Annotated in this window: 105 protein-coding genes and 1 pseudogene (2 of these 106 only partly in view); 42 read left to right on the forward strand and 64 right to left on the reverse strand. The window is 64.4% G+C overall.

What is annotated here, in order from left to right; translation table 11 throughout:
* On the reverse strand, window positions 1–1117 hold the 5' portion of the coding sequence (locus NLN62_RS00495) for an acyl-CoA dehydrogenase family protein (RefSeq protein WP_254106983.1). It extends 158 nt beyond the left edge of the window; the window shows 1117 of its 1275 coding nt (coding positions 1–1117); its start codon is at window positions 1115–1117; its stop codon lies beyond the left edge, outside the window.
* Between the two features lie 214 nt (window positions 1118–1331).
* On the opposite strand from NLN62_RS00495, the gene NLN62_RS00500 reads away from it, so the two are divergent.
* Complete coding sequence (locus NLN62_RS00500; protein WP_027525861.1) at window positions 1332–2111, forward strand: enoyl-CoA hydratase-related protein; 780 nt, start codon at window positions 1332–1334, stop codon at window positions 2109–2111.
* Window positions 2112–2292: 181 nt separating this feature from the next.
* Here NLN62_RS00500 and NLN62_RS00505 read toward each other — a convergent pair whose 3' ends face one another.
* Genes NLN62_RS00505 through NLN62_RS00515 form a run of 3 tightly spaced genes read right to left on the reverse strand, consistent with a single transcriptional unit; the run spans window position 2293 to window position 4444 of the window.
* Entirely contained in the window at window positions 2293–2670 is a 378-nt protein-coding gene (locus NLN62_RS00505; protein ID WP_254106984.1) for a DUF6285 domain-containing protein, read from the reverse strand.
* A 2-nt stretch (window positions 2671–2672) separates the two neighbouring features.
* On the reverse strand, window positions 2673–3659 hold the full coding sequence (locus NLN62_RS00510; RefSeq protein WP_254106985.1) for a phosphotransferase family protein: 987 nt from the start codon (window positions 3657–3659) through the stop codon (window positions 2673–2675).
* Window positions 3656–4444 carry an enoyl-CoA hydratase/isomerase gene (locus NLN62_RS00515; protein ID WP_254106986.1) on the reverse strand — a complete coding sequence of 263 codons (789 nt, stop codon included), beginning with the start codon at window positions 4442–4444 and terminating at the stop codon, window positions 3656–3658. Before NLN62_RS00515 ends, NLN62_RS00510 begins: the two co-directional genes overlap by 4 nt.
* Window positions 4445–4611: 167 nt before the next feature.
* Between NLN62_RS00515 and NLN62_RS00520 the strand changes: the two genes are divergently transcribed.
* From NLN62_RS00520 to NLN62_RS00530, 3 genes are all read left to right on the forward strand, one after another.
* Window positions 4612–5391 carry an SDR family NAD(P)-dependent oxidoreductase gene (locus tag NLN62_RS00520; protein ID WP_254106987.1) on the forward strand — a complete coding sequence of 260 codons (780 nt, stop codon included), beginning with the start codon at window positions 4612–4614 and terminating at the stop codon, window positions 5389–5391.
* Window positions 5392–5418: 27 nt separating this feature from the next.
* Window positions 5419–5796, forward strand: coding sequence for a VOC family protein (locus NLN62_RS00525; protein ID WP_027525856.1), 378 nt, complete (start codon window positions 5419–5421; stop codon window positions 5794–5796).
* 375 nt (window positions 5797–6171) lie between these two features.
* On the forward strand, window positions 6172–7446 hold the full coding sequence (locus tag NLN62_RS00530; protein WP_254106988.1) for an acyl-CoA dehydrogenase family protein: 1275 nt from the start codon (window positions 6172–6174) through the stop codon (window positions 7444–7446).
* A gap of 119 nt (window positions 7447–7565) precedes the next feature.
* On the opposite strand, the gene yghU is transcribed toward NLN62_RS00530, so the two are convergent.
* Window positions 7566–8447, reverse strand: a complete 882-nt coding sequence (yghU, locus tag NLN62_RS00535) for a glutathione-dependent disulfide-bond oxidoreductase (protein WP_027525854.1) — start codon at window positions 8445–8447, stop codon at window positions 7566–7568.
* Between the two features lie 241 nt (window positions 8448–8688).
* On the opposite strand from yghU, the gene NLN62_RS00540 reads away from it, so the two are divergent.
* Both NLN62_RS00540 and NLN62_RS00545 read left to right on the forward strand, forming a co-directional pair.
* Window positions 8689–9822, forward strand: a complete 1134-nt coding sequence (locus NLN62_RS00540; protein WP_254106989.1) for a nitronate monooxygenase — start codon at window positions 8689–8691, stop codon at window positions 9820–9822.
* 120 nt (window positions 9823–9942) lie between these two features.
* Window positions 9943–11460, forward strand: coding sequence for an acetyl-CoA acetyltransferase (locus NLN62_RS00545; RefSeq protein ID WP_254106990.1), 1518 nt, complete (start codon window positions 9943–9945; stop codon window positions 11458–11460).
* A 147-nt stretch (window positions 11461–11607) separates the two neighbouring features.
* Here the strand turns inward: NLN62_RS00545 and NLN62_RS00550 are convergent, their stop codons facing one another.
* The 4 genes from NLN62_RS00550 to ltnD form a co-directional block, all read right to left on the reverse strand.
* The gene (locus NLN62_RS00550) at window positions 11608–13299 is read right to left on the reverse strand and encodes a methyl-accepting chemotaxis protein (RefSeq protein WP_254106991.1); all 1692 of its coding nucleotides are present in this window, start codon (window positions 13297–13299) and stop codon (window positions 11608–11610) included.
* A gap of 181 nt (window positions 13300–13480) precedes the next feature.
* Window positions 13481–14770, reverse strand: coding sequence for a 3-oxo-tetronate kinase (gene otnK / locus NLN62_RS00555; protein ID WP_254106992.1), 1290 nt, complete (start codon window positions 14768–14770; stop codon window positions 13481–13483).
* A complete protein-coding gene (gene otnI, locus NLN62_RS00560; protein WP_254106993.1) occupies window positions 14767–15549 on the reverse strand; it encodes a 2-oxo-tetronate isomerase in 783 nt (260 codons plus the stop codon). The genes otnK and otnI overlap by 4 nt, the downstream gene beginning before the upstream one ends.
* Window positions 15550–15559: 10 nt before the next feature.
* Window positions 15560–16474 carry an L-threonate dehydrogenase gene (ltnD, locus tag NLN62_RS00565; protein WP_254106994.1) on the reverse strand — a complete coding sequence of 305 codons (915 nt, stop codon included), beginning with the start codon at window positions 16472–16474 and terminating at the stop codon, window positions 15560–15562.
* 119 nt (window positions 16475–16593) lie between these two features.
* On the opposite strand from ltnD, the gene NLN62_RS00570 reads away from it, so the two are divergent.
* Both NLN62_RS00570 and NLN62_RS00575 read left to right on the forward strand, forming a co-directional pair.
* On the forward strand, window positions 16594–17259 hold the full coding sequence (locus NLN62_RS00570) for an aldolase (RefSeq protein ID WP_254106995.1): 666 nt from the start codon (window positions 16594–16596) through the stop codon (window positions 17257–17259).
* Window positions 17256–17459 (forward strand): hypothetical protein, encoded by a 204-nt coding sequence (locus tag NLN62_RS00575; RefSeq protein ID WP_254106996.1) that lies wholly within the window; start codon window positions 17256–17258, stop codon window positions 17457–17459. Before NLN62_RS00570 ends, NLN62_RS00575 begins: the two co-directional genes overlap by 4 nt.
* Window positions 17460–17723: 264 nt before the next feature.
* Here the strand turns inward: NLN62_RS00575 and NLN62_RS00580 are convergent, their stop codons facing one another.
* From NLN62_RS00580 to NLN62_RS00605, 6 genes are all read right to left on the reverse strand, one after another.
* A complete protein-coding gene (locus NLN62_RS00580) occupies window positions 17724–18428 on the reverse strand; it encodes an ABC transporter ATP-binding protein (protein WP_027525845.1) in 705 nt (234 codons plus the stop codon).
* The gene (locus tag NLN62_RS00585) at window positions 18412–19143 is read right to left on the reverse strand and encodes an ABC transporter ATP-binding protein (protein WP_254106997.1); all 732 of its coding nucleotides are present in this window, start codon (window positions 19141–19143) and stop codon (window positions 18412–18414) included. The genes NLN62_RS00580 and NLN62_RS00585 overlap by 17 nt, the downstream gene beginning before the upstream one ends.
* A complete protein-coding gene (locus tag NLN62_RS00590) occupies window positions 19140–20117 on the reverse strand; it encodes a branched-chain amino acid ABC transporter permease (RefSeq protein WP_254106998.1) in 978 nt (325 codons plus the stop codon). Before NLN62_RS00590 ends, NLN62_RS00585 begins: the two co-directional genes overlap by 4 nt.
* The gene (locus tag NLN62_RS00595) at window positions 20117–20995 is read right to left on the reverse strand and encodes a branched-chain amino acid ABC transporter permease (protein WP_256575869.1); all 879 of its coding nucleotides are present in this window, start codon (window positions 20993–20995) and stop codon (window positions 20117–20119) included. Before NLN62_RS00595 ends, NLN62_RS00590 begins: the two co-directional genes overlap by 1 nt.
* Before the next feature lie 34 nt (window positions 20996–21029).
* Window positions 21030–22280 (reverse strand): ABC transporter substrate-binding protein, encoded by a 1251-nt coding sequence (locus NLN62_RS00600; protein WP_254106999.1) that lies wholly within the window; start codon window positions 22278–22280, stop codon window positions 21030–21032.
* Window positions 22281–22364: 84 nt separating this feature from the next.
* Window positions 22365–23180: a putative hydro-lyase gene (locus tag NLN62_RS00605; RefSeq protein ID WP_254107000.1), complete on the reverse strand. Its 816-nt coding sequence runs from the start codon at window positions 23178–23180 to the stop codon at window positions 22365–22367.
* Between the two features lie 119 nt (window positions 23181–23299).
* On the opposite strand from NLN62_RS00605, the gene NLN62_RS00610 reads away from it, so the two are divergent.
* Together NLN62_RS00610 and NLN62_RS00615 are read left to right on the forward strand one after the other, a co-directional pair.
* Window positions 23300–24217 carry a LysR family transcriptional regulator gene (locus NLN62_RS00610; RefSeq protein ID WP_254107001.1) on the forward strand — a complete coding sequence of 306 codons (918 nt, stop codon included), beginning with the start codon at window positions 23300–23302 and terminating at the stop codon, window positions 24215–24217.
* 31 nt (window positions 24218–24248) lie between these two features.
* Entirely contained in the window at window positions 24249–25499 is a 1251-nt protein-coding gene (locus NLN62_RS00615; RefSeq protein ID WP_254107002.1) for a Zn-dependent hydrolase, read from the forward strand.
* Window positions 25500–25657: 158 nt separating this feature from the next.
* Here NLN62_RS00615 and NLN62_RS00620 read toward each other — a convergent pair whose 3' ends face one another.
* Window positions 25658–26299 (reverse strand): hypothetical protein, encoded by a 642-nt coding sequence (locus NLN62_RS00620; protein WP_254107003.1) that lies wholly within the window; start codon window positions 26297–26299, stop codon window positions 25658–25660.
* Between the two features lie 92 nt (window positions 26300–26391).
* A complete protein-coding gene (locus tag NLN62_RS00625; protein WP_254107004.1) occupies window positions 26392–27465 on the reverse strand; it encodes a tartrate dehydrogenase in 1074 nt (357 codons plus the stop codon).
* A gap of 191 nt (window positions 27466–27656) precedes the next feature.
* Here NLN62_RS00625 and NLN62_RS00630 point away from each other — a divergent pair, with 191 nt between their 5' ends.
* On the forward strand, window positions 27657–28433 hold the full coding sequence (locus tag NLN62_RS00630; protein WP_254107005.1) for an SDR family oxidoreductase: 777 nt from the start codon (window positions 27657–27659) through the stop codon (window positions 28431–28433).
* 124 nt (window positions 28434–28557) lie between these two features.
* Window positions 28558–29979, forward strand: coding sequence for an amidase (locus NLN62_RS00635; RefSeq protein WP_254107006.1), 1422 nt, complete (start codon window positions 28558–28560; stop codon window positions 29977–29979).
* Window positions 29980–30014: 35 nt separating this feature from the next.
* Here NLN62_RS00635 and NLN62_RS00640 read toward each other — a convergent pair whose 3' ends face one another.
* The 3 genes from NLN62_RS00640 to NLN62_RS00650 form a co-directional block, all read right to left on the reverse strand.
* Window positions 30015–31445 (reverse strand): fibronectin type III domain-containing protein, encoded by a 1431-nt coding sequence (locus tag NLN62_RS00640; protein ID WP_254107007.1) that lies wholly within the window; start codon window positions 31443–31445, stop codon window positions 30015–30017.
* A 98-nt stretch (window positions 31446–31543) separates the two neighbouring features.
* The gene (locus tag NLN62_RS00645) at window positions 31544–32644 is read right to left on the reverse strand and encodes an amino acid ABC transporter permease (RefSeq protein WP_254107008.1); all 1101 of its coding nucleotides are present in this window, start codon (window positions 32642–32644) and stop codon (window positions 31544–31546) included.
* 2 nt (window positions 32645–32646) lie between these two features.
* Window positions 32647–33834 carry an amino acid ABC transporter permease gene (locus NLN62_RS00650; RefSeq protein ID WP_254107009.1) on the reverse strand — a complete coding sequence of 396 codons (1188 nt, stop codon included), beginning with the start codon at window positions 33832–33834 and terminating at the stop codon, window positions 32647–32649.
* Between the two features lie 107 nt (window positions 33835–33941).
* Here NLN62_RS00650 and NLN62_RS00655 point away from each other — a divergent pair, with 107 nt between their 5' ends.
* From NLN62_RS00655 to NLN62_RS00670, 4 genes are all read left to right on the forward strand, one after another.
* Window positions 33942–34814, forward strand: a complete 873-nt coding sequence (locus NLN62_RS00655) for a MurR/RpiR family transcriptional regulator (RefSeq protein ID WP_027525831.1) — start codon at window positions 33942–33944, stop codon at window positions 34812–34814.
* 3 nt (window positions 34815–34817) lie between these two features.
* Window positions 34818–36167, forward strand: coding sequence for an aspartate aminotransferase family protein (locus tag NLN62_RS00660; RefSeq protein WP_254107010.1), 1350 nt, complete (start codon window positions 34818–34820; stop codon window positions 36165–36167).
* A 12-nt stretch (window positions 36168–36179) separates the two neighbouring features.
* Window positions 36180–37193 carry an amino acid ABC transporter substrate-binding protein gene (locus NLN62_RS00665; protein ID WP_254107011.1) on the forward strand — a complete coding sequence of 338 codons (1014 nt, stop codon included), beginning with the start codon at window positions 36180–36182 and terminating at the stop codon, window positions 37191–37193.
* 169 nt (window positions 37194–37362) lie between these two features.
* Window positions 37363–38001 (forward strand): aspartate/glutamate racemase family protein, encoded by a 639-nt coding sequence (locus NLN62_RS00670; protein ID WP_254107012.1) that lies wholly within the window; start codon window positions 37363–37365, stop codon window positions 37999–38001.
* On the opposite strand, the gene NLN62_RS00675 is transcribed toward NLN62_RS00670, so the two are convergent.
* On the reverse strand, window positions 37998–38639 hold the full coding sequence (locus NLN62_RS00675; protein ID WP_027525827.1) for a TetR/AcrR family transcriptional regulator: 642 nt from the start codon (window positions 38637–38639) through the stop codon (window positions 37998–38000). The genes NLN62_RS00670 and NLN62_RS00675 overlap by 4 nt on opposite strands.
* Before the next feature lie 160 nt (window positions 38640–38799).
* On the opposite strand from NLN62_RS00675, the gene NLN62_RS00680 reads away from it, so the two are divergent.
* From NLN62_RS00680 to NLN62_RS00700, 5 genes are read left to right on the forward strand one after another with little or no spacing between them, the layout of a single operon-like run.
* A complete protein-coding gene (locus tag NLN62_RS00680) occupies window positions 38800–39009 on the forward strand; it encodes a ferredoxin (protein ID WP_027525826.1) in 210 nt (69 codons plus the stop codon).
* 53 nt (window positions 39010–39062) lie between these two features.
* A complete protein-coding gene (locus tag NLN62_RS00685) occupies window positions 39063–40283 on the forward strand; it encodes a cytochrome P450 (RefSeq protein WP_254107013.1) in 1221 nt (406 codons plus the stop codon).
* Window positions 40284–40316: 33 nt separating this feature from the next.
* Complete coding sequence (locus tag NLN62_RS00690) at window positions 40317–41639, forward strand: MFS transporter (protein ID WP_027525824.1); 1323 nt, start codon at window positions 40317–40319, stop codon at window positions 41637–41639.
* Between the two features lie 48 nt (window positions 41640–41687).
* Window positions 41688–42353, forward strand: a complete 666-nt coding sequence (locus NLN62_RS00695) for a sulfite oxidase-like oxidoreductase (RefSeq protein ID WP_254107014.1) — start codon at window positions 41688–41690, stop codon at window positions 42351–42353.
* Window positions 42354–42406: 53 nt separating this feature from the next.
* On the forward strand, window positions 42407–43630 hold the full coding sequence (locus NLN62_RS00700) for a bifunctional alpha/beta hydrolase/OsmC family protein (protein ID WP_254107015.1): 1224 nt from the start codon (window positions 42407–42409) through the stop codon (window positions 43628–43630).
* A gap of 9 nt (window positions 43631–43639) precedes the next feature.
* Here the strand turns inward: NLN62_RS00700 and NLN62_RS00705 are convergent, their stop codons facing one another.
* Window positions 43640–45070: a PLP-dependent aminotransferase family protein gene (locus NLN62_RS00705; protein WP_254113309.1), complete on the reverse strand. Its 1431-nt coding sequence runs from the start codon at window positions 45068–45070 to the stop codon at window positions 43640–43642.
* Between the two features lie 100 nt (window positions 45071–45170).
* On the opposite strand from NLN62_RS00705, the gene NLN62_RS00710 reads away from it, so the two are divergent.
* On the forward strand, window positions 45171–46088 hold the full coding sequence (locus NLN62_RS00710) for a DMT family transporter (protein WP_254107016.1): 918 nt from the start codon (window positions 45171–45173) through the stop codon (window positions 46086–46088).
* Here the strand turns inward: NLN62_RS00710 and NLN62_RS00715 are convergent.
* From NLN62_RS00715 to NLN62_RS00790, 16 genes are all read right to left on the reverse strand, one after another.
* On the reverse strand, window positions 46067–47125 hold the full coding sequence (locus NLN62_RS00715) for a YeeE/YedE family protein (RefSeq protein WP_254107017.1): 1059 nt from the start codon (window positions 47123–47125) through the stop codon (window positions 46067–46069). The genes NLN62_RS00710 and NLN62_RS00715 overlap by 22 nt on opposite strands.
* Before the next feature lie 2 nt (window positions 47126–47127).
* Window positions 47128–48132, reverse strand: a complete 1005-nt coding sequence (locus NLN62_RS00720; RefSeq protein ID WP_254107018.1) for a zinc-binding alcohol dehydrogenase family protein — start codon at window positions 48130–48132, stop codon at window positions 47128–47130.
* 51 nt (window positions 48133–48183) lie between these two features.
* Entirely contained in the window at window positions 48184–49515 is a 1332-nt protein-coding gene (paaK, locus tag NLN62_RS00725; protein ID WP_254107019.1) for a phenylacetate--CoA ligase PaaK, read from the reverse strand.
* Between the two features lie 35 nt (window positions 49516–49550).
* Window positions 49551–50000, reverse strand: coding sequence for a hydroxyphenylacetyl-CoA thioesterase PaaI (gene paaI / locus NLN62_RS00730; RefSeq protein ID WP_027525816.1), 450 nt, complete (start codon window positions 49998–50000; stop codon window positions 49551–49553).
* A gap of 101 nt (window positions 50001–50101) precedes the next feature.
* Complete coding sequence (paaE, locus tag NLN62_RS00735) at window positions 50102–51184, reverse strand: 1,2-phenylacetyl-CoA epoxidase subunit PaaE (protein ID WP_254107020.1); 1083 nt, start codon at window positions 51182–51184, stop codon at window positions 50102–50104.
* Between the two features lie 2 nt (window positions 51185–51186).
* On the reverse strand, window positions 51187–51690 hold the full coding sequence (gene paaD, locus NLN62_RS00740; protein WP_027525814.1) for a 1,2-phenylacetyl-CoA epoxidase subunit PaaD: 504 nt from the start codon (window positions 51688–51690) through the stop codon (window positions 51187–51189).
* Window positions 51684–52460, reverse strand: a complete 777-nt coding sequence (gene paaC / locus NLN62_RS00745; RefSeq protein WP_254107021.1) for a 1,2-phenylacetyl-CoA epoxidase subunit PaaC — start codon at window positions 52458–52460, stop codon at window positions 51684–51686. Before paaC ends, paaD begins: the two co-directional genes overlap by 7 nt.
* A 165-nt stretch (window positions 52461–52625) precedes the next feature.
* A complete protein-coding gene (gene paaB, locus NLN62_RS00750; protein WP_008136594.1) occupies window positions 52626–52913 on the reverse strand; it encodes a 1,2-phenylacetyl-CoA epoxidase subunit PaaB in 288 nt (95 codons plus the stop codon).
* Between the two features lie 10 nt (window positions 52914–52923).
* The gene (gene paaA / locus NLN62_RS00755; protein WP_027525812.1) at window positions 52924–53916 is read right to left on the reverse strand and encodes a 1,2-phenylacetyl-CoA epoxidase subunit PaaA; all 993 of its coding nucleotides are present in this window, start codon (window positions 53914–53916) and stop codon (window positions 52924–52926) included.
* A gap of 204 nt (window positions 53917–54120) precedes the next feature.
* Window positions 54121–54987: a phenylacetic acid degradation operon negative regulatory protein PaaX gene (gene paaX / locus NLN62_RS00760; protein WP_027525811.1), complete on the reverse strand. Its 867-nt coding sequence runs from the start codon at window positions 54985–54987 to the stop codon at window positions 54121–54123.
* A 171-nt stretch (window positions 54988–55158) separates the two neighbouring features.
* Window positions 55159–55929 carry a triacylglycerol lipase gene (locus NLN62_RS00765; RefSeq protein WP_254107022.1) on the reverse strand — a complete coding sequence of 257 codons (771 nt, stop codon included), beginning with the start codon at window positions 55927–55929 and terminating at the stop codon, window positions 55159–55161.
* 186 nt (window positions 55930–56115) lie between these two features.
* Entirely contained in the window at window positions 56116–57402 is a 1287-nt protein-coding gene (locus NLN62_RS00770; RefSeq protein ID WP_254107023.1) for a DUF445 domain-containing protein, read from the reverse strand.
* A gap of 170 nt (window positions 57403–57572) precedes the next feature.
* On the reverse strand, window positions 57573–58028 hold the full coding sequence (locus tag NLN62_RS00775) for a phasin (protein ID WP_027525808.1): 456 nt from the start codon (window positions 58026–58028) through the stop codon (window positions 57573–57575).
* A 224-nt stretch (window positions 58029–58252) separates the two neighbouring features.
* On the reverse strand, window positions 58253–58846 hold the full coding sequence (locus NLN62_RS00780; RefSeq protein WP_254107024.1) for a GNAT family N-acetyltransferase: 594 nt from the start codon (window positions 58844–58846) through the stop codon (window positions 58253–58255).
* The gene (locus NLN62_RS00785; RefSeq protein ID WP_254107025.1) at window positions 58843–59925 is read right to left on the reverse strand and encodes an alpha/beta hydrolase; all 1083 of its coding nucleotides are present in this window, start codon (window positions 59923–59925) and stop codon (window positions 58843–58845) included. The genes NLN62_RS00780 and NLN62_RS00785 overlap by 4 nt, the downstream gene beginning before the upstream one ends.
* Window positions 59922–60302: a hypothetical protein gene (locus NLN62_RS00790; RefSeq protein WP_027525805.1), complete on the reverse strand. Its 381-nt coding sequence runs from the start codon at window positions 60300–60302 to the stop codon at window positions 59922–59924. Before NLN62_RS00790 ends, NLN62_RS00785 begins: the two co-directional genes overlap by 4 nt.
* 166 nt (window positions 60303–60468) lie before the next feature.
* On the opposite strand from NLN62_RS00790, the gene NLN62_RS00795 reads away from it, so the two are divergent.
* Window positions 60469–61389 carry an alpha/beta fold hydrolase gene (locus tag NLN62_RS00795; RefSeq protein ID WP_027525804.1) on the forward strand — a complete coding sequence of 307 codons (921 nt, stop codon included), beginning with the start codon at window positions 60469–60471 and terminating at the stop codon, window positions 61387–61389.
* Window positions 61390–61587: 198 nt separating this feature from the next.
* On the opposite strand, the gene NLN62_RS00800 is transcribed toward NLN62_RS00795, so the two are convergent.
* The 6 genes from NLN62_RS00800 to NLN62_RS00825 form a co-directional block, all read right to left on the reverse strand.
* On the reverse strand, window positions 61588–62262 hold the full coding sequence (locus NLN62_RS00800) for a spermidine synthase (RefSeq protein WP_254113310.1): 675 nt from the start codon (window positions 62260–62262) through the stop codon (window positions 61588–61590).
* Between the two features lie 129 nt (window positions 62263–62391).
* A complete protein-coding gene (locus NLN62_RS00805) occupies window positions 62392–65628 on the reverse strand; it encodes a bifunctional cytochrome P450/NADPH--P450 reductase (protein ID WP_254107026.1) in 3237 nt (1078 codons plus the stop codon).
* Between the two features lie 138 nt (window positions 65629–65766).
* A complete protein-coding gene (locus tag NLN62_RS00810; protein ID WP_254107027.1) occupies window positions 65767–66762 on the reverse strand; it encodes an alpha/beta fold hydrolase in 996 nt (331 codons plus the stop codon).
* Window positions 66763–66784: 22 nt separating this feature from the next.
* Window positions 66785–68335 (reverse strand): wax ester/triacylglycerol synthase family O-acyltransferase, encoded by a 1551-nt coding sequence (locus tag NLN62_RS00815; RefSeq protein WP_254107028.1) that lies wholly within the window; start codon window positions 68333–68335, stop codon window positions 66785–66787.
* A gap of 47 nt (window positions 68336–68382) precedes the next feature.
* On the reverse strand, window positions 68383–69183 hold the full coding sequence (locus NLN62_RS00820; protein WP_254107029.1) for a triacylglycerol lipase: 801 nt from the start codon (window positions 69181–69183) through the stop codon (window positions 68383–68385).
* Window positions 69183–69440, reverse strand: a complete 258-nt coding sequence (locus NLN62_RS00825; RefSeq protein ID WP_027525482.1) for a DUF6489 family protein — start codon at window positions 69438–69440, stop codon at window positions 69183–69185. The genes NLN62_RS00820 and NLN62_RS00825 overlap by 1 nt, the downstream gene beginning before the upstream one ends.
* Before the next feature lie 306 nt (window positions 69441–69746).
* Between NLN62_RS00825 and NLN62_RS00830 the strand changes: the two genes are divergently transcribed.
* From NLN62_RS00830 to NLN62_RS00885, 12 genes are all read left to right on the forward strand, one after another.
* A complete protein-coding gene (locus NLN62_RS00830; RefSeq protein WP_254107030.1) occupies window positions 69747–71348 on the forward strand; it encodes an ABC transporter substrate-binding protein in 1602 nt (533 codons plus the stop codon).
* 100 nt (window positions 71349–71448) lie between these two features.
* Window positions 71449–72429: an ABC transporter permease gene (locus tag NLN62_RS00835; RefSeq protein WP_254107031.1), complete on the forward strand. Its 981-nt coding sequence runs from the start codon at window positions 71449–71451 to the stop codon at window positions 72427–72429.
* 1 nt (window position 72430) lies between these two features.
* Window positions 72431–73402, forward strand: coding sequence for an ABC transporter permease (locus NLN62_RS00840; RefSeq protein WP_027525485.1), 972 nt, complete (start codon window positions 72431–72433; stop codon window positions 73400–73402).
* 13 nt (window positions 73403–73415) lie between these two features.
* Window positions 73416–74402, forward strand: a complete 987-nt coding sequence (locus NLN62_RS00845) for an ABC transporter ATP-binding protein (protein WP_254107032.1) — start codon at window positions 73416–73418, stop codon at window positions 74400–74402.
* Window positions 74399–75388, forward strand: a complete 990-nt coding sequence (locus tag NLN62_RS00850; protein ID WP_027525487.1) for an ABC transporter ATP-binding protein — start codon at window positions 74399–74401, stop codon at window positions 75386–75388. The genes NLN62_RS00845 and NLN62_RS00850 overlap by 4 nt, the downstream gene beginning before the upstream one ends.
* A gap of 88 nt (window positions 75389–75476) precedes the next feature.
* Window positions 75477–77282 (forward strand): gamma-glutamyltransferase family protein, encoded by a 1806-nt coding sequence (locus NLN62_RS00855; protein ID WP_027525488.1) that lies wholly within the window; start codon window positions 75477–75479, stop codon window positions 77280–77282.
* Window positions 77283–77300: 18 nt separating this feature from the next.
* A complete protein-coding gene (locus NLN62_RS00860; protein WP_254107033.1) occupies window positions 77301–78011 on the forward strand; it encodes a DUF1028 domain-containing protein in 711 nt (236 codons plus the stop codon).
* Window positions 78008–78997 (forward strand): ABC transporter ATP-binding protein, encoded by a 990-nt coding sequence (locus NLN62_RS00865; RefSeq protein ID WP_027525490.1) that lies wholly within the window; start codon window positions 78008–78010, stop codon window positions 78995–78997. The genes NLN62_RS00860 and NLN62_RS00865 overlap by 4 nt, the downstream gene beginning before the upstream one ends.
* The gene (locus NLN62_RS00870) at window positions 78997–80103 is read left to right on the forward strand and encodes an ABC transporter ATP-binding protein (protein ID WP_254113311.1); all 1107 of its coding nucleotides are present in this window, start codon (window positions 78997–78999) and stop codon (window positions 80101–80103) included. Before NLN62_RS00865 ends, NLN62_RS00870 begins: the two co-directional genes overlap by 1 nt.
* A gap of 23 nt (window positions 80104–80126) precedes the next feature.
* On the forward strand, window positions 80127–81635 hold the full coding sequence (locus tag NLN62_RS00875; protein WP_254107034.1) for an ABC transporter substrate-binding protein: 1509 nt from the start codon (window positions 80127–80129) through the stop codon (window positions 81633–81635).
* Between the two features lie 154 nt (window positions 81636–81789).
* Complete coding sequence (locus NLN62_RS00880) at window positions 81790–82731, forward strand: ABC transporter permease (protein WP_027525493.1); 942 nt, start codon at window positions 81790–81792, stop codon at window positions 82729–82731.
* Between the two features lie 3 nt (window positions 82732–82734).
* Entirely contained in the window at window positions 82735–83622 is an 888-nt protein-coding gene (locus NLN62_RS00885; RefSeq protein WP_254107035.1) for an ABC transporter permease, read from the forward strand.
* 175 nt (window positions 83623–83797) lie between these two features.
* Here the strand turns inward: NLN62_RS00885 and NLN62_RS00890 are convergent, their stop codons facing one another.
* The 9 genes from NLN62_RS00890 to NLN62_RS00930 all read right to left on the reverse strand — a co-directional run bounded on the left by NLN62_RS00890 (window position 83798) and on the right by NLN62_RS00930 (window position 95720).
* Window positions 83798–84541, reverse strand: coding sequence for a hypothetical protein (locus NLN62_RS00890; protein ID WP_254107036.1), 744 nt, complete (start codon window positions 84539–84541; stop codon window positions 83798–83800).
* 10 nt (window positions 84542–84551) lie between these two features.
* Complete coding sequence (locus NLN62_RS00895) at window positions 84552–85805, reverse strand: adenylate/guanylate cyclase domain-containing protein (RefSeq protein ID WP_254107037.1); 1254 nt, start codon at window positions 85803–85805, stop codon at window positions 84552–84554.
* The gene (locus NLN62_RS00900; protein ID WP_027525497.1) at window positions 85802–86191 is read right to left on the reverse strand and encodes a response regulator; all 390 of its coding nucleotides are present in this window, start codon (window positions 86189–86191) and stop codon (window positions 85802–85804) included. The genes NLN62_RS00895 and NLN62_RS00900 overlap by 4 nt, the downstream gene beginning before the upstream one ends.
* Window positions 86188–88770, reverse strand: a complete 2583-nt coding sequence (locus NLN62_RS00905) for an ATP-binding protein (protein WP_254107038.1) — start codon at window positions 88768–88770, stop codon at window positions 86188–86190. Before NLN62_RS00905 ends, NLN62_RS00900 begins: the two co-directional genes overlap by 4 nt.
* Before the next feature lie 54 nt (window positions 88771–88824).
* Window positions 88825–89805, reverse strand: coding sequence for an ABC transporter substrate-binding protein (locus tag NLN62_RS00910; RefSeq protein WP_254107039.1), 981 nt, complete (start codon window positions 89803–89805; stop codon window positions 88825–88827).
* Between the two features lie 111 nt (window positions 89806–89916).
* Window positions 89917–93012 carry a MexW/MexI family multidrug efflux RND transporter permease subunit gene (locus tag NLN62_RS00915; RefSeq protein ID WP_027525500.1) on the reverse strand — a complete coding sequence of 1032 codons (3096 nt, stop codon included), beginning with the start codon at window positions 93010–93012 and terminating at the stop codon, window positions 89917–89919.
* 71 nt (window positions 93013–93083) lie between these two features.
* Window positions 93084–94274, reverse strand: a complete 1191-nt coding sequence (locus NLN62_RS00920; RefSeq protein WP_027525501.1) for an efflux RND transporter periplasmic adaptor subunit — start codon at window positions 94272–94274, stop codon at window positions 93084–93086.
* A gap of 1 nt (window position 94275) precedes the next feature.
* A complete protein-coding gene (locus NLN62_RS00925; protein WP_027525502.1) occupies window positions 94276–94977 on the reverse strand; it encodes a TetR/AcrR family transcriptional regulator in 702 nt (233 codons plus the stop codon).
* A gap of 74 nt (window positions 94978–95051) precedes the next feature.
* Window positions 95052–95720, reverse strand: coding sequence for a GntR family transcriptional regulator (locus NLN62_RS00930; RefSeq protein WP_027525503.1), 669 nt, complete (start codon window positions 95718–95720; stop codon window positions 95052–95054).
* A 128-nt stretch (window positions 95721–95848) separates the two neighbouring features.
* Here NLN62_RS00930 and NLN62_RS00935 point away from each other — a divergent pair, with 128 nt between their 5' ends.
* Window positions 95849–96817 carry a DMT family transporter gene (locus NLN62_RS00935; protein ID WP_254107040.1) on the forward strand — a complete coding sequence of 323 codons (969 nt, stop codon included), beginning with the start codon at window positions 95849–95851 and terminating at the stop codon, window positions 96815–96817.
* 5 nt (window positions 96818–96822) lie between these two features.
* On the opposite strand, the gene NLN62_RS00940 is transcribed toward NLN62_RS00935, so the two are convergent.
* Window positions 96823–97413, reverse strand: coding sequence for a thiamine pyrophosphate-dependent enzyme (locus NLN62_RS00940; RefSeq protein ID WP_027525505.1), 591 nt, complete (start codon window positions 97411–97413; stop codon window positions 96823–96825).
* Window positions 97410–97949, reverse strand: coding sequence for a phosphonopyruvate decarboxylase (locus NLN62_RS00945; RefSeq protein WP_027525506.1), 540 nt, complete (start codon window positions 97947–97949; stop codon window positions 97410–97412). Before NLN62_RS00945 ends, NLN62_RS00940 begins: the two co-directional genes overlap by 4 nt.
* A 104-nt stretch (window positions 97950–98053) precedes the next feature.
* On the opposite strand from NLN62_RS00945, the gene NLN62_RS00950 reads away from it, so the two are divergent.
* From NLN62_RS00950 to NLN62_RS00965, 4 genes are all read left to right on the forward strand, one after another.
* A complete protein-coding gene (locus tag NLN62_RS00950; RefSeq protein ID WP_254107041.1) occupies window positions 98054–99286 on the forward strand; it encodes a cytochrome P450 in 1233 nt (410 codons plus the stop codon).
* A gap of 17 nt (window positions 99287–99303) precedes the next feature.
* Window positions 99304–99978, forward strand: a complete 675-nt coding sequence (locus NLN62_RS00955; protein WP_254107042.1) for a potassium channel family protein — start codon at window positions 99304–99306, stop codon at window positions 99976–99978.
* Between the two features lie 63 nt (window positions 99979–100041).
* A complete protein-coding gene (gene rocD, locus NLN62_RS00960) occupies window positions 100042–101259 on the forward strand; it encodes an ornithine--oxo-acid transaminase (protein ID WP_027525509.1) in 1218 nt (405 codons plus the stop codon).
* Window positions 101260–101831: 572 nt separating this feature from the next.
* Window positions 101832–103211 (forward strand): Spy/CpxP family protein refolding chaperone, encoded by a 1380-nt coding sequence (locus tag NLN62_RS00965; RefSeq protein WP_254107043.1) that lies wholly within the window; start codon window positions 101832–101834, stop codon window positions 103209–103211.
* 27 nt (window positions 103212–103238) lie between these two features.
* Here the strand turns inward: NLN62_RS00965 and NLN62_RS00970 are convergent, their stop codons facing one another.
* The 9 genes and pseudogenes from NLN62_RS00970 to NLN62_RS01010 form a co-directional block, all read right to left on the reverse strand.
* Complete coding sequence (locus tag NLN62_RS00970; protein WP_254107044.1) at window positions 103239–104102, reverse strand: sugar phosphate isomerase/epimerase; 864 nt, start codon at window positions 104100–104102, stop codon at window positions 103239–103241.
* Complete coding sequence (locus NLN62_RS00975; protein WP_254107045.1) at window positions 104102–105292, reverse strand: dihydrodipicolinate synthase family protein; 1191 nt, start codon at window positions 105290–105292, stop codon at window positions 104102–104104. Before NLN62_RS00975 ends, NLN62_RS00970 begins: the two co-directional genes overlap by 1 nt.
* 12 nt (window positions 105293–105304) lie before the next feature.
* Window positions 105305–106456: a Gfo/Idh/MocA family protein gene (locus NLN62_RS00980; protein WP_254107046.1), complete on the reverse strand. Its 1152-nt coding sequence runs from the start codon at window positions 106454–106456 to the stop codon at window positions 105305–105307.
* The gene (locus NLN62_RS00985; protein ID WP_027525514.1) at window positions 106453–107856 is read right to left on the reverse strand and encodes a hypothetical protein; all 1404 of its coding nucleotides are present in this window, start codon (window positions 107854–107856) and stop codon (window positions 106453–106455) included. Before NLN62_RS00985 ends, NLN62_RS00980 begins: the two co-directional genes overlap by 4 nt.
* Window positions 107857–107861: 5 nt before the next feature.
* A complete protein-coding gene (locus NLN62_RS00990) occupies window positions 107862–108710 on the reverse strand; it encodes an ABC transporter ATP-binding protein (protein WP_027525515.1) in 849 nt (282 codons plus the stop codon).
* Window positions 108710–109700: pseudogene (locus NLN62_RS00995) on the reverse strand (ABC transporter substrate-binding protein). The gene NLN62_RS00990 and the pseudogene NLN62_RS00995 overlap by 1 nt, the downstream one beginning before the upstream one ends.
* Window positions 109701–109755: 55 nt before the next feature.
* On the reverse strand, window positions 109756–110565 hold the full coding sequence (locus tag NLN62_RS01000) for an ABC transporter permease (protein ID WP_027525517.1): 810 nt from the start codon (window positions 110563–110565) through the stop codon (window positions 109756–109758).
* 441 nt (window positions 110566–111006) lie between these two features.
* Window positions 111007–111714, reverse strand: a complete 708-nt coding sequence (locus NLN62_RS01005; protein ID WP_198031844.1) for a TetR/AcrR family transcriptional regulator — start codon at window positions 111712–111714, stop codon at window positions 111007–111009.
* A 69-nt stretch (window positions 111715–111783) separates the two neighbouring features.
* Window positions 111784–112632, reverse strand: a complete 849-nt coding sequence (locus NLN62_RS01010) for a VOC family protein (protein WP_027525519.1) — start codon at window positions 112630–112632, stop codon at window positions 111784–111786.
* Between the two features lie 211 nt (window positions 112633–112843).
* Here NLN62_RS01010 and NLN62_RS01015 point away from each other — a divergent pair, with 211 nt between their 5' ends.
* Window positions 112844–113737 carry a sugar kinase gene (locus NLN62_RS01015; RefSeq protein WP_254107047.1) on the forward strand — a complete coding sequence of 298 codons (894 nt, stop codon included), beginning with the start codon at window positions 112844–112846 and terminating at the stop codon, window positions 113735–113737.
* 20 nt (window positions 113738–113757) lie between these two features.
* Window positions 113758–114257, forward strand: the 5' portion of a protein-coding gene (gene rbsK, locus NLN62_RS01020; protein ID WP_254107048.1) for a ribokinase. 415 nt of this gene lie beyond the right edge of the window; the window shows 500 of its 915 coding nt (coding positions 1–500); the start codon lies at window positions 113758–113760; its stop codon lies off the right edge, out of view.

Consider the following 114257-nt stretch of genomic DNA (forward strand, 5'->3'; position numbering starts at 1 on the left):
TGGCGCGGTCGGCGGCTTCGCAGCACAGGCGGTTTGCCCAGTAGTTGCACATCGAGACGCGGTCGGAGAGCGTGCGCTCGATCTGCTCCTCGGTGAGCTTGTCCATCTCCCAGGCGGTCTTGCGGATCAACAGGCGCAGCATCTCGGCTTGGGTGGCAAGCTCGACCAGCGGAAACTGGATCGCCTGGTTCTCGGCGAGCGCCTTGCCGAACGGCTTTCGCTCGCGCGCATATTTCACGCTCTCGTTGATGCAATAGACGGCGGCGCCAAGCGAGCTTGCCGCCTGCCGGATGCGGTTCTGGTGGACAAAACATTGCGCGAGCGAGAGTCCCCGGCCGACCTCGCCGAACAGCGCATCCTCAGGCACGAACACGTCGGTGAAGCTGACACGCGGATGGTCGGTCGGCATGTTGAAGGTCCACATGTATTCTTCGACCCTGACGCCATGGCTGTTCGCCGGCACCAAAAAGCAGGTGATGCCGCGCGCATCGCCATCATCGCCGCTCGTGCGCGCAAACAGCGCACAGTGGGTGGCGACATGCATGCCTGTCGTCCACATCTTCTCGCCGTTGATGATCCAGCCCTTGACGTTGTCGCGGGTTGCCGGCACGGCGCGCGTCTCCATGTGGGTCGCGTCGGAGCCATGATGCGGCTCGGTCAGGCCGAAGGTGATGCGATACTTCCCCCTGATCGATCCGTCGATCATCGCCTTCTGGTCGTCGCGACCGTAGCGGTCCAGCATGGTGACGACGGGGAAATTGCCGACGATGGAATGCTCGTTCTGAAGATCGTTGTGCAGGCCGAGACCCTTTGCGGCGAAATGCTCGCGGATCACGGCCATCCAGAGATTTGAGCCGTCCTTGCCGCCATATTGCCGCGCCACGGCAAAGCGCAGATGACCGGCGGCATCCGCGGCGTCCTTTGCCTTGCGCAGCAGCGCTTCCCATTCATGCCGCGGCAGGCCGCCATTCTCGAAATCGGTGCGCGCCCATTCGCGACGATGGTCGAAGAAGCGGATGTTGTCGTCAGCCTTCTCCAGCGGCTTGATCTCGCGTTCGATGAAACGGTCGAGCTCTTCGAGATAGGCGACGAGATCGGCAGGCAATGAGAAATCCACGGCAGTCTCTCCCGGATCAGTCTTGTTGTTTTTGCGTTAAGGCGCTACGCGCGTTGTTGCTTGCTGCAATTAAGGTGAGAAGAGCGTGGGCAAGTCAAGCAAGCCGAGAGGCGCGACTTACGCAACGCGCGCTTGCGCAATTGGATGGTGCTCACATTCGGACGCGCGTTAGTATGGGGATCAATTCCTTCCAACAGAAAATGCGGGAGCGACCATGGAGCTGAAATTTTCCAAAGTGGAACGCAAGGGTCCGATCACCATCGTCACGCTCTCGCGTCCCGAGGTCTACAACGCGCTGCACACCGACGCGCATTTCGAGCTCAACAAGGTGTTTGACGATTTCTCCGCCGATCCCGAACAGTGGATCGCGATCGTCACCGGCGCCGGCGACAAGGCGTTCTGCGCCGGCAACGACCTGAAATGGCAGGCAGCCGGAGGAAAACGCGGCTGGGACAAGGGCGGCTTTGCCGGGCTCACCTCGCGCTCCGACTGCGACAAGCCGATCATCGCCGCCGTCAACGGCGTCGCCATGGGCGGCGGCTTCGAGATCGCGCTCGCCTGCGACCTGATCATCGCCTCTGAAAACGCAACCTTCGCGCTGCCCGAGCCGCGGGTCGGCCTTGCCGCGCTCGCCGGCGGCCTGCATCGCCTGCCGCGCCAGATCGGATTGAAGCGAGCCATGGGCATGATCCTCACCGCGCGTCACGTCAGCGCCAAGGAAGGTCTCGAGCTCGGCTTCGTCAACGAGGTGGTTCCGCAGGGCGAGGCGCTCAACGCCGCGCTGCGCTGGGCGGAGATGATCACCAAGAACTCGCCAATGTCGATCCGCGCATCGAAGCAGACCATCCAGAAGGGACTCGGTGTCTCGCTTGAGCAGGCGATCGAGGAGCAGCGGGAGTACCCGGCCGTGAAAGCGATGGTCGCCTCGCAGGACTACATCGAGGGACCCAAGGCGTTTTCCGAGAAGCGGCCGCCGAAGTGGCTGGGGCGGTAGGGTCTCTCCCCCTTCGTCATTCCGGGACGCGCCGACAGGCGCGAGCCCCGGAATGACAGCGGAGAGAGTGGCGCGACTGTCCCAACGCCGTCAGCGAGCGCAGCGAAGCAATCCAGACTGTCACCGCGGAAAGATTCTGGATTGCTTCGCTGCGCTCGCAATGACGGAGAATGGGAACCACCTACCCACCCCTCGACAGCTCCCGCTTGTAAGACGCGTAGTTCGGCTGATCCACCGCGAGCTTGTCCATCGTGGTCTGCCAGAGATGCCCGGCGAGGCCCGGCGTTGCGAGATCCGCCTCGCCCTTCGCGATGCGCTCCGCGAGCGCGCGGTTGAGCTCGGTCACCGAGCCGTCCATACCAAGCAGCGCGCGCAGCCGCGCCACCTCCTTCGCATCACTTCCCTCCTCCAGCGCCAACTGCCGCGTCACAAGATCGAGGGCGTTGATGGCCACGCGCAGCTTGAACGCCTGGTGGCCAGTGATCAGGGGCGTGATGTCGCTGCGCAGGAAGTCGGCGACAGCCTTGGTCAGTTCGATGGGCGTGGGCTCGTCCTGCATGGTCAGCTCCCTCGCGGCGCCAGGAGGCGCAACAGGTCGATTTCGGTTTCGGAGGCGCGGCGGCCGATCATGGCGCGCTCCATCGAATGATCGGGGCCAGCGCGAAACCGCTTCATCATGGCGCCGCACATCAAACCCCAGCGCAGCGTGCCCATGACTTCCCAGAATTTCACGCGCGCCGCATCGACCTTGCGGCCAGCGGCCTCGTAGCCAGCGAACATTTCCTCGCGTGAGCCAAAGCCGCCGACGGGCTTGTCGATCTCGCCGAAACGCCAGGAGTTGACGCAGATCCAGCCGAGATCCTCCATCGGATCGCCGAGATGGGCGAGCTCCCAGTCCAGCACCGCGCGCACGCCATCCGCGCCGATGATGAGATTGCCGTTGCGGAAATCGCCGTGCACCAGCGTCACCTCGTCGGACGGACCGGGATCGTGGTCACGCAGCCAGCGCAGCGCCAGTTCGAACACGGGTTTCGGCCAGTTGAAGCTGCGATAGTCGCGCTCCAACTCGTCGAGTTCCTTCCTTGCGGTCATGCTGCGAAGCTCTGGCAGCTCGGCTTGCGGCAGCTTGTGCAGGCCGGCGAGGATGCCGCCGATCTGGCGCGCCATCAGCAGGCGCGCCGCGGCGAACTCATCGTCCCGCAAGATCTTGCGCGCAATCGTCTCGCCTTCGACCCGCTGCATGATGAACCCGGTGCCGAGATCGTCCTCCGCCGTCAAGACATGCAGCACGCGTGGCGACGGCACTCCCGCTTCGTATGCGAGCTGCATCAGCCTGGCCTCCGCAGCGAAGCCTGCCGCACGCGACGACGCCACGCGATAGTCCTTCGCCGCACGACGCAAGATCGCGCCGACGTTCCCATTGGGATGCAGAATGTCGAAGCGCCAGCTTTCCTGGTTGGCACCGCCGGACAGTTTTGCGGCGCCGGTGATGCCGGTTGCGCCCGGGCACCAGCGTGCGACGCTGCGCGAAAGCTCCGCCTCGATCATTTGCCTCTGAACTTGGCCGGCCGCTTCTCGAGGAAGGCGCCGACGCCTTCACGGAAGTCCTCGGTGTCGCCCGCGCGAAGCTGGCACTGGAATTCGAGATTGAGCTGCTCCTCGAAGGAGTTTTCCGGGCTGTCCCAATAGAGCTTGCGGATCAGCGACAGCGCGACCGTCGGCCCATTAGCAAGTTCATGCGCGAGCTTCATCGCCTCCTCCATCAGCGCGCCGTCGTCGTGGACGCGGTTGACGAGGCCCCATTCCAACGCCTTCTCCGCCGGCAGCCGCTCGCCCATCAGCGACAGCTCGATCGAGCGCGCCTTGCCGACGAGGCGCGGCAACAGCCAGGTCGAGCCGCAATCGGGCACGAGGCCAATGCGGCGGAAGGCCTGCAGGAAATAGGCCGAGCGCGCGCACAAGATCATGTCGCCGAGCAGCGCGAAGCTCATGCCGGCACCGGCAGCCGGCCCGTTGACCGCGGTGACGATCGGACAATGCAGATTGCGGATCCGCCGCAGGAACGGGTGAAAGCCGGTCTCGAGTGTCAGGCCGGCCTTGGTCTTCTTCGACTGGTTGTTGCGGCCCTGCAAATTGGCGCCTGTGCAGAACGCGCGCCCCGCTCCGGTCAGCACCACGCAGCGGATCTCGCCCTTCCGCTCCTCGATCTCGTCGAGCGCCTCCGCAAGCCCGCCCAGCATGTCCACCGAGACGGCGTTCATGACCTCCTGGTGATCGAGCTTGAGAATGGCGACCGGCCCGTCGAAATCGAGCGTGACGTGTTTGAACTGCATGGTTTCCTCGTCGTTGCGGCCGCGATGTTCCGCAGACCGGAATTGCCTTTCGTCGGAGCGCATATTTGATTTTTGCCGGCGGCTTGTCCATGGTGATCGGGACATAGCGGACAATCTTGTGCGCACAGGCTGATGCGCGTGATGCCAAAAACAGCGGGGAAACACCCATGACCATTTTCGATCTCACCGGCCGCGTCGCCGTGATCACCGGTGGCAATGGCGGTATCGGGCTCGGCATCGCACAGGCGCTCGCCGCGCAAGGCTGCAACGTCTCGATCTGGGGCCGCAATGCCGAGAAGAGCAAGGCCGCCGCCGCCAGCATGGCCGGCTCGCCCGGCAAGGTCGATGCCCGCGTCTGCGATGTCACCGATCCTGCGTCGGTGAATGCGGCGATGAAGGCGACGCTCGACACCTTCGGCCGGGTCGACGGCTGCTTCGCCAATGCCGGCATCGGCGGCGGCGGCCGGCGCTCCTTCGTCGAGCGCACTGAAGAGGAATGGCGCACGATGTTTTCGACCAATCTCGACGGCGTGTTCCACGCCTTCCAGGCAGCAGCCAGGCACATGACCGACCGTGCCAATGCCGGCGATCCCTTCGGCCGGCTGGTTGCTACCTCGAGCCTCGCCTCGATCTTCGGTACAGCGCGCAACGAACATTACGCCGCGACCAAGGCCGCCATCAACGCGCTGGTGCGTGCGCTCGGCGTCGAGCTGGCACGCCATGGCGTCACCGCCAATGCGATCCTGCCCGGCTGGATCAAGAGCGACATGACCGCCGGCATTATGGCCAACGAGAAATTCGTCGCCAACGTCATGCCGCGGATTCCGCAGCGGCGCTTCGGCGAGCCATCCGATTTCGGCGGCATCGCCGTGTACCTGATGAGCAAGGCGTCGTCCTATCACACCGCAGATACGTTCGTAATCGACGGCGGCTATACGGCGTTTTGAGCCACAATAACCGGGGGAGGAAGAACCATGTTCTCGCACGTGATGATCGGCACCAACGATCTGGACAAGGCCAAGGCGTTCTACGACAAGCTGCTGGCGACACTCGAGGTGCGGCCGGCGCGGGTCGATGGCCATCGCATCTTCTACATCACCAGGACCGGCATTTTCTCCGTCAGCGAGCCGATCAACGGCGAGCCGGCGACCGCCGCGAACGGGGGCACGATCGGTTTCGCCTGCAATTCGCCCGAGCAGGTCGACAAATGGCATGCAGCCGGCGTCGCGGCCGGCGGAATGCCGATCGAGGATCCGCCCGGCATTCGCGAGGGATCGGGAGCCAAGCTCTACCTCGCGTACCTGCGCGATCCCGACGGCAACAAGATCTGCGCGATGCACCGGGTGGTGTGAACTCGCCACACGTCACACTCTCATTCCCCGCGACCCGGCTACGCCAAGGCTTCGCCGGGGCATGAGGTCTTAGGCCCGCCGAAGCTTCAGTGTAGGCGGCAAGCGGGGAATCCAGTACGCCGCGGCCTCTCCGTATCCCATCGCTGCCTCTGGAATACCGGATCGCCCGCCCCAGTGCGCAATTGCGCACAAGGCGGGCGATGACAGCGAGAGTGTGGTCCACGCGCGCCTCAAGCGTTTTAAACATCGTTTGATCCACGCTGATAAATTCCGCGGCGTGGCAGAGCGCGTCTTTCAAAAAACCACGCTCGCGCTTTCGGCTTGCCGCGTCTATTGTCGCGGCAATCGCAGCTCACTCAATCGGGAGGAACAAGAATGAAACACGCCTATGTGCCCCGCACCACCAACTACACGCTCAATCCCGGCGACGAGCTCAATGATCTGCGCATGTCGGACCAGGTCCGGCCGCTCTATGACCATGTGAAGAAGTTCATCCGCGAGACCGTCGAGCCGATGACGGTGGAGTTCATCAAGCACGGCCAGAAGAAAGACGACCGCTGGAGCTTTACGCCAGGTCAGCTCGAGGTGCTGGAGAAGGCCAAGAACAAGGCGAAGGAGGAAGGCCTGTGGAACTTCTTTCTGCCCGACGACGACACCGGCCAGGGCCTGAAGAACCTCGACTACGCCTATATCGCCGTCGAACTCGGCAAGAGCCCGCTTGCCTCGGAAACCATGAACTGCTCGGCGCCCGACACCGGCAACATGGAGGTGCTGGAGCGCGCCGGCACCAAGGCGCAGAAGGAGAAGTGGCTGAAGCCGCTGTTGAATGGCGAGATCCGCTCGGCCTATGCGATGACAGAGCCGAATGTCGCTTCATCCGACGCCAAGAATATCTCGACGACGGCAAAGCTCGTCGGCGACGAATGGGTGATCAACGGCGAGAAGTATTACATCTCGGGTCTCGGCGATCCCCGCTGCAAGATCATGATCGTGATGGTCAAGACCAATCCGGATGCGCCGCCGAGCAAGCAGCAGTCGCAGATCCTGGTGCCGAAGGACACGCCCGGCGTCGAAATCCTGGGACCGATGCACGTGTTCGGACAGGACCATGCGCCGCGCGGACACATGCACATGCGCTTCAACAATGTGCGCGTGCCCAAAGACAACATCCTGCTCGGTGAAGGCCGCGGCTTCGAGATCTCGCAGCTCCGCCTCGGACCAGGGCGCATCCATCACTGCATGCGTACCATCGGCAAGGCCGAGAAGGCGCTCGACATGATGGTGCAGCGTGGCCTCACCCGCGAAGCCTTCGGCAAGAAAATCGCCCATCTCGGCGGCAACCTTCAGATCATCGCGCAGGCGCGCTGCGAGATCGAGGCGATGCGGCTGATGGTGCTGAAGGCCGCAAAGGCCATGGACGTGCTCGGCAACAAGGAGGCGCGCGTCTGGGTCTCCATGGTCAAGGCCATGGTGCCGGAGCGCGCCTGCACCATCATCGACCAGGCGATCCAGATGCACGGCGCCACCGGCATCTCGCAATGGACGCCGCTCGCCGAGATGTACCAGGACGTCCGCCACCTGCGCTTTGCGGATGGCCCCGACGAGGTGCACTGGATGGTGGTGGGACGGCATGAGCTGAGCATGCCGTAAAGGTACGGCCGTCGTAGGGTGGGCAAAGCGAAGCGTGCCCACCTCTTCCGTCGCAATCTTTGAAAGATAGTGGGCACGGCGCTGCGCGCCTTTGCCCACCCTACAGCTCGCGGATGGACTTACGACGCGGCCGCCGCCTGAAGCTTGTCCTGCGTCCTGGTCTCGAAATCCGATGCGTCGTGGCGCTCGTGCAGTTGGCTCGCGGGATCGCCGGAGACGCGGTTGACCATGCGGCCGCGCTTCACGGCCGGGCGCTTGGCGATCTGATCGGTCCAGCGCTGCACGTTCTTGTAGTCCTGCACGGACAGGAATTCGCCCGCGCCATAGACCAGCCCCTTGGCGAGCGCGCCGTACCAGGGCCACACCGCGATGTCGGCGATCGTGTACTCACCGCCGGCAAGGTACTCGCTCTCCGCAAGCCGCCGGTCGAGCACGTCGAGCTGGCGCTTGGTTTCCATCGCGAAGCGGTCGATGGCGTATTCGATCTTGGTCGGCGCATAGGCGTAGAAATGCCCGAAGCCGCCGCCGAGATAGGGCGCGCTGCCCATCTGCCAGAACAGCCAGGACATCGCCTCGGTGCGCGTCTTGATATCCTTGGGCAGGAAGGCGCCGAATTTCTCGGCGAGGTAGACGAGGATCGAGCCGGACTCGAAGACGCGGATCGGCTCGGGGCCGGAGCGGTCCAGCAGCGCGGGGATCTTCGAGTTCGGATTGATGGCGACGAAGCCGCTGCCGAACTGGTCGCCCTTGCCGATATTGATCAGCCAGGCGTCGTATTCCGCGCCCTTGTGGCCGAGCGCCAGGAGCTCCTCCAGCATCACGGTCACCTTGACGCCGTTCGGGGTCGCCAGCGAATAGAGCTGGAGCGGATGGCGGCCGACCGGCAGCTCCTTGTCGTGCGTCGGGCCTGCGATCGGCCGGTTGATGCTGGCAAACTGCCCGCCACTCGGCTTATTCCAGGTCCAGACTTTGGGCGGCTCGTAGGCGGGTGCGTCGGTCATGCAAAGGACTCCAGCGCGGAAGGCGCGTGGGGAGTTAGCTAGCGATAGCGGAGAGATTGGCAAGAGCGCCGGGTTGCATTGGCAGATGGGCGCCCTCCCCGTTTCGTCATGGCCGGGCATAGCCGCCCGTCTGGCGCCTGCGCGCAAGAAACCCAGGGCGAACCGGCTTTGCATGGCGGCAAGGCCGGGCTAGCGTTTCGCCAACGCAAGGGCAACACGGAGCCAGCGCCGGGAGGGACAGATGAAATCGCCGATCTGCGAGATGCTGGGAATCGAGTTCCCCCTGTTCGCCTTCAGCCATTGCCGCGACGTCGTGGCCGTCGTGAGCCGCGCCGGCGGTTTTGGCGTGCTGGGCGCCACCGTGCATACACCTGATACCCTCGAGCGTGAGCTGAAATGGATCGACGACCATGTCGACGGCAAGCCCTATGGCGTCGACGTGCTGATCCCCGAAAATATCTCGACGGCGGGCGAGAAGGACGTCACCTGGAAGAGCCTGGAAGCGCGCATTCCGCAGGCACATCGCGACTACACGCGCAACCTCCTGAAGAAGTACGACGTCGAGCTGACCAGCACCTCCGTCGCCGACAACCGGCCGCAGCCGTTCGACGCCAAGACGGCGCTGGAGCTCTTGGAGGTCTCCTTCCGTCATCCGATCCGGCTGATCGCCAATGCGCTGGGCGTGCCACCGAAATCGATGATCGAGATGGGCAAGGCGCACGGCGTGCCGGTGGCCGCACTTGTCGGCGCCAAGGAGCACGCGCTGCGCCATGTCGCGGCCGGTGTCGACATCCTGGTTGCACAGGGCACCGAGGCCGGAGGGCATTGCGGCGAGGTCTCGACCATGGTGCTGGTGCCGGAAGTGATCAAAGCTGTGAAGCCGATCCGCGACGTACCGGTGCTGGCGGCCGGCGGCATCATGACGGGACGGCAGATGGCCGCCTGCATGGCGATGGGCGCGGCCGGCGCGTGGACCGGCTCGGTGTGGCTTGCCACGACCGAGTCGGAGACCACGGAGATTTTTCGAGAGAAGATGATCGCGGCCTCGTCGCGCGACGCGGTGCGCTCGAAGGGCCGCACGGGAAAACCCGCGCGGCAACTCCGCTCAGTCTGGACCGATGCATGGGACCGCGCACCGGACAGCCCGGGCGCGCTGCCAATGCCGCTGCAAAGCATCGTCAGCCGCGACGCCTTCAACTCGATCGACCGCGCGGCCGCAGCCGGCAATGCGCGGGCGCGCGACCTCGTCAGCTACTTTGTCGGCCAGGGCGTCGGTCTCGTCGACAGCGTGAAGTCGGCAGGCGCGGTGGTGCAGGAGTTCAAGGAAGAGTTCGCCGAAGCCGTCGAGCACATGAATGCGCTGGTGGCGGAGTAGCATCCATCGTCATTGCGAGCGAAGCGAAGCAATCCAGGGGCTTTCCGCGGAGACACTCTGGATTGCTTCGTCGCTTCGCTCCTCGCAATGACGAAACAACTTACATCGTGAATTGAAGTTATGACAGACAAGACCAGCATCCCCCCAGACCGCATTCCCGTCATCGTCGGCGTCGGCGAGATCGTCGACCGGCCCAAGGAGATCGCCGAGGGCCTCGAGCCGCTCGATCTGCTGGAACAGGCGCTGCGGCGCGCCGAAGAAGATGCCGGCGCAAAGCTGCTCGGCGAGGTGCAATCGCTCGACGTCGTCAACTTCCTGAGCTGGCGCTATCGCGATCCCGAAACGCTGCTGGCGCAGCGGCTCGGCATCGCGCCTTCGCATTGCTATTACGGACCGGTCGGCGGCGAGAGCCCGATCCGGTATCTGCATCAAGCTGCTCAGCGCATCGCGCGCGGCGAATGCAGCTTCGCCGCCATCTGCGGCGCGGAAGCGCAGTCGACCGCGACCAAGGCGGAGCGCGCCGGCGCAAAATTGCCATGGACGCCGTTTGCGCATGACGTCGAGGAGCCGAAGCGCGGCGCGGCGTTCCAGAAGCCGCTCGCCGTGAAGCTCGGCGTGTTCCGCCCAGTCACCGTCTATCCCTTCTACGAGGCCGCATCCTCGGCCCATTGGGGCCAGACGCCGCGCGAGGCGATGGCGGAATCAGGCACGCTGTGGTCGCGCTATTCGGAGGCCACCGCGCAAAATCCCAACGCCTGGCTGAAGCGGCGCTTTGCGCCGGACGAGATCACGACACCGACCGCGGACAACCGCCCGATCGCCTGGCCCTACACGAAACTCATGGTCGCCAACCCCATGGTCAACATGGGCGGCGCGCTGCTGCTCACCAGTCTTGCCAAGGCGCGCGCGGCCGGCATTGCCGAGGACCGGCTGGTCTATCCGCTCGGCGGCGCCTCGGCCGAGGAGCCGCGGGACTATCTCCTGCGCGACCAGTTCTATGAGAGCCATCCGCAGAATGCGGTGCTGAAGGCGGTGATCGATCTCGCCGGCGGCGACGGCAAAGCGTTCGACGCAATCGAGCTCTACAGTTGCTTTCCTTGCGTGCCCAAGATGGCGCGGCGGACGCTGGGCCTCGGGCCCGACGTGCAGCCGACCGTGACCGGCGGCCTCACCTTCTTCGGCGCGCCGCTCAACACCTACATGACGCATGCGGCCTGCGCGATGGTGCGGACGTTGCGCAATGGCGCGAAACTCGGCCTGCTCTACGGTCAGGGCGGCTTCGTCACCAAGCACCACGCCCTCGTGCTCTCGAAAACACCGCCGCGCGCGGCGCTGGCGCAGGACACGAGCGTGCAGCTTGATGCCGACCGCAACAAGCGCGTGGTGCCAGAGTTCGTGACCGAGGCTTCAGGCCCGGGCAAGGTCGAGAGCTTTACGGTGATCTACGGCCGCAATGGCAACATCGAGCACGGCGTCGTCATGCTGCGCACGGAAGACGAGCGGCGCACGCTGGCGCGCATTCCGGCGAGCGACGGCGCGACGCTGGCATATCTGCTCAACATGGAGCGCACGCCGGTCGGCTCGCTCGGCCAGATCACGATGGCGGAGGACGGCGTGCCGGAGTGGCGGGTGGGTTAAGCTCTCGTGTCCCGGACGCGGTGCGGCGCGAAGTGCCGCTCCGCAGAGCCGGGACCCATTGCGTGAGCGCGGTGAACGGCTAGGCCCCGGCTCAGCAGCGCACCACTAACGTGCGGCGCTGCGTCCGGGGCACGAGAGGTAGGCAGATCACGCCGCGCGAACGTTGGTCAGGAATTTGCTGACCTCGGTCTTCAGCCGGTTCGAATCGTTGGACAGCATCTGCGCTGCCGACAGCACCTGCGAGGAGGCCGTGCCGGTCTCGGTCGCGCCGCGCTGCACGTCGGTGATGTTGGAGGAGACCTGCTGGGTGCCCTGCGCCGCCTGCTGCACGTTGCGGGCGATCTCCTGGGTCGCGGCGCCCTGCTCTTCCACCGCCGCTGCAATGGCCGAGGATATCTCGGAGAGGCGTTCGATGGTCGAGGAGATTTCCTTGATCGCACCGACGGATTCGTTGGTGGCGGCCTGGATGCCGGTGATCTGCTGGCCGATCTCGCCGGTCGCCTTCGCCGTCTGCTCGGCGAGCGCCTTCACTTCGGAAGCCACCACTGCGAAGCCGCGTCCGGCTTCGCCCGCGCGGGCCGCCTCGATGGTCGCGTTCAGCGCCAGAAGATTGGTCTGGCCGGCGATGGTGTTGATCAGCTCGACGACGTCGCCGATGCGGGAGGCGGCCTTGGAGAGCTCGCTGACGCGTTCGCTGGTGGTGCGGGCCTGGCCGACGGCGTCGCCCGCCATCCGCGCCGATTCCTGGACCTGACGGCTGATCTCGCCGACCGACGAGGCCATCTCCTCGGTGGCTGAGGCCACCGACTGCACGTTGGTGGAGGCTTCTTCCGAAGCGGCGGCGACCGTGGTCGCCATCTGCTGGGAGCGATCGGCGGTCGCCGTCAGCGTCGAGGCGGACGCTTCGAGCTGGGTCGAGGCCGACGAGACTGTCTGCACGATCTCGCCGATCATGGATTCGAATTCGCGGGTGATGTTGTCGACACGGCGGCCGCGCTCGATCTTGACCTCGGCATCGCGCGCGGCGGCTTCGTCAGCCGCCTTCTTGGCGACCAGCGCTTCCTTGAAGACCTGCAGCGCGTCGGCCATGGCGCCGATCTCGGTCTTCTCTCCCCGATGCGGCACTTCCGCGCTCAGGTCGCCCTTGCCCAGCGCCTGCATCGGCTCGACGATGGAATTGATGCCGCTGGAGACATCGCGGATCATGTAGAAGCTGAGGCCGATGCCGATGACGAGCGCGACGCCGAGAATGACGGATACCAGCATGAAGGCGAAGGAATAGCTGTCGGCGGCATCCTGAGCGGCCTGGTTGCCGCCTTTGGTGTTGAGCTCGATATCCTTTTTCAGCACCTCGTCCGATTGCAGGCCGAGCTTGCCAACGACCTTGGCGTTCAGCTCACGCGCATCGTGCGGGATCTTGCCGACATCCCTGCGCGACAGCACCATGACATCGTCCGTACCCTTCTTGTAGTCGTCCCAGAGCTTGGACCATTCGGTGTACAGTGCTCGCTCCTCCGGCGAGGTGATCATCGGCTCGTATTCCTTGCGGGACTTGGCCAGTGCCTCGATCACGTCCCCGACCGTCTTTTCTGCCGCAAGCTTTTCCTCGATCGTCTCGGCCAACAGATGACCGCGTACCATGGTGCGATAAGTGAGGACGTTGGCGCGGAGCTCGCCGAGCACCCGAACGCTTGGCATCCAGCTCGTGGCGATATCGACGGTGTTGGCGTTGATCGCCCGCATCTTCATGACGGCAAGCGCACCCATGCCGGTCATCGCGGCCAGAAGGAAGGCCACGACGCTGATGATCTTGGCACGAATGGAAATTTTCGCGAGCATTGCTGGGTCTCTTGTCTTGGATCGCGGCGTTCGAGCCACGACCACGCGTCAGGAAATAGCTGCAACCAAAAGGAGTGCGGCCGACATCCAACAACAAACGACCTGAGCAGATGTTAACTACGGACTCCGTACGAGTACGGAACCCGAAAGAAATAAACAGAGGACTAAGAGAGCCCTGCGCTCAGCGCATGAGCCCAAGCGCATCGGAGAAAAACTCCGGCCCGCCGAAATTGCCTGATTTAAGGGCAAGCAGCATGCCGCCTTCGTTTGCGCCCACAGCGCGCAACACCGGGACTCCGGCAGCAATCTCCGCGCCGACGAGGAAGCCCGGAATCTTCAGGCGGTCGACGACGGCGCCCGACGTCTCGCCGCCGGCAACGACCAGACGGCGAACGCCCGACTGCACCAATCCTTCGGCGATATCGGCCATGGCCTGCTCGATGGCGTGACCGGCAGCATCGCGGCCGTGACGCGCCTGCACTGCTGCGACCGCCTCCGGCGTGGCGCTCGAGGCGATCAGCACCGGACCATCAGCGAGCCGCGGCCGTGCCCAGGCCAGCGCGTGCTGCGCTTCGCCACCGCCTGCGACAATTTGCTCGGGTTCGAGATGCAACACCGGCATGACACGTTCGGCATTCGCGATCTGCTGAAGGGTCGCCTGCGAGCAGCTTCCGGCGAGACACGCCGCCGGTCCGCCGACCGGCGTACCCACTTCGGCGGCTGCGACATTCGGACTCACCCTTCCCGTCGAGACCAGCGCGCGCGCCAGCCCAAGGCCGATGCCGGAAGCTCCGACCGACAGCCGATGCCCCGCGGCGACGAGGCCGATGGTCTCGAGATCACGGTCGAACACGGCGTCGATGATCGCGGCGCCCAAGCCCTTGGCCGAGAGCTCAGTGAGCTGCGCACGCACGGCGTCCGCGCCGCGCGTCACGGCAGCGAGATTGACGAGACCAACCTTCGTCCTGCCCTGCCGCGCCAGCACCCGCACCAGGTTGGAATCGTGCATCGGGTTGAGTGGATGGTCTTTCAGCGGGCTCTCGTTGAGCGGCACACTGCCGACGAACAAATTGCCCTGGTAGACGGTGCGACCGGTTTCGGGGAAAGCCGGCGTCACCAGCACGATCGCCTCGCCGCAGTCGTCGCGCAGCGCGTCCATCACCGGGCCGATATTGCCGGCGTTGGTGGAATCGAAGGTCGAGCAGATCTTGAACAGCACATGGCTCGCGCCGCGGCCGCGCAGCCATTTGTCCGCCGCGCGCGAGCGCGTCACCGCAAGTCCCGCCTCGATCGAGCGGCTCTTCAAGGACACCACGACCGCGTCGACCTCGGGCAGTGCGAGGTCGTCCGCGGGAACGCCGATGGTCTGCACGGTGCGCAGGCCCGCGCGCGTCAGCGTGTTGGCGAGATCCGAGGCGCCGGTATAGTCGTCGGCGATGCAACCAAGAGTAATTTTCGCTGCCAGCGTCACGGCTTCACTCCAGCATAAGGCTTGAACCAGGCGAGACCATCGGTGGTCTTGCCACGCGGATTGTATTCGCAGCCGACGAAGCCGGCATAGCCGAGCCGGTCGAGCTCGGCGAACAGGAAGGGATAGTTCAGCTCTTCGCTATCGGGCTCGTTGCGCGAGGGGATAGAGGCGATCTGGATATGGCCGATGATCGGCATCATCTCGCGCAGGCGCATGGTGACGTCGCCATGGATGATCTGGCAGTGATAGATGTCGAACTGGAGCTTGAGGTTCGGGATCCTCAGCTCCTCGACCACATCGCGCGCGAAGCCGAAATCGTTGAGGAAATAGCCGGGGACATTGCGCGGGTTGATCGGCTCGATCACGATGTCGATGCCGTGCGGCGAAAAGAACTCCGCTGCCCACGCCACCGACTTGTAGAACGCCTCGATCGCGAGGCGATCGCCGCGGTTCGCCATGCCGGCCATCAGGTGCAGACGCTTGGCGCCGGTCGCCTTGGCGTAAGGCAGCGCCGTCTCCAGGCTCTGCTTGAGATCGCCGAAGCGCGAAGGCAGCGCCGCAAAGCCCTTCTCGCCGGCATCCCAGTTGCCGGGCGGCAGATTGAACAGCGCCTGCGTCAACCCGTTGCGCTTCAGCCGCTCGCCGACCGCTTCGGCCGGGTGCTCATAGGGAAACAGGAATTCGACGGCGGTGAAGCCTGCCTGTGCGGCGGCATCGAAGCGGTCGAGGAACGGCACCTCGGTGAACATCATCGAGAGGTTGGCGGCAAAACGGGGCATCGGAATCCTCTTATTTCTCGCCGGGCAGCTTCACGCCGGTGACCTGCGCATACATCCGGGCCACCGACGCATCGTCGTCGCGACCCATGCCAGCCGCGGCGGTCATGAGGAACATCTGGAGCGCCGCGGCGGAAACTGGCACCGGGAATTTTGCCGAGCGCGCCATGTCCTGGATGATGCCGAGGTCCTTCACGAAAATCTCGACCGCGCTGCGCGGGGTGTAGTCGCCGTCGAGTACGTGCGGCATGCGGTTCTCGAACATCCAGGAATTGCCGGCCGAGGCCGTGATCACCTCGTAGACCTTCCGGATGTCGAGACCCTGCTTGGCGGCAAAGGCGATCGCTTCCGAGGCGGCGGCGATGTGCACGCCGGCGAGGAGCTGGTTGATCATCTTGAAGGCCGCGCCCTGGCCCGCGGCATCGCCGAGCTCGTAGAGCTTTGCCGCCATGGCATCGAGCGCGGGGCGCGCCTTGGCGAACGCAGCAGGGCTGCCGGAGGCGAGGATGGTCAGCTCTCCCTGCGCGGCGCGCTGCGCGCCACCGGAGATCGGCGCATCCAGGTAGTGCCGGCCGGTCGCCTCGAGCTGCTTTGCGAGCCGCCGGGCGACGTCGGGGTCCATGGTGGCCGAGGAGATGAACACGCTATCCTTCGGCATGGTCTCGGCCGCGCCGTTTTGGCCGAACAGGATCGCCTCGGTCTGCGCCGCGTTGACGACGACGCTGACGACCACATCCGCCTCCCGAGCCGCCTCCGCTGGCGTCTTCGCGCCCGCGCCGCCGTCCTTGACGAAGCGCGCGACCGCGTCGGCCGAGACATCGCAACCGGTGACGGCAAATCCCGCCCGTTTCAGCGAAGTGGCCATGCCAAAGCCCATCGAGCCGAGCCCGATGACGGCGACACGCGATTTTTGCGAGGCTGACGACATGCGATTGGTCCCCTGGAACGTTCCTCAATGGCCGGTCTCGGCGGCCTGTTGAACCGCATATCACGGCTTGGCCGCGCTGCCAAAGCGTGAGACAACGAGGCCAACAGGGCGCCCCTTTCATGAGCAATGACAGCAAGCTTCGCGAGGATATCTGCCGCTTCGGCCGCTCGCTGTTCGAGCGCGGCCTGACGCCGGGCTCCTCCGGCAACATCAGCGTGAAGCTCGAGGATGGCGGCTGGCTGGTGACGCCGACCAACGCCTCGCTCGGATTCCTTGATCCCGCGCGGCTGTCGCGGCTCGATCCCTCCGGCCGGTTCGTCTCGGGCGATGCGCCGACCAAGGAGGTTCCCCTGCACACCGCGCTCTACGAGACGCGGGGCGCAGCGCGGGCCATCGTGCATCTGCATTCGACCCATTCGGTTGCGCTCTCGATGCTGCCCGAGATCGATCCGCGCGCCGCACTGCCGCCGATGACGGCCTATTACCTGATGAAATGCGGCGCCACCGCGCTCGTGCCCTATTACCGCCCCGGCGATCCCGCGGTGGCAGACGCAATCAAGGGGCTGGCGGGTAAATATTCATCCGTGCTGCTCGCCAATCACGGCCCGGTCGTCGCCGGCGACACGCTGGAAGCCGCCGTGTTCGCGACCGAGGAGCTCGAAGAGACGGCAAAGCTCTATCTGCTGCTGCGCGGGCTGAACCCGCGCTACCTGTCGCCCGAGCAGGTGACGGATCTGGTGAAGGTGTTCGGGCTGACGCTGCCGGAGCATGGGCACGGGGGATGAGCGACCCGGCACGACCTGCACCCGGTGAGATCGAGGCGGCAGCCCGTGTTCTCCATGAGGCGGGACTACGTCACGGTTGGTGGCGTCCCTATACGAAAACATACGACGAGCTTGCTGCAACCGATCCGATTGGAAAAAGCGAGTTCGACGGGATCGTCGAACGCATGTTGATTGCGGCGGCCGGAGCGAAACTGCGGTAACTGTCGCAGCTCGGTGAGCGGGATAGCGTCGCCTCGCCCACCGCTGTCATTCCCCGCGAATGCGGGGAATCCAGTACGCCGCGGCTTGTCCGTATCCAACTGCTGTCTCTGGAATACTGGATCGCCCGCTTTCGCGGGCGATGACGGCGAGAAGTTGGAAAGCCCCTGTCTCAATCCCGTCATCGCGAGCGCAGCAATCCAGAATCTCAACGCGGAAAGACACTGGATTGCTTCGTCGCTTTGCTCCTCGCAATGACGGGCAACCTACAGCCCCAGATACGCCTTGCGCACGTCCGGGTTGCCCTTGATCTCGGCGGACGGGCCCTGCATCAGCACGCGGCCGGTTTGCAGGATGTAGGCGCGGTCGGCGATCTCCAGGCACTCGGCCATGCGCTGCTCGACGATCAGCACGGTCATGCCGGCGTCGCGGATGCGTTTGACGGCCTGAAAGATCTCGTCGACGAGCTTTGGCATGATGCCTTGCGAGGGCTCGTCGAGCATCAGCAGCCGCGGACGCGTCATTAGGGCGCGGCCGATCGCGAGCATCTGCTGCTCGCCACCGGAGAGCGTCTCGGCGCGCTGTTCGAGACGTTCGGACAGACGCGGGAACAGGTTGAAGACGAGGTCGAGCGGCCCTTCGCGGTTCGCTTCGCCGCGGTAAAGATAGCTGCCGAGGCGAAGATTGTCGCGCACCGACAGACGCGGGAACAGGCGGCGGTTCTCCGGCACATAGGCGATGCCGGTGGCCGTGATGTGATGCTGCGCCATGCCGTCGAGCCGCTTGCCGTCGAAGGTGACGGTGCCGGAGCGCGGACGCTCGGCACCAGCGATGGATTTCAGCAGCGTCGACTTACCGGCGCCGTTGGCGCCGGCAACGCAGACGATCTCGCCCTTCTCGACATCGATCGACACGGAGGAGATCGCAACCAGCCCCTGATAGGCGGTCGTGACTTCATGCACTCTGAGCATGACGATCTCCCAGATATGCGCTGATCACCTTGGGATCGCGGACGACGTCAGCGGGCTTGCCCTCGACCAGCACCTTGCCGAGATCGAGCACGATGGCGCGGTCGACGAGCGGCATCACGATTTCCATGACGTGCTCGACCATCAGCACGGTGATGCCGGCATCCCGCACCTTGCGCACCAGCGCGACGCCGGTCTGCGCTTCCGTCGGCGTGAGGCCGGTGAGGACTTCGTCGAGCAGCAAGAGCTTTGGCTCGGTCGCAAGCGCGCGCGCCACTTCAAGGCGCCGCTTCTCGGCCGGCACGAGGTCGCTTGCAAGCACGCCGGCTCGCGCGGCAAGGCCGGTGAACTCCAATACCTCATGTGCCTTGCGACGCGCCTCGCGCATCACGGTGTTGCGCACCAGCGCGCCGACGATGACGTTGTCGATGACCGTCATGGTCTCAAAGCTCTTGACGACCTGGAAGGTGCGCCCGACGCCGCGCTGGCAGCGCTCGGCTGCCGGCATGCGCGTGACATCCTCGCCGTCGAACCAGATCGAGCCTTGTGTCGGCGGCAGAACGCCGGCGATGAGATTGAACAGCGTCGACTTGCCTGCGCCGTTGGGTCCGATCAGCCCGACGATCTCGCCGCGGCCGACCGAGATCGAGACGTCGGAGTTGGCGACGAGGCCGCCGAAGCGCTGCCAGACGCCGCGGGTTTCAAGGAGCGCGGTCATCGTGCGGCTCCCTTGCGCGAGGAGAATAGGCTCACCAGCCCTCGCGGCAGCGCCAGCGAGATCAGGATGATCAGTGAGCCATAGACGATGAGGTCGACGCCGCGGCCGGAGCCGCCGATATAGGAGCGCGTCAATTCCGTCAGCGGGATCAGGATGACCGCGCCGAGCGCGGGTCCCCAGAGAGTGCCGATCCCGCCCAGCACCGCCGGCAGCGCCATGAGCAGCGAGAACTGGAAGCCCATCACGCTTTCAGGATCGATATAGGAGACGAACTGCGCATAGAAGCTGCCGCCGACTGCGACAAGGAAGGCCGAGACGGCCGCGGCGCCCATCTTGGAATTGAACACGTCGACGCCCAGACTCTCGGCGGCCTGCGGATTGTCCTTCACCGCACGCCACCAAAAGCCCCATTTGGAATCTTCCAGCCACCAGGTGACGAACCACGCGACACAGGCGAGCACGAGGGCAAAATAGAAGTACGGCAGCTTGCTTCGCGTGAACTGGAACTTCAGCCAGCTGTCGCCGCGCACGGGAATGTCGATGCCGAGCGCTGCGCCCGCCCAGTCCCAGTTCTGGATCAACAGCAGCGCGATCTCGGCGATCACGATGGTGGCGATGGCGAAATAGTGGCCGCCGAGCCGGAAACAGGGATAGCCGAGCGCCATCGCGATCGCTGCGGAGATCAAACCGCCGGCGATCATCCCGAACCACGGCAGCACTCCGAACTTCATGAAGAGAAGCGCGGTGGTGTAGGCACCCAACCCGAAATAAAGGGCGTGGCCCAGCGAAATCTGTCCGCAATAGCCGGAGAGGATATTCCAGCTCTGCGATAACGCTGCGTACATCAGCGTCAGGATCATGATGTTCTGGACGTAGACGTCCTTCACGAACAGCGGCACCAGTGCCGCGATCGCCGCCAACACGGCGGCTATGATCAGGTCGCGGCGGCGCCGCGAGGAAAAATCCTTGTCCATCACATCGACCCGAACAGGCCGCGCGGCCGGATGAAGACCACGAGGAGATAGACGGCGTAGATGCCGACCGATTTCAGCGATGGCGGCAGCACCAGCGCGGTCGTTGCTTCGACCAAACCGACGACGATACCGCCGGCGAAGGCGCCGAACACGCTGCCGAAGCCGCCGAGGGCCACCGTGACATAGGCGATCAGCGCAAAGGACGCGCCGACGTCGGGATAAATATAGAAGAAGACCGCCATGATGGCGCCGGACAGACCGACCAGGGCCGCCCCGAGGCCCCAGCCGAGCGCGAACACGCGGTTCTTGTCGATCCCAACGAGCGCGACCGCGCCGGGGTCTTCACGAGTCGCCTCCAGCGCGCGGCCGAAATCGGTACGGTTGATGAAGAAATAGAGCCCGGCGAACGCCGCGATCGACACCAGGGCGCCAACGAGCTGCGGCTCCGGCAGGAAGATGCCGGCGATCGACACCGTCTTGCCGCCGAGCCAGGAGTGCGTAACGCTGCGATAGTCCGGCGTAAAGAAGAGCTGCGCCAATCCGCGCATCACGATCGCCAGGCCAAAGGTCGCGAAGATCTGCACCATGCCGGCATTGGCCTTGGCGCGCATCGCAAAGCGCACGATCAAGAGATAGATCAGGGCCCCGAACACGAACAAGGCCGCGGCGACCAGCGGCGCCGAGAGCAAGGGGTCGATCGCGAAGAACGCGAACAGGAAGAAGGTCGCGTACATCGCGATCATCAGGAACTCGCCATGGGCGAAGTTCACGACGTCCATCAGACCGAAGATCAGGGCGAGCCCGACCGCGATCAATCCATAGAGCAGCCCCATCAGGAGGCCGCTCGCAAGACTTTGGATAATGGTCTCGGTTGTCACAGTGCTTGGTCCCCCACCCTGCCCTGCGGCCTGTTTACTTCATCGGCCAGATCGGTTCGGCCACCGCGGCCTGCGCCGGCGAGATGGTGACGAACTTGCCGCCGACATACTGCAGAAGCACGGGGTCGGCATCGTTGTTCTGGCCCATCTCGTCGAACTTGACGCGCTTCCAGGGCATGATGGTCTGCTCGCCCGGCATCTCGGTTGCCGCCAGGGCGTCGCGGATCTTCTCGCCGTCGGTGGACTTGGCGCGGTTGATGGCGTCCGCCATGATGATCATGGTCATGAATTCCCGCGAGGTGTTGTCGTTGAGATCCTTGCCGGACTTCGCCTTGAACATGTCGTTGATCTTGCCGACCATCGGCCGCTTGGCGGCGAGATCGAGCGAGAAGCTGCCGCGGGTGATCACACCCTCGACCTTGTCGCCGACCGCGTCATAGAACGCCTTCTCGGAGAAGCCGGCGGCCTGCGCCACGATGGAGTTCGGCTTGTAGCCGAGCTCACCCATGGTCTTGATCAGAAGGATGCCGTCGGTGGTGTAGCTCGAGGGCATCAGCACGTCGGCGTTGGCAGCCTTCAGTTGCTGCACTTCGGCCGACAGCGACGGCGAATTGGCACGATACTTGATGTCGGCGGCGACCTTGTAGCCGCGCTCGGCGGCAAGCTTGAGTTGCGCATTCGCCGAGTCGGTGCCGAAGATCGTGTCCTCGTGGAACAGGGCCAGCGACTCGATCTTGGTGCCCTTCTTCTTCATCGCATCGAGGAAATCGAACATTGCCGCCGAGAACATCTCGTCGTGCGGCGAGGCACGGAAATAGTATTTCAGGCCGCGGCGATGCAGGCTGGGCGAGGAGTTGTCGGCCGACATGAACGGTATCTGGTAACGTTCGCAGATCTGGCTGACGGTGACCGCGACAGCGCTCTGATAGGTGCCGAGCACCGCACAGACCTTTTCCTGCGTGATCAGGCGTTCGGCCTCGGCGCGGCCCTTCTGCGGATCGCCCTGGTGATCGGCGAAGACCAGGCGGATCTTGGCGCCGCCGAGGCCCGGCAGTCCTTCACCCTTGGCTAGCGGCAGGTCAAGTTCGAAGTCCTTGTTGATGATGTCGACCGCAGTCTCGAATGCGCGCTGCGCATCGACGCCGATCTGGGCGTTGGCGCCCGACAAGGGATAGGTCAGGCCGATCACCACTTCCGAGGTCTGCGCGCGAGCTGCGAGCGGCATGAGTGCAGCAGTTGCGGTAGCAGTAGCTCCGAGCAGAACGTCGCGGCGCGTGATCGTCATTAGCAAATTCCCCTCTTATTTGCGGCTATCGATGGAGCGATTGGTGTGTACGGTAAAGCCCGAAGAAGCAGCATACGCTGCCCATTAAATCACGGCCATGTTCTTGTTCTTCAGGTCCGTCACCAGCATCAGCCCCGGCGAATGCGTGATCGCGAACGGCAGCTTCGCGGCATTGATGACGGACTGCGGCGTGACGCCGCATGCCCAGAACACCGGGATCTCGTCATCGGCGACCGGCACGGGATCGCCGTAGTCGGGCTTGGCGATGTCCTTGATGCCGATCAGGTGCGGATGGCCGAGATGCACGGGCGCGCCGTGCACGGCGGGGTAGCGCGAGGTGATCTGCACCGCGCGGATCACATCGGCCGGCTTGAATGGACGCATCGACACCACCATTGGGCCCGCGAACGGTCCCGAGGCGCCGCACGCGATGTTGGTGCGGTACATCGGCACGCGCACATTGTGCTCGATGTGGCGGATCGGCATGCCCTCGTCGAGCAGCGCCTCTTCAAAGGAGAACGAGCAGCCGAGCACGAAGGTCACGAGGTCGTCGCGCCAGTGTTTCGTGATGTCGGTCGGCTCTTCCACGACCTCACCGTCGCGCCACACGCGATAGCGCGGCACGTCGCTGCGGATGTCGAGATCGGCGCCAAGCGCGGGGATGTACGGACTGCCGACGTCGGACATGCCGATGATCGGGCACGGTTTTGGATTGAGCTGGCAGAAGCGGTGAAAGGCGCTGGCGTATTTCTCGGGCAGGATCGCCAGATTGCCCTGCACGAAGCCGGGGGCGACGCCGGCCGTCGAGCCGACCTGTCCGCTGCGATAAGCGAGCCGCGCCTGACGGCTCGGAAGGGCGTCGTTTGTTTCAGTTTGCTGCGCTGCCACCAAAACAGTCATTTGATCGACCTGCCTATAATCTCGACAAGGACAGCCAACACCAGCCGTGCTATAAAGTCTAATCTTCCTTTCTAATATAGATCGATAAATTCCATTTATCGATTGGAAAACTCCGTCCAATGCTGGACTTCAGGTCGATCGAAACCTTCCTCTGGGTTGTGAAGCTCGGCAGCTTCCGCGGGGCCGCGCAACGGCTCAACACCACCCAACCGGCGATCTCCCAGCGCATTGCCCAGCTCGAGCGCGAGATGGGCGTCAAGCTCCTCAACCGCGATCATCGGATCGCCTCGCCGACGCCGAGCGGCCGGCAGATGATGGTCTATGCGGAAAAGCTGATCGGCCTGCGCGCGGCGATGATGGCCGAGATCGGCAACGCGTCGGCGATGCGCGGCGTGATGCGGCTGGGTGTCGCCGAGACCATCGTGCACACCTGGCTGCCGCGGCTCGTCAAGAGCGTGAACGAGATCTACCCGAACCTGTCGCTCGAGATCGAGGTCGACATCACGCCGAACCTCACAGCGCGCCTCTTGGCACAGGAGATCGAGCTTGCCTTCGTGGTCGGACCGCTATCGGCTTCCGGCGTGCATAACCGCGTGCTGACGGAATATCCGATCGGCTTTCTCGCAAGCCCTTCGCTCGGGCTCGGCCACGGTCCGGTCACCAGGCAGGACCTTGCGCGCTTTCCGATCATCACCTTCCCGCGCAAGACCAGACCGTATGAGGCCGTGCGCGAGGTCTTCGACCGGCCCGAGCTGCCCCCGATCCGTCTGCATGCCTCCGCGTCGCTCGCGACCGTCATCCACATGGCGGTCGAGGGACTTGGCATCGCGGTGATCCCCGCCGCGATCGTCGAGAACGAGCTCGCCGACGGACGGTTGCAGCTGCTCGATACCGACCTCAACATCACGCCGCTGACCTTCACGGCAAGCTGGCTCGCCTCGCCCGACGTCATCGCCGTCGAGCGCGTCGCCGATCTCGCGCGGCAGATCGCGCAAAAGAGTCTCGTGGTTGACGCGGAGATGACGGCGCGTCATTGAAATTGGGCCTGACAGGAATGGAAATAGACGCATGAGCCGAGCCGCCACCAATCTGCAAATCGATTCCGCCCGCCTCTGGGGCTCCATCCACGAGACCGCGCAATTCGGCGCGACGAAGAAGGGCGGCGTGCGGCGGCTGACACTGAGCGCCGAGGACAAGCAGGTGCGCGACTGGTTCCGCAATGCGTGCGAGGATGCCGGCCTCGAGGTGCACATCGACGCGCTCGGCTCGATGTTCGGCTTGCGGAGGGGCCGTGACATGTCGAAGCTGCCTGTCGGCATCGGCTCGCATCTTGATACGCAGCCGACCGGCGGCAAGTATGACGGCATTCTGGGGACGCTCGGCGCGCTCGAGGTGATCCGCACGCTGAACGACGCCGGCATCGTGACCGAGGCGCCGATCTGCGTCGTGAACTGGACCAACGAGGAAGGCTCGCGCTTTGCGCCCGCGATGATGGCGTCCGCCGCCTATGTCGGCGATTTCACCACCGACGATATCCTGTCGCGCAAGGACGCCGAGGACGTCACGGTCGGCCAGGCGCTCGATACGATCGGCTATCGCGGCGACAAGCCTGTCGGCTTCCAGAAGCTCGGCTGCTTCGTCGAGCTGCATATCGAGCAGGGACCGATCCTGGAGGCCGAAGCCAAGACCATCGGCGTCGTCGACTCCGGCCAGGGCGTGCTGTGGTATGACGGCCATATCACCGGCTTCGAAAGCCATGCCGGCTCGACGCCGATGCCGCTGCGCCGCGACGCACTGGCGACCTTGTCCGAAATCGTGCTGGCGATGGAGGCCATCGCGAAGAAGCACGGGCCGAAAGCCGTCGGCACCATCGGCGAGGCCGTGATCGCAAATCCCTCGCGCAACGTGATCCCCGGCGAGATCGCCTTCACCATCGATTGCCGCAGCGCAGATGCCGCGATCATGGACGCGCTCGATCGCAACCTGCGCGCGGCCATCGCCGAGATCGCCGCGCGGCGCAAGGTCGAGGTGAAGCTTGATCTGGTCTGGCGCAAGGTGCCGACGCATTTTGATCCCAAGCTCATTGCGGCCGTCGAGAATGCCGCCAATACGCTCGGCTATTCCAGCCGCCGCATCACCTCCGGTGCCGGTCACGATGCCTGCAACCTCAACACCGTGATGCCGGCGGCGATGGTGTTCGTACCCTGCAAGGACGGCATCAGCCACAACGAGCTGGAAGACGCGACGCAGGCAGACTGCACCGCTGGCGCCAACGTATTGATGCACACCGTGCTGGCGATCGCCGGCGTTGCGTCTTGAGAGACGGGCGTTGTCGTCGCCGCGGACTAGAAACTCGTAGGGTGGGTTAGCCTTGCCACTGCGCGAAGCGCAGTTCGCTGGGCGTAACCCACCGCTTTTCTGGCCACATAGGTGGTGGGTACGCCTTCCGCCCCAGCTCGATGCAGCTGCCCTGATGGTCAGTTGCAGGTCGTGTTCATGTTGGTGCAGATCGCCGTGGTCCAGCCGATGCCCTTCTTGACCTGAACCTTGAGAAATTCGCCCCAGCAGCCCAACATGTCGACACGCTGATCCCCGGAGACGTGAGAATCGACCAGGTCAGTTCGGATATCGTGATTGCGATAGACTACGCCGCCGTTTTGCAGACCGCTGATGCCCACCACACTTTTGTGCAGATACCCCTTTCCCTGGAAAATGACCTTGCCGCCTGATGGCTGATCGGCGTCGATCAGATTGGCGCGGTCGATCTCGTACCAGTCACCGAACTGGCCGGTGACATGCACGCCGATCCAGCCGTCACTCGTGGTGTTCTTCAGCAACGCGATGGCATTTCCGCCCGGAGTTGCCCTTACATTGGTGCCCTTGGGGTCGGTATCGGTAACGTCGATGTTCACATTGCAGGCCTGCTTCTGCGCGGTCTGGGCCAGGCAGACTGTGGTCGGCGTCAGCGCCAGAAACAAGACAAAGACAGCAGGACTTTTCATCGGAGTTTCACGGTTGGGTTTCGGTAAGAGTTGCGCCGCGGCTTGGTCATCCGCTTCTCTGTCGAAGCCCGTTGATGTCGGGTTCGAGGCACGCCGAAAGAAATCGCGACGAAGCAATCGTAAGGTGGGTTAGCGAAGCGTAACCCACCGCTTTTGTGCCGCATAAGGGGTGGGTTAGTCTTCAGCTAACCCACCCTGCGCACCGAGGCCTAATCCACCATCTCCGCGACCGCCTTGCCGCAGGCGGTCGTGTCGGCGTTGCCGCCGAGGTCTTTCGTGCGCAACGTGCGTTCGGCGAGCGTGCGCTCGATGGCGTCGACGATCGACTTGCCGGCTTCCTTCTCGCCGAGATGCTCGAACATCATCGCGCCCGACCAGATCATGCCGATCGGGTTGGCAATGCCCTGCCCCGCGATATCGGGCGCCGAGCCGTGCACGGGCTCGAACACCGACGGGAAATTGCGTTCGGGGTTGATGTTGCCCGACGGCGCGATGCCGATGGTGCCGGTGCAGGCGGGGCCGAGATCGGAGAGGATGTCGCCGAACAGGTTGGAGCCGACCACGACGTCGAACCAGTCCGGATGCAGCACGAAGTTCGCCGTCAAGATGTCGATGTGGTACTTGTCCCACTTCACGCCCGGAAACTTCTTCGCCATCGCCTCCACGCGCTCGTCCCAATAGGGCATGGTGATCGAGATGCCGTTGGACTTGGTCGCCGAGGTCAGGTGCTTCTTCGGCCGCGACTGCGCGAGCTCGAAGGCGAATTTCAGGATACGGTCGACGCCGACGCGGGTCATCACGGTCTGCTGCGTGACGAATTCGCGGTCGGTATCCGGGAACATGCGGCCGCCGACGGACGAATATTCGCCTTCGGTGTTCTCACGCACCACCCAGAAATCGATATCGCCGGGCTTGCGGTTCGCAAGCGGCGACGGCACGCCGGGCATCAGCCGGACCGGGCGCAGGTTCACATACTGGTCGAACTCGCGGCGGAACTTGATCAGCGACCCCCACAGCGAGACGTGATCCGGAATTTTTGCCGGCCAGCCGACCGCGCCGAAGTAGATCGCGTCATGCTTGCCGATCTTCTCCTTCCAGTCGTCAGGCATCATCTGGCCGTGCTTCTCGTAATAGTCGTAGGACGAAAAGTCGAAATGATCGAACTGCACGGAGACGCCGTGTTTCTTCGCGGCCGCCTCCAGCACGCGCAGCCCCTCGGGCATCACTTCCTTGCCGATGCCGTCGCCGGGGATCACCGCGATCCGGTATTGTTTCTTGCTCATTCTGGTTGTCCTGGAAGCTTTCTTTGGAAATTGTCCTGGCTTGATCTGGCCGGGCCGACCATGGGCCCTGGTTGATAGGCCTGCAATGGACCAAACTCGCCAGCAGCGCAACGCTGCACTGCAATGTTGACCATGGCACGGGCGACCGCCTACTGATTTCATCCTGTTCCCCGACGTCAGCGAGAATCCACATGGACCTGCATCTGCGTGGCAAGCGCGTCCTGATCACCGGCGCGTCCAAAGGCATCGGCGCGGCCGCTGCCGAGGCGTTCGCCGAGGAAGGCTGCCACCTCCTGCTCGCCGCCCGCAGCGGCGACCACCTCAAGACGCTGGCTGACCGTTTGCGCTCGGCGCATCAGATCGATGCGGCGACGAGCGTCGTTGACTTGCGCAAAGCTGAAGACGTCGCGCGGCTCGCCAAGGAGGCCGCCGGGATCGACATCCTCGTCAACAATGCCGGCGACATTCCCGGCGGCTCCATCGACAAGATCGACGAAGCGACCTGGCGTCACGCCTGGGAATTGAAAGTATTCGGCTACATCAATCTCACGCGCATGATCTACGCCCAGTTGAAGACGCGCGGCGGCGGCGTGATCGTCAACGACATCGGCGCGGCCGGCGAGAAATTCGACGCCAACTACATCTGCGGCAGCGCCGGCAATGCGGCGCTGATGGCCTTCACACGTGCGCTCGGGGGCAAGAGCCTCGCCGACAACATCCGCGTGGTCGGCATCAATCCGGGCCCGGTCGGGACCGACCGCCACGTCATGCTGCTCAAGACCCGCGCAAAGCACCAGTTTGGCGACGAGAACCGTTACAAGGAATTCCAGAAAAGCCTGCCGCTCGGCCGGCCTGCGCATGCGCGCGAGATCGGCGATCTGATCGCGTTCCTGGCCTCGGACCGTTCCGGTTATACGTCGGGCGTCATTTATACGGTGGATGGCGGGATCAGCGCGGGTTGGGGTTGAGTTTTCCCGTCATTGCGAGCGAAGCGAAGCTATCCAGAAATGTCTCCACGGTGAAAGTCTGGATTGCTTCGTCGCTTCGCTCCTCGCAATGACGGCGCACTTGGTAACAACAGGAGAATCCTAATTGTCAGCCCAAGACCTGATCCGCGAAACTGCCTGCGCCGTGGTCGACAAACTGCGTTCGGGCGACGTCACGCCACTTGATCTTCTCGACGCGCTGGAGAAGCGCCTCGCGGAGGTCGACGGCAAGGTCAATGCGCTGCCGATTCTGTGCTTCGATCGCGCGCGGAAAAGCGCCACCGCACTGATGCAGAAGCCGATCGCCGAGCGCGGGCTGCTCGCCGGCCTGCCGGTGCCGATCAAGGATCTGACCGACGTTGCCGGCGTGCTGAACACGCAGGGCTCGCCGATCTTCAAGGACAACATCCCTGTGCGATCGGACCTTCTGGTCGAACATCTCGAAGGCAATGGCGCGGTCGTCTACGCAAAATCCAACACGCCGGAATTCGGCGCCGGCGCCAACACGTTCAACGAGGTGTTCGGCGCGACACTCAATCCCTGGGACACGTCGAAGTCGGCGGCCGGCTCATCCGGCGGCGCGGCGGTGGCACTTGCGACCGGCACGGCTTGGCTCGCGCACGGCTCCGATATGGGCGGCAGCCTGCGCAGCCCGGCGAGCTTTTGCGGCATCGTCGGCATGCGGCCAAGCATCGGCCGCGTCGCGCATACGCCCGCGGCCGGCGTCGACCGCAATCTCGGCCAGCAGGGGCCGATGGCGCGCAACGTCGAGGACCTTGCGCTGCTGCTCGACGCCATGAGCGGCGAATATGCGGCCGATCCGCTGTCGCTGCCGGCGCCGGCGACCTCGTTCCTCTCCGCGGCCCGCTCGGGCAAGAAGCCGAAGCGCATCGCCTATTCGCCCGACCTCGGCATCACGCCCGTCGACCCCGAGGTCAAGGCGATCACGCGGAAGGCGGCGGAGCGCTTTGCGGAGGCCGGCGTGATCGTGGAAGAGGCGCACCCGGACTGGCGCGAGGCGCTTGAATGCTTCCACGTGCTGCGCGCGCTCGACTTCGCCATGAGCAAGGCCAAGCTCCTGCGCGAAAAGCGCGATCTGTTGAAGCCCGAAGTGATCTGGAACATCGAGGAAGGGCTCAGACTCACGGTCGACCAGATCGCGCGCGCGGAGGCGCAACGCCTTGCGATGACGGCGCGTGCGGTCGAGTTCTTCAAAACCTACGACCTCCTGCTCACGCCCACGACGATCGTACCGCCGTTCCCGATCGAGAACCGCTATGTCGCCGAATGCGACGGCAAGCGGTTCGACAATTACATCGAGTGGCTCGGCATCGTCTCCGCCATCACGCTCGCCTGCTGCCCGTCCCTGTCGCTGCCCTGCGGCTTCACCGCATCCGGACTGCCGGTCGGCGTGCAGGTGGTTGCCACTCCCCGCGGCGATGCCGAGGTGATCGCGGGTGCAAAGGTGCTGGAGGATATTCTGGGCGTGCGTGGGACGACGCCGATCGATCCGAGGGTAAAGAAGTAAAGCCTCGCTTCGCGCGTCGACGCAGTGCTGCCTGGCTATTCGGCGATCGGGCAGGAGCCGGGATCGTTGCAGCGAGGAGGCGGCGACTGCGTTGTGCCGATCGCGTCCTCGGAGGCAGGCCCTTCCGTTCCGTTCCGAACGGCGGAGACGCGCCAGCGGTATGTCGTCTGCGGTGTAAGGCCGGAATCTGCAAAGCTCGCGCCCGTCACCTCGCCAATCCTCTGGAACGCACCATCGGTCCCCGCACGCCAAACCCGATAGGCAGTCACGCCGTCCACCGGCAACCAAGCGAGGTCGATGCCGGTGTCCGACGCATCGATCGCCGTGACCCACTGAGGTGCGGACAGGGATGACGCGGTCGCGTCGTCCGACGCCGGGCTGCCCGCCGTGAGTGCGTCCAGCATGGCTTTGATCGCCCTGATCTGCGATCCGGACTTCGTCACGTAGCTGTCTTCATGGTCGACATAGCTCCACCAATCCCAGCACGCCTGCGGATTGCCTGGCAGATATGGGCTGGCCTTCGTCTGCGGATAGAGGACGATCAGGTGATTGGTATCGGCCCACGCATTGTAGCCGGCCTCGTCGACGAACCGGCGGCCGATGTCGCCGACATCCTGCTTACATCCGTGGAGCGCGACGTGGACGCGACACGGGGCGCCCTGCTCGCAATCCTGAGGCACGAACACGTAACCGGTGTCGCCCATGCTCAGCGCGTCGGGCACATCCGGCCCGGTATAGACGGATTGATCAAAGCTCTTCACCGAGCCCGCAAGCTGCGCGGGATTGGGCCGATTCAAGCGGCCGTAGATGTGCTGCAGGATGATGCCGGCCTGATCGTAGCCGCATTGGTCGATATAGGGCTCGGCGTTGCCCTTGCAGTCGTTGAGACCAGGAGCGTCCTGTCTGGTCACGACGAACGAGTGGCCCGCGCCGAGCGCGGTCTGGTAGAACAGGTTGCCGCGATTGGCATCACCCATATAGTGCCGATAGAAATCGGCGGTCGCGTCGGTCGCCGCCTTGTCGACGACCGCGTCATTGTAGCCGTGAAAGAGATAGATCTTCTGCCTCTTCACATTGCTGAGCGGATCGATCTCGCCCGCCGCTGCCTTCGCATCGGCCTTTGCCGTGAAATCGCTCGTATGCAGATCCGTCGCGGGCCCTTTCATGCAGGCACCCGTGGCCCGCCAGATCGGCCCCCAGTACCCTGTGACGGCATCGAACGCGTCCGCCTTGGCGCACCAATAAGGGCCGCCCGCAACCACGCCGACGCCCTTGATGACCGACGACCAGGCCGTGCCGAACTGCACAGCCATGAATGCGCCTGACGAAATCCCTGAAATCGAACTCTCACCGATCGGGGCCTGATAGCTGCGCAACCCCGCGGGCTCGGCAGCAAGCGGCGACACGCCGATGACGGCGGCGACGATCAAAGTGACGATGTATTGTTGCGAAACGGCCACGCGCATGACGGCCTCGCCAAATCGACTGTAGCTCAATCTATGGTATTACAACTTTAGATCAGCAATCTACGCAAGCGCAAACTTTCGGCAGGTTGCGACCAACGTCATCGTCCCGTCGTCTGCGCCTCGAGGCTTCGGCTATAGCGCGACATCGCGAAGCAGAAGGCGAAATAGATCGCGGCGATGAAGATGTAGACCTCGACCGAAAACTGCTGCCAGGCGGGATCGATGATTGCGGTCTTGGCTGTCGTCAGCAGGTCGAAGATGCCGATGATCAGGACGAGGCTGGTGTCCTTGAAGAAGGCGATGAAGGTATTGACCAGCGGCGGGATGACGTGGCGGATGGCCTGCGGCAGGATGATCAGGTGCTGCTTGCGCCAGTAGGATAGCCCGAGCGCGTCGGCGGCCTCATATTGCCCGCGCGGCACGGCCTGGAGACCGCCGCGGATCACTTCGGCAAGATAGGCGCCGGCGAACAGGATGATTGCGATCTGCGCGCGGAGCAGCTTGTCGATGTTGAAGCCGCCGGGCATGAATAGCGGAAACATCACGCTTGCCATGAACAAGAGGCTCACCAGCGGTACGCCGCGGATCAGTTCGACATAGAGCACGCAGAGCGAGCGGATCGCCGGCAATTTGGAGCGTCGGCCGAGCGCCACCAGGATGCCGAGCGGGAAGCCGAACGCGAGGCCAAAGGTCGCCAGGATCAGCGTCACCGGCAATCCGCCCCAGCGGTCCCGCGAGACGAAGGACAGCCCGAAGACGCCGCCCCACATCAACACGCTGATCAGCGCGAGCGCAGCGATCCAGACATAGACGAGCTCGCGCCGCCACCACGCGCGGCGGGTCGAGACGTAGAACAGCGCGATGAAGAGCAGGACCGCGAGCGGCGGCCGCCACTGCTCGTCGAACGGATAGGTGCCGAACAGGATGAAGCGGTACTTTTCGGGGATGACGGCCCAGCAGGCGCCGACGCCGCGCGCCGCGCGGCAAGCACTGGAGTCATTCGGAGGCGTCAGCCAGACCGCGTTCGCAATGCCCCATTGCACGAAGCTGATCACGCCCTTGGCGAGCACTGCGAAGAGCACGAGCGTGATGATCACATTCGGGATTGAGGAGAACAGGTTGGCGCGCACCCAGCGCAGCACGCGGTTGCCGGATTGGGGCCGGCGGACAGTGCGCGGAACGTCAGTGATCGCCGTCATCGTCAGCGCTCCACCAGCGCGATGCGCGCGTTGTACCAGTTCATGAAGAAGCTGATCGACAGGCTGATGGTCAGGAACACCGCCATGATCAGCGCAATCGCCTCGATCGCCTGCCCGGTCTGGTTCAGCGTGGTGTTGGCGATCGAGACCACGTCCTGGTAGCCGATCGCAACCGCGAGCGAGGAGTTCTTGGTGAGGTTGAGATACTGGCTCGTCATCGGCGGCACGATGACGCGCAGCGCCTGCGGCAGGATGATCTGCCGCAGCATGAAGCTGCGGCGCAGGCCGAGCGCGTTGGCGGCGTCCCACTGTCCCCGCGGCACCGACTGAATGCCGCTGCGCACGATCTCGGCGATGAAGGCCGAAGTGTAGGTCACGAGCGCGATCAGCAGCGCAAAATATTCCGGCGCGAGCGTCAACCCGCCGACGAAGTTGAAGCCGCGCAGCTCGGGCCAGGCGATGGTCCAGCGCACACCGAGCTGCCACGACAACAGCGCCGGCAGCGCGACGATGAGGCCGAGCGCAAAAGGCCAGGCCGGCCGAGGCCTGCCGTCGAGCATCTGCTGCGCGATCAGAGCCCGCCTTATGACGTAAAACACGACCGCGCCGGCAAGGGCGGTGCCGAGTACCCAAAGCTGCCCCTCGCCGATCGGGATCGACGGCAGAATCAGACCGCGATTGGACAGGAAGACACCCTCGATCGGCCGCCATGCAGCGCGCGCGGCCGGTAGCGCCTGCATCAGCACGTACCAGAACAGGAGCTGCAACAGCAGCGGGATGTCGCGCAGCACCTCGACATAGACGGCAGCGAGCCGCGACAGCAGCCAGTTGGCCGATAGGCGCGAGATGCCAATCAGCGTTCCCAGGATCGTCGCGAGCACGATGCCGATGACGGCGACGCGCAAGGTGTTGGCGACACCGACGACGAACGCCCAGAAGTAGGTGTCCTTCGGGCTGTAGGCGAGCAGGCTGTCGGCGATCGGCATGCCGGCCTCGCGGCCGAGGAACGCAAAGCCGGTGGAGATGCGGCGCGCCGAGAGATTGTGAACGGTGTTGGACCAGAGGAAGGCGATGATGGCGAGGGCAATGCCGACGACGAGGATCTGCCACAGCAGGCCCTTGAGCTGCGGGCCTCCCAGCGCGAGCGAGAATGTCCGGCGCGGCGGTGGTCTGGGGCTATCGGTCGTCACAGCACAAAAATCCTCAAAGCGCTTTGAAAGCAGCGATTTCCGGCCATGCGCCTCGTTGGCGCGCATCAACTGTTGCACCAATCGGCGATATATGCAACAAATGTTTCATGGCCGAACCAGCGAAATCCTCACCCCTGAGCGAACTCTGCAGCGCACTGCCATCGCTCCCGATGCGGCTGCAGGAGGTCGGACGTTTTGTCGCGGCCAATGACTACGACGCCACCACCCGCTCGATGCGCGATCTCGCGGCCGAAGCGGGCGCCGACCCTGCCGCGTTCACGCGGCTTGCCAAGGCGATCGGCTATTCCGGCTGGGACGCGTTGCGCGCGGCGCTGACGGAAGCGCGACGGCCGTCGCAGACCTCGCCCTTCTCGGGCCGCGCCAAAGGGCGCCGCCACGGTCCGAATTCCGACGTCGCGCTGATCAGCGACAAGCTCGAAGCGGAAGCTTTGGGCCTGCCGCGGATCTCGGCCTCCTCCGTGGCCGATGCCGCAAAGGCATTGCACGACGCCAAGCGCATCTGGATTGCCGGCTTCCGAAGCTGCCGCAGTGTTGCGGAGCTCCTGAACTATGAGCTGCGGCTGTTCCGCGCGGGTGAGGTGCAGATCGTCGGCGGCTCCGGCCCTGACGATCTCGACATCGGCGCCTTCCGTGCCGGCGAAGCGGTCGTCGTGATCGGCTTCACGCCCTACACGGGCGCAAGCGTCCGGGTGGCGCAAGCCGCCTATCGCGCCGGCGCGACGCTGATCTCGATCGCGGACAGCGTTGCCGCGCCGATGGCCGAAGGCGCGGACCATGTGCTGCTGTTTGAAGCTGCGTCTTCGCCCGGATTCTTCCCGAGCCTCACCGGCGCGATCGCGATCGCGCAGTCGCTCGCCGCGGTGACGTTCTCGCTCGGCGGCGCGGCTGCGAAGAAGCGCCTCCAGGACACCGAGGCGCGATTGACCGCTACCTCCATCTACGTATCAGAGAAAGGTTGAGCCATGGGCACCCGCACGAGCCACGTGCTGCACCGTTCCTTGCGCGAGACGCCGCCGAAGGCAATCGGCGGCGAAGGCGTTTACCTCTTCGCCGAGGACGGACGGCGCGTGATCGACGCCTCCGGAGGCGCCGCGGTCTCCTGCCTCGGCCATCAGCATCCGCGCGTGATCGCGGCGCTGGCGAAGCAGGCCTCGACACTGGCCTATGCGCACACCGCGTTCTTCTCTTCCGAGGCGGCGGAGCGGCTGGCCGAGACGCTGGTCGGCGATGAGCCCGGCGGGCTCGCCTACGCCTATTTCGTCAGCGGCGGGTCGGAAGCGATCGAAGCCAGCATCAAGCTCGCGCGGCAATACTTCATCGAGCGCGGCGAGCCGCAACGGCAACACTTCATCGCGCGGCGCCAGAGCTATCACGGCAACACGCTCGGCGCACTCGCCGCCGGCGGCAACGCCTGGCGCCGCGAACCCTATGCGCCGCTGCTGTCCGGCGCCTTCAGCCATGTGACGCCGGCCTTTGCCTATCACGAGAAGCACGACAACGAGTCCGATGCAGCGTTCGTGGCACGGCTGGCCGCCGAACTCGAAGCCGAGTTCCAGCGGCTCGGTCCCGACACCGTCGCAGCCTTCCTTGCCGAGCCGGTCGTCGGCGCCACCGCCGGTGCCGTCACTGCGCCGGATGGCTACTTCAAGGCGGTGCGCGAGATCTGCAACCGCCATGGCGCGCTGCTCATCCTCGACGAAGTCATGTGCGGCATGGGCCGCACCGGCACCACGCATGCCTGGCAGCAGGAAGGCATCGCGCCCGACATCCAGGCGATCGCCAAGGGTCTTGGCGGCGGCTATCAGCCGATCGGCGCGATGCTCGCAAGCGGCAAGATCGTCGACACGATCCGCGCCGGAAGCGGTGCGTTTCAGCACGGCCACACTTATCTCGCCCATCCCCTCGCCTGCGCCGCGGCACTCGCCGTGCAGGAGGTGATCCGCGAGGACGCCCTGCTCGACCAGGTCAGGGAGCGCGGACGTCAGCTCGAGCAGCGGCTGACCGAGCGCTTTGGCAATCACCGCCATGTCGGCGATATCAGGGGCCGCGGCCTGTTCTGGGCGATCGAGCTCGTCGCCGATCGCGCGACGCGCACCTCGTTCGATCCGGCGCTCAAGCTGCATCAGAAGATCAAGGCCGCCACCTTCGCCGAGGGGCTCGGCTGCTATCCCGGCGGCGGCACCGTGGATGGCGTCCGCGGCGACCATGTGTTGCTGGCGCCGCCCTACATCGCCTCGGCGGGCGAGATCGACCTGATTGTCGACAAGCTCGGCACGGCCGTCGACAACGTCTTGCGTAGTGTCAATCAGTGAGGGGAGAGTAGCATGATGAGGAACGTGATTATCGCGGCGGGCTTGCTTGCGGCTTCGGGCAGCGTGGCGTCGGCTGCGACGCTGGACACGGTGAAGAGCCGCGGCACGCTGGTGTGCGGCGTCAGCGCCGGCTTTGCCGGCTTCTCCGCGCCGGACTCGCAGGGCAATTACAAGGGCCTCGACGTCGACTACTGCCGCGCGCTCGCCGCCGGCGTGTTAGGGGATCCCAACAAGGTGCGCTATGTCGCGCTGACCGCGCAGAACCGCTTCACCGCGCTGCAATCGGGCGAGATCGACGTGCTTTACCGCAACTCGACGCAGACCTATTTGCGCGGTGTCACGCTGGGCTTGCGGCAGGGACCGATCAACTTCTACGACGGCCAGGGCTTTGTCGTGAAAAAGGACCTCGGCGTGAAGGAGCTGAAGGATCTCAAGGGCGCCACCGTCTGCGTCGCGCAGGGCACCACCCATGAGGTGACGCTCGGCGATTACGGCCGCGCCAACGGCATCGACTGGAAGCCGCTGGTGTTCGACCGCGTCGACACCATGTACCAGACCTTCTTCGGCGGCCGCTGCGATGCCATGACCCAGGATGCCTCGGCACTGGCCGGCGCGGTCACGACCGCCGCGCCAAACCCGGCCGACTATGTCGTGCTACCGCAGACCATCAGCAAGGAACCGCTCGGACCCTTTACCCGCAATGGCGACGAAGTCTGGAGCGACATCATCACCTGGCTGCATTACGGGCTGATCGAGGCGGAAGAGCTCGGCGTGACGCAGGCCAATGTCGAGGAGATGGCAAAGTCGCAGACGCCCGCGGTGCAGCGGCTGTTAGGTACCTCCGGCGATCTCGGCTCGCGGCTTGGGCTGGACAACAAGTGGCTGGCCACGGCGATCAAGGCGACCGGCAACTACGGCGAGATCTACGAGCGCAACGTCGGCAAAGGCAGCCCGCTGAAGCTCGAGCGCGGCCTCAACGGCCTCTGGAGCAAGGGCGGCTTGATGTACGCCATTCCGTTCAAGTAAAGAATTTTGCCTCGCCCCGTTCTTAGGGGGAGAGGTCGACCGCGTAGCGGTCGGGTGAGGGGCGCTTCCGCGAGTCCATCTCTCACCTTTTCGTATGGATAGAGCCCCTCACCCCAACCCTCTCCCCGTAAGAACGGGGAGAGGGATGAGAAGGCAGCAACGAAACCTCATGCGCATCACCCTGATCCACGCCCTCAAGCATTCCATCGCGCCGATCGAGTCGGCCTTTGCGCGTCTTTGGCCGGAGGCGCGACTGATGAACCTGCTCGACGACAGCCTGTCGGCGGATCTGGCGCGCGACGGCGCGCTCACCGACGCCATGACCGACCGTTTCCTCGCGCTCGGGGATTATGCCGTCGCGACCGGGGCTGACGCGATCCTGTTCACCTGCTCGGCCTTCGGGCCCTGCATCGAGGCGGTTGCGCGCGCGCATGCGCCGAAGCCGGTCCTGAAGCCGAATGAAGCGATGATCGAGCAGGCGGTGACGATGGGCCCGCGCATCGGCCTGCTCTCGACCTTCCCGCCGACGTTGCAATCGATGCCGCCGGAGTTTCCCGCCTCTGTCGAGATCGTACCGAAGCTCGCCGAAGGCGCCCTCGCCGCGCTCGATCGTGGCGACCGCGCCACGCACGACCGCCTGATTGCGGAAGCCTCAAAAGACCTGCGCGACTGCGACGTGATCGCGCTCGCCCAATTCAGCATCGCGTCCACCGCGCCGCTGGTTGCGGATGCGACCGGCAAGCCGGTGGTGACGACGCCTGACAGCGCCGTGCTGAAACTGATGAAGCTGTTGTCGGCGACGCGCTAGTCGGCTTTGCCGCGGCGCACTCCCTTGATCGCGACCTCCAGCGCGAGCTTGGTCTCGGCGACGAAATCCTCGACCAGCTCCTCGCGCGTGGTATGCGCCGACCGGCCGGTGAGCATGCCCTGCTCGGCCAACATCACCACGCCGTGCAGCGCGGCCCAGATCTTCAGCGCATGGCGCTCGCGCAAATAGCCGACGGCCGGCGCCTCCAGCGCCTCGATCACGAGCGCGAAGGTCTCGTTGGTTGCCGCGTGCAACTCGCTCCCCGCGTCCGCACAGGAGACGGTGCGCGAGGCGAACATCAGCCGGTAGATGCCGTTGCGGCGCAGGCCGAAATCCAGCGTGGCCTGGGCGAGCCGCGAAAGCCTCGACTGCTTCGATGGCTTCGCCATGGCCTCGCGCAGCACAGCGGTGAATTGCCGGAAGGCTTCCGCCGTCACCGCGGCGAGCAGCGCCTCGCGGTCGGCGAAATGACGATACGGCGCAGGTTGCGACACGCCGAGTTCCTTCGCCAGTGCCTTGATGCTGATCGCCTCCGCCCCGCCCTGCTCGGCCTCGCGCAGGGCGGCCTTGATCAGGGCATCACGAAGATCGCCATGGTGATAGGCGTTTTGCGGCTTGCGGGCGAGTTGCGTCGGCATGTTGAGCGGAAACCTATAAGTTTGCGCTTGACAGGGAAAGCCCGTCCGCAATGTAATATACTATAACTTAACCTCGCGGTGAACGCCGCGGACAAAAATCAATTGAGGAACGCGCCCGGCCCCGCATGGGGTCTGCATGCGCATCACCGAGGGAGCTTAGATGGCAGAACGACTGAGGGTTCACGTCGATCCCGAAAAGTGTCAGGGGCACGCACGCTGCAAGGCGCTGGCGCCGGAACTGTTCGAGCTTGACGAATACGGCAATGCGCATGAGGTCGGCGACGGCACCGTGCCGGCCGGCCTTGAAGACAAGGCCTGGCTTGCCAAATCCAACTGTCCGGAAATCGCAATCGAAGTGACCGAGGAGTAGTGCGCCGCACGTTCCTGCGTTCTTCCGTGAACACAAGCCCCAAGGATCCAGAGATGTCCGACGTCAGCCAACCCGCCGCCCATCCGCCCGTCACCGATTGGCTCCACGATTTTGATCACACCGATCCGCGCTGGACGGAAGATCCCTTCCCGATCTGGGACCAGATGCGTGCCGCAAGCCCTGTCGTGCACACCGAGCGCTTTCTCGGCTGCTATTTGCCGACGACCTACGAAGCGGTGCGGCAGATCGCCAACGACACCGACAGCTTCTCCTCGCGTCGCATCATCGTTCGCGATGAACGGCCCGAAGTCGCCAAGAACGCGGCGCCGCCGATCACCTCCGATCCGCCGGACCACAAGCCGGCCAAGCAATTGCTGCTGCCGCCGTTCACGCCGGATGCGATGAAGAAGCTCGAGCCGCGCGTCCGCGCCATCTGCAACGAGCTGATCGACGAATTCATCGCCGACGGCAAGGTCGACGCCGCCGCGCGATACACCAAGCACATCCCGGTGCGCGCGATCGCTCACATGCTCGGCATCCCCGAGAGCGACGGCGAGCTCTTCATCAAGTGGATCCACATGATCCTCGAGCTGAGCATCAAGAACGAGATGATGCTGAAGCAGGCGGCCGAGGAGATGACCAATTATTTCGCCGGCCATGTCGAAGCGCGCAAGAACAAGCCGGGCGACGACCTGATCTCCTATCTCCTCAACGCCCGTGACAAGAACGGGCAGCCGCTCGATGACTCCCACATCTACGGCTCGCTGCGGCTGCTCCTGATCGCCGGCATCGACACCACCTGGAGTGCGATCGGCTCCTCGCTCTGGCACCTTGCAAAGACGCCTGCAGACCGCGAGCGCCTGATCGCCGAGCCCGAGCTGATGCCGATGGCTGTCGAGGAACTCTTGCGCGCCTATTCGCCAGTGACGATGGCGCGCGAGGTGATGAAGGAGACGACCATCGCCGGCTGTCCGGTCAAGCCGGGCAACATGGTGCTGCTGTCCTTCCCCGCCGCCAACCGCGACCCCAAAATGTTCCCCGATGCCGACAGGGTCGTGCTCGATCGCCGGGAGAACCGCCATGCCGCCTTCGGCCTCGGCATCCACCGCTGCGTCGGTTCCAACCTGGCGCGGATGGAGATGCAGGTCGCAATTGAGGAATGGTTGAAGCGAATCCCGGACTTCCGGCTCAACCCGGCCGGCACCGTGACCTGGTCGCAAGGGACCGTGCGCGGCCCCCGCCAGTTGCCATTTCTGCTCGGAAAGGCCATGTAGCCTCCAGACAGAAAATGTTCTGGGAGGCCGGTGATGACAGACCAAGCAATCGAGCCGGCCTCCGAGCGATTCGACATTGCCGACGCCGAACGCCGCATCAAGGCGATCTTCATCGGTTCGATCGGCAACCTCGTCGAATGGTACGATTTCTACGCCTATACGGCGTTCGCGCTGTATTTCGCGCCGGCGTTCTTCCCCGGCGACGATCCTGTCGTCCAGCAACTGAACGTCGCCGTCGTGTTCGCGGCGACCTTCCTGATGCGCCCCTTGGGCGGCTGGTTCTTCGGCTATCTCGCCGATCATTTCGGACGCCGGATCTCGCTGACGCTCTCCGTCGTCTTCATGTGCTTTGGCTCACTGATCATCGCGGTGACGCCGACCTATGCCTCGATCGGTCTTGCCGCCCCAGCGATCCTTGCGGTCGCGCGCGTGATCGAGGGCTTAAGTCTCGGCGGCGAATATGGCGCCAGCGCCACCTATTTGAGCGAGGTCGCCGATCCCAGGCATCGCGGCTTCTATTCGAGCTTTCAGTACGTCACCCTGATCGGCGGACAGCTCACCGCGATCATCGTGCTGTTGCTCTTGCAAAAGGTGTTCCTCACGCCCGAGGAGCTGAAGGCCTGGGGTTGGCGCATTCCGTTTGCGATCGGTGCAATGCTGGCGATCTTCGCCGCGGTGATGCGGCGCGGCCTGCATGAGACCGAGGCGTTCGAGGAAGCCAAGAAGGTCGTGAAGCCGACCGGCTCCATCGCAAACCTCCTGAAATATCCGCGGGAGCTGTTGCTGGTGGTGGGACTGACCGCGGGCGGTACCGCGGCATTCTACACCTTCACCACCTACATGCAGACCTTCGTCAAGCTCTCGGTCGGGCTCACCGAGGACCAGACCACCTTCGTGATCTTCGGCACGTTGATCTTCGCGACCATCCTGCAACCGATCTATGGCGCGATCTCCGACAAAATCGGACGCAAGCCGCTGCTGATCTTCTTCGGCGTCGCCGGCACGCTCGCAACCGTCCCGCTGCTGATGACGCTGAAGGAGACGAAATCGCCCTTCATGGCATTCGTGCTGATCTGCTGCGCCTGGCTGTTCGTCGCCGGCTACACCTCGATCAACGCGGTGGTGAAGGCCGAGCTGTTCCCGACCAATGTCCGCGCGCTCGGCGTGGGGCTACCCTATGCGATCACGGTCTCCCTGTTCGGCGGCACGGCGCCGGCGATCGCACTCTACTTCAAGACCATCGGGCACGAGGAGTGGTTCTATTACTATCTCAGCGGCATCATCTGCCTCTCGCTGATCATCTATGCTACGATGCGCGACACCAAGCATGCCTCCGCGATGCATCGTCACGAGTAGACATCGTTACGAGTAGATGTCACGAGTAGACATTGCCACGAGTAGATCATGGCTGACGAGAACGAGCCGCCGCCCGAAAGCAAGCTGACGCGGACCAAGGAGAAATGGGCGCGCGAGGGCCGCTTCCTCACCGGCAGGATCGCACGCCCGGAAGATCAGCGCCTGCCGCCCGGACAGCATCTCACCAAGGACTGGCCCGTGCTCGATCTGGGCCTCACACCGGAAATCTCGCCGGAACGCTGGCGGCTCGACGTCTATGGCGCGGTCGAAAACCCGGTGTTCTGGACGTTTGCGGAATTCACGGCGCAGAAGCAGGCGCAATTCACCTCCGACATCCATTGCGTGACGACCTGGTCGCGCTACGACAACCAGTGGGAGGGGCTTGCGACGCGCGAGCTGCTGGCGGCCTGCCAGCCGCGCGATGATGCGCGCTTCGTCGTGCTGCATTCCTATGACGGCTACACCACCAATCTGTCGCTGGAGGATTTCGCCGCTGAGGACGCCCTGCTCGCCCATAGCTGGTCGGGCGAGCCGCTGTCCGAGGAACATGGCGGTCCAGTGCGGCTCGTCGTGCCGCATCTTTATTTCTGGAAGAGCGCCAAATGGCTTCAGGCGATCGAGTTTCTGACCGAGGATGCGCCCGGCTATTGGGAAGTCCGTGGCTATCATAACCGCGGCGATCCCTGGACTGAAGAACGCTATTCCGGGGACTGACATTCCCACCTCTCCCGTTGGGAGAGGTGGACGCCAACGTCGAGGAGATACCCATGCCGATGGAGCGCTTTCAATTCACAGGCGAAGGCGGCCATCTGCTGGCGGCCGCGCTGGAGTTGCCGGAGGGTGAACCTGCGGCTTACGCGCTGTTTGCGCACTGCTTCACCTGCGGCAAGGACGTGCTGGCCGCACGCCGGATCGCGGTCGCTCTCGCAGCAAAAGGCATCGCCGTGCTGCGCTTCGATTTCACCGGGCTTGGCTCGAGCGAAGGCGACTTCGCCAACTCCACCTTCTCCTCCAACGTTGCCGATCTCGTGCACGCCGCCGATCATCTGCGCGCAACACGAAAGGCGCCAGCGATCCTGATCGGCCATAGCCTCGGTGGCGCTGCGATCCTGGCGGCAGCCGGAAAGATTCCGGAGCCCAAGGCGGTGGTGACGATTGCTGCGCCATCCGACCCAGCGCACGTCACCGGGCTATTCAGGGAACATCTGAACGACATCCGTACGCAGGGCGAGGTCGAGGTGTCGCTCGCAGGGCGGCCCTTCCGCATCAAGCGCGAATTCCTCGACGACATCGTCGAGCACGAGTTGATGAAGGATATCACGGGCTTGCACAAGGCGCTGCTGGTGATGCATTCGCCCGTCGACGACACCGTCGGCATCGACAATGCGACGAAGATCTTCGTCTCGGCGAAACATCCGAAGAGCTTCGTCTCGCTCGACCACGCCGATCATCTGCTCAGCAAGGCGAGCGATGCCGTTTATGTCGCCGACGTGATCGCGGCCTGGGCGAGCCGCTATGTCGAAGCTGCAAGACCGGCGAAAGTGGCAGGCCTCCCCGAGGCGCCGCGCCAGGTCATCGTACAGGAGACCTGCAAGAGCAAGTTCAACCAGTTGATCTCCGTCGGGCCGCATCGGCTGGTGGCCGACGAGCCGGTCGCGGCCGGCGGCGAGGATGCCGGCCCCGGCCCCTATGATTTCCTGCTCGCTGGCCTTGGCGCCTGCACGTCCATGACCATGCGGCTCTATGCCGACCGCAAATCGCTGCCGCTCGATCGCGTCACGGTGACGCTGAAGCACGCCAAGATCTACGCGAAAGATTGCGAAGAATGCGAGACCCGCGACGGCATGCTCGACCAGATCGACCGCGTGATCGCGATGGACGGCGCACTCGATGCCGAGCAGCGCAAGAAGCTGATGGAGATCGCCGACAAGTGCCCGGTGCACCGGACGCTGACGTCGGAGATCCGGATCGTGACGAAGCCTGCGGACTGAGCGACCGCGCTAGAAGCAAGACGCCATCGTCCGCACGGCCGTGCTGATCTCGCTCTCGCGCCAGGCCGCAAAGCCGAGCAGCAAGCCATGATCGCGCGGCCGGCCGAGCGACAGGGTCGATAACGCCCGCGTCTCGACTCCAGCCTCAACCAGCCGCTTGACCGCTGCCCGGTCTGCGCCGCCGCGCTTGAGGCGTGCAACGAGTTGGATGCCGCCCGAGGGCGTCTCGACCTCAAGAACGCCACCCAGACGGCGTTCCATCTCGCCGACGAGGTGATCGCGGCGCGCGTGGTAGAGGCGGCGCATCCGGCGAAGGTGTGCGAGGAAGTGTCCATCGATGATGAACTCGGCCAGCGCTTCCTGGATGTGACTGGCCGCGATCAGTCCCATGTGCCGCTGCGCGATCTCCAACGTGTCGCACAGGGCCGGCGGCGCGACGAGATATCCGAGGCGGATGTCCGAGGTCATCACCTTCGAAAAGGTGCCGACATAGAACACGCGGCCGTGGGCATCGAGCCCCTGCAAGGAGGGCACCGGCCGGCTGTCGTAGTGGAATTCGCCGTCGTAGTCGTCTTCGATGATCCAGGTCTTGCCCGGCCGGCTTGCAGCGAGAAATTCGGTGCGGCGGACAAGCGACATCAATCGCCCCGTCGGGTGCTGGTGCGATGGCGTCATGAAGATGAGCCTTGGCGCGACCGTTCCAGCTACCCGCTGCATGCCCTGCTCATCCAGCCCCATGCCGACCACGCGTGCGCCGGAAGCGCGGAAGGCGGCCGTGGCACCCGGATAGCCTGGATCCTCCACCCAGACCTCGTCACCGGGCGTGATAAGCGTGGCGGCAATCAAGGTCAGCGCGGCCTGCGCGCTCGGCAGGATCATCACCTGCGCCGCCGCTGCGCGAACGCCCCTGCTGGTCGCAAGATACTGCGCCAAAGCCTCCCGCAGGCGCGGCCGGTTGACCGCTCCGATCTCGCGCCTCGCCGACTGCACGGCGCTGCGGCGCAGGCAACGTGCCCAGATCTCGTTCGGAAACTCCCGGGCGTCGGCGTGGCCGGGCCTTAGCGGTCGCAACGACGCGAGATAAGACATCGGCCAGTCCGTCTCGCGCAACTTGGAGGCCCAGGGCGAGAGCCGGGGCTTTCCGGGCTGCACGCGCGATACGGCGGTGCCTGCTCCCTCGGTCCGTTCGCCGCCATCGACCATCACCACCGGACGCCGCCCGTGCGACATCGCGAGGTAGCCCTCAGCGGCGAGCTGCTCGAACGCGAAGCTGACGGTGTTGCGGGACACGCCGAGATCGCTCGCAAGCCGGCGGCTCGACGGCAGCACACGATCCTTGCCGATCCGACCGCTCGCGATCAGGCGCCTGAGCTGGCCGGTCAATTGCACTACCAGCCCTGCCTCGCCGGATCGCTCCAGCGTGATAAGCCCGGAGATCATTGCATCGGAAACTGGCACCTTAGTTCTTTCCAATCTGGCACTTTTTTAAGTGCCAATTGCGATGCTATCTGCCGGGCTGCGCCGCTTCAAGGATCTTGCAATGAACGCCTCCCTGTCACCACGCGCAGCCATCGGCCTGTTCCTGATCGTCGTGCTGGCCTGGGGCGTGAACTGGTCGGTGACGAAGCAGCTGGTGCAGTTCGTCCCCCCGCTGTGGAGCGCGGCGATCCGGAGCTGGATCGCGCTCGTCGGCCTGTTCGTGATCCTGCGCGCGAACAACAATCTGGTGATTCCGGATCGACACGACGTCCCCGTGATCCTGAGCGTGGCGCTTTTGCATATGACGCTGTTCTCGACACTGGCCGCCGCCGGCCTGCGCTTCATTCCCGCCAGCAAGGGCATCGTGCTCGGCTATACGACACCGCTCTGGGTCGCGCTCGCGGCACCCCTGCTCGGGAAGGACACATTGAGCGCGCCGAAAGTCGGCGGAGCAATGCTGGGCCTGGCCGGGCTTGCCGTGATCTTGAACCCCTCCTCAATCGACTGGACCAATATCAATGTCCTGATCGGCGCCGGCATGGTGATCCTGGCCGCCATGTGCTGGGCGGCGAACATCATCTATCTCCGATCGCATCATTGGATCGCCTCGCCGCTCCAGCTCCTGATCTGGCAAGTGCTCGTGGCAACGGTGGTGTTGTCGATCACGGCAACGATAACGGACGGCCTGCCGCACGTGGAATGGTCATCGCGGCTCGTCTTGCTGTTCCTGTACTCCGGCCTGATCGGGACCGCGCTGGCCTATTGGGCGATGTCGATGGTCAACAAGAGCATCTCGGCCCTGACGACGTCGCTCGGCACCACGGCGACGCCAATCGTCGGCATTGCCAGTGCCGCCATCCTGCTCGGCGAGCCCATCGACATCAGCCTTGCCGTCGCGGCTACGCTGATCGTTGCCGGCATCGGCCTTGCGACACTCGCCAATCGTCCCCTGCGCAGTCAGGCGACCTTGAGAGGCTGAACGCGGAGCGCGCCGCGTAGACCGGCGGCGGTGCCGAGCAAAATGCCGGCGACCGCGACGAACGAGGCCAGCGCCAGTGTCGAGAGGCCAGTGAGCCCCTGCCCGATCGAGCAGCCGAAGGCCATGACGCCGCCGATGCCCATCAGCGCCGCGCCACCCGCCGAGCGCAGCATGTGGCGCGGCGATGAATAGCCTTCGAGCTGGAAGCGCCCCGTCGCCAGCGCAGTGACGAGGCTGCCGGCGAACACGCCGGCGACCGTGGCGATGCCGAAATTGAGCGTCAGGCCGGTCGAGAGCATGGCGTATTGCAGCGCGTCCGCAATCGGCGCGATGAAGGTCAGCGAGGTCACCGGCACTGGGTTGAAATCGTCAGCGCCGAGGAAGCCGGTGACGTACCAGCCGCCCGCGATCAGGAGACCGACGATGGCGCCTGCCGCAATCTGGCCCGGCGAGCAGCGGAACGCCGCGTGGGCAAAGGCGAACAGCGCCAGCGCGGCCGCGAGCACGGCAGCACCGAGCGTTCGCGAGGCAGCATCGCCGAGCCCGAAAGCAGACAACAGCGCCGGCAGCGAATTCGCGCCCACGGTGGTCTGCGAGGCCTGCACCAGCGCGATGCGCGCCGGCGCGATCAGGCCTTTCAGCGTCATCTGGGCGGCGATCGCCAGCACGATCACGACCACGAAGGAGCGAAGATTGCCGCGGCCGAGCAGCACCAGCGCGCGCGAGCCACAGCCGTTCGACAGCACCATGCCGTAGCCGAACAGGAGCCCGCCAAGGAACAGCACCGGCGCCGAGAAGGTCTGTTGCAGATAGATCGACTTGCCGAGATCGACCGTGCCGCTTCCGGCAAGGAACTGGCTCGCCGCGATCGCGACTGCGATCGCCAGCGCATAGGTGCGCACAAGGCGGCCATCGCCGTCTGCGAGGTACCCGCGCATGCTGCTCATCAGGCAAAATCCACTGAGCAGGCCGACGGCGCCGTAGACGAGGCCGATGACGACGCCAGCGAGGATGACGAGTTGGGTCGACGATGCCATCGTTACGGCTTCAGGATTACGCGATCGCGCGAGGAACCGGCAACGGCAACGTAAGCCTCTTTGGCGCGCTCAAGCGCATAAATCGCGCCTTCCTTGATCGGAAACGGCTTCAGCTGCCCGCTGGCAAAGCCCGGACCGAGATCGCGCAGCACTGCTCCCGTCGCGGTCGATGACAGGCCGAGCGTGTCGATGCCGACATAGGTGTGCTGGCCACGGTAAAATTCCAGGATGTTGAACTGCACGATGCGGTCGATCGCTGCGATGAGGATCTGGCGGCCACGCAAGGCGAGCGACTTGTGCGCGGCCTGGAAGTAGGGATCGCCGACCGTGTTGAAGACGATGTCCGCCCCCTTGCCGCCGGTCACTTCGCGTACGCGCGCGGCGACATCGGTGGCGGAAGAGTCGATCACCTCGACGGGCGCGTTGGTATGGCCTTCATAGGCCTCCGCCTTGCGCACCACGCCGATCACGCGCGCGCCCTGCCAGGTCGCGATCTGCACGGCGGCCTGGCCGACCTTGCCGTTAACGCCCATCACCAGCACGGTCTCGCCCTGCTTCGGCAGGCCAGCGCGACGAAAACCTTCCATTGCGGTGACGAAGGGCACGCCGATGCCGGCGGCTTCCTCCCAGGACAGCGCCTTGGGCTTTTCCACCACGGCATCAAGCTCGACGACAAGATGGGTGGCGTGGGTGCCGTCGCGGCGGATGCCGAGGTCGCCAGAGGAGCCGAACACCTCGCGGCCGATCGTGCCGGCCGAGCCGTCGATGACGACGCCGGCATAATCACGGCCGGGCGTTCGCGGAAACACGGCATAGGGCATCAAGCCGGTCGCAGCCTTCACGTCGGACGGGTTGACGGCGGCGGCCTTCACTTCGATCAGGACGTCGTTGGCGCCGCGGGCGAGCGTGTGATGCTCGACACGAGGTGCAAGCGCCGCCGCGTTCTCGGCCTTGGCATTGAGGCGCACGCAGCGCGCTTCGACGGTTTTGCTATCGGCTGGTGACATCGAAAGACCCACGATTTCTCGCGGGCCTTGTCGCCTTTGGGGCCGGTCAAGTCAATCCTTCGGACGCTTGTCGAAGAGGCGCTTCGCCTTGCCGAGCGATCGCTCCAGCGTAGCCGGCGCGACCGCCCGCACCTTGGCGGTGATGCCGATGGTGTTCTTGATGTGAGTCGATATCCGCTCGGCGTGGTCGACGAGCCCGCGGCCGTCCCAGCTTTCGGGGCGCGCCTCCGCGATGATGGTCAGCTCATCCATCCGGCCCTCGCGGGTCAGTTCCATGATGAAGTGGCCTCCGCACCACTCGGTCGCGAGCAGCACCTCCTCGATCTGGGTCGGGAACAGGTTGACGCCGCGCAGGATGATCATGTCGTCCGAACGCCCCGTCACCTTCTCCATCCGCCGCATCCCCGGCCGCGCTGTGCCGGGCAGGAGGCGCGTGAGATCGCGGGTGCGATAGCGGATCACCGGGAAGGCTTCCTTGGTGAGGGAGGTGAAGACCAGCTCGCCCTTTTCGCCGTCGGGCAGCACGGCGCCGGTCTCGGGATCGATCACCTCGGGGTAGAAGTGATCCTCCCAGATGTGCAGACCGTCCTTGGTCTCGATGCATTCCTGCGCGACGCCCGGACCGATCACTTCAGACAGGCCATAGATGTCGGTCGCATCCATGTCGAAGGCCTCTTCGATCTCGCCGCGCATCGCGTTGGTCCAGGGCTCGGCGCCAAAAATCCCGACCTTGAGCGAGCATTGGCGCGGATCAAGCTTCTGGCGCTTGAACTCGTCGAGGATCGCCAAGACGTAGCTCGGCGTCACCGTGATGATGTCAGGCCGGAAATCGTTGATAAGCTGCACCTGCCGCTCGGTCATGCCGCCGGAAATCGGCACCACGGTGCAGCCGAGCTTCTCCGCGCCGTAATGGACGCCGAGGCCGCCGGTGAAGAGGCCATAGCCATAAGCGTTGTGGATGATCATGCCGGTGCGGCCACCAGCGGCACGGATCGAGCGCGCCATCACCTCTGACCAGGTGTCGATATCGGCCCTCGTGTAGCCGACGACGATCGGCTTGCCCGTCGTGCCCGAGGAGGCATGCACGCGCACCAGCTTTTCGCGGGGGACCGCGAACATGTTGAAAGGATAGTTGTCGCGCAGATCCGTCTTCACCGTAAACGGAAACTTTGCGAGATCGGACAGCTCTTTGAAATCGGACGGATGCACGCCGGCCTTGTCGAAGGCCTTGCGATAATGCGCGACGTTGTCGTAGGCGTGCTTCAGCGACCAGCCCAGGCGCTGCGTCTGCAACGCCATGATCTCGTCGCGCGAGGCGCGCTCGTGCGCGTCCATCTCGGCACTATAGGCGTTTCCACCTGCCTTCAGCCTGGTCAGAGCCATCCTCGCTTCCCCACATCATTTGTTTGTTCTTGTGTTCACTGATCTTGCGTCGGCAGCCACGTGCCGCGAATGACACGCGAATGCCCACGGAATTCGGCGATGACGATGTCGCCGGCGGTGACGCGCACGTCATAGATGCCGGAACGGCCGCTGCGGGCGACTTCGCGTGCTCTTGCGACGAGACGATCGCCAAGCCTGCCTGGCTTGATGAAAGTGATCTGCCCCTGCGCCGCGACCACGCGTTCATTGTGCGAGTTGCAGGCGAACGCGAAGGCGGAATCGGCAAGCGTGAAGATGAAGCCACCATGGGCAATGCGCTGGCCGTTGACCATGTCCGGCCGCACCGTCATCGCCAGCGTCGCAAAGCCCGGGCCGATCTCGACGATCTCCATGCCGAGATCTTTCGAGGCGTCGTCCTCCGCCCACATCGCATCGGCGCAGGCGCGGGCGATGTCTTCCGGTGACAGGGCTGCCTTGACATTCACTTGCGTCTCCCACCTGTTCTTTTGCGCGCGATGTTCTGCCGATCGCTCAAGACTGTCAAATAATGCGACGCATTTGCATCATCAGGTTCTGATGCAGCCCCTCAGACATGGTCGTAGTCGACCACGACCCGCTCGGACGAGGGTTTTGCCTGGCAGGTCAGGACGAACCCCGCCTTCAGCTCCCAGGGCTCCAGCGAATAGTTGATGTCCATCGGCGCCTCGCCCTCGACCAGCTTGGCGCGGCAGGTCGAGCACATGCCGCCCTTGCAGGCGAAGGGCAGATCGACGCCGGCGCGCAGCGCGGCATCGAGGATCGCTTCGTCCTCGGCGACCGGAACATCGCGGCGCTTGCCGTCGATGATCAGCGACGCGATGGCCTTCGGCGGCGCATCGGCTGCGACCGCCTTCTTCGGACGCGGCTTGCCGCCGAACTCGGACACGAAACGTTCGACGTGAATGCGATCATCCGCAATGCCGAGATCGCGGCAGGTCGCCTCGATCTCCTCGCTCATGCCAGACGGACCGCAGACGAAGACGTGATCGACGCTTGCGGCCGGGACCAGCGAGCGCAGCAGCACCCTCACCTTCTCGCCGTCGAGCCGGCCATGCAGGATCGGGATATCCTGCTCCTCGCCCGAGATGACGTGGAAGATCGAGAGGCGATCGATGAAGCGGTCCTTGAGTTCCTCGAGCGCCTCCAGGAACATGATGTTGTCGGTCGCCCGGTTGCCGTAGAATAGGAAGAAGCGGCTCTTGGGCTCGCGCGCCAGCACGCCCTTGACGATCGACAGGATTGGCGTGATGCCGGAGCCTGCGGCAAAGCCGACATGGACACGCGCGGTGTCGCCTTGCGGGATCGCACCGAAGCGGCCGGTCGGCGTCATCACGTCGAGCTCGTCGCCGCACTTCAATTCGTCGGCCACCCAATTCGAAAACGCGCCGCCGTCGACCTTCTTCACGGCGATGCGAAGCTCGCCGTCGTCAGGACCCGAGCAGATCGAATAGGAGCGGCGCACCTCCTCGCCTTCGAGCATGGTGCGGAGCGTCAGATACTGGCCGGGCGTGAAGGCATAGTCGCTGGCGAGCTCGCCCGGAATGCCGAAGGTCATCGATACGGCATCCGAAGCCTCGCGGCGGAGGTCGTTGACGGCGAGACGATGAAAACGTGGTGCGGCTGCGGACATGGTCAATGACACTTGAAGTAGTCGAACGGTTCGCGGCACGACTTGCAGCGCCAGAGCGCCTTGCAGGAGGTCGAGCCGAATTCGGACAACAGCTCGGTATTCTCCGAGCCGCATTGCGGGCATGCGACCGCCTGCTCGCCGAACAGCGCGCGGCGCGAACCAGAGGCTTGCGGCGGCGCGATGCCGTAGGCGCGGAGCTTTTGGCGGCCCTCCTCGCTCATCCAGTCGGTGGTCCAGGCAGGCGACAGCACGGTGCGCACTTTTGGGCGATGGAAGCCGGCGCGTTCCAGCGCCAGTTCGATCTCGAGCGCGATCATGTTCATCGCGGGGCAGCCTGAATAGGTCGGGGTGATCGCGACCTCGACGTGATCGCCGCGAAGCGCAACATCACGCAGCACGCCGAGATCGGCAATGGTCAATACCGGAATCTCCGGATCGACCACGCTTGCCGCCGCGTCCCATGCGCGCTGGCGCAGATCGCTCTTGCTGTCGAGCGCCGTCACCATGTCAGCCCCGGGAAGGTGCGCTGCATCGATTGCAGCTCGCTGAGGAGATGGCCGAGATGCTCGCTGTGCCGGCCGGCGCGGCCGCCCTGCTGCATCCAGTTGTTTTGCGGCAGCGTGAGCGTCGCCTCGCTGGCGACATTGGCGAGCGTCGTCAGCCAACGGTCGCGCAACGTTGCGGGATCGATCGCGATGCCCACATCGATCAAGCTTCGCTCGCCGTCGTCGACGGCAAACATCTCGCCGGTGAAGGACCAGAGATGATCGATCGCTCCTTGCGCACGCGCGTGGCTCTCCTCAGTGCCGTCACCGAGCCGGATGATCCACTCCGAGGCATGGCGCAAATGATAGGCGCTTTCCTTCTCGGACTTGGCGGCAATGGCTGCGAGCGTTGCGTCGCGCGAGGTCATCATCGCCCGCCAGTAGAGATCGGCGAAGGCGGAATAGAAGAACTGCCGCACCAGGGTCTGGGCGAAATCGCCGTTCGGCTGCTCGACCAGCAGCAGGTTGCGGTACTGGCGAACATCGCGCAAGTAAGCGAACTTGTCCTCGTCATTGTCCTTGCCTTCAACCTTGGCCGCATAGGTGTAGAGCTCGCGGGCCTGGCCGATGAGGTCAAGCGCGATGTTGGAGAGCGCCATATCCTCTTCCAGCATCGGCGCGTGCCCGCACCATTCCGACAGCCTATGGCCGAGGATCAGCGCATCGTCGGCGCGGCGCAGCGTGTAGAGCACGAGCGGTGTCTCGGAGACCTGGATGTTGGCGACTGGCATCTGTTCAATCCACCTTGCCACTTGTTCCAACCTCATCCTGACGAGGCGCGAAGCGCCGTCTCGAAGGATGGGCCGCGCGCCACGGGCCTTCATGGTTCGCCCGGCGATGCGAAGCATCTTCCGGAGACGCCGCTTCGCGGCTCCTCACCATGAGGGTTGAGAGAGCTACATGTGCCCGACTTCTTCCGGCACCTCGTAAAACGTCGGATGCCGGTAGATCTTGGATTCCGCAGGCTCGAACATCATGCCCTTCTCGGCGGGATCGCTCGCCGTAATGGCAGTGGACGGCACCACCCAAATCGACAGGCCCTCGCCGCGACGGGTGTAGATGTCGCGCGCGGCTTGCAGCGCCATGGTGGCATCGCTCGCATGCAGCGAGCCGACATGCTTGTGCGCGAGCCCGTTGCGGCTGCGAATGAAGACTTCCCACAGCGGTGTGTTCGGCGTGGCCATCGTGATCTCCCTACTCCGCAGCTTGCGCGGTCTGGCGGTGCTGGCGTTTCGCTGCATAGCTAGCTGCCGCCTCGCGCACCCAGGCGCCGTCGTCATGCGCCTTGCGGCGCGCGGCGATGCGGTCGCGGTTGCAGGGGCCGTTGCCGGCGAGCACCTGCTTGAATTCGGTCCAGTCGATCTCGCTGTAGCGCCAGTGTCCGTCGGCATCCTGCGTCATGGCGGGATCGGGAATGGTCAGCCCGAGATATTGGGCCTGCGGCACCGTGGCATCGACGAACTTCTGCCGCAGCTCGTCATTGGAGAAGCGCTTGATCTTCCATCTCGTCGAGGTGTCGCTGTGCTGGCTTGCTGCATCGGGCGGGCCGAACATCATCAGCACCGGCCACCACCAGCGGTTCAATGCGTCCTGCGCCATCGCCTTCTGCTCGTCCGAGCCGCGGCACAGCGTCAGCATGATCTCGTAGCCCTGGCGCTGGTGGAAGGACTCCTCCTTGCAGACGCGGATCATCGCGCGCGCGTAGGGACCATACGAGCAGCGGCACAGCGGGATCTGGTTCATGATCGCAGCGCCGTCGACCAGCCAGCCGATGGTACCAATGTCCGCCCAGGTCAGCGTCGGATAGTTGAAGATCGAGGAGTACTTGGCCTTGCCGGCGAGCATCGCATCGACCAGCTCCTCGCGCGAAGAGCCGAGCGTCTCGGCAGCGGCATAGAGATAGAGCCCGTGGCCGCATTCGTCCTGCACTTTTGCGAGCAACGCCGCCTTACGCCGCAGCGTCGGCGCGCGGGTGATCCAGTTGCCTTCGGGCAGCATGCCGACGATTTCGGAATGGGCGTGCTGGGAGATCTGCCGGGTAAGCGTCTTGCGGTAGGCCGCAGGCATCCAGTCGTTCGGCTCGATGCGCTCCTCGGCATCGATCCGCGCCTGGAATTGCGCAGCCTTGGCGGCATCCTCGAGGCCGCGATCGTCGGCCTCGGCCGTGTTCAGCGCCTGGGTGTACATGCGCATCCTCCCGATTTATTGGGAGGCAATATATAACAAAAATTAGACCATGCAAGATATTTCTGTAACATAAAATCCAATGCATGATCCGGAAAAGTGCGAAGCGGTTTTCCCTCGCGACAAACGCGGAACACGTTTGCGCGGAGATCATGCGCAAACAATAACCTGAAGCGCGATGACGATTTATCCCAATCGCACCGCGCTTTAGGCGCCGAACCTCCGTTCCAGCAGCTTCCGCGCCGCGGGGAGCGTCCCCTTTTCATTGGTTCCGTGGTCATCAAGCCATTGTTCCGACCGGACCAGGAGCGCGCGATAGATCTCGCCGCAGAGCTCGCGAGCCGCCCTGCCCGGCCAGTCCGCCGGCAGCAATTCGCCCGGCAGCAGCGGATCGCGCAGCACCACGCGGCGATAATAGTGGATCAAGAGCATGCGCGCGGTGAAGGCGTCGGCGTCAGAGAGGTCAGTGCCGCGCGCAATCGCGGTGCGCAGCGGCTCGAACATCTTCATGAATTTCAGATAGGCATCGGCCGTACGATCGAGCGGCCAGCTCGCGCTGAGCAGGCGGCGGCCGCTGTCATCCTCGGCCGAGACCTCGAGGCGGATCGCACCGGCAGCCTCGTCAGGCACTGGCACGCCCGATGGCGCGACCCACACGCCCGGCAGCGGACTGCCGAAGCCGGCATTGCGCAGCGCCTCACGCGAGGCGTCGCGGTCCTCGCCGTTGCCGATCAGCAGCAGCTCGAAGCGGCCGGTCCAGTCGGATGGCGGCGGATCGTAGATGTGGCGCGTCGCGGCCTCGAAGGTCTGGCGCCCCTTTTCGGCGAGGCGATAAAAGCTGTTGCGTCCGACCTTTTCGCGCGTGAGCCAGCCGTCGGCGGCAAGCCGCGACATCGCAGTGCGAACGACGCCGCTGTCGATGTCGAGACCTGCAAAGAATTCGAGCAGCGTGCCGAGCCACACCGAGCCGCCGCGCGGCACGATGGCATCGCCGAACACGGTGATGACGATGGAGCCGGTGCGCGACGGCTCGCGCTTGAGCTGGTCGATGATGCGGGAAAGCGGATGCGCCATGCGAGAGGCATAGCGCGATTTGCGCTAATGCCAAAGCCGGGCTCGATCCTTCGAGACGGCGCTTCGCGCCTCCTCAGGATGAGGTCGAACAGCTATCGCGAGGATTCAGGTCTCAAGCCCTCATGGTGAGGAGCGCGGCAGCGCCGCGCGTCTCGAACCATACAGGCCCGCTCAGCGATGCGGATCGGGGTAAACCAGGCTGCGCCAGCCGCCGCGATCGAAGGGCTGCCACTGGCCCTCCTTCTGCGCCAGACGATTAGCCACCGCGTAAACGGCGGCGGGGTGATGTCCCATGCCGCAATGGCTGCTCTCGACCTCGATGCTCTCGGTCTGCGCGCCCGTCTTCTCCATGCAGCCCTGCCAGGCGCAGACGCCGTCGGTGCGGCTGAAGATCGCGGTGGTCGGCACCGGCGGCGGGACGGAGAGCTCGCCGCCGAAGCGCGGATCGACTTCGTCGGCTTTACGACCGCTCGCCCATTCATAGACGCGCCAGGCATTGGTCGAGCGCGGATCGCCGGCAAAGGGGCTGCCTAGCGTGATCACCTGACGCACGCGCTCCGGCATCATCTTGGCGAGCTGGCGCGCGTAGAGACCCCCTAAGCTCCAACCGACCAGGCTGATCTTGCGACCATGGGTATCGTTGAGCCCCTGGACGAGATCGACCATCGCATCCTGCACGCCCAGACGCAGGCCATAGTTGCGGCCCTGGCGCCAGCCGCTGACGGCATAGCCCTTGCCCTTGAGGAACGAGCGCAGCGGCCGCGTCGAGGCGTCCGACGCAACAAGGCCGGGCAACACCAGCACCGGGTGGCCGTCGCCGCGCGGCGCGAGGCTGAGCAGTGGCAGCGCGCCGAGGAAGGCGCCGAGTTCGTGGATAGCCCGCCCCTCCAGAAACATCAGGGTGCGGGACGGCGGGCGCAGCGTCTGGGCAGTAGCGGTCATCAATGTTTCCTCTGAAGGCACCGGCCGCGATGCCGGTCGATGGGCATGAATTCCAAGACGCCGGCTTCTTGATCGTTCCGCAGCGCAACATGAATCAGCTAGGCGGCCGGTTCCCGACATTCAAGCCGGTACAAACGGGAGCGACAATAGGTCCGCGCGTTAATGCTAACGGCCGTGACGCAAAAGTCACAGCAGCCGGAGCAGGAATTCTGCGGAGTAGAGCGCAAGGCCTGCGAGCCCGCCGATCAGCGAGCCGTTGAAGCGGATGTATTGCAGGTCGCGGCCGATGTTGATTTCGATCAGCGAAATCAACTGCGTCATATTCCACGACTTGACCTGGTCGGAGATGAAGGTCGAGACGCCGCTCTTCTGGTCGGCGACGAAGCTGCGCAGCACCGTGACCAGGCCCTTGTTGATCTCGCCGCGCAGCTCAGTGTCGCCGGCGAGCGCCTCTCCCGCCGCGACGAACATGCCGGCGAGATGATGCTGAAGTACCTGGGTCTCGCCGGAGGCGCTACGTTCGATGAAGGCGCGCGTGTTGGCCCACACCGTGCGCGCAAGATCCGCAAGCTCGGGCCGCGCCAAGAGATCCCGCTTCAGACCGTCGATGCGGTCAATATAGGTCTGGTCGGTGCCGAGCCGGTCGACGAAGGTCAGCACCATGCGATCGAACTCGCCGCGAAACGGATGCTTGGGATCGCTGCGCACCTCCTCGAAGAAGGCGCTCGCAGACGCCACGATCTTGTTTACCAGAAACTTGTCGGCGCGATAGAGCCTGAGCAGGGTCGGCAATTCCGCGCGCACCTTCTCGCGGATCATCGCCATTGTCTCCTTCCCCGTCAGCGTGTCGTGCATGACGCGCAGGAGATCGTCGAACAGCCCCTGGTGCCGCCCCTCCGCAACGAAGCCGCGCAGCGTGCCGGCCGCGAGCGGCGCGAGGTCGATGGCCTGCAGTTGCGAAGACATGCGGCGGATGATGAAGGTCATCAGGCCCGAGCTTTCCGTTGCGGAGAAAGCCTCCGGCAACAGCCGCAACGCAAAGCGCGCGAGGTCGTCGCTGCGCTTGCGGTCACGCAGCCAGTCGGCGACGAAGGAGCCGAAGTCGATCTCCTTCAGCTTCGCCTCGACCGGACCCGCCTCGAGGAAATGCACCTGGATGAATTCGCCGAGCTTGTCGGCGATGCGAGCCTGGTTGCTCTGGATGATCGCGGTGTGCGGAATTGGCAGGCCGAGAGGCCGCTTGAACAGCGCGACCACGGCGTACCAGTCGGCAAGGCCACCGATCGTCGCGGCTTCCGCGAAGGCCGCGATGAAGCCGAATACGGGGTGCACGTTGAGCAGCCATTTCGCGACCACGAACAGCGCGAGCGTCGAGGCCAGCACGAACGTCGCCAGCGCCTTGACGCGGCGCAGCTCGGCCGCGCGTTCGGCGTCGCCGGGGGCATCGAAGGAGAAGGTGCCTGCTGGAGTCATGACTACATCACAGTACTCCGTCATTGCGAGCGAAGCGAAGCAATCCAGAATCTTCCCGCGGAAAGACTCGGGATTGCTTCGTCGCTTCGCTCCTCGCAATGACAGTAGTACAAAAAACAAGGCCCGCCGAAGCGGGCCTCAAATTCAGTTTGTCGACGCGAGCGCACACATCAGGCGGTCTTGTTGTAGACCTTCGCGAAATTGTCCTGAGCGGACTTCGCGCCGTTGGCGGCGAGCTTGCCGAGATAGTCGGTGGTCGCCTTGGCGCGCGAGACGAACGCTTCGCCGCGCGAACGGAGCAGGCTGGACTGGATCTCGACGGCTTCGCTGACCGACTTGGCCGAAGCGAGCTTGTCGATGCCGGAGAAGAACGCCTCGGCGTCCTCGTAGATCGCCTGCTGGATGTTGCGGCTGATCTTGCCGGCCTCGGTGACGGACTCAGCAACCGCGTTCTCGATGGCGGCGGTCACCCGCTCGGAGCCAGCGAAAACTTCGGCAGCACGATCCTTGGCGGTGTTGGCAGTCTTCTTGACGAATTCGCGGGCAGCCTCGGGAACTTCCAGGTTCTGGATGTTCTTGAACGCGTCCTTGAAGCCCTCGAAAGCGGTGTTGGTTTCGGTCGTCATGGGGTCTCTCCATCCTCAATTGTCTGAGCTATGGGCTCACCCCGTCCGGATTGGCCCGGGGCACGGCTTATATGACACAGTTAATTGTGCGTCGCAACATTCCTGTTGCACTGCGATATCACGAAATCGTGAACGGCCTTAATGGGAGGCATCATGATGCCTCCTTGGCCATTTCGGGAGCTGATGCAGGGCCTTGCTGCCTGCCTAAGGGCTGGACGGCGCTCTTAGTGCTCGACGGCGCCTGGCAGCCCGTAGGCCTCCATCTGGGCCTGGACCTGCGCGATGTTGTGCCCGAGCACAACGATGTCATGGGTCTTGCCGTCGACGTCCCGGACGTGGTCGCGCAGCAGCGCCTCGGCGTTGAAGCCGAGGCTCTCGAACAGGGCGATCGCCGCCTGCTGGTCAACCGTCATCTGGACCGAGAGCTTTTCGAGGCCGGCACCGAGGGCGAGCGCAAAGGTCTCCTGCGACAACGCCCGCCCGACCCCCTTCCCGCGGACGTCCTGCGACACCACCATCCGGATCTCGCCGACATGGGGCGACCAGGAATGGGGATCGCGCACCAGCGTGCCGCAACCGACGACCTTGCTGTCCTTCACCGCGAGCAGGCTCTGAATCGCGCCGCGCTCGATCTCCTTGACCCAGGCCGACAGCACCTTCGGCTCGCTGATGTTGCGCGGCAGGAACAGGAGATCATGCGTCGGCAGCTCCTTGCCGAAGGTGAGCACGGCGGATTCATCTGCCGGGGACATCAGGCGCATCTCGACGTCTCCAGCATCCGTCTTGACGCGACGCGGATAGGAACGCGCTTCACTCATGTCGATCTCTTCCCCAGCCAGGTATCCAGTTTCGGCCACAGCCGTTTGATCGCGTTGGCGCCGGCGACGAGCGAGACGTGGCCGCCCTTCAGCATCACCTCTTCCTTGTCCTCGGACCCGATCTTCGTGATCAGATGCTTTGCGGCGTCATATGGCACGATGTGATCGTGCTCGGCGACCGCATGCAGGATCGGCACCTTGATGTCTTCGAGCTTTGCCGCGCGTCCCCCCACCGACATGGTGTCATTGAAGAGCTTGTTGTCCCACATCAGGTCCTTGGTGATGGCGCGGAAATATTCGCCGGCGAGCGGCAGCGTGTCGGTCGCCCAGCGGTCGAACATCCGGTAGGATTTGACGAACTCGTCGTTCCAGATGTTCTCCCAGAGCTGGATCTGGCTCACCGTGCGCGAGGCGGGGCGCAGCATCTCGAAGGAGGAGAGAATCATCTCGGGCGGAACGTTGCCGACGCTGTCGACGAGCTGGTCGACGTCGAAATAGCGGCGGTCGGAAAAATTCGAGAACAGCTTCATCTCGCGAAAATCGATCGGCGTGGTGAAGCAGATCAGATTTTTCATCGGCCCATCCCGAAAGATCGAGCCGTAGAGCAGCGACAGCACGCCGCCGAAGCAATAACCGATCACGGAGACGTCCTGCTCGCCGGAATCCTGTTGCACGCGGCGAACGCAATCCGGGATGAAGTCGAGGACATAGTCCTCCATCGCCAGGCTCTTCTCCTCCGGCCGCGGCGCGGTCCAGTCCAGCATGTAGACGTCGTAGCCGCGCTTCAAAAGGAACTCGATAAAACTCTGGCCCGGCACGAGATCGAGGATGTAGCCGCGGTTGGTGGTGGCCATCACGATCAGCACTGGAACGCGGTAGATCTCCTCCGACATCGGGCGGTAGTGATAGAGGCTCATCGTGCCGCGCGAATGCAGCACGTCCTTCGGCGTCGACCCGAGCGTGGGCCCTGAGGTCGAGAAATATTCGACGCCCTTGATGCTGCGCATGATGGCGCGCTGCACCTCGGACTGGATGCGCTCCGGGATCGATGCGAAATCAAGTCCCGTCGGCGCGTTCATTTCGACTCTCCGCTCTCGGGCGGCGGGCGCTTCGTGCGCGGCGGCCGGGGCGCTGCGCCTGCTGGCGACGTGCCTGACGAGGCCGACATCTGGCTGAGCATGGACTTGATCTCGCCTAGCTGGCCCTCGATGGATTGCAGCCGTTCGGCAATGCCGGTCATCTGCTCGCGGCTCGGCAGATTCATCGAGAGAAGATACTTCTCCATGACATCGCCGAACTGCTTCTGAGCACCCGCAGCAACGCCGCCGGCCCGGTTCATGGCCTGCGAGAATTCGGGTGTCTCCATCGCATTGGTAGCAAACGAGTTGAAGCCTTTCTCCATCTCGCCAATCATCTTCTGCCACAAGGCGACCGGATCGTTGATCTTGTCGGTCATCGGCGTCCTCCAGGTCGAGGGCTCTTGCCCTTCTTTTCCCGCCATACCACACCGTTGTGACGGGCCGGTCAACCCACGAGCGGCGGCCTGATGTCGCGCACGCGGCTTCTTTGCGGCGGCAAACCGTGCGATACAACGCTGACTGCCAGCAAGGGGGAACGGGCCCGTGAATGCTTCCGCTCATCAGCCGCCGCAGATCGTCCGCGCCAACGGCATCGACATCTGCTACGAGATTTTCGGCAACGACAACGCCGAGCCTCTGCTGCTGATCATGGGGTTAGGCGCCCAGATGATCCACTGGGACGACGCGTTCTGCGAACAGCTCGCCGCCCGCGGCTTTCGCGTGATCCGCTTCGACAATCGCGACATCGGCAAGTCCAGCCATCTGACCGGCGGCAAGCGGCTGACGCCGTTAGAGCTGTTGAAGCTGCGCTTCCTGAAGATTCCGGTGGCCGCCACCTACAAGCTGATCGACATGGCCAGGGACACGGTCGGACTGATGGATGCGCTCGGAATCAAGTCGACGCATCTCGTCGGCGCCTCGATGGGGGGCATGATCGCGCAGGAAATCACGCTGTCGTTTCCGCAGCGCGTGCGCTCGCTCACCTCGATCATGTCGACGACGGGCAATCCGCGCGTGCCGCCGCCGACGCGCGAGGCGGCTGCCATGCTGATGGCGCCGCCACCGCGCAGCAAGGAGGAATTCATCGTGCGCTATGGCGAGACCTGGAAGGTGCTGCGCGCCGGCCATTTTCCGGAGGAAGAGGCGCTCGATCCCGGCCGCGCCGAACGCGTATTCGCACGCGGGCTGAATCCGGCCGGCGTCGGGCGGCAGTTGCGCGCCGTGCTCGCCTCCGGCAGCCGCAAGGAGCGCTTGCACAGCGTGAAGACGCCGACGCTGGTCATCCACGGCACCGTGGATCCGCTGGTGCGCCCCGAAGGCGGCAAGGACACCGCGGCATCGATACCCAACGCAACACTTCTGATGATCGACGGCATGGGTCACGCACTACCAATGCGCTTCTGGCCGCAAATCATCGACGCCGTCGACAAGCACGCGCATGGGGCGGCGGCAAAGGCGGCCTAGGACCAGCGTGACTGGTCTCCTCGCGGTGACTACGTGAGCTACCGGATACTCTCTTACGGCAGGCTGGCGCGAAAGCTATACAGACGCTCTGCAATTGCAAGGGAACGAGGCTGCGGCCTCTCGCCCATTCCCGACAATCCCGCGAACAGCAACACGATGTTCTGACGAATGGAACCGGAGTACAGTGGCGAAGGCGACCTAACTCTTCCTCGCCATCCAGATCACATGGCGCGCGCCACCACCTCTTCCGGTGGCGCGGACGTTGACCTCGTTGACCTCGAAGCCGGCAGCCCGAAGGCGGCGTGAAAATTTCGGGTGCGGCCCTGACGACCAGACTGCGAGCACCCCACCGTGCCGCAACGCCGTGTGAGCTATTCTCAACCCGGCGTCATCGTACAAGGCGTCGTTGGCTTTGCGGGTGAGACCTTCCGGACCATTGTCAACGTCGAGCAGGATCGCATCGAACCTGAGCGGATGTCTTTCGATCAACTGCCCAACATCCATTTCATGTATCTCGACGCGGCGGTCACCGAGACTGTCACCGAAAATCTCGGCCATCGGACCTCGCGCCCATGCCACCACGGCAGGGACCAGTTCGGCCACCATGATCTGCGCCTTGCTTCCGAGCACGGCGAGCGCCGCACGCAGCGTAAAGCCCATGCCCAATCCGCCGATGAGGACGACGGGTTGGGCGACCTTCTCGATCTGTTTGGCCGCAAGCGTCGCGAGTGCGGCCTCGGAGCCCGACAGGCGGCTGTTCATCAGCTCATTGGTGCCGAGCATGATGGAAAACTCTTTGCCGCGGCGCATCAGGCGAAGCTCGCCATCGGAGCCGGGGATCCGGCCGGTATCGATCTTTTCCCAGGGAATCATACGCAAGCTTTAGCACGATCGAGAATCGTAGGGTGGTTAGCCGAAAGCGTAACCCACCTCTTGGCTGTCCGCGTCGAGAGAAGCGGTGGGTTACGCTTCGCTAACCCACCCTACATCCACATTCGGCGGCTACCCGCCCGCCCAGACGTCGAGCACGTAGCGGTTCTTTGCGCCCAGCTCCTCGATCCAGCCCGCGCCGGCGGCGGCATCGCTGCCGCTCTTCTCGCGATAGATGGCCACCAGCGCCGCCTTCACGTCGGGCTCCATCTTGCCGCCGTCGCCACAGACATAAATGATCGCGCCCTGCTCGATCAGGCCCCAGACCTTGTCCTTCTGCGCGGCCAGCAGGTGCTGCACATAGGTCTTCGGTCCCTCGGCACGCGAGAATGCAGTGAACAGCTCGGTGACACCGCTCGCCGACAATGCCTTCAATTCATCGGCATAGAGAAAATCCTGGTCGGGGTGGCGGCAGCCGAAGAACAGCATTGCCGGCCCCAGCGCCGCACCCTTGGCTTTCCGTGCGGCGCGCTCCTGGAGGAAGCCGCGGAATGGCGCAAGGCCCGTGCCGGGGCCGATCATGACGATCGGCACCGAAGAATCATCCGGCAGGCGGAAGCCGGCCTTGGTCTCACGCACCATGGCGTAGATCGTATCGCCAGCGCGACGATCGCTGAGATAGTTCGAGCAGATGCCCTTGTAGATGCCGCGGCCCGATGCGGCCGGCCCGCCGACCACACCGACGGTGACGCTGCATCTTGCGGGATCGACCGACGGCGAAGACGAGATCGAGTAATAGCGCGGCGCCAGCAGCGAGAGCATTTCGAGATAGGCATGGAACGGCAGCTCGCAGGCCGGATACTCGACCAGAAGATCGAATACCGATTTGCGCTTCGCCAGGATCTCGGTGCGGTAGCGCTCGCCAGCCTCCGCGTCGTCGCCGACGAGGGCAAGCAGCTTGGGCTTGGTCACCGGACAGCGCGTGTGTTCCGACATAATCTGGATCTGCTTGCGCGTCGCGACCTGCTGGAGCTCGACGAAATCGGTGAGGAGCTGACCGACCGACACGCTCTCGCCGACCGGCAATTGCGCGCGGCGGCCTTCGGCCACCGCCAGCTTGATCTGGTCGACCGGCAGGAAGCCGAAGCGGCGCGCCACGGCATCGACCAGCGCCGGATCGTTGCGCGGGACCACGCTGAGATGGTCGCCGACGCGGTAGCTCACGCCTTGCGGCAACTGCACCTCGATATGACGCGTCGAGCGCTCGGACGGGTTGGGACCGCTCTTGCTCTGGAGCTCGTCATTGACCAGCACCTTCATCGCCGCCATGCCGCCGAGCGCGGCGATCGCGTTGACGGCGCCGGGTGCGACGGGCTCGACCTTGTAGAGCGGCTCGTCGTCGGCGTTGCGGCTGAAATCAGCCGTCAGCCCCCACTCCTTCACGGCCGCGGGCGCCGCGGCGGCGAACCATTTTTCGAACTGGCCGTCGAGATCGCTCCGCGCATCGCCCTCGCCGCGCGCATAGAGGCTGCGCGCGCCATGAGCCGAAAGCTGCTCGTCGATGAAGCGCGGTACGGATTGATAGGTGGCGGCCCAGTCGCTGTTGCCGCAACCGAACACGGCGTAGCGCAATCTTGAGAGCGCGTCCTTCGGCATGTCGCCATGGAGCCATTTGACGAACTGCGTGGCATTGTCCGGCGGCGCGCCGTTGTAGGAGGCGCAGAAGATCAGCACACCGCCCTCCTCCGGCAGCTTGCCGGCGTACTCGTCCAGCGACGCAAGCTTGCTGGCAAAGCCGTTGACTTGTGCAAGATCGGCAACGCGCGCTGCCAGTTCCTCGGCGGTGCCGAGATTGGAGCCATACAGCACCAGCAGCGGCGTATTGTGCCCGGGCCGCGTGGTGGCGCGTGGCGCAGCCGCGCCGACACTCGTGGTCGCAGTCGCAGGGCCGGAATAGGCGCCGCGCTCGCGATCGGCGCGCGGACGGACCCTGATCTTGAATCCTTCCGGCTTGATGGTCAGCGTTTCCTTCAGGTGCATCTGGTAGCGCTGGTGGTCGATCAGACGGAAGCGCTGGAGGATCATGCCGAGCGCAAGCGCGGCCTCGTGCATGGCAAAGCCGCGACCGATGCAGGCGCGCTGGCCGTTGCCGAACGGCTTCCAGGCATTGACGGGGCGCCTGGCCTCCGCCTCGCGGCTAAAGTTCTCGGGATCAAAGGCATCGGGGTTGGGTCCCCAGATGCTGGAATCGCGCTGCAGCGCCGTCACCAGGATCGTGGTGAAGGTGCCCTTCTTCAGCTTGTACTTGCCGCCGCCGATGGTCTCGTCCTTCAGCGGCGAGATGCCATAGGCAGGCGCTGGCGGCCACAGCCGCAGCGCCTCCTTCAGGACCTGCGTGATGTAGGTGAGCTGCGTTACCTGCTGATAGGTCGGCTTGGCATTGGCGTCAGGACCGAAGACGCGATCGACCTCGTCATAGGCCTTCTTGAGAATGTCCGGATGCTTGAGCAACGCATAGATCGTGTAGGACAGAAGGCCGCTGGTAGTCTCGTGGCCTGCGATCAGGAACGTGTTGATCTGGTAGCGGATGTTGACGTCGTCGAGCTGCTCGCCGGTGGTACGATCGACGCCGGTCATCATGGCCGCGAGCATGTCCTTCTTGTCGTCCGAGCCTTCCGCACTCTTGCGCCGCTCGGCGATGATCTCATCGACCATCTTGTTCATGAAGGCGACGTCTTCGGCGAGTGTCTTCCGCCGCTTCTGCATCCAGAGCTGCTCGAACGGCAGGCCGCGAGTCATCATGATGGTTTCGAGCGAGCGCACCAGCGACTCGACGAAGGGATGATAGTCGCGCCGGTAGAAGGAATTGAAGCGGTAGTCGAAGCCGCAGAGACCGATCGTATCAAGCGTCAGCGCAGTCATGTCGTGGACGACGTCGATCTCGTCGTCGGCGTTGAGCCGCTCCCATTTCTTGACGAGCTGCTCGGCGATATCGACCATGCTCGGATGATAGGATTGCATGGCGCGGTTGCCGAAGGGCTGGAGCAGGATGTTGTGGGCCTTGCTCCAGTTCGGTTCGTTGGTATCGGCCGTGAAGAGGCCATCGCCACCGACGGCGCGCACCCGGCGCAGCGCGCCGCGCACCACCTTGTCGAAGCGCTTCTCGTCGGAGAGCTCGTCGACGAGATCATGGCCGGAGACGAAGACGATCGGCGACCCCATCATGTCGAGCCAAAAGATCGGGCCGAGCTCCTTGGCGAGACGCGTCAGGTGCTGCACGGGCGCGGCCGGATCCAGCGACAGCATGTTGCCGACCACCGGCTTGGTCGGCGGCTGCGGGATCGGGTCCAGACGGTTCTTGGATGACATTGACGCGTTTACCCCCTGCCTCGGTATTCAACGTCGTCATTGCGAGCGAAGCGAAGCAATCCAGAAATGCATCCACGGTGACAGATCTGGATTGCTTCGTCGCTTCGCTCCTCGCAATGACGGACCCGCAACGACGGCTTAGCCAAACCGCCTTCTACGCCATTCGATCAGCTTGGCGCTGACCTCTTGCGGCTTTTCCTGCTGCGTCCAATGGCCGCTATCTCTGACCAGATATTTCTCCAGATCCGGCACCAGCTTTTCCATGCCGTCGGCGGCGGACGGTGGCAGCACCGCGTCGTTCTCGGCCATGATCATCAGCGACGGCACGCGCACGTGATGATCCAGCCCCTTCGAATTCTGCCAGTTGCGGGTGAAGTTGCGGTACCAGTTGATGCCGCCGGTGAAGCCGGTCTCGGTGAAGGTGTCGACGAATACCTTCTTCTCCTCCGCCGACAGGATCGGCGTGCGCGGATCATGCCTGGCATCGTAATTCGCAATCATCTGCGGAAATGCCAGATTGATCCGGGCTGAAGCCCCGACGCCCGCGATCGGCTCCTCCGCTAGCGCGCCAGGAGGACGCGCTGCCGGCTTGCGCATGAAGGCATCGAAGGTCTCTTCGACACGGCTGCTAAAAATCCTGTCCGGCTCGCGCGCGGGGTCCTGGAACTGCACGATGTACATCTGATCGCCGAACCGCTTGCGGAACAGTTCGATCGGATCGGCCGGCGCACGGTCCCAATGCGGCGTATTCACGCCGACGACACCGGCGACGCGCGAGAGGTGCCGCAGCGGCATCTGCCAGACGATGAAGCCGCCCCAGTCGTGCCCGACGAGGACCGCCTTTTCGATGTTCAGATGATCAAGGAGCCCGACGAGATCGCCGGTCAGATGTTCCATGTCGTAGTCCTCGACCGGTTCGGGCCGGTCGGTCGCGCCATAGCCGCGCTGGTCCGGCGCGATCACGCGGATGCCGGCCTCGCTCAGCGCCTTGATCTGGTGACGCCAGGAGAAGGCGAGCTCCGGCCAGCCATGGCACAGCACCATCGGCGGCTTGTCGGTCGTCGGGCCCGCCTCGTAGTAGCCCATGCGAATTCCGTTCGTCTGCACGAACTTGAGGGGCGGCATGTCGATCATTGCAAATGTCCTGGCAAACTTCCTATTCGGCGGCGCCTTTGACCTCTGCCGCAGGCGGCGCGTAGGCCGCTTCCAGCGCGGCGAACTCCTCCGGCAGCATGTCGCACATCACCTGCACATGCGGGATGATGTTGGCGCCGACGATGAAGCCGAAATCGAGCTGGTCGCGATAGCTCTGCACGGTGATGTTGAGCGCCTGGCCGTGGGTGGAGATCGACACCGGATAGATATGCAGCAGCTCGGCACCCGCGGCATAAAGTGTTTGCCGCGGCCCGGGCACGTTGGAGACCGTGATGTTGGCCGCCGGCGGCAGCACGTCCGACAGGTTCGAGCGGCTGTAGAGCAGCGCCAGGATCTGCACCATCATCGGTGCGCCCAGCATCGAGATGTTGGAAACCTGCGGCATCAGCGCGCGCAGCGGATGCGACATCTCCTTGGCCTTGGTCGACTGCGCGATGATCGCCTCCAGCCGTCCCTTGGGATCGTCGACATTGGTGGCGATCGAGCAGATCATGCCGAACACCTGGTTGTTGGCCTCGGTGTTGCCCTCCTCGCGGAGCGAGATCGGTACCGCTGCAGTGAGCGATTTCGCGGGCAGTGTGCCGTATTGCTGGAGATAGCGCCGCACTACGCCGGAGGCGAGCGCGAGCACGACATCGTTGAGCTTGCCGCCGGCCTGCTTGGCGAGCGCCTTCGCCCGCGACAGCGGGATCGAGACGCCGGCAAAGCTGCGCTCGGAGGAGATCGACTTGTTCAACATGGTCGGCGGCGACACCATGCTGGCAAGGCTCTCGCGCGAGTTCGGATCGGAGATCTTGCCGAGCACGTCGGAGACGCTCTTGAGCACGGTCGGGATGTTGCCGGCAAAGCGCACCGCGCTTTCGATCTGGTACATCGCATTGTCGAACAGGATCGAGCCGATATCGCTCTTGCCCGTGCGCGGCAACTGCAGGTTCTTGGCGGCTTGCGAAGCCTCAAGTGGCTGGGTGAAGAGCTGCTGGTAGGAATCGAGCAGATTGGCGGCGATGTCGCGCGGCTCCTGGCCTGGCTTCGCGCCGCCCACCGGCGGATCGACTTGTCGCGGGATCGGCGAGACGTCGTAGATCATGTTGGTCAAGGCCGCGCCGGCACCGCCGTCGATCGCGGCATGATGCATCTTGGAATAAAGGCCGACCTCGTTGCCCTTCATGCCCTCGAAGACGTAGAACTCCCAGAGCGGACGGGCGCGGTTCAACAGCTTGGCATGCATCCAGCCGACGATGCGCTCGAGGGTGGCGCGGTCGCGTGGGGCCGGCAGGCTGGCGCGGAAGATATGGCGGTCGATATCGAACTGGTCGTCCTCGACCCAGGAGGGATGGTCGATGTCGAGCGGCGCCTTTTCGAGGCGCGCTTTCAGGATCGGCGCGATGTGCAACCGCGAGGCGATCATCGCCTTGAAGTCTTCGAAGAAGTCGCCCTTGTAGTCGTCAGGCAGGCGAAAGATCGCCATGCTGCCGACATGCATCGGCATTTCCGGTGTTTCGAGATAGAGAAACGACGCGTCCAGCGACGACAGCTTCTTACCGTCACCCATAGTTCCCTCCGACTCATCTTGGACAGGCGCGTTACCGGCGCTTCTTGTCAGGCCGCTACTGTAGGGTCCGGCGGGGCATATGCAATGGCAAACGGGCCCGCCCGGTCGAATGGCCAGAACTCCCCTTCCGGTTGCGCCAGCCGATCGGCCACGGCCCAGAGCGCTGCGGCGTTGACCCCGAGCCCGATATGGCTCGCGAAATAGACCTCGATGTTCTCGGCACGCTCGCAAGGCCGACACTGGCAGGTACGCCAGTGCACGATCCCGTCGCTGCGCGAAAAGATCGAGCTGCTCGGCACCGGGAGGTCGCCGGCGATGGCCTCGCGCAGCTCGGAAAAATCCTCGACCCGTTCGCCCGACAGCGTCTCATAGAGCCGCGTCGCATTGGTCGCCCGCACATCGTCGGCGAAAGGGCTCCCGAGCGTGACCACATAGCGCACCATGTCGGGCGCCTGGAGCGCGAGGTCGCGGGCATAGACACCGCCGAGGCTCCATCCGACCAGGCTTACCTTGCGCCCGGTCGCGGCGTGAATTTCCGTCAGACGGACACGCAGCGCGTCGCGAACGCGCGCCAGCCCGCCGAGATTGCGGCCCATCCGCCAGGCCTGGGCGTCATAGCCGAGCTCGTGCAGATAGCGGCGCATCGGCGCCATCGACAGGTCGCTGGCGAGAAAGCCGGGCAGCGCCAGCACCGGATGGCCGTCGCCCCTCGGCGCCCGCATCAGAAGCGGCGACAACAGGAGGCTGGCGTTGAATTCGAACAGGCCGCGCGCTTCCGCGAGCAGGAGACCAAGGCCCGGCGGACGAAGCCGGGACGACGCCTCCGCTCCATCCTGTCCGAGCCTCATTACTTCTTCTTGTCGCCGCTGCGCGGTCCGCCGAGACCGGCCATCGTCACGAACATGTTCTGAAACTGCTCGGCGATCTTCGGATCGAAGGTGAACCAGCTCTGGATCAGCGATTCCGGCGAGATCTTCTCGATGTTGCTCAGCACCTGCTGCTGCAACTTGTCCATCACCGCCGTCTGCATCGGCGCCACGTCGGGCAATCCGAAGAACTGGCGAGCCTCCAGGGGGGTGCAGTCGATTTCGATGTTAACCTTCATGTCCCCTCCTGATCGGATTCGGGCGGCCTTGCCGCAGTATCACCGCGAGTTGTGGTACGACGCAAGCGACCTGATGTGGGCGCCACATGGCCTCTCCCGCATTCGGTCAATATGGTCAATCAAAAGTCGAATGTCGCGGGCGGGCGATCTGTCGGACTATCGGTCAGCATTGCTGCACAGCGGCGGAAGTTGGCGCGTTCCTTGCTGGAATGGCGCTTGCACGGTGCAAAAACTCTGGGCAACATGGAATCATGAGCCGGCCGAACAATCAAAAATCACGGCACGGCGGAGTGGAGAGGGTCAAGAATGTCGGTACGTCAGGGTCTTTTAGCGATGACGCTTGCCTCAGCGCTTGCGTTGGCGGTCTCACCGGCCATGAGCCAGACGCTGCGCTACGCCAACCAAGGCGAGCTCAAATCGCTCGACCCCTACACGCTCAATGAAAGTACTACCCACGCCCATCTCGGCCACGTCTATGAGGGCCTTGTCGAGCGGGACAAGGACCTGAAGATCATCCCGGCCCTGGCCGAAAGCTGGGAAATACCGGAGCCGACCCGGTGGCGCTTTCACCTGCGCAAGGGCGTGAAATTCCACAATGGCGACCCCTTCACCGCCGACGACGTGGTGTTCTCGGCCGAACGCGTGCGCGCCCAGGGTTCGAACCTGCAGAACCGTCTCCCCGCCGACGCCAAAGTCGTCAAGGTCGACGACTACACCGTCGATTTCGTCCTCAGCTCGCCCAACCCCATCCTCCACGGGCAGTGGGACGTCTGGTACATCATGGACAAGAAATGGGCTGAGGCGAACAATGCGGTGGCACCGACGCCGGTCGCCGCCACGACCCCGAGCTACGCCTCATTGCACGAGAATGGCACCGGCCCCTTCACGATCGAGAGCCATCAGCCCGGCGTGAAGACCGTATTCAAGGCTAATCCGAACTACTGGAAGAAGCCGGAACACAATCTCAAGGAGATCATCTTTACGCCGATCGCCTCGGACGCGACGCGCGTCGCGGCGCTGTTGTCGGGCGAGGTCGATGTCATCGAGCCGGTTCCGATCCAGGACATCCAGCGCGTCAATGCGAGCCCCAATGCGACGGTGCTCTCCGGGCCGGAACTGCGCACGATCTTCATCGGCATGGACGAGTCGCGCGACGAGCTCCTGTTCTCGAACATCAAGGGCAAGAACCCGTTCAAGGACATCCGCGTCCGCGAGGCTTTCTACAAGGCGATCGACGTCGAGCTGATCAAGAATCGCGTCATGCGCGGGCTCTCGACGCCGTCCGCCCTGATGGTCGCACCGGAGCTCTATCCGCTGTCGAAGGAGTTCACGCGGCCGAAATTCGATCTCGATGGCGCCAAGAAGCTCTTGACCGAGGCCGGCTATCCCGATGGCTTCGAGGTCACGATGGACTGCCCGAACGATCGCTACGTCAATGACGCCGCAATCTGCCAGGCCGTGGTCGGCATGCTCGCGCGCATCGGCGTCAAGGTGAACCTGCTGGCGCAGCCCAAGGCGCAGTATTTCGCCAAGGTGCTGAAGCCCGGCGGCTACAAGACCTCCTTCTTCATGCTGGGCTGGACGCCGGCCACGATGGACTCCCAGAACGTGCTGCACGACATCATGGGCTGTCGTGACGATCCGAAGGATCCCAACCGCGGCGAAGCCAATCTCGGCGGCTACTGCAACAAGCAGGTCGACGCACTCACTGACCAGATTCTGGTCGAGCCCGACGCGAACAAGCGCAATCTGCTGATCAAACAGGCCTTCGAGATCGCCAACAAGGACTATGCCTATATTCCGCTGCATCAGCAGGCGCTGGCCTGGGGCGTATCGAAGAAGGTGAAACTGGTTCAGCGCGCGGACAACCAGGTCCTGCTCTACTGGGCCACCAAGCAGGAAGAGTAAGTGTCGACGAGTTGTGAAGTCCCGGAAGCCTCGGCTTCCGGGACTTGCCGTTTAGGGTCACGCAATGATGCGCACCGCTGAAGAGACGTGAAGGTACCAAATGCTCGCTTTCACGCTTCGCAGGGCACTCCAGGCCGTCGGCGTCATGATCGCCGTAGGCATCATTGCGTTTTCGATGTTCCGCTTCGCCGGGGATCCCGTGAACCAGATGGTGTCGATCGACACCTCCGGTGCCGAACGTGCCGCGATCCGCCAATCGCTTGGCCTCGACGATCCCGTGATCGTGCAGTTCGGCCGCTACGTCGCCAATGCCGCGCAGTTCAAGTTCGGCATCTCCTACCAGTTCCGCCTTCCGGTCACGAACCTGTTGATGGAGCGGATGCCGGCGACGCTGGAGCTCGCGATCTGCGCCACCATCTTCGCGATGGTCGGCGGCATCCTGATGGGGGTCTATTCGGCGCTGCGCCGCGACTCCTTGCTGGCTCACGCATTCCAGGCGATCTCGCTGATCGGCATCTCGCTGCCGACCTTTCTGATCGGCATCCTGCTGATCTACCTGTTCTCGGTGACGCTGGGCTGGCTGCCCTCGTTCGGCCGCGGCGAGGTCGTGCGTATCGGCTGGTGGACGACGGGGCTGCTCACGCTCTCCGGATTGAAGGCGCTCATCATGCCCTCGATCACGCTCGGCCTGTTCCAGTTGACGCTGATCATGCGGCTGGTGCGTGCCGAGATGCTGGAGGTGATGCGCACCGACTATATCCGCTTCGCCCGCGCCCGTGGGCTGACGACACGGGCAATCCATTTCGGGCACGCGCTGCGCAACACGCTGATTCCCGTTATCACGGTGGCCGGCCTGCAGTTTGGCTCGGTAATTGCATTCGCGATCATCACCGAGACCGTATTCCAATGGCCCGGCATGGGCCTCCTGTTCGTGCAGGCCGTGCAGAACGTCGATATCCCGATCATGGCGGCCTATTTGATGATGGTGTCCCTGATTTTCGTCACCATCAATCTCGTCGTCGACATCCTCTATACCATCGTCGATCCGCGCCTGCGCTCGACGGTCAGCCGGGCACATTGAGATGAGTGAGGCCGTCGTTCAGCACAAGGCGGAAGAGCCCGTCGCGCGCGGCGCGGCGCAGACGGGCTGGTTCAAGCGCGCGCTCGACAGCGACCTGTTCTATTCGTTCCGCCGCTCCAGGATCACGATGATCGCGGCGGCGGTGACGCTGCTGTTCTTCCTGCTCGCGATCTTCGCTTCGCTCCTCTCCGTGCAAAATCCCTTCGACCCAGCGCAGCTCCAGTTGATGAACTCGCGCATCTCGCCGCTGTGGACCGCCGATGGCCAGAGCCCGTTCCTGCTCGGCACCGACGAGCAGGGCCGCGACGTGCTCTCCGCGATCCTCTACGGCCTGCGGATCTCACTCCTCGTCGGCGTTCTCGGCGTCGTCTTGTCCGGCGCGCTCGGCATCCTGCTCGGCCTGACCGCGGGCTATTTCGGCGGCGCCGTCGACGGCCTGATCATGCGCGTGGCCGACGTGCAGCTCTCCTTCCCCGCAATCCTGATCGCGCTTCTGATCAACGGCATCGCCAAGTCGGTGCTTGGCAACAAGCTGGATGAGATGAGCATGCTCGGCGTGCTGGTGCTCGCCATCGGCCTGAGCTTCTGGGTGCAATATGCCCGCACCGTGCGCGGCTCGGTGATGGTCGAGAAGAACAAGGACTATGTCGCCGCCGCGCAGCTCATCGGCCTGCCCGCGCCCGTGATCATGCTGCGCCATGTGCTGCCGAACACGATGGGGCCGATCCTTGTGATTGCCACCATCAACCTGGCGCTCGCCATCATCACCGAGGCGACGCTGTCGTTCCTCGGCTCGGGCATGCCCGAAACCATGCCTTCGCTCGGCACGCTGATCCGCATCGGCAACAACTATCTGTTCGCAGGCGAATGGTGGATCGTCGCCTTCCCCGGCCTCGCGCTCGCTGCGCTGATTCTCTCCATCAACCTGCTCGGCGACTGGCTGCGCGACGCGCTCAATCCAAAGCTCAGGTGAGTCCACCTCGTTCATGACCGAAACAGTTCTCTCCGTGCGTAACCTTCAGGTGGAGTTCGCCTCCCGTCGCGGCACGCTGCGCGCGATCGACGGCGTCTCCTTCGATATCGCCAAGGGCGAGGTGCTGGGCGTAGTCGGCGAGTCCGGCGCCGGCAAGTCGGTCACCGGGCTCGCGGTGATCGGCCTGATCGACCCGCCCGGCGGTATTTCCGGCGGCGAAATCCATCTCGCCGGCACGCGCATCGACAATCTGCCGCCGGAAGAGATGCGCCGCGTCCGGGGCAAGCGGATCGGCATGATCTTCCAGGATCCGCTGACCTCGCTGAACCCGCTCTACAAGATCGGTGACCAGATCGTGGAAACGATCCGCACCCATCTGAACCTGTCCGAGCAGGCTGCCCGCCGCCGCGCCATCGATCTTCTCGCCGAGGTCGGCATCCCCGCACCAGAGAAGCGCATCGACGGCTACCCGCATGAATTCTCCGGTGGCATGCGCCAGCGCGTGGTGATTGCGCTCGCGATCTGCGCCGAGCCGGAGCTGATCATTGCGGACGAGCCGACCACCGCGCTCGACGTTTCCGTGCAGGCGCAGATCATCTCGCTGATCAAGCGGCTCGGGCGTGACCACGGCACCGCGGTGATGCTGGTGACCCACGACATGGGGGTGATCGCTGAGACCTCCGACCGCGTCGCGGTGATGTATGCCGGCCGCGTCGCCGAGATCGGCCCGGTGCAGGACGTCGTGAAGAACCCGCTGCACCCCTACGCCAAGGGCCTGATGGGCGCGATCCCGACGCTCGCCGGCGAGGACAAGCGCCTGGTGCAGATCCCCGGCTCCATGCCGCGCCTGTCGGCGATCCCGCGCGGCTGTTCGTTCAATCCGCGCTGCGCCTTTGCGTTCGACCGCTGCCGGGTCGAGCGGCCCGAGCCGCTGGTCCAAGGCGCGCAATCGGTCGCCTGCCACCTCTATGACAACGTTCCTGCGGAGAGCGCAGCATGAGCGCGCCCTTCGTCCAGGCCAAAAATCTGCGCCGCGTCTTCGACGTCTCGAAACCGTGGCTGAACCGGGTGCTCGAAGGCGGCCATCTCGAATATCTCAAGGCCGTCGACGGCGTCACCTTCGACATCAACAAGGGCGAGACTTTTGCGCTGGTCGGAGAATCAGGCTCGGGCAAGACGACGGTCGCACGAATGATCGTCGGGCTGCTGCCGCCGAGCTCGGGCCAGGTCCAGATCGATGGCGTCTCGATGACCGATCCGAAGCAGGCGCCGGCGCGCCGCCGCCTGCGCCGCCGCATCCAGATGATCTTCCAGGACCCCTATGCGAGTCTCAATCCGCGTTTCCGGGTCGACGCCATCATCGCCGAGCCGATCCGCGCCTTCGACCTGATCCAGGGCGAGCGCGACATCCAGGCCCGCGTCGGCGAATTGTTGAGCCTGGTGGGGCTGCATCCCGACGACCGGCTGAAATATCCGCATGAATTCTCCGGCGGACAGCGCCAACGCATCGCGATCGCGCGCGCGCTGGCGTCCGACGCCGAGTTTATCGTCTGCGACGAGCCGACCTCGGCGCTCGACGTGTCCGTGCAGGCGCAGATCCTCAATCTGATGCGCGACCTCCAGGACAAGTTCGGCCTCACCTACATGTTCATCAGCCACAACCTTGCGGTCGTCCGCCACATGGCGAGCCGCGTCGGCGTGATGTATCTCGGCCGCATCGTCGAGATCGCCGAAGGCCGTGAGCTGTTTGCGCGCCCGCGCATGCCCTACACCAAGATGCTGCTCGGCGCGGTGCCGGATCTGGCGATGTCCGGCCGTCAGCGTATTCCGGTCAAGGGCGAGATCCCGAACCCGATCGATCCGCCGCCTGGCTGCGCGTTCAATCCGCGCTGTCCCCTCGCCTTCGATCTCTGCCGAAAGGAGACGCCGCAACTGATCGACGGCGTTGCCTGCCACGCCGTCAACTCCGCGCCGGTACCGGCGTGACGCGCGCGTGCCATGCTGCCCGCGCAATTGGCAGCGGGTCTTGCCTGTGATCAATTGCGCCCGCCGCAAACAAGAAAAGTGATCTCCCATGGCCAGCAACATCAATCCGGATCCCTTCACGACGAGGCCCGAGATCGAAGGCACGTTCGGGGTCGTGGCCACCACGCACTGGATTGCGACCGCCGTCGGCATGGCCATCCTCGAAAAAGGCGGCAACGCGTTTGACGCCGGCGTCGCGACCGCCTTCACGCTTCAGGTGGTCGAGCCGCATCTCAACGGCCCCGGCGGCGACGTGCCCATCATCGTGCATGACGTCAAGCGCGGCCGCACCGAAGTGATCTGCGGCCAGGGCCCGGCGCCGGCGCGCGCCACCATTGCCCATTACAAGAGCGAAGGGCTCGACATGGTCCCCGGCACCGGCCTGCTTGCGGCCTGCGTTCCCGGCACCTTCGAATCCTGGATGATGCTGCTCCGCGACTACGGCACGATGCGTGTGCGCGACGTGCTTGAACCCGCCATTTCCTACGCACGCGACGGCTATCCGCTGGTTGAACGCGCCTGCGCGACGATCAAGACCGTCGAGCAGCTGTTTCGCAAGCACTGGCCGACTTCGGCCGCCGTCTATCTTCCGAACGGCGAGGTGCCGAAGCCCGGCACGCTCTTCACCAATAAGACACTCGCGGCGACCTACGCCCGCATCCTCAGCGAAGCCGAAAGTGGCGGCGGTGGCCGCGACGCCGAGATCGAGCGCGCGCGGAACGCCTGGTCGCAAGGCTTCGTCGCGGAGGCCATCGACAAGTTCTGCCGGACGCAGGAGGTGATGGACGTCAGCGGCACGCCGCATCGCGGCGTTCTCTCGGCCGACGACATGGCGCGTTGGCAGCCGACGATCGAAACGCCGCTGACTTACGACTACGGTCGTTACACCGTCTGCAAGGCCGGCGTCTGGAGCCAGGGTCCGGTCACGCTGCAGCAGCTCGCTCTGCTCAAGGGCTTTGCGCTCGACGGGCTCGATCCAACGGGCCCGGAATTCATCCATCTCCAGATCGAATGCGCCAAGCTCGCTTTCGCTGATCGCGAAAAGTTCTACGGCGATCCGAAGTTCAACGAGATCCCGATCGCGACGCTCTTGTCGGATGCCTATAACGACGAGCGCCGCAAGCTGGTCACCGAAAAGGCCTCGCTCGACTTCCGACCCGGCTCGGTCGAGGGCTTTGGCGGGGTCGTCAAATTGCGCCGCGCCGAAGGCCAGCGCGAGGCGGTCGGCGCGCTCGGCGCCGGCGAGCCCACAGTCGGACGCTTCGGCGAAGTGCGCGGCGACACAGTTCATTTCGACATCATCGACAAGGCCGGCAACATGGTGTCCTCGACGCCATCGGGCGGCTGGCTGCAATCCTCGCCGGTCATTCCGGAACTCGGCTTTTGTCTCGGCAGCCGCGCCCAGATGTTCTGGCTGGAGGAAGGTCACCCCGCCTCGCTCGCGCCGGGCAAGCGTCCGCGCACCACGCTGTCGCCGACCATGGCGCTGCGTGACGGCGAGCCGTATCTCGCCTGGGGATCCCCGGGCGGTGACCAGCAGGATCAGTGGATCACGCAGTTCTTCCTGCGGCATGTCCATTGCAACCTCAATCTCCAGGAGGCGATCGACGCGCCGGCTTGGCATTCCGAGCATTTCCCGATCTCGTTCTGGCCGCGCACCGCGCGCCCCGGCGTGCTCGTGGTGGAGAACCGCGTGCCCAAGGCGACGATCGAGAATTTGCGCGAGCGCGGGCATATCGTGGAGGTCGGCCCCGACTGGTCCGAGGGCCGCCTCACGGCCGCCTCGCGGGTCGGGGTGCGCCGACGCGCCGCCGCCAATCCGCGCGGCATGCAGGGTTACGCGGCAGGACGCTGAAGGGCTGACGAGCACGACATGACCTGGTCGATCATCGCCCGAGATCCTGCCACCGGCCAATTCGGCATCGCGGTTGCGACGCGCTTCTTCGCCGTCGGCGCGCGCGTCCCCTTCATCGCCGCTGGCCTTGGCGCCATCGCGACGCAGGCTTTCGTCAATCCCTATTATGGCATCGACGGCATCAAGCTGTTGCGCGAAGCCCTGAATGCGCATGACGTGCTCGCGGCACTGCTGGCGACCGATGATGGCCGTGAAAGCCGCCAGGTCCACATCATGGATGCCAGCGGCGAGGTCGCGTCGCACACCGGCCGCGATTGCATCGACTGGTGCGGACACACGGCGGGAAGCGGCTTCTCCATTGCCGGCAACATGCTTGCCGGTCCTGATGTCCTCAGCGAGACGGCGAAGACCTACATCGCCAATGACAGCCTGCCCTTCCCGCGCCGCCTGCTGGCGGCGATGCGCGCCGGCGAAGCCGCAGGCGGCGACAAGCGCGGCAAGCAGTCTGCTGCGCTCTTGATCCATGGCGAGGAGGAATGGTCCACGCTCGACCTGCGCGTCGACGATCATCCCGATCCGCTTGCCGAGCTGGCACGGCTCGAGCAGGTCAGCAACGAACTCTGGGTACACTTCCGCGATTCCCTGCCGACGCGCCGGAACCCCGCGGGGATCACCGATCGCGCGGTAATCGACGCCCGCATCGCGGCCGCCCGCGCGACCGAGCAATGAGCGCGGCGCCCCTCATCGAGATCGAGGGCTTGCGCGTCCGCTTCCACGGCGACGATGGCCGCATCACCCACGCGGTGGACAGCGTCGATCTCAGCGTCGCCAATGGCGCGACGCTCGGTCTCGTCGGCGAATCCGGCTGCGGCAAGAGCGTGACGTCGCTTGCGATCATGGGACTGTTGCCGAAGCAGACCAGCGAGGTCACCGGCAACATCCGCTTCGATGGCGTTGATCTCCTGCAAAGCTCCGACAAGAGCCTGCGCGACCTGCGCGGCAACCGGCTCGCGATGATCTTCCAGGAGCCGATGACCTCGCTCAATCCGAGCTTCACCATCGGCGACCAGATCATCGAGGCGATCCTGCGCCACCGCGGCGGCACAAGGAAGAGTGCGCGCGAGCGGGCGATCGAGCTGCTCCGCCGCGTCCATATCCCTTCGCCCGAGCGGCGCATCGACGAATATCCGCACAAGCTCTCCGGCGGCATGCGCCAGCGCGTGATGATCGCGATGGCGCTCGCCTGCGACCCCCGCCTTTTGATCGCCGACGAGCCGACCACCGCGCTCGATGTCACCTTGCAGGCACAGATCCTGGAGCTGATGCGCGAATTGAAGGCGGCAAGCGGCGCTGCCATTATCCTGATCACCCATGATCTCGGCGTCGTCGCCGAGGTCTGCGACGAGGTGGCGGTGATGTATGCCGGCGAAATCGTCGAGCGCGCGCCGGTGGACGAATTGTTTGCCTCGCCGCAGCATCCGTACACCGTCGGGCTGCTCGGCTCGATCCCGCGCCTCGACCACCGCGCCGAGCAGCTTGCAACGATCGAAGGCATGGTGCCGAACATGGCGCAGCCGCCGGCCGGCTGCCGCTTTGCGGCGAGATGCCCGTTCGTGCTTCAGGCTTGCACCAAGGCGCCGCCGCCACTCGCGAAAGTCAGCCCCGGCCACCTCTCGCGCTGCATCCGCGCGCCGCTCGAGCAACTGGTGTCGTGATGGCGCTGCTCGAGGTCGAAAATCTGGTCAAGCATTTCGTTGCCGAGCGCTCGTTGCTCGGCAGGCCCAAGGCCCTCGTCAAGGCCGTCGACGGGGTCAGCTTTACGCTCGAAACCGGCAAGACGCTCGCGCTGGTCGGTGAATCCGGCTGCGGCAAATCGACGGTCAGCCGGCTGGTGCTGCGGCTGATCGAGCCGGATGCCGGCAGCGTCCGTTTCGAGGGTCGTGATCTGCTCGCGCTCGACGCCAATGCGCTGCGCACCTTCCGCCGAAAGGCGCAAATCATCTTTCAGGATCCTTACGCCTCGCTCAACCCGCGCATGACCGTCGGCCAGATTCTGACCGAGCCGCTCGCGCTGCATGACCTGGTCCCGCCATCGTGCCGCCGCGAGCGCGTTGCCGAGTTGTTGCGGCTGGTCGGGCTGGAGCCGAGGCTCGCGCGCCGCTATCCGCACGAATTCTCCGGCGGGCAGCGTCAGCGCATCGCGATTGCGCGGGCGCTGGCGGTCGAGCCCAGGCTGATCATCTGCGACGAGCCGGTCTCGGCGCTCGACGTGTCGATCCGCTCGCAGATCCTGAACCTGCTGCGCGAGTTGCAGGATCGCCTTGGCCTCGCCTACATCTTCGTGTCGCACGATCTTGCCGTGGTGAAGCACATCGCCGACCGCGTCGCCGTGATGAATCTCGGTCGCATCGTTGAGACGGCCGACGCCGACGCACTGTTCGCCGCGCCGCGCCATCCCTATAGCCGCGCGCTGTTGTCGGCGATTCCCCTGCCGCAGCCGCACGCAAAGCGAAGCACCATCCTGCTCAAGGGCGAGATGCCGAGCGCGCTCAATCCGCCGACGGGGTGCCGCTTCCACACCCGCTGCCCGTTCGTGGTCGACCGCTGCCGCAGCGAGGCACCGCAACTTTTGGCTGATAGCAGCGGCCATGCCACGGCATGTCACCGCGTCGCGGAGCTGCCACCGGCCGATGCCATCCTGCCCGCCCCGCACGCTATGTCGCCGGAGCTCGCGAAATTGGTCGCAGCCTTCAGCCGAAAGACGGAAGGCGCTGGCCCCTCCGGGGTTGGTATGCAAGATGCACCGGTCACACCGAGATAGCCGATAGCCATGAAGGTGATGCAATGAAGATGTTCCGTCTCGCGGCGACCGCCGCCACCTTGCTGGTGTCACTCGGCGCCGCCCAGGCCCAGACCACGCTGCGCATCGGCCTTGCCGAGGACCCCGATATCCTCGATCCGACCATGGCGCGCACCTATGTCGGTCGCATCGTGTTCGCCGCATTCTGCGACAAGCTGTTCGACATCGACGAGAAGCTCAACATCGTGCCGCAGCTCGCGTTGTCCAGCGAGACCGCAGACGACGGCAAGGCGCTCGTCATCAAGCTCCGGCCCGGCGTGAAATTCCACGATGGCGAGCCGTTCGACGCGGAGGCCGCAAAGTTCTCGCTTGAGCGACACCTCACCTTCCCGGGCTCGTTCCGCAAGCCCGAGCTCGCCTCGGTCGACCATGTCGAAGTGGTCGATCCCCTCACGATCAGGCTGGTGCTGAAGGCGCCATTCTCGCCGCTGCTCGCGCAGCTCACCGACCGCGCCGGCATGATGGTCTCGCCGAAGGCTGCGAAAGCCGAAGGCGACAAGTTCGGCCTGCATCCGGTCTGCGCCGGACCCTACAAGTTCGTCGAGCGCGTGCAGCAGGACCGCATCGTGTTCGAGAAGTTCGCCGACTATTGGAACAAGGATAATGTCTTCATCGACCGCGTCGTGTTCCAGCCGATCGTCGATTCCACCGTGCGGCTTGCCAATCTGAAATCCGGCGGGCTCGATCTGATCGAGCGCGTGCTCGCTACCGATCTGAAGGACGTGCGGGCCGACTCGCGGCTGAAGGTCGCCACTGCCATCGAGCTCGGCTATCAGGGCGTCACGCTCAACATCGGCAAGGACAAGGCCAAGGGGCCGCTCAGCCAGTCCGCCAAGGTGCGCCAGGCGCTCGACCTTGCCATCGACCGCGAGGCGATCAACCAGGTCGTCTTCAACGGCGAGTTTCAGGTCGGCAACCAATGGGTCAATCCCGATCATCCCTTCTATCAGAAGGCCGTTCCGGTCCGCGCCCGCAATGTGGAGAAGGCCAAGGCGCTGTTGAAGGAGGCCGGCGTGACGCCGCCCGTCAGCGTCGATTTCCTGGTGCCGAAAGGCGCGGAAACCGAAACGCCGGCGCAGGTGATCCAGTCGATGGCGGCGGAAGCCGGTTTCGACATGAAGATCCGTGTCACTGAGTTTGCGACCGGGCTCAAGCAGGCCGAGGCCGGCGACTATCAGGCCTTCGTGCTCGCCTGGAGCGGCCGCGTCGATCCCGACGGCAACTCCTACATCTTCCTGCATAGCGATGCCCCGCAGAACTATGGCGCGTGGAACAATGCACAGGCCGACAAGGCGCTCGAGGAGGCCCGCCTCGTCAGCGATCCCGACAAGCGCAAGGCGATCTACGAGACTCTGGCGAAGCTGGTCCAGGAGGAGGAGCCGATCCTCTATCTCTACCACCGCCGCATCATCATCGCCCACACCACCAGGCTTGAAGGTTACAAGCAGATGCCGGACGGCCTCGTTCGCGTCGTCGGCCTCAAGCTGAAGTGACGCGCTTGGCTACCCGCTCGTGTCCCGGACGCGGCGCGGCGCGCGAGCGCCGCACCGCAGAGCCGGGACCCAGAGCCCCAAACAATGACGCATGGATCCCGGTTCAGCGTCGCAACATTGCATGTTGCGCCGCGCCCGGGACATGGGAGCGTCCATGCTGAACTTCCTCGCCCGCCGTCTTGCGCAGATCATACCGACGCTGTTCTTCGTGTCGGTGCTGATCTTCTCGCTGCAGCAACTCCTGCCGGGCGATCCGGCGCTGGTGATGGCCGGCGAGGAGCGTGATCCCGCCGTGATCGCGCAGATCCGCAAGCAATACCGGCTCGATCAGCCCATCCCCGTCCAATACGCCTATTGGGTAAAAGGGGTTCTGACCGGCGACTTCGGCGAGTCCCTGCGCAACAAGATGCCGGTGCGCGCGCTGATCGCGCAAAAGCTTCCGGTGACGCTGCAGCTTGCGTCGATGGCGATCCTGATCGCGTTCCTGATCGGCATTCCCGCGGGCATCGTCTCGGCGGTCAAGAAAGGTACCGCCTGGGACTACGGCGCCAATTTGTTTGCGCTGTGGGGCATCTCGACGCCGAACTTCTGGCTCGGCATCATGCTGATCTTCCTGTTCTCGATCGAGCTCGGCTGGCTGCCGGCCTCCGGCTATGTGCCGCTGACGGAGGACTGGCGCGCGAGCCTTGCCGCCACGATCATGCCGGCCTTCGTGCTCGGCAACGCCATCGCCGCGATCCTGATGCGGCATACGCGCAGCGCCATGCTCCAGGTGCTGGAGAGCGACTATGTCCGCACCGCGCGCGCCAAGGGCCTCCTGGAGCGGACCGTCATCCTCAAGCACGCCATGCGCAATGCGCTGACGCCGGTGATCACGCTTGGTGCGCTCGAACTCGGCACGCTGCTGTCGGGCGCGGTGCTGACCGAGCAGATCTTTTCCATTCCCGGCTTCGGCAAGCTGATCGTCGACGCGGTGTTCAACCGCGACTATGCAGTCGTCCAAGGTGTCGTGCTGGTCACCGCGACGATCTACATCACGCTCAACCTGATCGCCGACATCGCCTATATCCTCGTCAATCCGCGGCTGAGGGGCTAGGCCATGGCCGACGCGGCGCTTTCAACCAATCCCGCCACTGATACGAGCGAGCTCGACAGCCCCGCACGCCGCGCGCGGCGGCGCCTGTTCAAGCGCAAGGCGGCGGTCGCGGGGCTCGTCGTGATGACGGCGTTCATCCTGTTGGCTCTGCTGGCGCCGTTGATCGTTCCGTATGATCCCGTTGCCACGAGCTGGAGCCTGGTGCGAAAAGCCCCCACCGCGCTACATTGGTTCGGCACCGATGAGCTCGGCCGCGACATATTGAGTCGCGTCGTCTACGGCGCGCGCGCCTCGCTGCTCGCCGGTGCCATCTCGGTCGCGATCGCGCTTGGCATCGGCGTACCGCTCGGCCTGCTTGCCGGATACCGCGGCGGCTTCACCGACGCGCTGATCAGCCGGATCACCGATGCGATGCTCGCATGCCCGTTCCTGATCCTCGCTATCGCGCTCGCGGCGTTCCTGGGCCCGAGCCTCGGTAACGCCATGATCGCGATCGGCATCTCGGCTACTCCGGTATTCATTCGCCTCACCCGCGGGCAGGTGCTGAGCGTCAAGGCCGAGGACTATGTCGAGGCGGCGCGCGCCCTCGGCAACCCCTCCTGGCGGATCGCGTTCGCCCACATCCTGCCCAACATCCTGCCGGCGCTGCTGGTCCAGGCGACGCTGTCGATCGCCGCGGCCATCATCGCGGAGGCCGCGCTGTCGTTCCTTGGCCTCGGCCAGCAGCCGCCGGCGCCGTCCTGGGGCAGCATGCTCAACGCCGCCCAGCGCTTCCTGACGCAGGCGCCGTGGATGGCGATCTGGCCTGGCCTCGCGATCTTCCTGGTGGTGCTGTCCCTGAACCTGCTCGGCGACGGCCTGCGCGACGCGCTCGATCCGCGCCAGCGCTAAGGTGAAGTGACAAAGTCGTCGCCGGTCCGAGCACCTCTCCCGGAGGGAGAGGTCGAATTGCGCAGCAATTCGGGTGAGGGGGTCAGGTCCATCGATAGAGCGTAACCCCTCACCCGGCGCTTCGCGCCGACCTCTCCCCTTGGGAGAGATGGGGCAGTGCACGCGGCGCCAGAAGCTAGATCACGACCTCGCGCACCACGCGGCGGCAATCCATCTCGAATTCGAGATCGACGACCGGCGGCCGCGCGAAATGCCAGGTGAGCCCCGAGCGTAGAGCGCCGCGGCGGACTAGCTCGTCGCCCAGCGCGTGGTGGAAATTGCGGATCGAATAGGCCTGCACGGCGGTCGTCTCCTTCCAACCGAAGCCGAATGCCGCAAGGCGGCTCTCCATCTGCGCGGTGGTGAAGCGGACCTTCTCCGTGATCCCCTCCGGGCTGAGGTCGCGATAGCGCACGGTGCGCTCGACATAGCTGCCGCTACCCTCCCGCGCCTCGGCGCCGCCGGCGATCACGAAGGTCGGTGTGCTCGACCGCGTCGGCCGCGTGAAGGAGAATGCATGAAAGGAAGGCTCGGCGGGCGGATCGATATCGGGACAGACATTGCTGCGTGCCACCGGATTGGTGGTGCCGTCGAAAATGCCCCATTCGGACAGCGTCTTGACATAGTGCAGATTGAAGTTGCGGAAGCCTTCTTCCGTGAACGCGGCCGGCGAGCGCAGCTCGCCGGCGCAGAACGCCGTTAGCGGCCTCCCCGCCTCCCGGATGAATTTGGCGGCCAGCGAAAATCCCTCCGCCAGCGGCACCAGACGATCGAAGCGAACCCGCTCGATCTCGTAGCCGGGATCGGCGGCGGCGCCCGCCGAATACTGGAATACGGACGGAATGAAGCGATAGTTGCCGGCGGCGAATTCGCGGGTCATTTTCCAATCCCTATTCCAGTTGCATGCGGACGCCCTTGGCGCCGTTGAGCAGGCGCTTGAGGTGGAAGCCGGCCAGCGCATCGTCGGCGTGCATGCCGACCAGCGCGGCGAAGGCCGGCATGGCCGCGACGTCGCCGGCTTCAAGCTTGGCGAAGGCTTCGGAGTACTGCGTCGTCAGAGGTGTTTCGAATCTTGCCGGCGGCAGCGGCTCGAAGGCGCGCAGCGGCTCGCTGCGGCCGCGCAGCATGAGGTCGCCCACGGGCCGGCCCCGAAAATTCGAGGCTCCCTTGGCGATGGTGGCGCTGACGCAGATGCGCGTGCCCAGATACTTGTTGGCGGCTTCCAGCCGCGCCGCCGTGTTGATGGTGTCGCCATAGGCGGTGTAATCGAAGAAGCGGCTGCCGCCGAAATTACCGACCAGCGCGGGCCCGGCATGGACGCCGATGCGCGTCGTGCCGAAATTGACGCCCTTGTCCTTCCAGCGCTGGCGAAAGTCTTCGGCCCATTTATCGAGATCGTGGGCGCAGGCGACCGCACGCGTTGCGAAATCTGGCTGATCGCCGGGCGCGTTGAACAGCACCTGGATGGCATCGCCGATGATCTTTGCAACCGTGCCCTCGTGCTCGAACACGATGTCGGTCATGCCGCCCACATAGGCGTTGAGGAGCTCGCCCAGCGTCTCCGGCGCCGCGCTCTCGACCAGGGTCGTGAAGCCGGTAATGTCGGTGAAAATGGTCGCGACGTCGCGCCATTGCACCTCCATGCCGTCGCTCTCGCCGCTTGCCGCGGCCAGGCGCTTGGCGATCTCGGGCGAGAAGTAGCGCGACAGCGAGGCATGGGCGCGTTCGGCCTCCGCCTGCCGTCGCCGCGCCTCGCGCAGCGTCTCGACGTGGCGGATGGTCTTCTGGATCGTGGTCTCCAGATCGGCGAAGTCGATCGGCTTGGTGAGAAAGTCGAAGGCGCCGCGGTTCATCGCGGTGCGGATGTTGCTCATGTCGCCGTAGGCCGAGACGATGATCGTCGACTTCTTGTCCTCCGCCTCCTGGAGCTTCTGGAGCAGCGACAGCCCGTCCATCCGCGGCATGTTGATGTCTGATACCACCAGGTCGACATGCGGATGCAGCTCGATCGATTGCAACGCCTCGACGCCATCATGGGCAAACATGAAGCTGACGAGTCCCTCGCGAATCTGCCTGCGAAACTTCTGGAGGACCAGCGCCTCCAGATCGGGCTCATCATCGACAACGAGAATCGTGGATGTCATGCTGCTTGCTCGAGCCTTGTGTCGATCTCCTGCCGCAGCAGCGCAAAATCGATCGGTTTGGTCAGAAGCCCGACCGCGCCGCGCTCGATCGCCTTCCGCCGTGTTTCCGCATCGCCGTAGGCCGTGATCATGATCACGGGCACATCCGGGCGTTCTGCGCGCACTTTCGGCAACATGTCGAGCCCGCTCATGCCGGGCATATTGATGTCGGAGAGGATCAGGATCAGCGAGGGATCGCGCACTTCGACGGCGCGTTCGATCGCCACCGGCGCGGACGGGGCAAACTCCATCTGGAAACGGCCCGCGCGCAGGTCGCGCCGGAACTGCTGACGAAACAGCGCCTCAACGTCGGGCTCGTCGTCGACGACAAGGATGTAGACGTTCAATTCCTGCCTCCGGTATTGCCTTCTGCCAGCATGCGCGGCAGCGTAATGATGAATTCAGTGAAAGCGCCCGGCTCTGTATTTACGTCGACCGTGCCGCCATGCTGTTTCACCACGATGTCGTGACTCATGGACAGGCCGAGCCCGGTTCCCTCGCCGGCCGGCTTGGTGGTGAAGAAGGGATTGAACATTTTCTCCTTCACCTCGGGCGGGATGCCGGTGCCGTTGTCGCGGATCCTGATTTCGACCCTGTTGCCGAGGTTCCTGGTTGAGGCGCTCAGCGTCGGCTCGAAAGCGCCGCCCTCGCTCTCCTTGCGCTTGGTCGCGGCATAGAAGCCGTTCGAGATCAGGTTGAGGAAGACGCGGGTGATCTCCTGCGGATAGATGTCGAGCATGCCGGCGGCCGGATCGAGGTCGCGCTTGAGCGTGATGTTGAAGCCCGGCTTTTCGGCGCGCGCGCCGTGATAGGCAAGGTTGAGACTCTCCTCAACGAGCGTGTTGATGTCCGCCGCCCGCCGCTCGCCCGAGCCTTCGCGCGAATGCAAGAGCATGTTCTTGACGATGGAATCGGCGCGCTTGCCGTGCTGTACCACCTTCTCAAGGTTGCCCTTGAGCATGTGGGTGAGCTCGGCGACCTCCTCCTTGGTCTTGTCGTCGAGGCCGCCTCCTTGCAGCACCTGGTTGAGTTCGTCGATCAACTCCGTCGACACCGAGGAGAAATTGTTGACGAAGTTGAGTGGGTTCTTGATCTCGTGCGCGATGCCGGCGGTAAGCTGCCCCAGCGACGCCAGCTTCTCGGTCTGGATCAGGCGGTCCTGCGCAGTGCGCAGCTCGTCGAGGGATTGGGAGAGCTCCTTGGTGCGCTCCTGGACCTGCTCGAACAGGCGCACATTCTCGATCGCAATGACCGCCTGGTCGGCGAAGGTCTGGACGAGGTCCATCTGGCGCTGGCTGAAGGGGCCCGGATCAGGCCGTCCCAGCAGAAGCACACCTTCAACCGCCTTGTCGCGCATCAGCGGCACGGCGAGCACGGCACGATAGAGGCCGATCACAGGCGCCTGTCCGAAATTATATTCGGAGTCCTCGCGAATGTCGGGAACGTGAACCGGCTTGCCGTCCATGAAGACGCGGCCGGTGATGGTCTCACGTCCCGGCCTGATCGGGTGAGCCTCCATGAAATCGATGAAGGCTTGCGTGCAGCCCGACTCGGCCTTGAGCCGCATCACCTCGCCATCGCGCAGGCAGATGATGCCGAGCGAGGCGCCGCACAGCGCCTGCGCTGATTCCGTCAGCGTCGTCAGCACGGATTTCAGATCGAACGCGGAACGGCTGATCACCTTGAGCACGTCGGCGGTCGCCGTCTGCTGCTGTAGGGATTCGCTCAGTTCCGCCGTGCGCTGCTCGACCTTGTTCTCGAGGTCCGCATAGGATTCCTGCAGCCGCGCGCCCATGTCGTTGAACTGGTTGGCGAGCCCTTCCAGCTCATCGCCGGTCTTGATCGAGATGCGCTGCGAGAAGTCGCCGCCGCCAATGCGCTCGGCGCCGGTGCGCAGTGCCTGGATCGGGCCGACCATGCGCCGCGCCAGGAAAATCCCTGCGAGCACTGCGAAGATGGATGCTGCGAGCAGCACGATGGCGAGACGTTGCAGGGAGGCATAGAGCGAGGCATAGGCTTCCTCGACCGGAAGCTCCACGAACATGGTCCAGCCCAGCGGCGCGATCGGCGCAGACGCCGTCAGCACCTTCTGTCCCTGGATATTCGTCGCCTCCTGCAACGAGTCAGGCATGGTCCCGCCGCCGGCCTGCGCGGCGCGCACCTGCTCGAGCCTGGACATGTCGGTGTTGCGCAACACCAGGCTGATGTCGGGATGCGCGATCAGCCGGCCCTGCGAGCCCACCACATAGGCATGCCCGTGCTCGCCGACCTTGATCTGCGAGACGACGTCCCAGATCAGCTTGAGATTGACTTCCGCGATGCTGACGCCGGCGTCCTTGCGCGTGCCGGCCAGCGCCAGCGTCATGTACGGCTCGGACTCCCGCCGGAAATAGACAGGCCCGTAATAGACCTTGTGCGCAACGGCCTCGGTGAATTTCGCATCCTTGGAGAGATCGATCCCGCTGTCGACGACGTCCATCGCCAGGCGCGAGACGCGCAAGCGCTCCTTGCCGGTCGAATCGACCTGGGCGAGCTCGGTGATGGCCGGAACCTGGCGCAGAAGCCGCAGCGCATCGAAGCGGCGCTGCTCGATCGAGCCGGCCGACCACGGCAGTTGCGTGGTCCAGCCAAGCTGGCTCTCGATCTCCTTGACGAACTGGCCGATCTTGGCGGCGGCCGCCTCGGCCTGCTCGCGCTGAACGCGGATCAGCGCGGCCTTGTGCTCACGATAATAGAAGAACACCTCGAAGAGACCGTTGGCGAGCAGCGCAACGGCCACCACGGCCACGAACAGCCCGACATATTTGGTGAACAGCCGGGTCCGGATCCCGGGCCGCGGGCCCTCCCCGGACGCGGCATCGCTCGCCACTGCGCTACCAGGAAGCGACCGGCCCTGCGGCGTGTCGGGATGGAGGGAAATGCTCATCCCGCCGAACCTAGCAAGAAGGCCCGGACTTGTCTCTTGCGGCAGTGCACAACGCTACTCGATGACCTCGTCGGCGAGCGCCAGCAAGGTGGGCGGAATCTCGAGTCCAGTCGCTTTGGCCGTCTTCAGGTTGAGCGCGAGGGGATAGCGGGTCGGCTGCTCGAACGGCAGATCGCCGGGATTCGCTCCGCTGAAAATGCGGGCGACCAGTGCTGCTGCCCGCTCGAAACATTCCGACACGTCCGGTCCGTAGGACATCAGCCCGCCGTCGCGGGCGAAGTCATCATTTTCGTAGATTGCTGGCAGCTTCCGGACGGCGGCAAACTCGAACACCCGCTTGCGGTTGAGAATGGTGAGCGCATCCGCCACCATCAGGATGCCATCCGGCAAATCGCCTGACATCACCGAGAAGGCCTCGTCGAAATCGTCGGGCTCGCGGACGCCGAGCGCCTGCACGGTCAGCCCGAGCGCCTGGGCGGCCTTCGCCGATGCCTGGTAGCGCGTGGTCATGCCGAGGTCGTCCTTGTTCCAGAGCATGGCGACCTTGGTCAGCTTCGGCGACATCTCCTTCAACAACGCCAGCCGCTTGGCACTGAGCGTCGCCGCGACGTCCGAAATGCCGGTGATGTTGCCACCGGGATGAGCGAGGCTTTCGATGAGCCGGGTCTCGACGGGATCGCCAATGCCACTTGCCGCAACAGTAGGTACGCCCGCCGCCTTTGCGGCCATGGCCGTCGGGTAGCCTATGATGACAATGGCATCGACGCTCCTGGATTTCAGATCCGCGATCAGCGAGGGGAGCTTGGCGACATCGCCTGCCGCGCCGCGAGGCTCAAGACTGAGATTCTGACCGAGGCGGAAGCCACGCTCGCCGAGCACCTTGATCAGGATCTTGCCGCCCGGACTCGTCTCCGCAATGGGCACGATCGGTGTCAGCGTGCCGAGACGGTAGGTCTTGCCGCCCTGTGCCACGACCGAGCCCGAACAAAGCAGCGAAACGCAGCCAAGCCCTCCCAGGAATTCGCGCCGCCTCATCATGTCTTCCCTGCTCTGGCGCAACAGCGCACCGCGCAAGTCTAGCATGGGACAAGAAAAAAGCGGCAATGGCGATGGCCATTGCCGCTTTGCATCTTCGATCGATCGGCCTCAGGTCGGCCGCAGCGCGCTGGAGCCGACATCCAGCGCCTCGATCTGCTTGTTCCGTTCGGATTCGGTCTTGGCGCGGTGGTCGGTCGCGAGCACCACATAGACCGCCGGCAGCACGAACAGCGTGAACAGCGTGCCGATCGACATGCCCACCACGACCACGAGGCCGATCGAGAACCGGCTGGCCGCGCCGGCGCCCGTCGCGGTCAGCAGCGGGATCAGGCCGGTGACCATCGCAGCTGTCGTCATCAGGATCGGCCGCAGACGGATGCGGGCCGCCATTTCGATCGCCGAGCGGCGGTCGAGCCGTTCGTTGATCTGGAGCTCGTTGGCGAACTCCACCATCAGGATGCCGTGCTTGGTGATCAGGCCAATCAGCGTCAGCAATCCGACCTTCGTGTAGATGTTCATGGTCGCCACGCCAAAATAGAGCGGGATCAGGGCGCCGACGATCGCCATCGGCACCGAGATCATGATGACCAGCGGGTCACGCAAGCTCTCGAACTGCGCCGCCAGCACCAGGAAGATGATAATCAGCGCAAATCCCATCGTAATGAGAAGCTGATTGCCCTCCTGCACGTACTGTCGGCTTTCGGAGAGATAGTCGTGACTAAAGCCTTGCGGCAGCTTCTTGGCCTCGCCTTCGAGGAAGTCGACCGCTTGTCCCATGGTCACGCCCGGCATCGGCACGGCCGAGAAGGTCGCCGAGTTGAGCTGATTGTAGTGGGACAGCGAGTTCGGATCGGTCGAGGTCTCGATCGACACCACCGTCGACAGCGGAAGCTGCTGACCGGTGTTCGTCGTCACGTAGTAGCCGCCGAGCAACTCAGGCGAGAGCCGCTGGCCGCGTGGCACCTGCGGGATCACCTGGTAGGAGCGTCCCTCGAGATTGAAGCGGTTGATGTAGTTGCCACCCAAGAGCACCGCCAGCGCGCTGCCGACGTTCTGCATGTTGATGCCGAGGTCCTGCGCCTTGGTGCGATCGATCTTCACCTTCACCGTCGGCTGGTTGAAGTTGAGATCGCTGTCGGAGACGATGAACATGCCGCTCTTGCGCGCGGCGTCCTTCAGCTTCTCCATCTGCTCATAGACGGTCTGGAAACCGGCGGTCGAGTTGATCACCATCTGCACCGGCAGACCGCCCGGCCCGCCCGGCAGCGGCGGCAGGTTGAAGGCGAACGCCTGCACGCCCTCGATCTTGGAGAGCTCAGCCTGCACCAGCGGCTTCAGCTTGATCGACGAGCGTTTGCGCTCGTCCCAGGGCTTTAGCAGCATACCGGCGATGCCGTTCTGCGGGCCGTTGATGCCATTCAGCACGAAGCGCAGGTCGGTCTCGGGGAAGCTTTGGAACTTCTTGTCGAGCTTCTCGCCATAGAAATCGAGATAGTCGATGTTGGCGTATTTCGGCGCCTTGGTCACCGCGAACACGATGCCCTGATCTTCCTCGGGTGCAAGCTCAGCCGAGGTATGGAACCACAGAAATCCGACCAATCCCAGAATGGTCATCGCACAGAGGAACGTGACTGGACGATAGTCGAGCGAGCGGTCGAGCTTGCGGCCGTACCAGCGCGTCACCGCGCCGAACACCTTGTTCACGAGTTTGCCGAAGCGCCCTTCGTCGGCACTCTTCAGGAGCACCGAGCACATCATCGGCGACAGTGTCAGCGCGATGACGCCGGACACGATCACCGAGCCTGCAAGCGTGAAGGCGAATTCGCGGAACAGCGAACCGGTCAGGCCGCCGAGGAAGCCGATCGGAGCATACACCGCGGCCAGCGTAATCGTCATCGATATGACGGGCCCGACGATCTCGCGCGCGCCTTGCAGCGCAGACTGCACCGGCGTCTTGCCCTCCTCCAGATGGCGGTGGATGTTCTCCACCACCACGATGGCGTCGTCGACGACGAGACCGATGGCGAGCACCATCGCGAGCAGCGTCAGCAGGTTGAAGGTGAAACCCATCGCGAGCATCAGGGTGCAGACACCGATCATCGAGAGCGGGATCGTGACGACCGGAATGATCACCGATCGGAACGAGGCCAGGAACAGGAAGATCACCACGATGACGATGATCACGGCCTCGCCAAGCGTCTTCTCGACCTCGTCGATCGAGGACTGGATGAACTTGGTCGAGTCGTAGGCGACCTTCATCTTCATCGACGGCGGCAGATTGCGCTCCAGTTCGGGGAACAGCGCGCGCACGCCCTTCACCAGCGTGAGCGGGTTGCCCTGCGGCGTCGCGTTCACGCCGATGAAGATGGCATGATCGCCGTTGAAGGCGACGCTCGCATCGGTGCTTTGGGCGGCAAGCTCGACGGTCGCGATGTCCTCCATCCGAACGAAGCCGCCGTCCTTGGCCTTGACGATCAATTTCTTGAATTGATTGACGTCGGTGAGGCCCGTGTTGGTATTGATATTGGAGACGATGAGATAGCCCTTGGTCTGGCCGGCCGCCGACTGGAAGTTGTTGGCGGTGATCGCGGCCGCGACATCGGCCGGCGACACATTGCGGCCGGCCATCTTCACGGGATCAAGCCACAGCCGCATCGCAAAGGTCTGGCCGCCCAGGATGTCGGCCGACGCGACGCCGTCGACGGTCGACAGCACCGGCTGCACCACACGCGTCAGGTAGTCCGAGATCGCCGAGCCCGAGAGCTCCTCCGAGGAGAAGCCGATATACATCACCGCCGTGGTCTGGCCCGTCGTCTTGGTGACGATCGGATCGTTCGATTCCTTCGGGATCAGATATTTGACCGAATTCACCTTGGCGAGCACCTCGGTGAGCGCCTGGTTCGGATCGAAGTTCAGCTTGATGTAGACCTGGATCGTGCTCGTGCCCTGCACGGACGATGACGTGATGTAGTCGACGCCCTCGGCGGACGCGACCGCCTGCTCGATCGGCGTCGTGATGAAGCCCTGGATCAGGTCCGCGGACGCGCCGGGATAAGAGGTCGTGACGTTCACGACCGTGTTCGACAGTTTGGGATATTGCCGGATCGGCAGCACCATCGCCGCACGTAGGCCGATCAGGAGGATCAGCAGGCTGACGACGACCGACAGGACCGGTCGCTTGATGAAGATATCGGTAAAGGCCATCGCGGCGATCTCGAATTCGTTTTGCTTGAGTGGCGTGATCCGGCGTCAGGCCGGATCACGCGAGCGCGTTGTCAGTAGCGCGGCGGCTGCGCCGGAATGGCCGGCGCCGGATCGGGCGAAATCGCCACGGCTGCGCCCGATTGCAGCTTGAGCTGGCCGAGGGCGACGACCTTGTCACCCGGCTTCAGGCCCTTGAGGATCTCGGCGCGGCCTTCGACCCGATTGCCGGTCTGCACGAAAGTGCGCACGGCATTCAGGCTGGTCTTGCCGTCCTCTCCCTGCTTCTCCGTGATGACGAACACCGAGTCGCCATAGAGCGTGTAGTCGACCGCCGTCTCCGGAACGGTGATCACCGGAGGCTTGTCCGGCAGCACCACCGTCGTGGTCACGAACATGCCGGGCTTCAGGATCTTGTCCGGATTCGCGATCGTCGCCTGCACGCGGATGTTGCGGGTGTCGCTCGCGATCTGCGGCTCGATGGTGGTGATCTTGCCCTCGAAGACGCGGCCCGGATAGGCATCGACCTTCAGCCGCACGGTCTGGCCGACCTTCAGATTGCCTGAGTCCTTCTCCGTCACCGTGAAATTGGCCCACAGCACCGACAGATCCGTCAGCGACACGATGGCCGTGCCCGCGGTGAGATACTGGCCGACTTCGACCTTGCGCACGCCGAGATCGCCGGAGAACGGCGCCCGCACCAGCTTCTGCGAGATCAGCGCCTCCGTCTTGGCGATGCCTGCCATCGCCTGATCGTAGGAAGCCTGCGCCTGGTCGACGGTCGCCTGCGGACCGAACTGGCGTGAGGCGAGCTGCTTGGCGCGGTCGAGGGAGAGCTGCGCCACCGTTGCCTGCGCCTTGAAGTTGGCAAGGTCACCCTGCTCTGGCGCGTCGAAGAGCTGCACCAGCGGCGTGCCTTCCTCGACATGCGCGCCCGGCTCGAACTTGATCTCGGTGACACGGCCGTTGACGTCGGCGGTGACGTTGACCTGATGCACGGCGGCGAGCTCGCCGACCGCGGTCAACAGGTTCGGCACCACCTCGGACTTCGCCTCGGCCGCGCTGACGCTCACCGGCGGCGGCTTGTTGTTGGCGAAGAACTGCTTGATCATCTGGCCACGGAAAGAATTGAACCAGACCAGCCCGCCGACGAGTGCGCCGAGCAGCAAACCGACAATGATGAACCAGCGCACCGGCTTCACCGGGCGCTTGGGCGCCTTGTCGATCGGTTCGCCCGATATTTTGTGTTCAGCCACGATGTTCATGTCATGCACTTTCTGCAATCGCCGCCTCGCCGGCACCCGGCGCCAAAACGTGGCCCAGATGCGAAGCAATTGCGGCGTCGTTAAGTCCGATACCTCTCAGGAGAAACTCACAGAGCTGCCGCCCCAGATCGCCCGCTTTGCCGTAGGCGAGGCAAGGCGTGGCCGGCAGCCTGGTCAGCGCAGCCGTCATCACCGAATGGTGCGCGAACCAGAACAGGTTGAGCGGATCCGTTGCGCAGGGCCTTGCGTCGCCCGCCGCCACCGCGCGCTCCAGCGAGGCGACGAAAACGGCTCCGATCAGATTCTCGATCTTGGCATATAGCAGGCGCGCGAATTCGCCATCATCCAGATGGCTAGTAACCATCAGCCGCAGGCGCTGCGCCTCCTCCTGATCCGGGCTGTCTGCGATCTGCATGAAGTGCTCGACCATGCTCCGGATCAGCTCGACCAGGGTGGCTGTTGACGGCTCCCGCTCAAGAAGCTCCATCAGTGCCGGATCAGCCTCGCACTCGTCGCTGAGGATCTCGGCGTACAGCGCGGCCTTGGACGGGAAATGCTTGAACAGCAGCGCTTCAGAAATGGCAGCGGCGGCCGCCACGCTCTTGGTCGTGGTGCCGGTATACCCGTGACGGGCAAAGCAACGTTTCGCGGCACCGAGGATGAGTTGCCTCCTCAGGTCGCTCGTCATACGCAGTGAGCTCATGTTAGTGAGTAAGCACTCACCCACGCAAAAGTCAAGTAGAGTGCTGCGATGCAACCTCGATGAGGTGACAAAGCTCAGCGCGCCCCGACGATAGCAAACCCCCGGGCGCGGAGGCCGCGCCGGTCCGCGTTCAGCGAGCGCAGCAGACGATCCCGCGTATCGCGCACATGGGCAGAAGCCTCTCGTGCGGCCTCCTCTGACTGCCCGCTGCGGATATAGCCGAGGATTCGGCGGTGCTCGCTCCAGGCCTGCTCGCGTGACGACTCGGTCCAGACCTCGAGCCAGCGGGCTCGCGAGAGCCTGATCATCACCCCGTCGATCGCGGCGACGAGAAACTTGTTGCCGCTGAGCCGGGCAATTTCGACATGGAAGTCGGTACCGATCTTGTGCCACTCCTCGCGTGGCACGTCAGAACGGCAGGCATTGAGCATTTCTTCGATGCCATCGAGATCCGCCGACGCCGCTCGCGCGCAGGCAAGCCGCACCGCGGTCACCTCGAGCGGCTCACGAAATTCGGCCAGGGCTTCGATTTCGCCGAGATCGATCGGGGCCACGGCCCAATTCCGCCCCTCCCGCTGCACCAGGCCCTCGCCCTCCAACCGCGCCAGCGCGGCGCGAATGGGCGTGCGCGAGCTCTGGAAGCGACCTTCCAGCCAGCGCTCGGTCAGACGCTCGCCGGGCCCGAGGTCCAGCGAGAGAATCATTTCCCTGAGCTGATCGTGGATCAGCAGCATCTGCGACACGCCGAAATCTCCAGCCTTCCGCGCGCGTCATACCGCTCGCAATTGTGAACAATGGTATCCCTTTTTGGTATCCCATTCAACTTCATTTTGGTATCCCAAAACGGTATTCCAGGGAAAGAAGGTGAGGAATGACGACGACCACGGATGACGAAGAGATGCCGGATGCGGTCAGCACCGCCCGCCCGGTGTCCGCCGCTCACAACCTCGTCGGCGTCGGCCTGGCGGCGGTCGCGGCGATCGCGTTTTCGCTGCGTGCGATCTTCGTCAAGCTTGCCTATGAGGACATGAGCGATCCGGTGACGCTGCTGGCGCTGCGGATGATCTTCTCATTGCCGTTCCTGGCCGCGGCGCTGGCGCTTCATCACCGTTCCTCGGCAGCTCCCGCCCCGCTCACAAGATGCGACGCGATGGCCCTCGCGGCGCTTGGTTTCATCGGCTACTACCTGTCGAGCTTTCTCGACATGTTCGGACTGCAATTCGTGGCCGCCGGGATCGGCCGCCTGCTGCTGTTCCTGTATCCGACGATCGTGGTGATCATTTCCGCGCTGGTCCTGGGCAAGCGGATTTCGCAGCGCGAAGTCGTTGCGCTGCTCATCACCTATGCGGGCGTCGCGCTCGTACTCTCCGCCCAGTTCGACAAGCCGAACGCAAACTTCTGGTTGGGTGCTCTCCTGGTGATGCTCAGCGCGGTCACCTTCTCGATCTATCTCGTCGGCAGTGGCGAAGTCGTTGCCAGGCTCGGATCGATCCGTTTCACGGCCTATGCGACCGCCGCGGCCAGCGTCTATTGCATCGTGCAGTTCCTGCTGCTGCGGCCGCTCGGCGCGCTCGTGCTGCCCATTCGCGTCTACGAGCTCGCGCTTGCCATGGCGGTGTTCTCAACCGTGATGCCCCTGTTCATGATGGCGGAGGCACTGCGTCGTATCGGCGCGAGCCGCGTCGCGATGATCAGCGCGCTGGGACCGGCCGCAACCGTCATCTCAGGCTATCTCGGCCTCGACGAACGGATGACATGGATGCAGACGATCGGTGGTGTCCTGATCGTGTCGGGCGTGCTCATCGTCGCCGCTCACGTCCGCAAGCTGGACGGGAAGTGACCGAGCTAGATCGGCGGGAACCCGAGGTCGCCGCGCAGCCGGTTGACGATGTAGGTGCCGTCGCGGGTGGGCAGGATGCGGGCCAGCTCGGCGCTGTCGATCTTCACGTTGGCAAAGCGGGGGCCGCCCCTGACGTCATGGACGGACGCGGCGAAGCTCTCGACCTCCGCCATGGTGGAGATCGCCCGGCTATCCCCGATGCCGCAGGCCCTGGCGACGCCGACGAGGTCGGCGGCGGCCGAGGTATGACTGGTCTGGCCGCCGGTCTCGCCGTAGCGCTCATTGTCCAGCACCACGATCGAGAGGTTGGCGGGCTTCTGCAGGCCGATGGTGGCAAGGCTGCCCATCCCCATCAGCATCTCGCCGTCGCCGGTGATGACAAGCACCGGCAGTTCTGGCTGGGCCAGCGCCAGCCCCAGGCCGATCATCGCGGCGCCGCCCATGCCGCCCCAGAGATAGAAATTGCGCGCGTGGTCACCGGCGGCAGTGATGTCGTTGGTCGAGGCGCCCAAGCCACCGATCGCGACGACATCCCTGCGGTTCGCAAGCAGCGCGGCGACGACCTGACGGCGATCGAGGAGATTGGTCTTGCTCATTTGGTGAAAACCTTGGCGCCGATCAGGCGCTGCGACAGGAGGACGGCGGTCGGCGTCAACGCGTTGTAGGCCTGCGCTGCGGCGGCCTCCAACACGGCCGGCACTTCGGCGGCATGCGATGCACGCAGGACCTGGACGCCGGAGAGTTCGAAGACGCCTTGGGTGGTCGATCCCATCGGCACTTGCCAGGGATTGAACTCGCCCCATTCGCCGCGCATCGTCACCAGCGTGAGGAACGGAAAGCGCAGGATCGGGATCAGCGACAGCATGTTGATGCAGTTGCCGACCCCGCTCGACTGCATCAGCAGCACGCCGCGCTGCCCGCCGGTCCAGGCGCCCGCCAGCAGCGCCACGCCCTCCTCCTCGGTCGTGAGCGGAATGCCGCGCATGCTAGATGACGCGAGCACGCGCTTGATGAGTTGGGAGTGACCGGCATCGGGCACATAAGGCACCTGCCGGACCTCGAAGCGCTCCAGGACCGCGAAGATCTCGTCGGGCCATGACGGCGGGGCATCAGCATCAGTGCGCGCGTGCATTTTGGTGTCCAGTCGGCTAGCAAGTCGGAAGAAGTCTAGACGGACGCATGCGTCGTTCGAAGAACAATAACGGCATATCGGCTTTAACCGGTGAGTATAGCGGGATGAACGCACACGCGAGAGAGCTGGCGGCGAGCTTCGACCTGGAGCGGCTGACGCCCGAGTTCTACGACAACCCCTACCCGACTTATCGTGCACTGCGGGAGAACGAGCCGGTCAAGCGCCTGCCGAACGGCACGGTGTTCCTGACGCGCTATGACGATCTCGTCACCACCTACAAGAACACGAGATCGTTCAGCTCGGACAAGAAGAAGGAGTTCGCGCCGAAATACGGCGCCTCCCTGCTCTACGAGCACCACACCACGAGCCTCGTGTTCAACGATCCGCCCGCGCACACCCGCGTGCGGCGCCTGATCATGGGCGCGCTGTCGCCGCGCGCGATAGCCAGCATGGAGAGCGATCTCGTCGCGCTGGTCGACCGGCTGCTCGATGCGATCGCTGCCAAAGGCGACTGCGAGTTGATCGGCGACTTCGCCGCCACCATTCCCATCGAGGTGATCGGCAACCTGCTCGACGTCCCCCATGACGAGCGCGAGCCGCTGCGCGGCTGGTCGCTGGCGATCTTGGGCGCGCTCGAGCCAGTCGTCTCGCCGGAGGCTTTTGCGCGCGGCAATCAAGCGGTGAAGGATTTCCTTAGCTATCTCCAGACGCTCGTCGCGCGCCGCCGGCAAAAGCCCGGCAATCCCGAGCGCGACGTGCTGACACGCCTGATCCAAGGAGAAGGCAGCGGTGAGGACAACGGCGAGCGGCTGACCGAGACCGAGCTGCTGCACAATTGCATCTTCCTGCTCAATGCCGGCCACGAGACCACCACCAATCTGATCGGCAATGGCCTCGTGGCACTCGATCGCCATCCGGACCAGAAGCAGCGGCTGATCCAGAACCCCGACCTGATCAAGACGGCGGTCGAGGAGATGCTGCGCTATGAGAGCTCGAACCAGCTCGGCAACCGCATGACCACCGAAGCGGTCGAGCTCGGCGGCGTGATGCTGGAGGCCGGCACCTCGATCACGCTGTGCATTGGCGCCGCGAACCGCGATCCCGTGCAATTTCCTGATCCTGAGATCTTCGACATCGCGCGCACGCCGAACCGGCATCTCGCTTTCGCCACCGGCGCGCATCAATGTGCCGGCATGGCGCTGGCGCGGCTGGAAGGCGCGATCGCGATTTCGCGCTTCCTGGCGCGCTTCCCGAACTATGCCTTGAGCGGGAAGCCCGTGCGCGGTGGCCGCGTCCGGTTCCGCGGCTTCCTCAACGTGCCGTGCTCCATCGGCTGACGCGTGGCGAGGATTCCATGAGTATCAAGAGCTTGCGCGACCGCTGGGCCGATCCCCTCCTGACGGCGCTGACGGGCCTCCTCGTCGTCATGATGTTCGTCATTGCGCCGCTGCAGGCACTCGGGATCTTCGCCTTCCAGGTGTCCGAGCTCGTGCTCGCCCTGCTGCTCGTTTGCGGCATCTTCATCATCTCGGGAAGTCCGATCGCGGTCGGCGCGATGCTGATCGCACTCGTCATGATCGTCACCGGCGCCGTCCTGCGATTCCACTCGCCCTCGCTGCTCGACCTCAACCTCTTTGCCGGCTCATGGTTCATCCTCGGCGTCACGATGGCGTGGGCGGTGGCACGCGCGACCTTTGCACCTGGGCGCATCAATTTTCATCGCGTCATCGGCGCCGTCCTGCTCTACTTCACGGTCGCCGTGATCTTCGCAGCCCTTTTCACGTTCGTCGGGTCGCTCGTGCCGGAAGCATTTTCCGGCATGAAGGTAGAGGATAGTCCGGCGCTGGCAAGCCAGGTGATCTATTTCAGCTTCGCAACCATGACGACGACCGGCTATGGCGACGTTGCACCCGTGCATCCCGTCGTTCGCAGCCTCTGCAATCTCGAAGCCATATTCGGACAGCTCTATCCGGCCACCCTGCTGGCGAGGCTGGTGACGCTGGAGCTCGAGCACCGCGACAAGGAGTGAGTTTGAACGTGTCACGCATTTTCGGCTAGAATGCGTGAGGCTGACAAGCTGGAGTGACAAAGGATGAGTAGTCCGCCAGTCGCTGATTTCATCGCGAGGGAGGCGCGTTTCGGCGCCCGCAATTACGAGCCGCTCGGCGTTGTCCTGTCGCGCGGCGAAGGCGTCTTCGTATGGGACACCCAGGGCAACCGCTATCTGGATTGCCTCTCCGCCTATTCGGCTCTCAACCAGGGCCACTGTCACCCCAAGATTCTGGCCGCCATGGTCGAGCAGGCGAGCCGACTGACCCTAACCTCGCGTGCATTCCACAACGATCAGCTCGCCCCGTTCTACGAGGAGATTGCGGAGCTGACCGGCTCGCACAAGGTGCTGCCGATGAACAGCGGGGCCGAGGCGGTGGAGAGCGCGATCAAGTCGGTGCGCAAATGGGGCTATGAGGTGAAGGGCGTGCCGGACGGACAAGCCGAGATCATCGTCTGCGCCAACAACTTCCACGGACGCACTCTCGGTGTGGTCGGCTTCTCGACGGATCCGGCAACGCGCGGGCACTTCGGACCGTTCGCGCCGGGCTTCAGGATCATTCCGTTCGGCGATGCCGCAGCCCTCGAGGAGGCGATCACGCCGAACACCGTCGCCTTCCTGGTCGAACCGATCCAGGGCGAAGCCGGCGTCATCATTCCGCCGGCAGGCTATTTCACAGGGGTCCGCGAGCTCTGCTCCTCGCACGAGGTGATGCTGATCCTCGACGAGATCCAGACCGGGCTCGGCCGCACCGGCAAGCTGCTCGCGGAACAGCACGAAGGCATCGAGGCGGACGTGACGCTGCTCGGCAAAGCCTTGTCGGGCGGCTTCTACCCCGTCTCGGCCGTGCTTTCGAACAACGAAGTCCTCGGCACGCTGAAGCCTGGCCAGCACGGCTCGACGTTCGGCGGCAATCCGCTCGCCTGTGCTGTGGCGCGGGCAGCGCTCCGCGTGCTCGTCGAGGAAGGAATGATCGAGAATGCCGCGGTGCAGGGTGAACGCTTCCTGGAAGGCCTCAGTAGCATCCGCGCCAACACCGTCCGCGACGTGCGCGGACGCGGGCTGATGCTGGCGGTCGAACTACATCCAGAGGCCGGCCCCGCGCGCCGCTACTGTGAGGCTCTGCAGGTTGAAGGCATCCTCGCCAAGGATACCCATGAGCACACGATCCGCATCGCCCCGCCCCTGGTGATCACCAGCGATCAGGTCGACTGGGCGCTGGAACGGTTCGCCACCACCCTCACGCGGGATTTCTCCTGAGGCTGCCTGCGTCGGAAGACCGCAAGACCGGCGGCAGTCAAGAACGAACGATATCGCCGCCAGCGCGTTGAACGATTGCGGGCGATTGGGACGAGCGTGGAGTTGCGATCATGCTTCCGCGTGGCACTTGCCTTTCGGCATTTTTGGTTGGTGTCTCGATGATCGTGGCGAGCGTGGGAGCGTCCGCCCAGAACCCCCATGGAAGGGGTGGACCACCGGCAGCGGCGCCGCATCCAGCCGCACCACCTGCTATAGCCCGCCCGGCGGCGCCGCCAGCCATGGCACGCCCCGCTGCACCCGCGTTCCATCCACCGGCCATGCCACAGCGCCCCGCGATGGCGCCGCACCCTGCGCCTCACTTCGCCTCGCCGCCACCGCGTCCGGCCCCACACTTCGCTGCGCCGCCGCCGCGAGCGGCCCCGCATGTGGCGGCCCCCCGGCCTGAATTCCATCACCCGCAAGCAGCGCCACAACGTCCGGCCATGGCCCCGCGGCCGACGCCGCATATCGCCGCCCCCTCTCGCCCAAGCGCGCCACCTGCCGTGAGCGCGCGGCCGTCGCGACAGGAGCAGGTGCAACAGCGCGCGCAACAGCACCAGCAGCAGATCCAGCAGCGCCAGCAAATGGTACAGCAACGGCAGCGCGACGCGCTGTCGCGCCAGAGCACGGAACGTCAAACCCGCATCGATCGGCTGCAACAGCGCGTGCAACAATTGCAGTCGCAGAAGCCGGAAGGCCTGCGAGCGCAACGTGCACAGGAGCGGACGCTGCAAACACAGAACCGCCTGCTGCAGCGCGAGCAGAGCATGCAGCAGCGCGATCAGGCGCGCCTGCAGCGGTTGGGGCCTGCGCAAGCCGCAGTCGGGCGAGCCGCCGCCATGCAGGCCGCCGAGCGCGGGCGATTTGCGGAACGTTTCCGCGAGCAGGCCACTCCGCTGAGCCAGGCGGCACTCATGACCCGCCAGAGCGGCTGGGCTCCCCGGGAGGCTTGGCAGCACCGCCATCCTGCGGTCTTCGTGGCGTGGCTTGGCCCAGTGTTCTGGCCTTACGCCTATTCCGACATTTTCGACTACACGTTCTGGTCCTACGGGTACGACCCCGGCTACTGGGCCTATGCCTACGACGACTTCGTCGACACCGTGTTCTGGGGCGGGGATGGCGCCTATTCAGCCTATGCCAGCACCAACCCCTATGACTATCCGCAAACCGGTGGCGGCTACCGCGCGCGGCGGGGCTCGAGCGCAAGCCAGCAGGCGCTACGGCAACTATGTGACGCTCCGGACAAGGGCGTGACGGCCTGGCCGTTCGAGTCGATCACGCAGGCGGTCCGGCCGACGCCCGAACAGCGCGGCTTGCTCGACGACTTGAAGGCCGCGGCGGCACGGGCTGCCGATGCATTCAAGCAGTCCTGCAATGATTCCTATCCGCTGACGCCACCCGGCCGCTTGCGCGCGATGACGAACCGCGTCAGCGCCACGCTCGAGGCGGTGAAGATCGTTCGGCCGGCGCTCGAGAAGTTCTATGGTTCGCTCAGCGACGAGCAGCAGGCGCGCTTCAACGCGCTCGGCCCCAATGTCGGCGAGCGTTCGCAACAGCAGCCCCAGCAGCAGGAAGCGAATGCTCAGGGCGAGAGCTGCGGCGATCCGAAATCAAGCCTGACGGAGCTGCCGATCGAACGGATCGATGCAGTGGTACAGCCGGCCGGCAAGCAGAAGGAAGCGCTCGACCGCCTGAGCGACGCGACCAAGCAGGCTGTTAAAGGACTGCAAGCTGTCTGCCCGGATCAAGTGCCGCTGACGCCGATTGGGCGATTGGAAGCTATGCAGCACCGACTCGAAGCCATGCTGGAGGCGGCCAATTGGGTGCAGCCGGTGCTGGACGAGTTCTACGCGACGCTCAGCAGCGAGCAGAAGGCGCGCTTCAACACGATGCCCCGGACGGCAAGCCAGTGATTGCCACCAGCTGCTTGAGACTTGATTCTAGACCACGGTCCGGTGCCGTTCGATGCAGCTGCGCAGCACCTCATCCATCGGCTTGTCCCACCAGTCGTTGGAGAAGATCTCGATCTCGGAATAGCCGGCATAGCCTTGCGCCTCGACCGCTTTGCGCACTGATCTGATGTCGATGACGCCGTCGCCCATCATGCCGCGGTCGTTGAGGATGTCCTTGGTCGGCACCAGCCAGTCGCAGACGTGGAACGCCAGCAGGCGGTCTCGGCCCGCGCGCGCGATCTGGCTCATCAGCTCCGGATCCCACCAGATGTGATAGACGTCGAGCGCGACGCCCAACGTGCCAGTGCGGCCTGGATCGACCCGGTCGCAGATGTCGAGCGCCTGCTTCGTCGTGTTCACACAGGCGCGGTCCGCGGCATAGGCGGGATGCAAGGGCTCGATCGCTAGCGGCAGCTTTGCCTGCCTGGCATAATCGAGCATTTCAGCGAGAGCATCCTCGACCTGCGCACGCGCTGCGACGATATCTTTCGAGGCGCCGCTGCCCGGCCGCGAATATTGCGGCAGGCCGCCGACGACCAGCACGATGCAGGAGGCGCCGAGCGCCTTGGCTTCATCCACGCAGCGGCGATTGTCGTCGCGCACCTCCGCGCGGCGCGCAGCGTCAGACGTGAACATGCCGCCGCGGCAATAGCCTGAGAGCTCAACCCCGGCGTCGCGCACCGCGCGTGCGGCGCGATCCGGCCCGACGGCCGCGACCTGATCGCGCCAGGGATCGATGGCACGGATGCCGTGCCGCGCGCAGGCGTCAATGATGGCGACGAGGTCGCCCTGCTTGCGGACCGTTGCCGTGTTCAGCGACAGCCAGCGATGGTCGGAAGAGAAGTCGCGCATCAGCCCTCGATTCCGCGTAAGGCCATCACGGTCTTCATCCGCTGTGTCGCGGCTTCCGGATTGGCAAGCAGCCCGGCCTGATCGGCGAGCCGGAACAGCTCAGCCAGATGGAGCGTCGAGCGCGCGCTCTCCTGACCGCCGACCATGGTGAAATGATCGTGATGACCGTTCAGATAGGCCATGAACACCACACCTGTCTTGTAGAAGCGCGTTGGCGCCTTGAAGATGTGACGCGACAGGGGCACCGTCGGCCCAAGCACATCATGGAAGCCGGCCTCGTCGCCGGCCGCCAGCCGCGACAGCGCATAGGAGGCCGCCGGCGCGATGGCATCGAAGATGCCGAGCAGCGCGTGCGAAAATCCCTGTTCGTCGCCGGCGATCAGCTCCGCATAGTTGAAGTCATCGCCGGTGTACATCTTGATGCGCTTGTCGAGGCGACGGCGCATGTCGATCTCGCGCTGCATGTCGAGCAGCGAGACCTTGACGCCATCGACCTTGGCGGCATTGCCGTTGATGATCGCGACGGCGGTATCCATCGCCCTGTCCAGATCCTGGGTACCCCAATAGCCGGTCAGGGCCGGATCGAACATGTCGCCGAGCCAGTGGATGATCACGGGTTCGCGGACCTGCGACAGCACGCGATCATAGACCCTGGCGTAGTCGTCGGCATTGCGGCCGAGCTTTGCCAGCGCGCGCGACGCCATCAGGATGATCCGACCGCCAACCTTCTCGACCGCCGCAACCTGCTCTTCATACGCGCGGATCACATCGTCGAGGCCTTTGGCATCCTCCACTGCGAGGTGATCGGTGCCCGCGCCGGAGAACACCAGCGCATTGCGCGACTTTGCGGCCGCAACCGAACGCGTGATCAATTCCAGCGAGGTCGGCCAGTCCAGCCCCATGCCGCGCTGCGCGGTGTCCATGGCTTCGGCAACACCAAGGCCGAGATCCCAGACATGCTCGCGAAAAGCAATGGTCTTGTCCCAGTCGATGGCAGCCGCGAGCCAGGGATCGTTGTCGGCGAGCGGATCGGCCACCATGTGCGCGGCCGAGAACGCAACGCGGTTCAGCGTGCCCTCGAGCTTGGCAGGGAAGCTGCGCGAGGCCGCGAGCCGATAGGTCTCGATCGAGCGATCCGCCCTGGGCAGCTTGAGCGACAACGACGATATCTGCGGGACTGGCTTGTTCATGGCTCCCTCCTCTCAGACCTTGATTGGTGCGACGTCGATCCAGCGTCGCTCCTTCCAGCTCTTCAGCGCACATTCGGCGAGCTGTACGCCCTTGGCGCCTTCGAGCAGCGTGAACTTGTACGGCGCATCCTCGCAGACGTGCCGGATGTACATCTCCCACTGCTCCTTGAAGCCGTTGTCGTAGGAGACGTTGTCCGGCAGCTTCTGCCAGTCGCCGTAGAAATCGTGCAGCCGCTTCTCGTCGGGATTCCACACCGGCCGGGGCGTCGCCTGCCGCGCCTGGATCATGCAGTCGGAGAGGCCCGCCACCGCCGAGCCAAGCGTACCGTCGACCTGGAAGGTGACGAGATCATCGCGATAGACGCGCGTCACCCAGGACATGTTGATATGGGCGATGATGCCGCCCTTGAGCTGGAAGGTGGCGTAGGCGGAGTCGTCGGCCGTCGCCTTGTACTTCTGTCCCTGCTCGTCATAGCGCTCGGGAATATCGGTATTGCCGATGCAGACCACGCTCTCGACGTCGCCAAAAAGGTTGTCGAGCACGTAACGCCAGTGGCAGACCATGTCGAGGATGATGCCGCCACCATCCTCATTGCGATAGTTCCAGGATGGCCGCTGCGCCTCCTGCCAGCCGCCTTCGAACACCCAATAGCCGAACTCGCCGCGCACCGACAGGATGCGACCGAAGAATCCGGAATCGCGCAGGAACGCGAGCTTCTTCAGGCCGGGCAGGAACAGCTTGTCCTGCACCGTGCCGTGCTTGACGCCCTTGGCGTTGGCGAGCCGCACCACTTCGACAGCTTCCTCGAAATTGGTCGCAATCGGCTTCTCGCAATAGACGTGCTTGCCGGCGTTGATGGCGCGGGTCAGCAGATTCGGCCGCGCCTGCGTGGTCGCGGCGTCGAAGAACACGCTGTCGTTCTTGTCGGCGAGCGCCGCATCGAAATCGGTGGTCCAGCGCGTGATGTTGAACTGCTTTGCCAGCCGCTCGACCTTGTCGGCGCTGCGCCCGACCAGGATCGGATCGGGCATCACGCGGTCGCCGTTCTTCAGCCTGACGCCGCCCTGGTCGCGGATCGCGACGATCGAGCGGATCAGATGCTGGTTGAGCCCCATGCGGCCGGTGACGCCGTTCATGATGAGGCCGAGGCGCTGCGTGGTCATGCCAATTGCTCCTGAAGGGATTCTGGCTGATTGAGGGGTGCCAGCGCCGACCAGTCCGGATGGACCGACGTCGCAAAGCCCGGTGTGGCGAGCGATCCCGTCAGGAGGTCGCCGCCGTGAATGGAAAGACGGATGCCCCGGCCAGAATCGGCATAGAGATCGGGATGCGCCGCCGCGAAGGCCTGCGCTTCCTCTGCGGGCGCATCGCCAAAGCCGTCGACATAGTGGTGGCCGTTGCGTTCGCCGTGATCGAGGCAAAGCAGTGTGCTCAGTGCAAGATCCTGCTGCAGGGCGAGCCCCGGCTGGCAGGTCAAGTCTTCACCGGCGACAAAACATTCGGCCCCGTCCATATCGCGCGCGATCATCCTGGACGCGTTCACTATCGACTTGTAGAAGCCCTTGCAGGATTTCGAGGATACGCCGCTATAGCCGAGCCTGAAAGCCGTCGGCCAAGCGTCATAGGAATCGTCCGCCTCGTCGATAATGAAGTCGCGACGACGGAGAGCGCCGAGCGGCGTCCGCTGGGTAATATCGCGCGGCAGCGGCTGCTCGATATATTGCAACCTGCCCGTGATGGGTGCGAGCGCGCTGTCGCGCTCCAGTCGGTCAACCAGCACTTCAAGGGCGCTCAAGTCGGTGTACTGCTCGTTGCCGTCGAGCGTGATGCTGTAATGGTGAGGCAACGTCGCAAGCTGGCCGCCAATCCGGATCAGTCGCGCGGCGTCCGCTTCCGGGTCGCCGCCGAGCTTGAGCTTGAAGTAACGCGCGCCAGAATTTGCGCGTGGATCGGCAACACCGCCTTCGCCCTCGACCTTGTCCTCAAGGCCGACGGTATGACGGATCGCGATACGCCGGGACCGGTGCTGGTTGGCAAGCCCAAGAAAGCGGCCGACATCGCCTTCACTGAGATCAGGCGACAGGCGCTCGTCGATGCCGGCGATGTTTTGGGCCATCCCGTCGAAGAAACTGGTGTCGACGCCGCGCAGCAATGCGTCGAGGACCGCCTTGTCAATCTCGGCGGGGCCATAGGCCGCAGCGAGCGGCGGAATGTTCTCCTTGGCGCAGGCCGCCACCTGCGCGCCGATGCACGCGGCATGCAGCTCGAACGCGGTCAGGAAACCGGTCTGCGCAAGATACAGCCCCCGCGCGATCTGAAGCGACCGTCGCAAGCCATCGACCGTCTGCGCCGGCGAGAGCTCGGGCCGCTTGTCGAACCATTTTGGCACCAGCAGCTCGGCACTGGCGCCGATCGCAATTCCCCTGCCCTCGACCTCGATCTCGGCACGCACGAAGAGCTGCGGTGTCGCGTGAAGCGTGATCGCGCCGAAGCGGAACGGCCGCGCGAAACGCACGGGACGTTCGAAGAACGCTATATCTCGCAGCTTCAGGCGCAACGGCATGGCCCTTAGTCCAGCGAACCCTGCGAAAAGAAGTGCTTGCGGATGCGTTGCACGAGCTCGGTAAAGACGGGATCGGCCATCACGTCGAGCGAGCGCGGGCGCGGCAGCGGCACGTCGTAGATCGCTGCGATCGCGCCCGGCCGCTCGGTCATGACCAGGACGCGGTCGGCGAGGAACACGGCCTCCGGAATCGAATGCGTGATCAGCAGCACCGTCTTGCCGGTCTCGCGCTGGATCCGCATCAGCTCCACATTCATGCGCTCGCGCGTCAGGGCATCGAGCGCGCCGAACGGCTCGTCCATCAGCATGATCCCGGGATCGTGCACCAGCGCGCGGCAGATCGAGGCGCGCTGCTGCATGCCGCCGGAGAGCTGCCAGGGCAGCTTCTTCTCGAACCCTTCGAGGCCGACCAGCTTCAACAATTGCCTTGCGCGCTCGAGATATTTCGCCCGCGGCAGCCGCTGCATGTCGATCGGCAGCATCACGTTGGACAGGATGTTGCGCCAGGGCAGCAGCAGCGCGTTCTGGAAGACGATGCCGACATTGCCGTGCGGCTTCGTCACCATCTCGCCGTCGACCAGGATCTCACCGCTCGACGGCGGCAAGAGCCCGGAGATCAGTTTCAGCAGCGTGGACTTGCCGCAGCCGGACGGGCCGACAACGACGAAAAACTCGCCCTCATTGATGTGGAAGTCGAGCGGCCGCAACGACGGCACGTCGCCATCGCGCGAGCGATAGGTTTTCGACACGCCGGACAGTGTGATGCCCGATGTGTCGCTGCCGGCCCGGTCACTCACCAGTCGCAGATGAGCGGCCGGCTGCACGACGTCGCTTGGTCTAGCAGACGATTTCATTAGTCGCCCTTCGGCAGGTAATCGTTGGTGTAGAATGCCTTCGGGTTCGCCTTGGCCTTGGCGTCGAGACCGCCATATTCGACCAACAGGTTGACCGTATCGGTCATGTTCTGGTCGGTGACCTCGAACGGGCGCTTGTTCTTCGTCTCCGGCGTGCGGTAGAGCGGAATGGTCAGCTCGAAGCCCTGCGTCAGCGTGTCGATCTTGCCGCCCTTCGGATTGGCGTCGAGGATCGACTGTGCGGCCGTCTTCGGGTCCTTCTCGGCGGCTTCCACCGCCTTCGTCGTCGCCGACATGAAGCGACGGACAAGATCGGGATTGGCCTTCACGTAGTCCGCGTTGGCGATGATGCCCGAGGAAACCAATGTTGATGCCGTAGTCGACAAACTTGATCGGGTAAACGTCCTTGCCCGTCGCATCCTTGATCTTCATCGACTGGTCCATGACGTAGCCGAGCAGGAGATCGGCCTGGCCGTTGATGACGGCGTTGAGCTTGGTCTGGCCGTCACCCGCAACGGTCTGGAAGTCGCTCTCCTTGAGGCCCGTCTTCTTCAGGAACAGCGGCCAGATCTGCGTCATGGAGTCCGCCGGCGTGATCGCCACCGTCTTTCCCTTGATGTCCTCGGGCTTCCTGATGTTCTTGTCGACGAAACCCATCGCCGACATCGGACTGGTCTGGAGCAGCACGCCGGTCGCGATCACGGGCGCGCCCTTGATCGCGGCGCGCATCATGGTGGGCACGTCGACATAGCCAAAGTCGGCTGTCTTGGCCGCAACAGCCTGCGTCGTTGCCGCCGAGCCGCGGCCTTCCTGGATCTCGAGATCGATGCCTTCGGCGGCATAGATGCCCTTCGCCTTGCCGTAATAGAACGGCGCGTGCTCGCCATAGACGTACCAGTTGAGCATCAGCACGACCTTGTCGGCGGCCTGCGCCGGCGCCACGCCGAGCGCCATCAGCGCCACCGAGACAGCTCCCATCAACCGCTTCATCGCTACTCCTCCCATTTCCTTTTTTGGCTTCGGCCGCTGCTGACCGTTGGTTGGCTCATGAGGCGAAAACGATGTCCTCGCGCTGGCTGACATGCCAGGGAATGACGAGGCGCTCGATCCGGTCGACGATCCAGAACAGCACCACGCCGAGCAGCGCCAGGATTACCAGCGCTGCGAACATCGTCGGCAGGTCGAACGTTCCGATCGAGCGCTGCATCACGTAGCCGATGCCGGAATTGGAACCGACGAACTCGCCGACCACGGCACCGACGACGGCGAGGGTCACCGAGACTTTCAGGCCGGAGAAGATCGCCGGCAGTGCATGCGGCAGGTTCACCGCGCGGAACACTTGGAAGCGGCTGCCCTGCATGGCGCGGGCGAGGTCGACCATGTCAGGATCGACCGACTTGAAGCCCTGCACGGCGGAGACCACCACGGGGAAGAATCCGAGCAGGAATGCGGAAATCACTTTTGGAATGATGCCGAAGCCGAACCAGACCACGAAGAGCGGCGCGATCGCGATCTTCGGCACGGACTGCGAGAACACCAGCAGCGGATAGACGTAGCTCTCCACCGTCTTCGAGCCCGCGATCAGCATCGCCACGGGAATGCCGAACAGCGCGGACAGAAGGAAGCCGCAGACCGTTGCATATGTCGTCGGCCAGCACTGCCGCAACAGTTCCGGCCAGTCGGTACGCAGCACCGCGACGACGTCGGCCGGCGCCGGGATCTGATAGGCGGGGATCCTGAACAGCCGGATCGCGAGATCCCAGGCAATGACGACAAACACCAGGAACAGGAACGGCCGCACCCAGGCCGCGTTCAGCATCTTCGACAGCGCGCTTTGCGGTCTGGCCTCCGCCACATCTCACTCCCGTCTTCTTTTTCATTCTTGGGAGAAATTAACTCGTTGGATAAATACTGTCCAGCGCTTTCCTGTGTGGCGTTTTGTGGCGCCTGTTGCCGCTTCTTTGTCTAGATCGCGGAACAGTCGCGTCACACTTTCAGTGTCATTCCCCGTGAAAGCGGGGAATCCAGTACGTCGCAGTTTCTCCGTATCCTCGCGCTGCCTCTGGAATACTGGATCGCCCGCCCCAGTGCGCAATAGCGCACAAGGCGGGCGATGACGGCTGGGGTTATGGAAGCAGTACGCAGGATGGGTCGAGCGGCACGTCGATGATGGCCTCGCGGCGCTGATTTGTCCGCTATGTCAAAGGCTTCGCGGAATGCGCACGGCATTGGACCGGCAACTGCCGGCTACTTTGCATGGGGTTGTTTTCGAGACTTTGGTTTGCCGTTGCGCCGGTTAGACCGGCTGATGCTGCGGGACGCGCGGCTTCGGCGCCTTGACCATGTCGAACAATTCGGCCGAGCGCCCGGTCAGCGCCGCCAGCACGAGGCCGACCATGTGGGCGAGCCGCTCCTCCTTGGCGTCTTTCGCGAGCAGGTCGCGGCCGAAAATCACGCTCAGCGTGGCGCTGTTGGAGAGATAGAAGAAGGTGAGCGCCGCGATCGAGATGTAGAGCTGCACCGGATCGACCGCGACCTGGAAGTCGCCGCTCTCGACGCCGCGGCGGACCACGGTACGGATCATCTCGACGAAGGGCGAGTGCATCGACTTGACCTTGGTCGAGCGCTTCAGATGTTTTGCGCGCGCAAGGTTCTCGGTCTGGAGCAGCGACAGGAACTCAGGGTTTCGCAGAAAGTAATTCCAGGTGAACTCGATCAGCCGCTTGATGGCTTCGGGCGGATCGAGATGCTCGAGATCGAGCCCCCTCTCCTCGTTGCGTATCTTCTCATAGGCTCCCTCCAGCACCGCGAGATAAAGTTCGTCCTTCTTGCCGACGTGGTAGTAGAGCATGCGCTTGTTGGCGCCGGCCTTGGCCGCGATGCGGTCGACGCGGGCACCCGCAAGGCCGTGAGCCGAAAACTCCTGCTTCGCGGCTTCGAGGATGCGAAGCCGCATCCCTTCCGGGTCGCGCTGCCATTTGAGAGTTCGTTTTGCCTTCGCCAAATCGGTTGCCCGCCAATGCTTGTCCCGATTGCATGTATCATGCGCTCAAGGATTTGAGAATGCGAGCGATCACACCACCGGCTTCGGTGAGCGCTCCAGCAAAATCGTCTGGATGCCGCAGGTACGGCTGCGCACCGTCATCACCCGCGTGCCCGGCTTTCGGCCGTTGCGCACCTCGCTGACGTCGACGCCCGCGGCAATCAGGCGGGCGCGGGTCGCTTCGATGTCGGCGACGCGCCAGCTCAGGCCCCAGAGCCGGTCATGGCTGAAGTCGCCGCCCGCGACCGGCCTGCGCACCACCTCGACGATGAGATCGCCGCAGCGGAAGAACATCAGCTGGCCCCAGTCGTGATGCGAGCGGTCGAGCGCCATGTCGAGCCCGAGCCGGGCGCCATAGAGCGCCGCGGCACGCTCGGAATCCTCGGTCGCGACCACGACGTGGTCGAGCCCTTCGATCGGGCCGATGTCGGTCACATCAGAGATCGGGCGCTGCCCGGCGAGTTCGAGAAAGAACATGCGCACGCCGCGCGTGAGCTCGGTGGCCGAGCGGGTGCGCTTCCAGTGCAGCACCGCACCACTCTCGGCGTCACGGCTCTCGACCTCCGCGATCGGCTCCGGCTTCAGCGCCACCCGGTCGAGCCGCCGGTGCATCTTGCCGATGTCTACGACACGGAAGCACAGGCTTGCGAGCATGCCCTCATGGTCATCCAGCAGCGCGCGCATCCGGTCGGCGGTGACGCTGAAGCCGCTCGGCGCCATCAATTCCAGCGTCATGTTGTCGAGGGTGAACAGCACGCGATCGGCGCCGTCGCCGGAGTTCTGCCAGGCCGGTGCCCGTGCCAGCAGGGTCTGATAGGCGGCTCTGGCGGCGGCGATATCGCTGACCAGGGCGACCACGTGATCGAGGCCGGTGATCATGTTCCCCCCATTTTGATCGGCCCGGAACAATGGGTCGAAATTCGGCATTTGTCCGGGCTTGGCATTGCCCGGTGATGGTCGTATTCCGGCCCTATGCTCACCTCAAGCGCTGAGGGCGGTGCCTTTGCGAATAATTTCCGCGTTCCATCCGCGGAAGCGGTGCTAATGTAATGCTGCCGGCCGGGACCACCCAGCGCATCACGGACAACCAATGCAGGCTCTCTTTATCGGACAGACCTATATCGACGTCACCTTCATTACCGACCACATGCCGACCGGCGACGAGAAGCACGTGGCGGACGCCTACGCGGTCTCCTTCGGCGGCAATGCGGTCACGGCGGCCTTCTGCTGCGCCAAGCTGGGAGTCGTGCCCGACCTGATCGCGACTGTCGCGAACGACTGGCTTGGCCGCATGTTCCAGGACATGTGCGCCAAATACGCCATCTCGCTGCACAACCGGAAGGTCAACCAGTCCTCGCTGTCCTTCATCATGCCCAAGGACGGCAAGCGGGCCATCGTCCGCTGCCGCGACGATCACCACATCCATCCCTTCCCGATCCTCAATCTCGGCAACTGCCGCGCGCTGCATATCGACGGCCACCAGCCCGACGCCGCAATCCACTACGCAAAAGTCTGCCGCGAGGCCGGCATCTTGACCTCGCTCGACGGCGGCGGCCTGCGCACCAACACGCATGAGCTCCTGGAGTTCATCGACGTTGCGATCGTCGCGGAGCGGCTGTGCGAGCAGATGGATCTGACGCCGGACAAGATGCTCGATTATCTCAAGAGCCGCGGCTGCAAGATCGGCGGCATCACCATGGGTGAGAAAGGCCTGCTCTGGTACAACGAGACCGGGGCGGTCGACATCATGCCGGCGATGCCGATCCCGCGCGAGCGCGTGATCGACACCAACGGCGCCGGCGACGTGTTCCACGGCGCCTACATCTACTCCTACCTCGCCCATCCCGGTAAAAGCTGGCGCGAGCATTTCGACTTCGCCCGCGCCGCCTCGACCCACAAGATCCAGCGTCTCGGCAACGAAGCCGGCTTGCCGACCCTTGTCGACATCGCCAAAGTCAGGCACGAATTCGAGGTCAAGGTTTAGTCTTCGCTGGGGAATCACATATGGGGCGCGTCTTCGTCGCCGGCAGCATCAACATGGATGTGGTGGCAACCGCCGATCGCCATCCCAGGGTCGGCGAGACCGTCGCCGGCAAAGAGGTGCTGTACTTCCCCGGCGGCAAGGGCGCCAACCAGGCGGTCGCAGCCTCAAGGCTCGGCGCGCGGACCACGCTGATCGGCCGGCTCGGCAAGGACTCCTTCGGAGCGGATCTGAAGGCGTTCCTCGAAGGTCAAGGCATCGATCTTGGCTACGTCCAGGAGACGGCGGAGGCTCACACCGGCACCGCCATCATCACGGTCGCGAAGGCCGACAACACCATTGTCGTCATTCCCGGTACCAACGCGCTGGTCAGCGCCGAGGATGTCGACGTCGTGCCGCTGCTGAAGGGCGATGTCGCCGTCAGCCAGTTCGAGATTCCGCTGCCCACGATTGCCGCCTTCTTCCGGCGCGCCCGCGCGGCGCAGGCGAGGACGCTGCTCAACCCCGCGCCGGCACAGAAGTT

This window comes from Bradyrhizobium sp. CCGUVB23, from assembly GCF_024199885.1.
Taxonomy (GTDB): Bacteria; Pseudomonadota; Alphaproteobacteria; order Rhizobiales; family Xanthobacteraceae; genus Bradyrhizobium.

Bases quoted from the DNA above. Each gene is read 5' to 3' on its own strand.
- NLN62_RS00500 (WP_027525861.1), top strand. From the start codon at position 1,332: ATGGAGCTGAAATTTTCCAAAGTGGAACGCAAGGGTCCGATCACCATC.
- NLN62_RS00505 (WP_254106984.1), bottom strand. From the start codon at position 2,670: ATGCAGGACGAGCCCACGCCCATCGAACTGACCAAGGCTGTCGCCGAC.
- NLN62_RS00510 (WP_254106985.1), bottom strand. From the start codon at position 3,659: ATGATCGAGGCGGAGCTTTCGCGCAGCGTCGCACGCTGGTGCCCGGGC.
- NLN62_RS00515 (WP_254106986.1), bottom strand. From the start codon at position 4,444: ATGCAGTTCAAACACGTCACGCTCGATTTCGACGGGCCGGTCGCCATT.
- NLN62_RS00520 (WP_254106987.1), top strand. From the start codon at position 4,612: ATGACCATTTTCGATCTCACCGGCCGCGTCGCCGTGATCACCGGTGGC.
- NLN62_RS00525 (WP_027525856.1), top strand. From the start codon at position 5,419: ATGTTCTCGCACGTGATGATCGGCACCAACGATCTGGACAAGGCCAAG.
- NLN62_RS00530 (WP_254106988.1), top strand. From the start codon at position 6,172: ATGAAACACGCCTATGTGCCCCGCACCACCAACTACACGCTCAATCCC.
- yghU (WP_027525854.1), bottom strand. From the start codon at position 8,447: ATGACCGACGCACCCGCCTACGAGCCGCCCAAAGTCTGGACCTGGAAT.
- NLN62_RS00540 (WP_254106989.1), top strand. From the start codon at position 8,689: ATGAAATCGCCGATCTGCGAGATGCTGGGAATCGAGTTCCCCCTGTTC.
- NLN62_RS00545 (WP_254106990.1), top strand. From the start codon at position 9,943: ATGACAGACAAGACCAGCATCCCCCCAGACCGCATTCCCGTCATCGTC.
- NLN62_RS00550 (WP_254106991.1), bottom strand. From the start codon at position 13,299: ATGCTCGCGAAAATTTCCATTCGTGCCAAGATCATCAGCGTCGTGGCC.
- otnI (WP_254106993.1), bottom strand. From the start codon at position 15,549: ATGCCCCGTTTTGCCGCCAACCTCTCGATGATGTTCACCGAGGTGCCG.
- ltnD (WP_254106994.1), bottom strand. From the start codon at position 16,474: ATGTCGTCAGCCTCGCAAAAATCGCGTGTCGCCGTCATCGGGCTCGGC.
- NLN62_RS00570 (WP_254106995.1), top strand. From the start codon at position 16,594: ATGAGCAATGACAGCAAGCTTCGCGAGGATATCTGCCGCTTCGGCCGC.
- NLN62_RS00575 (WP_254106996.1), top strand. From the start codon at position 17,256: ATGAGCGACCCGGCACGACCTGCACCCGGTGAGATCGAGGCGGCAGCC.
- NLN62_RS00580 (WP_027525845.1), bottom strand. From the start codon at position 18,428: ATGCTCAGAGTGCATGAAGTCACGACCGCCTATCAGGGGCTGGTTGCG.
- NLN62_RS00585 (WP_254106997.1), bottom strand. From the start codon at position 19,143: ATGACCGCGCTCCTTGAAACCCGCGGCGTCTGGCAGCGCTTCGGCGGC.
- NLN62_RS00590 (WP_254106998.1), bottom strand. From the start codon at position 20,117: ATGGACAAGGATTTTTCCTCGCGGCGCCGCCGCGACCTGATCATAGCC.
- NLN62_RS00600 (WP_254106999.1), bottom strand. From the start codon at position 22,280: ATGACGATCACGCGCCGCGACGTTCTGCTCGGAGCTACTGCTACCGCA.
- NLN62_RS00605 (WP_254107000.1), bottom strand. From the start codon at position 23,180: ATGACTGTTTTGGTGGCAGCGCAGCAAACTGAAACAAACGACGCCCTT.
- NLN62_RS00610 (WP_254107001.1), top strand. From the start codon at position 23,300: ATGCTGGACTTCAGGTCGATCGAAACCTTCCTCTGGGTTGTGAAGCTC.
- NLN62_RS00615 (WP_254107002.1), top strand. From the start codon at position 24,249: ATGAGCCGAGCCGCCACCAATCTGCAAATCGATTCCGCCCGCCTCTGG.
- NLN62_RS00625 (WP_254107004.1), bottom strand. From the start codon at position 27,465: ATGAGCAAGAAACAATACCGGATCGCGGTGATCCCCGGCGACGGCATC.
- NLN62_RS00630 (WP_254107005.1), top strand. From the start codon at position 27,657: ATGGACCTGCATCTGCGTGGCAAGCGCGTCCTGATCACCGGCGCGTCC.
- NLN62_RS00640 (WP_254107007.1), bottom strand. From the start codon at position 31,445: ATGCGCGTGGCCGTTTCGCAACAATACATCGTCACTTTGATCGTCGCC.
- NLN62_RS00645 (WP_254107008.1), bottom strand. From the start codon at position 32,644: ATGACGGCGATCACTGACGTTCCGCGCACTGTCCGCCGGCCCCAATCC.
- NLN62_RS00655 (WP_027525831.1), top strand. From the start codon at position 33,942: ATGGCCGAACCAGCGAAATCCTCACCCCTGAGCGAACTCTGCAGCGCA.
- NLN62_RS00660 (WP_254107010.1), top strand. From the start codon at position 34,818: ATGGGCACCCGCACGAGCCACGTGCTGCACCGTTCCTTGCGCGAGACG.
- NLN62_RS00665 (WP_254107011.1), top strand. From the start codon at position 36,180: ATGATGAGGAACGTGATTATCGCGGCGGGCTTGCTTGCGGCTTCGGGC.
- NLN62_RS00670 (WP_254107012.1), top strand. From the start codon at position 37,363: ATGCGCATCACCCTGATCCACGCCCTCAAGCATTCCATCGCGCCGATC.
- NLN62_RS00675 (WP_027525827.1), bottom strand. From the start codon at position 38,639: ATGCCGACGCAACTCGCCCGCAAGCCGCAAAACGCCTATCACCATGGC.
- NLN62_RS00680 (WP_027525826.1), top strand. From the start codon at position 38,800: ATGGCAGAACGACTGAGGGTTCACGTCGATCCCGAAAAGTGTCAGGGG.
- NLN62_RS00685 (WP_254107013.1), top strand. From the start codon at position 39,063: ATGTCCGACGTCAGCCAACCCGCCGCCCATCCGCCCGTCACCGATTGG.
- NLN62_RS00690 (WP_027525824.1), top strand. From the start codon at position 40,317: ATGACAGACCAAGCAATCGAGCCGGCCTCCGAGCGATTCGACATTGCC.
- NLN62_RS00695 (WP_254107014.1), top strand. From the start codon at position 41,688: ATGGCTGACGAGAACGAGCCGCCGCCCGAAAGCAAGCTGACGCGGACC.
- NLN62_RS00700 (WP_254107015.1), top strand. From the start codon at position 42,407: ATGCCGATGGAGCGCTTTCAATTCACAGGCGAAGGCGGCCATCTGCTG.
- NLN62_RS00705 (WP_254113309.1), bottom strand. From the start codon at position 45,070: ATGATCTCCGGGCTTATCACGCTGGAGCGATCCGGCGAGGCAGGGCTG.
- NLN62_RS00710 (WP_254107016.1), top strand. From the start codon at position 45,171: ATGAACGCCTCCCTGTCACCACGCGCAGCCATCGGCCTGTTCCTGATC.
- NLN62_RS00715 (WP_254107017.1), bottom strand. From the start codon at position 47,125: ATGGCATCGTCGACCCAACTCGTCATCCTCGCTGGCGTCGTCATCGGC.
- NLN62_RS00720 (WP_254107018.1), bottom strand. From the start codon at position 48,132: ATGTCACCAGCCGATAGCAAAACCGTCGAAGCGCGCTGCGTGCGCCTC.
- paaK (WP_254107019.1), bottom strand. From the start codon at position 49,515: ATGGCTCTGACCAGGCTGAAGGCAGGTGGAAACGCCTATAGTGCCGAG.
- paaE (WP_254107020.1), bottom strand. From the start codon at position 51,184: ATGTCCGCAGCCGCACCACGTTTTCATCGTCTCGCCGTCAACGACCTC.
- paaD (WP_027525814.1), bottom strand. From the start codon at position 51,690: ATGGTGACGGCGCTCGACAGCAAGAGCGATCTGCGCCAGCGCGCATGG.
- paaC (WP_254107021.1), bottom strand. From the start codon at position 52,460: ATGCCAGTCGCCAACATCCAGGTCTCCGAGACACCGCTCGTGCTCTAC.
- paaB (WP_008136594.1), bottom strand. From the start codon at position 52,913: ATGGCCACGCCGAACACACCGCTGTGGGAAGTCTTCATTCGCAGCCGC.
- paaA (WP_027525812.1), bottom strand. From the start codon at position 53,916: ATGTACACCCAGGCGCTGAACACGGCCGAGGCCGACGATCGCGGCCTC.
- paaX (WP_027525811.1), bottom strand. From the start codon at position 54,987: ATGGCGCATCCGCTTTCCCGCATCATCGACCAGCTCAAGCGCGAGCCG.
- NLN62_RS00765 (WP_254107022.1), bottom strand. From the start codon at position 55,929: ATGACCGCTACTGCCCAGACGCTGCGCCCGCCGTCCCGCACCCTGATG.
- NLN62_RS00770 (WP_254107023.1), bottom strand. From the start codon at position 57,402: ATGACTCCAGCAGGCACCTTCTCCTTCGATGCCCCCGGCGACGCCGAA.
- NLN62_RS00775 (WP_027525808.1), bottom strand. From the start codon at position 58,028: ATGACGACCGAAACCAACACCGCTTTCGAGGGCTTCAAGGACGCGTTC.
- NLN62_RS00780 (WP_254107024.1), bottom strand. From the start codon at position 58,846: ATGAGTGAAGCGCGTTCCTATCCGCGTCGCGTCAAGACGGATGCTGGA.
- NLN62_RS00785 (WP_254107025.1), bottom strand. From the start codon at position 59,925: ATGAACGCGCCGACGGGACTTGATTTCGCATCGATCCCGGAGCGCATC.
- NLN62_RS00790 (WP_027525805.1), bottom strand. From the start codon at position 60,302: ATGACCGACAAGATCAACGATCCGGTCGCCTTGTGGCAGAAGATGATT.
- NLN62_RS00800 (WP_254113310.1), bottom strand. From the start codon at position 62,262: ATGATTCCCTGGGAAAAGATCGATACCGGCCGGATCCCCGGCTCCGAT.
- NLN62_RS00805 (WP_254107026.1), bottom strand. From the start codon at position 65,628: ATGTCATCCAAGAACCGTCTGGACCCGATCCCGCAGCCGCCGACCAAG.
- NLN62_RS00810 (WP_254107027.1), bottom strand. From the start codon at position 66,762: ATGATCGACATGCCGCCCCTCAAGTTCGTGCAGACGAACGGAATTCGC.
- NLN62_RS00815 (WP_254107028.1), bottom strand. From the start codon at position 68,335: ATGGGTGACGGTAAGAAGCTGTCGTCGCTGGACGCGTCGTTTCTCTAT.
- NLN62_RS00820 (WP_254107029.1), bottom strand. From the start codon at position 69,183: ATGAGGCTCGGACAGGATGGAGCGGAGGCGTCGTCCCGGCTTCGTCCG.
- NLN62_RS00825 (WP_027525482.1), bottom strand. From the start codon at position 69,440: ATGAAGGTTAACATCGAAATCGACTGCACCCCCCTGGAGGCTCGCCAG.
- NLN62_RS00830 (WP_254107030.1), top strand. From the start codon at position 69,747: ATGTCGGTACGTCAGGGTCTTTTAGCGATGACGCTTGCCTCAGCGCTT.
- NLN62_RS00835 (WP_254107031.1), top strand. From the start codon at position 71,449: ATGCTCGCTTTCACGCTTCGCAGGGCACTCCAGGCCGTCGGCGTCATG.
- NLN62_RS00840 (WP_027525485.1), top strand. From the start codon at position 72,431: ATGAGTGAGGCCGTCGTTCAGCACAAGGCGGAAGAGCCCGTCGCGCGC.
- NLN62_RS00845 (WP_254107032.1), top strand. From the start codon at position 73,416: ATGACCGAAACAGTTCTCTCCGTGCGTAACCTTCAGGTGGAGTTCGCC.
- NLN62_RS00850 (WP_027525487.1), top strand. From the start codon at position 74,399: ATGAGCGCGCCCTTCGTCCAGGCCAAAAATCTGCGCCGCGTCTTCGAC.
- NLN62_RS00855 (WP_027525488.1), top strand. From the start codon at position 75,477: ATGGCCAGCAACATCAATCCGGATCCCTTCACGACGAGGCCCGAGATC.
- NLN62_RS00860 (WP_254107033.1), top strand. From the start codon at position 77,301: ATGACCTGGTCGATCATCGCCCGAGATCCTGCCACCGGCCAATTCGGC.
- NLN62_RS00865 (WP_027525490.1), top strand. From the start codon at position 78,008: ATGAGCGCGGCGCCCCTCATCGAGATCGAGGGCTTGCGCGTCCGCTTC.
- NLN62_RS00870 (WP_254113311.1), top strand. From the start codon at position 78,997: ATGGCGCTGCTCGAGGTCGAAAATCTGGTCAAGCATTTCGTTGCCGAG.
- NLN62_RS00875 (WP_254107034.1), top strand. From the start codon at position 80,127: ATGAAGATGTTCCGTCTCGCGGCGACCGCCGCCACCTTGCTGGTGTCA.
- NLN62_RS00880 (WP_027525493.1), top strand. From the start codon at position 81,790: ATGCTGAACTTCCTCGCCCGCCGTCTTGCGCAGATCATACCGACGCTG.
- NLN62_RS00885 (WP_254107035.1), top strand. From the start codon at position 82,735: ATGGCCGACGCGGCGCTTTCAACCAATCCCGCCACTGATACGAGCGAG.
- NLN62_RS00890 (WP_254107036.1), bottom strand. From the start codon at position 84,541: ATGACCCGCGAATTCGCCGCCGGCAACTATCGCTTCATTCCGTCCGTA.
- NLN62_RS00895 (WP_254107037.1), bottom strand. From the start codon at position 85,805: ATGACATCCACGATTCTCGTTGTCGATGATGAGCCCGATCTGGAGGCG.
- NLN62_RS00905 (WP_254107038.1), bottom strand. From the start codon at position 88,770: ATGAGCATTTCCCTCCATCCCGACACGCCGCAGGGCCGGTCGCTTCCT.
- NLN62_RS00910 (WP_254107039.1), bottom strand. From the start codon at position 89,805: ATGAGGCGGCGCGAATTCCTGGGAGGGCTTGGCTGCGTTTCGCTGCTT.
- NLN62_RS00915 (WP_027525500.1), bottom strand. From the start codon at position 93,012: ATGGCCTTTACCGATATCTTCATCAAGCGACCGGTCCTGTCGGTCGTC.
- NLN62_RS00920 (WP_027525501.1), bottom strand. From the start codon at position 94,274: ATGAACATCGTGGCTGAACACAAAATATCGGGCGAACCGATCGACAAG.
- NLN62_RS00925 (WP_027525502.1), bottom strand. From the start codon at position 94,977: ATGAGCTCACTGCGTATGACGAGCGACCTGAGGAGGCAACTCATCCTC.
- NLN62_RS00935 (WP_254107040.1), top strand. From the start codon at position 95,849: ATGACGACGACCACGGATGACGAAGAGATGCCGGATGCGGTCAGCACC.
- NLN62_RS00940 (WP_027525505.1), bottom strand. From the start codon at position 97,413: ATGAGCAAGACCAATCTCCTCGATCGCCGTCAGGTCGTCGCCGCGCTG.
- NLN62_RS00945 (WP_027525506.1), bottom strand. From the start codon at position 97,949: ATGCACGCGCGCACTGATGCTGATGCCCCGCCGTCATGGCCCGACGAG.
- NLN62_RS00950 (WP_254107041.1), top strand. From the start codon at position 98,054: ATGAACGCACACGCGAGAGAGCTGGCGGCGAGCTTCGACCTGGAGCGG.
- NLN62_RS00955 (WP_254107042.1), top strand. From the start codon at position 99,304: ATGAGTATCAAGAGCTTGCGCGACCGCTGGGCCGATCCCCTCCTGACG.
- rocD (WP_027525509.1), top strand. From the start codon at position 100,042: ATGAGTAGTCCGCCAGTCGCTGATTTCATCGCGAGGGAGGCGCGTTTC.
- NLN62_RS00970 (WP_254107044.1), bottom strand. From the start codon at position 104,102: ATGCGCGACTTCTCTTCCGACCATCGCTGGCTGTCGCTGAACACGGCA.
- NLN62_RS00975 (WP_254107045.1), bottom strand. From the start codon at position 105,292: ATGAACAAGCCAGTCCCGCAGATATCGTCGTTGTCGCTCAAGCTGCCC.
- NLN62_RS00980 (WP_254107046.1), bottom strand. From the start codon at position 106,456: ATGACCACGCAGCGCCTCGGCCTCATCATGAACGGCGTCACCGGCCGC.
- NLN62_RS00985 (WP_027525514.1), bottom strand. From the start codon at position 107,856: ATGCCGTTGCGCCTGAAGCTGCGAGATATAGCGTTCTTCGAACGTCCC.
- NLN62_RS00990 (WP_027525515.1), bottom strand. From the start codon at position 108,710: ATGAAATCGTCTGCTAGACCAAGCGACGTCGTGCAGCCGGCCGCTCAT.
- NLN62_RS01010 (WP_027525519.1), bottom strand. From the start codon at position 112,632: ATGATCACCGGCCTCGATCACGTGGTCGCCCTGGTCAGCGATATCGCC.
- NLN62_RS01015 (WP_254107047.1), top strand. From the start codon at position 112,844: ATGCAGGCTCTCTTTATCGGACAGACCTATATCGACGTCACCTTCATT.